Annotated in this window: 97 protein-coding genes and 3 pseudogenes; 31 read left to right on the forward strand and 69 right to left on the reverse strand. The window is 57.7% G+C overall.

Annotated features, from left to right (window positions below):
• Positions 1-166: 166 nt before the first annotated feature.
• The 11 genes from HZS80_RS15485 to HZS80_RS15535 all read right to left on the reverse strand — a co-directional run bounded on the left by HZS80_RS15485 (position 167) and on the right by HZS80_RS15535 (position 6,974).
• On the reverse strand, positions 167-859 hold the full coding sequence (locus HZS80_RS15485) for a TraK domain-containing protein (protein WP_035557832.1): 693 nt from the start codon (positions 857-859) through the stop codon (positions 167-169).
• The gene (locus HZS80_RS15490) at positions 856-1,413 is read right to left on the reverse strand and encodes a TraE/TraK family type IV conjugative transfer system protein (RefSeq protein WP_035557829.1); all 558 of its coding nucleotides are present in this window, start codon (positions 1,411-1,413) and stop codon (positions 856-858) included. Before HZS80_RS15490 ends, HZS80_RS15485 begins: the two co-directional genes overlap by 4 nt.
• A complete protein-coding gene (traL, locus tag HZS80_RS15495) occupies positions 1,413-1,706 on the reverse strand; it encodes a type IV conjugative transfer system protein TraL (RefSeq protein ID WP_008958346.1) in 294 nt (97 codons plus the stop codon). The genes HZS80_RS15490 and traL overlap by 1 nt, the downstream gene beginning before the upstream one ends.
• A gap of 17 nt (positions 1,707-1,723) precedes the next feature.
• A complete protein-coding gene (locus HZS80_RS15500) occupies positions 1,724-2,086 on the reverse strand; it encodes a TrbC/VirB2 family protein (RefSeq protein ID WP_035557825.1) in 363 nt (120 codons plus the stop codon).
• Positions 2,083-2,496: a lytic transglycosylase domain-containing protein gene (locus HZS80_RS15505; protein ID WP_045812323.1), complete on the reverse strand. Its 414-nt coding sequence runs from the start codon at positions 2,494-2,496 to the stop codon at positions 2,083-2,085. The genes HZS80_RS15500 and HZS80_RS15505 overlap by 4 nt, the downstream gene beginning before the upstream one ends.
• 10 nt (positions 2,497-2,506) lie before the next feature.
• Complete coding sequence (locus tag HZS80_RS15510) at positions 2,507-3,286, reverse strand: hypothetical protein (protein WP_035557823.1); 780 nt, start codon at positions 3,284-3,286, stop codon at positions 2,507-2,509.
• A complete protein-coding gene (locus HZS80_RS15515; protein ID WP_052703858.1) occupies positions 3,283-3,927 on the reverse strand; it encodes an OmpA family protein in 645 nt (214 codons plus the stop codon). Before HZS80_RS15515 ends, HZS80_RS15510 begins: the two co-directional genes overlap by 4 nt.
• A complete protein-coding gene (locus tag HZS80_RS15520) occupies positions 3,927-4,535 on the reverse strand; it encodes a thioredoxin domain-containing protein (protein WP_035557821.1) in 609 nt (202 codons plus the stop codon). The genes HZS80_RS15515 and HZS80_RS15520 overlap by 1 nt, the downstream gene beginning before the upstream one ends.
• Positions 4,532-4,840 carry a hypothetical protein gene (locus HZS80_RS15525; protein ID WP_035557818.1) on the reverse strand — a complete coding sequence of 103 codons (309 nt, stop codon included), beginning with the start codon at positions 4,838-4,840 and terminating at the stop codon, positions 4,532-4,534. The genes HZS80_RS15520 and HZS80_RS15525 overlap by 4 nt, the downstream gene beginning before the upstream one ends.
• Before the next feature lie 172 nt (positions 4,841-5,012).
• Positions 5,013-5,231, reverse strand: coding sequence for a hypothetical protein (locus tag HZS80_RS15530; RefSeq protein WP_035557817.1), 219 nt, complete (start codon positions 5,229-5,231; stop codon positions 5,013-5,015).
• Positions 5,232-5,315: 84 nt separating this feature from the next.
• On the reverse strand, positions 5,316-6,974 hold the full coding sequence (locus HZS80_RS15535; RefSeq protein WP_035557814.1) for a DUF4942 domain-containing protein: 1,659 nt from the start codon (positions 6,972-6,974) through the stop codon (positions 5,316-5,318).
• A gap of 169 nt (positions 6,975-7,143) precedes the next feature.
• Between HZS80_RS15535 and HZS80_RS15540 the strand changes: the two genes are divergently transcribed.
• Entirely contained in the window at positions 7,144-7,461 is a 318-nt protein-coding gene (locus HZS80_RS15540) for a hypothetical protein (RefSeq protein WP_035557812.1), read from the forward strand.
• 95 nt (positions 7,462-7,556) lie between these two features.
• On the opposite strand, the gene HZS80_RS15545 is transcribed toward HZS80_RS15540, so the two are convergent.
• The 3 genes from HZS80_RS15545 to HZS80_RS15555 form a co-directional block, all read right to left on the reverse strand.
• Positions 7,557-7,925 (reverse strand): hypothetical protein, encoded by a 369-nt coding sequence (locus HZS80_RS15545; RefSeq protein WP_035557809.1) that lies wholly within the window; start codon positions 7,923-7,925, stop codon positions 7,557-7,559.
• 7 nt (positions 7,926-7,932) lie between these two features.
• Positions 7,933-8,415 carry a PH domain-containing protein gene (locus HZS80_RS15550; protein ID WP_052703859.1) on the reverse strand — a complete coding sequence of 161 codons (483 nt, stop codon included), beginning with the start codon at positions 8,413-8,415 and terminating at the stop codon, positions 7,933-7,935.
• 309 nt (positions 8,416-8,724) lie between these two features.
• Positions 8,725-8,946 (reverse strand): hypothetical protein, encoded by a 222-nt coding sequence (locus tag HZS80_RS15555; protein WP_035557803.1) that lies wholly within the window; start codon positions 8,944-8,946, stop codon positions 8,725-8,727.
• A 259-nt stretch (positions 8,947-9,205) separates the two neighbouring features.
• Between HZS80_RS15555 and HZS80_RS15560 the strand changes: the two genes are divergently transcribed.
• From HZS80_RS15560 to HZS80_RS15570, 3 genes are all read left to right on the forward strand, one after another.
• Positions 9,206-9,706, forward strand: coding sequence for a hypothetical protein (locus HZS80_RS15560; protein ID WP_179916620.1), 501 nt, complete (start codon positions 9,206-9,208; stop codon positions 9,704-9,706).
• Positions 9,707-9,756: 50 nt separating this feature from the next.
• On the forward strand, positions 9,757-9,978 hold the full coding sequence (locus tag HZS80_RS15565) for a hypothetical protein (protein WP_035557802.1): 222 nt from the start codon (positions 9,757-9,759) through the stop codon (positions 9,976-9,978).
• A gap of 828 nt (positions 9,979-10,806) precedes the next feature.
• A complete protein-coding gene (locus HZS80_RS15570; protein WP_035557799.1) occupies positions 10,807-10,992 on the forward strand; it encodes a hypothetical protein in 186 nt (61 codons plus the stop codon).
• Positions 10,993-11,382: 390 nt separating this feature from the next.
• Here the strand turns inward: HZS80_RS15570 and HZS80_RS15575 are convergent, their stop codons facing one another.
• The 4 genes from HZS80_RS15575 to HZS80_RS15585 all read right to left on the reverse strand — a co-directional run bounded on the left by HZS80_RS15575 (position 11,383) and on the right by HZS80_RS15585 (position 16,999).
• A complete protein-coding gene (locus tag HZS80_RS15575) occupies positions 11,383-13,965 on the reverse strand; it encodes a DEAD/DEAH box helicase (RefSeq protein ID WP_035557795.1) in 2,583 nt (860 codons plus the stop codon).
• 3 nt (positions 13,966-13,968) lie between these two features.
• The gene (locus HZS80_RS23275; RefSeq protein ID WP_340162620.1) at positions 13,969-14,805 is read right to left on the reverse strand and encodes a DNA methyltransferase; all 837 of its coding nucleotides are present in this window, start codon (positions 14,803-14,805) and stop codon (positions 13,969-13,971) included.
• A gap of 53 nt (positions 14,806-14,858) precedes the next feature.
• Positions 14,859-16,097, reverse strand: coding sequence for a DNA methyltransferase (locus HZS80_RS23280; protein ID WP_218927739.1), 1,239 nt, complete (start codon positions 16,095-16,097; stop codon positions 14,859-14,861).
• A 671-nt stretch (positions 16,098-16,768) separates the two neighbouring features.
• Positions 16,769-16,999, reverse strand: a complete 231-nt coding sequence (locus tag HZS80_RS15585) for a hypothetical protein (RefSeq protein WP_052703863.1) — start codon at positions 16,997-16,999, stop codon at positions 16,769-16,771.
• A gap of 153 nt (positions 17,000-17,152) precedes the next feature.
• On the opposite strand from HZS80_RS15585, the gene HZS80_RS15590 reads away from it, so the two are divergent.
• Positions 17,153-17,302, forward strand: coding sequence for a hypothetical protein (locus HZS80_RS15590; protein ID WP_158414229.1), 150 nt, complete (start codon positions 17,153-17,155; stop codon positions 17,300-17,302).
• Between the two features lie 352 nt (positions 17,303-17,654).
• Here HZS80_RS15590 and HZS80_RS23995 read toward each other — a convergent pair whose 3' ends face one another.
• The 4 genes from HZS80_RS23995 to parS form a co-directional block, all read right to left on the reverse strand.
• Positions 17,655-18,227, reverse strand: a complete 573-nt coding sequence (locus HZS80_RS23995) for a DUF4113 domain-containing protein (RefSeq protein ID WP_179916621.1) — start codon at positions 18,225-18,227, stop codon at positions 17,655-17,657.
• A 42-nt stretch (positions 18,228-18,269) separates the two neighbouring features.
• On the reverse strand, positions 18,270-18,392 hold the full coding sequence (locus HZS80_RS23865; protein ID WP_268762342.1) for a hypothetical protein: 123 nt from the start codon (positions 18,390-18,392) through the stop codon (positions 18,270-18,272).
• Positions 18,393-18,591: 199 nt separating this feature from the next.
• Positions 18,592-19,056, reverse strand: coding sequence for an RES family NAD+ phosphorylase (locus HZS80_RS15600; protein ID WP_035557789.1), 465 nt, complete (start codon positions 19,054-19,056; stop codon positions 18,592-18,594).
• A complete protein-coding gene (gene parS / locus HZS80_RS15605) occupies positions 19,053-19,505 on the reverse strand; it encodes a type II RES/Xre toxin-antitoxin system antitoxin (RefSeq protein WP_035557787.1) in 453 nt (150 codons plus the stop codon). The genes HZS80_RS15600 and parS overlap by 4 nt, the downstream gene beginning before the upstream one ends.
• A gap of 223 nt (positions 19,506-19,728) precedes the next feature.
• Here parS and HZS80_RS15610 point away from each other — a divergent pair, with 223 nt between their 5' ends.
• The 4 genes from HZS80_RS15610 (at position 19,729) to HZS80_RS15625 (ending at position 22,951) form a co-directional block, all read left to right on the forward strand.
• Complete coding sequence (locus HZS80_RS15610; protein WP_035557785.1) at positions 19,729-20,256, forward strand: hypothetical protein; 528 nt, start codon at positions 19,729-19,731, stop codon at positions 20,254-20,256.
• A gap of 161 nt (positions 20,257-20,417) precedes the next feature.
• Complete coding sequence (locus tag HZS80_RS15615; protein WP_144408656.1) at positions 20,418-21,095, forward strand: competence protein CoiA family protein; 678 nt, start codon at positions 20,418-20,420, stop codon at positions 21,093-21,095.
• A gap of 59 nt (positions 21,096-21,154) precedes the next feature.
• On the forward strand, positions 21,155-21,967 hold the full coding sequence (locus HZS80_RS15620) for a hypothetical protein (protein WP_035557783.1): 813 nt from the start codon (positions 21,155-21,157) through the stop codon (positions 21,965-21,967).
• A 342-nt stretch (positions 21,968-22,309) separates the two neighbouring features.
• Complete coding sequence (locus HZS80_RS15625) at positions 22,310-22,951, forward strand: SOS response-associated peptidase (protein ID WP_035557781.1); 642 nt, start codon at positions 22,310-22,312, stop codon at positions 22,949-22,951.
• 263 nt (positions 22,952-23,214) lie between these two features.
• Here HZS80_RS15625 and HZS80_RS15630 read toward each other — a convergent pair whose 3' ends face one another.
• The 12 genes from HZS80_RS15630 to HZS80_RS23575 form a co-directional block, all read right to left on the reverse strand.
• Entirely contained in the window at positions 23,215-23,580 is a 366-nt protein-coding gene (locus HZS80_RS15630) for a hypothetical protein (RefSeq protein WP_035557779.1), read from the reverse strand.
• A gap of 43 nt (positions 23,581-23,623) precedes the next feature.
• Entirely contained in the window at positions 23,624-23,872 is a 249-nt protein-coding gene (locus HZS80_RS15635) for a hypothetical protein (RefSeq protein WP_035557778.1), read from the reverse strand.
• Positions 23,873-23,914: 42 nt separating this feature from the next.
• Positions 23,915-24,253: a hypothetical protein gene (locus HZS80_RS15640; RefSeq protein WP_035557775.1), complete on the reverse strand. Its 339-nt coding sequence runs from the start codon at positions 24,251-24,253 to the stop codon at positions 23,915-23,917.
• 74 nt (positions 24,254-24,327) lie between these two features.
• On the reverse strand, positions 24,328-24,516 hold the full coding sequence (locus tag HZS80_RS15645) for a hypothetical protein (protein WP_144408657.1): 189 nt from the start codon (positions 24,514-24,516) through the stop codon (positions 24,328-24,330).
• 142 nt (positions 24,517-24,658) lie between these two features.
• Positions 24,659-24,952: a hypothetical protein gene (locus HZS80_RS15650; RefSeq protein WP_035557768.1), complete on the reverse strand. Its 294-nt coding sequence runs from the start codon at positions 24,950-24,952 to the stop codon at positions 24,659-24,661.
• A 416-nt stretch (positions 24,953-25,368) separates the two neighbouring features.
• Positions 25,369-25,722: a hypothetical protein gene (locus tag HZS80_RS15655; RefSeq protein ID WP_035557765.1), complete on the reverse strand. Its 354-nt coding sequence runs from the start codon at positions 25,720-25,722 to the stop codon at positions 25,369-25,371.
• 1,161 nt (positions 25,723-26,883) lie between these two features.
• Positions 26,884-27,372, reverse strand: a complete 489-nt coding sequence (locus HZS80_RS15660) for an opioid growth factor receptor-related protein (RefSeq protein ID WP_035557762.1) — start codon at positions 27,370-27,372, stop codon at positions 26,884-26,886.
• Between the two features lie 6 nt (positions 27,373-27,378).
• A complete protein-coding gene (locus tag HZS80_RS23570) occupies positions 27,379-27,585 on the reverse strand; it encodes a gamma-glutamylcyclotransferase (protein WP_235272578.1) in 207 nt (68 codons plus the stop codon).
• Positions 27,586-27,927: 342 nt separating this feature from the next.
• The gene (locus HZS80_RS15670; protein ID WP_035557758.1) at positions 27,928-28,962 is read right to left on the reverse strand and encodes a helix-turn-helix transcriptional regulator; all 1,035 of its coding nucleotides are present in this window, start codon (positions 28,960-28,962) and stop codon (positions 27,928-27,930) included.
• Between the two features lie 40 nt (positions 28,963-29,002).
• Positions 29,003-29,707 (reverse strand): DUF2201 family putative metallopeptidase, encoded by a 705-nt coding sequence (locus tag HZS80_RS15675; protein WP_082072719.1) that lies wholly within the window; start codon positions 29,705-29,707, stop codon positions 29,003-29,005.
• 16 nt (positions 29,708-29,723) lie between these two features.
• Positions 29,724-30,173, reverse strand: a complete 450-nt coding sequence (locus HZS80_RS15680) for an ATP synthase subunit C (protein ID WP_035557755.1) — start codon at positions 30,171-30,173, stop codon at positions 29,724-29,726.
• A complete protein-coding gene (locus tag HZS80_RS23575) occupies positions 30,161-31,150 on the reverse strand; it encodes a V-type ATP synthase subunit I (protein WP_246362126.1) in 990 nt (329 codons plus the stop codon). The genes HZS80_RS15680 and HZS80_RS23575 overlap by 13 nt, the downstream gene beginning before the upstream one ends.
• A gap of 4 nt (positions 31,151-31,154) precedes the next feature.
• Here HZS80_RS23575 and HZS80_RS23580 point away from each other — a divergent pair, with 4 nt between their 5' ends.
• Positions 31,155-31,958, forward strand: a complete 804-nt coding sequence (locus tag HZS80_RS23580; protein WP_246362133.1) for a hypothetical protein — start codon at positions 31,155-31,157, stop codon at positions 31,956-31,958.
• Here HZS80_RS23580 and HZS80_RS15690 read toward each other — a convergent pair.
• From HZS80_RS15690 to HZS80_RS15805, 24 genes are all read right to left on the reverse strand, one after another.
• Positions 31,940-32,545, reverse strand: a complete 606-nt coding sequence (locus HZS80_RS15690; protein WP_035557749.1) for a V-type ATP synthase subunit D — start codon at positions 32,543-32,545, stop codon at positions 31,940-31,942. The two genes, HZS80_RS23580 and HZS80_RS15690, sit on opposite strands and share 19 nt — an antisense overlap.
• A gap of 24 nt (positions 32,546-32,569) precedes the next feature.
• Positions 32,570-33,940, reverse strand: a complete 1,371-nt coding sequence (locus tag HZS80_RS15695; RefSeq protein ID WP_179916622.1) for a V-type ATP synthase subunit B — start codon at positions 33,938-33,940, stop codon at positions 32,570-32,572.
• A 186-nt stretch (positions 33,941-34,126) separates the two neighbouring features.
• Entirely contained in the window at positions 34,127-35,467 is a 1,341-nt protein-coding gene (locus tag HZS80_RS15700) for an MFS transporter (RefSeq protein WP_179916623.1), read from the reverse strand.
• A 127-nt stretch (positions 35,468-35,594) separates the two neighbouring features.
• Entirely contained in the window at positions 35,595-36,821 is a 1,227-nt protein-coding gene (locus HZS80_RS15705) for an SAM-dependent methyltransferase (RefSeq protein WP_035557744.1), read from the reverse strand.
• Between the two features lie 37 nt (positions 36,822-36,858).
• The gene (fabI, locus tag HZS80_RS15710) at positions 36,859-37,641 is read right to left on the reverse strand and encodes an enoyl-ACP reductase FabI (protein WP_035557741.1); all 783 of its coding nucleotides are present in this window, start codon (positions 37,639-37,641) and stop codon (positions 36,859-36,861) included.
• Between the two features lie 17 nt (positions 37,642-37,658).
• The gene (locus HZS80_RS15715; RefSeq protein ID WP_157738120.1) at positions 37,659-38,810 is read right to left on the reverse strand and encodes an NAD(P)/FAD-dependent oxidoreductase; all 1,152 of its coding nucleotides are present in this window, start codon (positions 38,808-38,810) and stop codon (positions 37,659-37,661) included.
• 67 nt (positions 38,811-38,877) lie between these two features.
• The gene (locus HZS80_RS24145; RefSeq protein ID WP_035557733.1) at positions 38,878-39,078 is read right to left on the reverse strand and encodes a YHS domain-containing protein; all 201 of its coding nucleotides are present in this window, start codon (positions 39,076-39,078) and stop codon (positions 38,878-38,880) included.
• A gap of 52 nt (positions 39,079-39,130) precedes the next feature.
• On the reverse strand, positions 39,131-39,913 hold the full coding sequence (locus HZS80_RS15725) for an SDR family oxidoreductase (protein WP_035557730.1): 783 nt from the start codon (positions 39,911-39,913) through the stop codon (positions 39,131-39,133).
• 73 nt (positions 39,914-39,986) lie between these two features.
• Positions 39,987-41,018, reverse strand: coding sequence for a zinc-dependent alcohol dehydrogenase family protein (locus HZS80_RS15730; protein ID WP_035557727.1), 1,032 nt, complete (start codon positions 41,016-41,018; stop codon positions 39,987-39,989).
• Between the two features lie 69 nt (positions 41,019-41,087).
• On the reverse strand, positions 41,088-42,275 hold the full coding sequence (locus tag HZS80_RS15735; RefSeq protein WP_023004657.1) for a thiolase family protein: 1,188 nt from the start codon (positions 42,273-42,275) through the stop codon (positions 41,088-41,090).
• Between the two features lie 97 nt (positions 42,276-42,372).
• The gene (locus HZS80_RS15740; RefSeq protein WP_045812300.1) at positions 42,373-44,139 is read right to left on the reverse strand and encodes a PHA/PHB synthase family protein; all 1,767 of its coding nucleotides are present in this window, start codon (positions 44,137-44,139) and stop codon (positions 42,373-42,375) included.
• Entirely contained in the window at positions 44,139-45,158 is a 1,020-nt protein-coding gene (locus tag HZS80_RS15745) for a bifunctional enoyl-CoA hydratase/phosphate acetyltransferase (protein WP_204249010.1), read from the reverse strand. Before HZS80_RS15745 ends, HZS80_RS15740 begins: the two co-directional genes overlap by 1 nt.
• Entirely contained in the window at positions 45,155-46,357 is a 1,203-nt protein-coding gene (locus tag HZS80_RS15750) for an acetate/propionate family kinase (protein ID WP_246362136.1), read from the reverse strand. The genes HZS80_RS15745 and HZS80_RS15750 overlap by 4 nt, the downstream gene beginning before the upstream one ends.
• A gap of 48 nt (positions 46,358-46,405) precedes the next feature.
• Positions 46,406-46,741, reverse strand: coding sequence for a hypothetical protein (locus HZS80_RS15755; RefSeq protein ID WP_035557720.1), 336 nt, complete (start codon positions 46,739-46,741; stop codon positions 46,406-46,408).
• Positions 46,742-46,780: 39 nt separating this feature from the next.
• Complete coding sequence (locus HZS80_RS15760) at positions 46,781-48,592, reverse strand: DUF3141 domain-containing protein (protein ID WP_082072698.1); 1,812 nt, start codon at positions 48,590-48,592, stop codon at positions 46,781-46,783.
• A gap of 19 nt (positions 48,593-48,611) precedes the next feature.
• Positions 48,612-49,193, reverse strand: a complete 582-nt coding sequence (gene petA, locus HZS80_RS15765; RefSeq protein WP_035557715.1) for a ubiquinol-cytochrome c reductase iron-sulfur subunit — start codon at positions 49,191-49,193, stop codon at positions 48,612-48,614.
• Entirely contained in the window at positions 49,190-50,395 is a 1,206-nt protein-coding gene (nhaA, locus tag HZS80_RS15770; RefSeq protein ID WP_045812301.1) for a Na+/H+ antiporter NhaA, read from the reverse strand. The genes petA and nhaA overlap by 4 nt, the downstream gene beginning before the upstream one ends.
• 22 nt (positions 50,396-50,417) lie before the next feature.
• Positions 50,418-51,077, reverse strand: a complete 660-nt coding sequence (locus HZS80_RS15775; protein WP_179916624.1) for a methyltransferase family protein — start codon at positions 51,075-51,077, stop codon at positions 50,418-50,420.
• Complete coding sequence (locus HZS80_RS15780) at positions 51,070-51,318, reverse strand: DUF2933 domain-containing protein (RefSeq protein WP_035557710.1); 249 nt, start codon at positions 51,316-51,318, stop codon at positions 51,070-51,072. The genes HZS80_RS15775 and HZS80_RS15780 overlap by 8 nt, the downstream gene beginning before the upstream one ends.
• A complete protein-coding gene (locus tag HZS80_RS15785) occupies positions 51,315-53,729 on the reverse strand; it encodes a copper-transporting P-type ATPase (RefSeq protein ID WP_179916625.1) in 2,415 nt (804 codons plus the stop codon). Before HZS80_RS15785 ends, HZS80_RS15780 begins: the two co-directional genes overlap by 4 nt.
• A 100-nt stretch (positions 53,730-53,829) precedes the next feature.
• Entirely contained in the window at positions 53,830-54,084 is a 255-nt protein-coding gene (locus HZS80_RS15790; protein WP_082072699.1) for an SHOCT domain-containing protein, read from the reverse strand.
• Between the two features lie 177 nt (positions 54,085-54,261).
• Positions 54,262-54,933: a methyltransferase family protein gene (locus tag HZS80_RS15795; protein ID WP_035557707.1), complete on the reverse strand. Its 672-nt coding sequence runs from the start codon at positions 54,931-54,933 to the stop codon at positions 54,262-54,264.
• A 3-nt stretch (positions 54,934-54,936) separates the two neighbouring features.
• Positions 54,937-55,275, reverse strand: coding sequence for a DUF5676 family membrane protein (locus tag HZS80_RS15800; protein ID WP_035557704.1), 339 nt, complete (start codon positions 55,273-55,275; stop codon positions 54,937-54,939).
• Complete coding sequence (locus HZS80_RS15805) at positions 55,268-55,621, reverse strand: YHS domain-containing protein (RefSeq protein WP_035557701.1); 354 nt, start codon at positions 55,619-55,621, stop codon at positions 55,268-55,270. The genes HZS80_RS15800 and HZS80_RS15805 overlap by 8 nt, the downstream gene beginning before the upstream one ends.
• Before the next feature lie 551 nt (positions 55,622-56,172).
• Between HZS80_RS15805 and HZS80_RS15810 the strand changes: the two genes are divergently transcribed.
• The 5 genes and pseudogenes from HZS80_RS15810 to HZS80_RS15830 all read left to right on the forward strand — a co-directional run bounded on the left by HZS80_RS15810 (position 56,173) and on the right by HZS80_RS15830 (position 58,768).
• Positions 56,173-56,484: a hypothetical protein gene (locus tag HZS80_RS15810; protein ID WP_179916626.1), complete on the forward strand. Its 312-nt coding sequence runs from the start codon at positions 56,173-56,175 to the stop codon at positions 56,482-56,484.
• A 34-nt stretch (positions 56,485-56,518) separates the two neighbouring features.
• Positions 56,519-56,617 (forward strand): annotated as a pseudogene (locus HZS80_RS15815) (prolipoprotein diacylglyceryl transferase family protein); the annotation flags it as partial.
• 74 nt (positions 56,618-56,691) lie between these two features.
• A complete protein-coding gene (locus HZS80_RS15820) occupies positions 56,692-57,312 on the forward strand; it encodes a LemA family protein (RefSeq protein WP_035557690.1) in 621 nt (206 codons plus the stop codon).
• Positions 57,309-58,088, forward strand: a complete 780-nt coding sequence (locus HZS80_RS15825; protein ID WP_035557687.1) for a TPM domain-containing protein — start codon at positions 57,309-57,311, stop codon at positions 58,086-58,088. Before HZS80_RS15820 ends, HZS80_RS15825 begins: the two co-directional genes overlap by 4 nt.
• A 62-nt stretch (positions 58,089-58,150) precedes the next feature.
• The gene (locus tag HZS80_RS15830) at positions 58,151-58,768 is read left to right on the forward strand and encodes a TPM domain-containing protein (RefSeq protein WP_035557684.1); all 618 of its coding nucleotides are present in this window, start codon (positions 58,151-58,153) and stop codon (positions 58,766-58,768) included.
• Between the two features lie 134 nt (positions 58,769-58,902).
• On the opposite strand, the gene HZS80_RS15835 is transcribed toward HZS80_RS15830, so the two are convergent.
• The 4 genes from HZS80_RS15835 to HZS80_RS15850 all read right to left on the reverse strand — a co-directional run bounded on the left by HZS80_RS15835 (position 58,903) and on the right by HZS80_RS15850 (position 62,591).
• Complete coding sequence (locus HZS80_RS15835) at positions 58,903-59,625, reverse strand: cytochrome c biogenesis CcdA family protein (protein WP_035557681.1); 723 nt, start codon at positions 59,623-59,625, stop codon at positions 58,903-58,905.
• Positions 59,626-59,730: 105 nt separating this feature from the next.
• A complete protein-coding gene (locus HZS80_RS15840) occupies positions 59,731-60,810 on the reverse strand; it encodes a YncE family protein (protein WP_035557678.1) in 1,080 nt (359 codons plus the stop codon).
• 211 nt (positions 60,811-61,021) lie between these two features.
• Positions 61,022-61,360: a hypothetical protein gene (locus HZS80_RS15845; protein WP_035557675.1), complete on the reverse strand. Its 339-nt coding sequence runs from the start codon at positions 61,358-61,360 to the stop codon at positions 61,022-61,024.
• A gap of 484 nt (positions 61,361-61,844) precedes the next feature.
• Positions 61,845-62,591 (reverse strand): TVP38/TMEM64 family protein, encoded by a 747-nt coding sequence (locus HZS80_RS15850; protein WP_052703828.1) that lies wholly within the window; start codon positions 62,589-62,591, stop codon positions 61,845-61,847.
• Between the two features lie 904 nt (positions 62,592-63,495).
• Between HZS80_RS15850 and HZS80_RS15860 the strand changes: the two are divergent.
• The 7 genes and pseudogenes from HZS80_RS15860 to HZS80_RS15895 form a co-directional block, all read left to right on the forward strand.
• A pseudogene (locus tag HZS80_RS15860) lies at positions 63,496-64,058 on the forward strand (IS5 family transposase); the annotation flags it as partial.
• Between the two features lie 57 nt (positions 64,059-64,115).
• Complete coding sequence (locus HZS80_RS15870) at positions 64,116-65,066, forward strand: IS481 family transposase (RefSeq protein WP_035557670.1); 951 nt, start codon at positions 64,116-64,118, stop codon at positions 65,064-65,066.
• Positions 65,063-65,446 (forward strand): annotated as a pseudogene (locus HZS80_RS15875) (YceI family protein); the annotation flags it as partial. The gene HZS80_RS15870 and the pseudogene HZS80_RS15875, both read left to right, overlap by 4 nt.
• A gap of 454 nt (positions 65,447-65,900) precedes the next feature.
• Positions 65,901-66,776 carry a helix-hairpin-helix domain-containing protein gene (locus HZS80_RS15880; protein WP_235272580.1) on the forward strand — a complete coding sequence of 292 codons (876 nt, stop codon included), beginning with the start codon at positions 65,901-65,903 and terminating at the stop codon, positions 66,774-66,776.
• Between the two features lie 55 nt (positions 66,777-66,831).
• Entirely contained in the window at positions 66,832-67,026 is a 195-nt protein-coding gene (locus HZS80_RS15885) for a hypothetical protein (protein ID WP_179916627.1), read from the forward strand.
• A complete protein-coding gene (locus HZS80_RS24150) occupies positions 67,020-67,319 on the forward strand; it encodes an HNH endonuclease (protein WP_045812329.1) in 300 nt (99 codons plus the stop codon). The genes HZS80_RS15885 and HZS80_RS24150 overlap by 7 nt, the downstream gene beginning before the upstream one ends.
• Before the next feature lie 4 nt (positions 67,320-67,323).
• Positions 67,324-67,929 (forward strand): hypothetical protein, encoded by a 606-nt coding sequence (locus tag HZS80_RS15895; RefSeq protein WP_035557668.1) that lies wholly within the window; start codon positions 67,324-67,326, stop codon positions 67,927-67,929.
• 537 nt (positions 67,930-68,466) lie between these two features.
• On the opposite strand, the gene HZS80_RS15900 is transcribed toward HZS80_RS15895, so the two are convergent.
• From HZS80_RS15900 to recD2, 5 genes are all read right to left on the reverse strand, one after another.
• Positions 68,467-69,897: an IS1182 family transposase gene (locus HZS80_RS15900; RefSeq protein WP_179916628.1), complete on the reverse strand. Its 1,431-nt coding sequence runs from the start codon at positions 69,895-69,897 to the stop codon at positions 68,467-68,469.
• A 42-nt stretch (positions 69,898-69,939) separates the two neighbouring features.
• The gene (locus HZS80_RS15905; RefSeq protein ID WP_035561880.1) at positions 69,940-70,263 is read right to left on the reverse strand and encodes a hypothetical protein; all 324 of its coding nucleotides are present in this window, start codon (positions 70,261-70,263) and stop codon (positions 69,940-69,942) included.
• Between the two features lie 78 nt (positions 70,264-70,341).
• Positions 70,342-70,641 (reverse strand): hypothetical protein, encoded by a 300-nt coding sequence (locus tag HZS80_RS15910; protein WP_179916629.1) that lies wholly within the window; start codon positions 70,639-70,641, stop codon positions 70,342-70,344.
• On the reverse strand, positions 70,631-70,780 hold the full coding sequence (locus HZS80_RS15915) for a hypothetical protein (protein ID WP_157738123.1): 150 nt from the start codon (positions 70,778-70,780) through the stop codon (positions 70,631-70,633). Before HZS80_RS15915 ends, HZS80_RS15910 begins: the two co-directional genes overlap by 11 nt.
• On the reverse strand, positions 70,761-72,935 hold the full coding sequence (recD2, locus tag HZS80_RS15920) for an SF1B family DNA helicase RecD2 (RefSeq protein ID WP_045812304.1): 2,175 nt from the start codon (positions 72,933-72,935) through the stop codon (positions 70,761-70,763). Before recD2 ends, HZS80_RS15915 begins: the two co-directional genes overlap by 20 nt.
• Positions 72,936-73,394: 459 nt before the next feature.
• On the opposite strand from recD2, the gene HZS80_RS15925 reads away from it, so the two are divergent.
• Together HZS80_RS15925 and HZS80_RS15930 are read left to right on the forward strand one after the other, a co-directional pair.
• Complete coding sequence (locus tag HZS80_RS15925) at positions 73,395-75,749, forward strand: DNA topoisomerase (protein WP_035561877.1); 2,355 nt, start codon at positions 73,395-73,397, stop codon at positions 75,747-75,749.
• Between the two features lie 195 nt (positions 75,750-75,944).
• Positions 75,945-76,481: a hypothetical protein gene (locus tag HZS80_RS15930; RefSeq protein ID WP_035561874.1), complete on the forward strand. Its 537-nt coding sequence runs from the start codon at positions 75,945-75,947 to the stop codon at positions 76,479-76,481.
• Positions 76,482-77,696: 1,215 nt separating this feature from the next.
• Here the strand turns inward: HZS80_RS15930 and HZS80_RS15935 are convergent.
• Complete coding sequence (locus HZS80_RS15935) at positions 77,697-78,314, reverse strand: helix-turn-helix domain-containing protein (RefSeq protein WP_035561871.1); 618 nt, start codon at positions 78,312-78,314, stop codon at positions 77,697-77,699.
• Positions 78,315-78,456: 142 nt separating this feature from the next.
• On the opposite strand from HZS80_RS15935, the gene HZS80_RS15940 reads away from it, so the two are divergent.
• Positions 78,457-78,789 (forward strand): DUF2274 domain-containing protein, encoded by a 333-nt coding sequence (locus HZS80_RS15940; protein WP_035561868.1) that lies wholly within the window; start codon positions 78,457-78,459, stop codon positions 78,787-78,789.
• A 5-nt stretch (positions 78,790-78,794) separates the two neighbouring features.
• Here the strand turns inward: HZS80_RS15940 and HZS80_RS15945 are convergent, their stop codons facing one another.
• Positions 78,795-79,337 carry a hypothetical protein gene (locus HZS80_RS15945; protein WP_035561865.1) on the reverse strand — a complete coding sequence of 181 codons (543 nt, stop codon included), beginning with the start codon at positions 79,335-79,337 and terminating at the stop codon, positions 78,795-78,797.
• On the opposite strand from HZS80_RS15945, the gene HZS80_RS15950 reads away from it, so the two are divergent.
• The 6 genes from HZS80_RS15950 to HZS80_RS15975 all read left to right on the forward strand — a co-directional run bounded on the left by HZS80_RS15950 (position 79,336) and on the right by HZS80_RS15975 (position 86,148).
• Positions 79,336-79,911 carry a helix-turn-helix domain-containing protein gene (locus HZS80_RS15950; RefSeq protein ID WP_035561861.1) on the forward strand — a complete coding sequence of 192 codons (576 nt, stop codon included), beginning with the start codon at positions 79,336-79,338 and terminating at the stop codon, positions 79,909-79,911. The genes HZS80_RS15945 and HZS80_RS15950 overlap by 2 nt on opposite strands.
• Complete coding sequence (locus HZS80_RS15955; RefSeq protein WP_035561858.1) at positions 79,889-80,590, forward strand: hypothetical protein; 702 nt, start codon at positions 79,889-79,891, stop codon at positions 80,588-80,590. Before HZS80_RS15950 ends, HZS80_RS15955 begins: the two co-directional genes overlap by 23 nt.
• Before the next feature lie 134 nt (positions 80,591-80,724).
• Entirely contained in the window at positions 80,725-81,594 is an 870-nt protein-coding gene (locus HZS80_RS15960) for a TraU family protein (RefSeq protein WP_232774892.1), read from the forward strand.
• Complete coding sequence (locus HZS80_RS15965) at positions 81,579-82,556, forward strand: type-F conjugative transfer system pilin assembly protein TrbC (protein ID WP_052703831.1); 978 nt, start codon at positions 81,579-81,581, stop codon at positions 82,554-82,556. The genes HZS80_RS15960 and HZS80_RS15965 overlap by 16 nt, the downstream gene beginning before the upstream one ends.
• Before the next feature lies 1 nt (position 82,557).
• Positions 82,558-83,925, forward strand: a complete 1,368-nt coding sequence (locus HZS80_RS15970; protein ID WP_035561851.1) for a hypothetical protein — start codon at positions 82,558-82,560, stop codon at positions 83,923-83,925.
• Positions 83,926-84,060: 135 nt separating this feature from the next.
• Positions 84,061-86,148: a conjugal transfer protein TraN gene (locus HZS80_RS15975; RefSeq protein WP_158414226.1), complete on the forward strand. Its 2,088-nt coding sequence runs from the start codon at positions 84,061-84,063 to the stop codon at positions 86,146-86,148.
• Positions 86,149-86,656 lie beyond the last annotated feature (508 nt).

Genomic DNA, 86,656 nt, shown 5'->3' on the forward strand with positions numbered 1-86,656 from the left:
GGTCAGCTTTTCAGGTACCATTTTGGAAGCGGCTGTTGGTGTTGGTTTTTGGTGTAAGGCCCTGAAACGTTAACACTTTCAGCCGCTTTCTTTTATACCCTGTGAGAAATCCGGGCTAGAAGGCTTGTCCTGGCCCGATTCATTCGGCTGCTGGTTGTTCTGATCTTCAGCCACGGTCAACCTCCACGACGATCATTCGGGGCTGATCGCGCTCACTTACCGTGTCCCCTTCCAAGGAAACAGCAACGACGCCATCGCGGTAGAAGTCACGAGGCTCGACTTCAAGGGAGGTATCAGAAGACAGCCGGTAAATATTCACGACATGGCCGGAACCACGGTACTGGGTTTCCGCTGTGAGCTTGAGCGTGCCGCCATTAGGCATTTCAAGTCGGGCACTAGGCGGGGCGCCAGCCGGCTCAAACCCGCTAGGGCGAGCCCCCTGGAAAGCGGACAGGATAGTGTCAGCAATCCAACGATCCTTGGGCCGGCTTTCCCTTTCGGGCTCTGCGGATAGGTCAGGGGCGTTTCGATACCGGAACACCTGGGCATCGATGCCGCTTTCCGGCGCTAGCTTCACCGTGAAGGCCTCGCCGCTTCGCAGCTGGATGAAGATAGAGAACGGGTCGGCTTCGTCTGCAGGACGGATGAGGAGACCACGTTTGCCATCAGTCGGCACAGGGTTGTCACGCAACTCGGCCTCGGGGGGGATAACAATCGTAGAGTACGGCTCTGGGAATACCAGCCGGTTATAAGCATCGGTGGATACAACCACCTTCTGGACATCATCGCTGGCGCTGACAAAGGTGGCGACGGCAAGCGCCGCCACCATGACCAGCCCCTGCATCTTAGGCTTTTTCATTCGTCCTCCAAAGAGAAACCAGCGACATACGGAACGCCACCGCTGAAGGAATAGCGGACACGGTAAGCAATCGGTTCGTCTTCGATCTGTTCGGTGCCATGCCAAGCCCGCAAGCGCCCATAAACTCGCACTGTGCCGTCTAGGACTTGGGTCCCTTCAATGAACAAGGCCTGGGTACGCTCAGATTTCTCCAGGTCTGGAATCCGTGCTTGTAGATCATTGCCGACCTTGGCATAGAGGGCCGGCGTCATCCGGTTCTGGAACCGAGCGTATTGGCTTCTCACGTTCCTTGGGGTCCAAGAGCTGTGCAGCTGGGCATCCGCCATGGCTATCTCAGTGAGGTAGCTCGCATCGGTATAACCAGCGCTGGCGCCCACCTCGACCGGCCCATCCACGACGTGCAGGTTGTAGGGAACCAGCCGGGTTGGCATATTGGCGCTGAGCTGGACATAGCTCTGCAAGACATAGATCAGCAACCCAGTCAGGAGCAGGGTGCAGAACATCCAGCCCCTGGCAGCGACCCACTGATTTCGCAATGCATTGAGGTATTTCATCAGCGAATGTACTCCAATCGCATTGGCCTAGGTGCGTATTTGCCAAGCAGCGGGTCTAACTTGAGCCCCATCCGCCACAAGACATGCTGCACTTGTCCCCGCTTCTGGCCGGCACGCATCTTCTTAGCCATCATCATGAGAAAGATCCCCGCAAATAGGCCTGGGATAAAAAACCGCATGATGATGCCCACGCCGATCACCATGATGGCGACAACCACCTCGGTCATCTCCCAGGCGAAGATGGGGATAGGGGCATCAACATCCTGCGGTATCCGATAGGACTCGTTAGACATGACCCGCGACTCCTAACTCAGGTGCCTGAGAACCAGCTGAAGATTTCCTTGATCATGAAGGGGCCGACCGCAAAGGCACCGGCGATCCCTAGACCCAGGAACGCAGGGGCAGCAGATTGACGTCCAAGGCCCACCAGGCAACCGATGATCAGCGCCAGAATGGAAATGCCGATACCGAAGGGCCCATGCGCCAGCTCTTCAACCTTGTCAGCGAAGTCTTCAAAGTCTTCCTGTGCCCATGCTGGCATCGCCAGGAAAGCGGTAGTAGCAACCAACAGTGAGCGCTCTGCTGCTCGCTTCTTGTTCATGCGGAGGCATTCGACTAGATGAGCGAGCTTGCCCTGCTTGGTTGTGGCCTGGGTATCTACGGAAGTAGTCATTGGTACTGATCTCCTAATGTCGCGAGGACTTCGTTTGCGTATTGCTGGCCTGCCGGACTATTCGGCGACCCAGCGTTGTAAGCGGCCAATGCCGCCTCCCACTCGCCGTAGCGCGTGATGTTGTCGTAGAGAATCCACGTCCCTACAGCGAAATTCGTACACTCATTTTCCAACAACTCACGCTCGGTAATTCCCCATTGCTGGAGGTAATTCCGGTTGGTTTCCTGGTCGAGCCACCATGTATTGACTTGCATAGCGCCTAGGTCGTAAGTGCCATTCTTGTTCGGACCTATGCGACCCACTAATTGCCCTCGGCTGCCGCTCTCTTGAAGACGCACTGCCGCGACAATCTCGATGGGTACTTGGTAGTAATCAGCGATTTCAGGGACACAATCAGGTAGGGCAATCATTGACCACCTCCTAGCGCTGTTCTTCAGCCACTGCCGCGGATTCCCCAGCGCCAGCTTCGTCGTTGGTTTCTTCTGGGGTGTTCTGCGCTTCAGGCTTGGCCACATCAAACGGCGTCATCATCCGCTCAGCGACCATGGCAGTGGGGCTGACACGATCCATCACCAGCCCGACCTCCAGACTTTCCTCGAAGCCGCCTTCTGCTCCTGGTTTGGGGATCTTTCGCAATAGGCCGGTAACTCGTCCCTCAACATGAAGGGCGGTGCCGGCCTCGTACTCGACAAGTCGATCGACAACGCGCCCAAAAGCAGCCATGGACACCACGCCGGTATGCTGAAAGGAGCGCCCCAGGTCCGGTCGGTCAGGGCCGATCTGCAGGTACGCTGTGGAGGGTGGTCCCTCCTTCTCGGGAGTTTTCACCCCCCTCAGCAAGCCAATCGCAATGAAACGATTGAAAAGATGTTTTTCGATGTTGCCCTCGATCATCGGGGCAGCCGGCTGGATGTTGTTGGCCACCAACTCGGCACTCAGGTGCTGCTCACCCGTGTGGTGTGCACGGCGCACAATGCCGCCAACATGGCCGAAAATTTCAATGTAAGAATCAACATCCAGCTTGGCTGCGCGATCAGATAGATGATTCGGAATTCGGACAATGATCTGATTTACAGATTGGATTAGGGCTTCTGTGCTTCGCTTGTTCTTACCAACCTTGAGCACCATCAGGCCAGAACGACCGCGCTCCTTTGGCGTCTCTTTTCGTAGAATCTGGGCGTGGGCGATAAAGACGTTCATTGGTCTGCCTCCAGGTAAAAAATCTCGGCGCGACGGTTTGCCGCCCGCGCTTCATCAGTCGTGCCGTCAACCAACTTGGGATAGATGCCATGCCCTTCCGTCAGGAACCGGGCCTTTGGCCAAGCCAAATGGAGCTGTCCCGCGATCGCATCAGCGCGGCGCTGTGAGAGTGAAATGTTGTAGGACTCAGGGCCGATATGGTCGGTGTACCCAACAATGAGCACACGGCCAGCCAGGTCTTCTCCTTCCAGGAAGGAAGCCATTTCACGCTGAGAGGTAGGCGTCAGCGTTGTTGAGTCGAACTCGAAATGGAAGCGCGCCAGAGGCACAGACTCCATGGCGTCCTTGTAGTCATCCGGCATTGAGGCATGGCGCTGCTGCCAATAGGCCTCGTCGTAAACGGTGCCGCCGTAAGCGTAGCGATCAAGCCCCTGGCCAGCCCCGTAGTACCAGTTGGTGGTACGGGTCGCGTTGACCCCTTGAAGCGTATAGGCAGGGATCACCACATGCCGACTGGTCATCGTGTTATACGAATCAGGTAGCGTTGACGTGCGTGCGTGCTCCAGAGCCGGAGGATGTGCTGCACAGCCAGCAAGAACAGCTGTCAGCGAGACAGCAAGCACAGGGTTTCGCAGTGTCATCAAAGGTTCTCCAGGTACTTGATTACCGCCTCGGCCCTCTCGGCAACGTCTCCCGACAGGCTCAATAGCTTCACTTCAGAACGAGACACAGCGACAAAGGCAGGGTACTCACGAAGACCTGCCCGACCAGCAAGCCTCGCTGCTCGCTCAATCGCCTCGACAGAGCTGGGATCGCTGATATGGTCGTCCGCAAACTCGTTCCACCGAACTTGGGGAACATGCAATTGGAGGTGCGCCAGCACATCGTCATAGTCCTTGAGGGGAACCCCGGTTTCGCCAGCCGTGAGAAAGGCTTTCCGAACGTCATTGGCAACCCCTGGAATAGAGCGAGATGCGTAAAAGGCGCGTTCACGCCATGCGCGTTCAAGGCCGGTATGGGAAGGCAGGGGAGCGTAGCGGTACTCCAGGCCCGCCGCTTCGACGGCTGCCTGAATAGAAGAGTGGTGTTTGTCCATGGCCTGGCAGTGCGGGCAATCGAAGCTGGCAAACTCAACCAGCGCCAGAGGCTGATCATTTCCGGCATGAGCGCCAGCAGCGAGCCCCAAGGTGGCCACGGTGACACCGAGAATTCTACGGATGGGGTGTAGCAGGCGGGTAGGGGAAATCATTGGTCGCTCTCCCCCGACTGATCACTAGATTCGTTACCTTGGTGGCTTTCGATCCAGGCGTCTTCGTGCAGCAAGCGCCACACGGTAAAGCGACAAGCATAGTCAGCTGATTCAAACGCCTCATGCACCGATTCCTGTTGCTTAGGAAAGGTTAGCTGCGTCAGTGAAGTTGCCACATTGCCAAACCAAAGAACGGGCTGACAGGTTCGCTCAATTCGAGCTTCTGAATCGGTCGCCAGGACAATCCATGCGACCCAAACTAATATGGCCACGCCAATAAGCGTGCTGCCTCGCATCGCCATCATCTCAATTCCGCCTCCCAGCGGTGCTCTCTCATAGGTGCCCTTAATGGGCCTCGCAGGTAGATAGGGCAGCCACTGACACTTAACCGGGGGAAGTAGAGATTTTTTTGCGCGAGTCGCTTTGCTGTCGCATGCCAAGGCTTAGAGGGAGATGAAAACGACTATCGAGGGAGGCTTAGAACAGGGAGAGCTGGGTTTCTTTAGATCGAGGAGAGGGGGAGGCGCCGCTTTGCTCATTGTCGGCTTTTAAATACTCTCCAGAGGCATCATCAACACCAGCGAGCCACGCCATATCCTCAGGCGACCAAGGACGATAAGGAGAGGGCTGATAGTTGCCCAGCGTTTTGTGTATTTCATGAGACAGGAGGTAAGCCTCGTAGCACCCTTGATCCATTACCTTTCCGTTAGGATGTGTTTTCGGAATGCTAACCCAAATGCTAAAGCTGGCGCGATCGCATCGACCGCGCTAGCTTACTTCTTACTGGGCGGGCTTATCAGCCACCAGGATAGTCACGTTTACGCCAGTCCCAGCGAACTCACCCTGATAGCTAGCAGTCCATTCCACCTCCCAGCCCGGCAGTAGATCCTTGTCGAGCATGCTGCCGGGGAGGATAGCCACAAGGCGCCCGCCAGGAGCTAGACAACTCGCTGCGGCTTCAAGATGATGCAGGGCTCGACCTTTGCTGTACGGAGGGTTCATGACTATTTTGGTGTAGCTTCTGGCCGTATTTGCCCACTCCAGAAAGTCGGCTTGATGGCAGCGAAACCCCTTCGCCGCTAGCACCTTGCAATGCAGCGGTGCCAGCTCGACACAGGTAGTCCGATCTTTGGGAAGCATATCAGCAATATGGCCCTGGCCAGCACTTGGCTCCAGCACCGTATCCTGGTCGTTGATCTCGGCCAATTCTACGACCTCATACGCCAAGCGCTCCGGGGTAGGGTAATACTGGTGGCTCTTATGGTCAGGGATGCAACCACTGGCAACAATCTCATCCAAAATCGGCTTGGTGTGGTAGTCGAACTCGAACCACGACACTGCGCCGTTATCACTGAATACCTTAACCCCACCGATGGCCTTGAGCACCTGCTCAGCCTCAGCCAACGCTACCTTATCCTTCACTCCATAATCGAACTCAATCGCCCAAGGGTTTTCTGTCTTCGGCGACCGTGTTTCGAGATGTCGAAGGTGGCTAGGGCAGCGGGTAGGGACGCTGCGCATGGAACCGAGTAAATTGATGACCGCAAATTGAAGTGGGCGATCCATTAGCACAAAGTCTTTAGGCTTGCGCTTAGGCGGGGTGCGGAACTGGGAAGGAATTGCTGTCGGGTGCAAATGCGCCAGCACTTGGTTTAGGCGAAAAGCGATTTCGGGGTGTACCTCAAGATGCGCCGTGCCTTTTTTAAAGACCTTCAGGTACAGAGCGCCACCATCAACCATAAACCGCTTGCCTGGGGTGCGCCGTGCAATATCAATCAATCGGCTAGAGGCCTGCCAGTTTGGTTCATCCCGGCCCATAAATTTAGCAATGACTGAGCGAAGGTCATTGATATGGCCTGCCTGGTCATGATTCACCGTCTCATAGGAAGTGACGACATAATTGAGGATCATCCGTTTGTAGAAACCTTCAGGCCGATTGGTAACATGCTCACGGCTTAGGGCACGGAATATACCGTCGACACGCTCAGCTAGGAAGGTGCCGCGCATCATTAGCAGCTCGGTCAGGGTTGCCCTTACGGTTTCCTCAGTGAAGTCAGGGGTTTTCATCTCGTTAATCTGCTCCCACCACTCGCTACGGCGAGTCTGAGGCATGAAGTCGAGAACATCGGTCATCTTCAAGGCCCGGTCCCAATATTCAGCGTTCAGCGCTGCGATCGCGCCTTCTTCAATAAAAATATTCTCTGTGGACAGTGATGAGTAACGTGTGTTGTCGTGCTTGCGATTGCCCTGGATGAAGTAGTTGACGACACCTTTACGATCACCATCAAACAGTGCCGCCACTTCTTCCACACGCCTACGCATTGCGTTGTAGCGCCCCACCAGCCCATCGACCATATCTGTCGAGGCCGGGGCGAAGAACTCCCCCATATCTCCAAGATATTCTGTGCTGTCATAGCTATCAATGGCTTCGTGAATCATGGTCCCGTTCCCTATTTAGTGATCTATTACAAGCGAGTTTCCGAGGTGCCTGGCTTCCTGCGTAGGTGACGCCGACCGGCTGCCTTCGTTATGATGTAAACACTTTAATGCAGAATTACTGTTTACGGCAAGTAAAAATGTGTTCAATGCACACTTTTTAGGGGATACCATGTCCACAGATGACATCAGCACTCAACAGCTATACGCGGCACTGGCAAGGCTTAGAATGAAGGGTCGTGCATGTGATGCAGCTTCAGATGTGATTATGAAGGTGTGCGATACATACGCTAAAGCAGCCAATATGCATGGCGTGTCCAGAGCTGCTGTTTCTCAGGCAGCAAAGCGAATACAGGCGGAAGTAGATCGGGTGTTCGTGGCAGTCGAGGTGAGATTGCCCAAGGACAAGCTGCTGGCGCTGGATGAATGGCTAGCGAGCCAAGGAGGGTCAAGACTAACCAGCAGCGACGCTGAGAAAGGAGAACCGTAGTAGGTTAAGGCGGGGAATATTGACAGGGGAAGCGGGCTGGCAAGCCAACCCGCTGCATCACATCCTGGATGAAGGTGCTATATAGGCCCAGCAAGTCACAAAGAGGGGCGGCGCTCGCCTGCTTCGGGCGGTGCATACTGGCTAAGGGTAGCCTCCAACTGCTCGGGTATCTCAAGGCAAGAACGAAGCTCGCATTGAGCATGGATCAGTAGCGCCAACTTGGGTGTCCACTCAGGAAGCCCGAGATGGCCGACATACTCCTCAGCGACAGGGCCAGCCAGAAACTCAGCCGCAGAGAACTGGTGCTTGAGGTTGTTGCTCTTTAGGTCATCAATTGCTTTCAAAAATACTTGCGTGAGTAACTGGCGGTGGGGCAGCAGCTCCTGCGACTGATGGCAATCGGTCGACACAATGCTCTGGCCTGGGATAAGCACATCAGCAAGTGCGGAAATTTGTGAGTCCATGATCTAACTACTCCTGCCCAGTGCCAGCCGCAAGGCTTTGAAAGTGACTGTTGATTGAAGCCATGACCTTCAACGGGTTGGCCACGCGATCAAATCGAGCTTCGCTTGTGCCAGTGCCTGCCGCAGACATTTTCACCGTCCCATATCCTAGCAATCGACCCAAGATCGTCTGGTTCACTTCGGTCGAACGAATGTGATGAATAAATAGGGGTGTAACACGCCTGGCAATAATGCCGTGCCGCTCTATCACGCGATCGGGGCCTATGACGTACTCGTGAGCAAGGCGCTGATAGGCGATGTTCAGCAGTCCCCAGGCGGCCAACCCCATCCCTGCCCAGGAAAGGATGTTCGTCAGAGTCTCTGGAGCGTTTGCCCCAGCGAGGGTAAAGGGGGCATGAGGAGCAAAGTGCAATGCTGCCCCCAAGGGTACGAGCAACCAGTGTCCCAGCAGGGCGCGGTGACTGACTCGGAAGGTGGTCTTGCTTATCATGGGTTTCATCTCCCGGCTGCTGCCACCTCCGCTTCTTTCAGTCGGTGGCTCAATTGTGATTCTGCCGTTTCAACGTGGAAAAGCTCGATGCTGTCATCCGGCCAGCGGATCAGGACGAACCCATCTCGAAGCAGGTGGGTTAGAGGGGTAGGGCCAGAGATGACAGGTAACGAAGGGCCTTCGAGTGTGTGGAGTTCCCACCGACTGGCTGAGCGGTCATGAAAAAGAGCTGCGTTGTCAGCGCCACCTGGCCAATCCAGGTCACAGTCGCGTTCAAGACGCCTAACAAGCTGTCTCGCCTGGCGGGAATTACGCGGCCCGCTCATAGGCAACCTCCAGCCCACACACTTTCTTTACAGCACACTCAATTTCTTGGCGCACCCGGTCCATCGTCAGTAACCGCGCCCCCTCCTCATCAATGATCAGCGTCAGTGTTTCGTTGGTTTCGCGCAGGGCCGCCCTATCTACGACAAGTCGTGAGAGTAGGGAAAGCTCGTCGTGCGCGTTCGCAATAAGAGCACCTGAATCCATAATACCAACCTTAATTATACTAGACGACATTTTTTAAATATGAATATGTGACAATTTTTACGGATTCCCCGCCATTACTAATTGCCATTATTACTGATTTACGGCGCTGCGTTTGCGATGATTCGGGATTGTGTAGAGAATACTTTGTCTGGAAATGCTTCGCAGAGTTTTAAATATAAAACGTCGTATGGTATAAATTATATATCTATAAGTAGCTTTGCCTGAAACCATCAAAACAACGGATTAAAAGGGGATCAAAATGACTATCAAGCGTACTCTCATGGGTCTGGCTGCCACATCAATGCTGCTGTTGGCTGCTGGTTGTGCTGCCCCGCAAGGGTCTGGCATGTTGCAGAACTCAGCCGTCAGCGCGATCACTGATGTGCTAGGAAGTCGCAACAACAATAGCGTCAGCGCAGCAGGAGCAGACTCGGCCAGTCACATGCAGGGCGTTCAGGGTTTGGTTAATGGCGGAAAAGCAGGTATGAGCGATGCCGCCTACGGTGCTGTTGGCGCTGGCGCGCTAGGTCTGGCTGACAAGGGGATGCGAAGCGCTTTCACCGCATTGCAGGGCGAATCCGAAGTCGGGTTCGAGGACGTTGCCAACATGAAACAGAACATCGTCAAGAGCGATACTTATGTCGATGGTGAAGGCCGTACTTGCATTGATTACCACATCACTGTCACTGGTGGCCCCGAGGACAATGATCAGAATGTCACGACTTGCCAGAATGCCGGTGGCGACTGGGAACGAATCTGATTCGATCAGCGGCCACTCTATTAGTGGCCGCTCAGCTTTTGGAGGGCAAAATGGCTGACGATAATCTCAACACCTCGCGGTTCGATAAGTCTGCTTTGGACATGACGAGACTGGAAGCCTTCACGATGACTGCCATGCACGCCATTCTGCTTGGTGAGGGAGGGGGTAAGCTCAGTCCCGAAGAAGTCGCCGAGAACGCGGCAGCCTGTGCCGAAGCGGCCCTTTCCGCTGCCTCTGAAACGCTCGATGACCAGGACACTGAGCCGAGTTAAACCCATGCCAGACTGCAAGTACGCGATCGGGCAGCAACCTTTATGGTGGGCTGCCCGATTTCGTTTGATGACTACCGCTTTGTTTCGCATGCGAAACAATCTTGGGGCATCTAAAAGATGTTATGTGACCGTCCTTCCCCTACCCTAAGTAACGCCGGTAGTTCTTTGTGTAGTGGTGACTAAAATCGACCATTTCATCATGAAATGGTCCAATGTATAGAACTATACTTGAGGCTTGTTCCCAAGCCCTGAGAGAGGCATTTCATGGCTCACCTGCTGTCATCCACTAAGACCAAACAGGCTAAAGGGGTGACCACCCTGCCCACAGGCCATCTTCCCCAAGTGTGGGTGGACACGGTGGGAACTGCTTGAAGCCGATGTCACACTTTTGCCTGCACGTAACAACTCTAAGTCATGCTCAAAGGGCTCTCTCAGCGGTGCATAGGGAGCGTGAACAGAGATGCCCTGGCTTCGCATGACGTCGGAAGTGAATGTAGGGTGAAGTGAATCACGCTCACAGTTGCTTTACGTGTTCGAGCTACAACCATAGGCAACGCCGAAACTCTCCCCCCTGTAGATAACCGACCGTCTGGCTGACTCTCGTACCAGGGATGTCTCGTATTGTCGCCTCCATCTGGGCCACGGATACCGATTTGCTACTCACCACGATAAGCATCATGGAAGCCTGTTATGGACACGATGGATAGCGTTTCCATCCGCATTCCAATGGGTGTTTCCAGTCCCCCAGACTGCTTGGAAAGAGATCTACGCTGACAACGTGCCAGCGAAAACCATAGTTCAGTCAACCAACCTCAAAAGGAAATAAGCATGGCCATTACCCAAAATGAAGCGCGTCCCGAGCTGCGTAAGGCCACCCAGTTTGGCCAACTCGCGTTGGAAATGCATCAGAAGGCGACTGACCACCTACAGAGCGTGAAGAACCGCTTAACGCCCGCTGAAAAGGCCGTATTGAAAACACTGGCCCACCAATTAAAAGGGGAGGTTTCCACTTGAACATTTTTGCCGAACTCCAAACATCGCTGCAGGAAGCCGTTGAGATTAAACAAGGCAAGGCAGGGGCTAGCCGCATCACGCGCCATGAAGTGGCCCGATGTAAAAGCCATCCGCGCAAAGCTTCATGTCTCTCAAGAAATTTACCAGCGTTATGGAAACCAGCGTGGATACGACCAAAAGCTGGAAAACCAAGCGTCACAACCCTACTGGGTTGACGACTAAGGTGCTCTAGCCACAATTCAAGACAACCCCGACTTTATCAATGAGCCAGCTTCACACTTACGCCTGCTGTCCTGGCAATGGCTACAAATCTGTTAACTACCTAAAATAAGACTTTATGTCTGCTCCGCTACAGCTCATTGACTAGTTAACTACGCCTTTCCTTTCCATCTAGTAATCATTTGCAAATGAGGCATTGAAAAGGCTCACAGCATCGTTAGCCGCAAAAATAGCCTCTCGAACTTTGACCTTAGTTAGATCCAGCACCCTCAGTTTACCTTTCGCTTCTGCCACTGATTCGATACGACGGTATTTGCTGGCGTGTTTCTCCGCATACACTGCCAAGCCTTGCAGCTTGGGCAAAGCATCAGCCAGATGGAGCCCATGAGGGTCAACAATGTCGGCGACTACTTGACCATCTTTTTCGGCAAAGAAGATGAAATCCGGGCGCAGGATTTTGTACTGGTCATTTTCCTGATACGCGATACCCAGCGAGGACTGCCCCGGCTGCTGAGGGTTGCGGTACCAGAAGGAGAAACCATCGCGCTTGGATTCACGCTCAAGGACTTCCTGCTCCCACGCATTCAACGCTGAGGGGTAGTTTCTATCCTCATCGCACAGCAGATGCTGATGCCAAGTGGGTAGGTCACTCTCTTTTTCTCCCTGCCGCACCTTGGTCGGTTCGAATTTGGCTTCTGGTTTTACCAACTCCACATCCTGGGGTTTGGTGCTCATCTCAATGACTTGGCGATAAGATTCCTTCCGATCATCAGAGAGTGTTTTGATCGTGTTCCAATGCTGAGTGAGCCAGTCCTTCGCAATCCCATCTGAAACTCTGTCGAAATAGTCCTGAACTTCCGTCACCAGGCCCAAGCCTGCAATGGAGACACGGGCTTCAACGATGGCTTCCAAAAACTCCTCTGGATCGTCATCCACACTAGCTACTTGGCGGGCAAGGTGTTCAACGTAGGTACGCGAAATATCTGGGGTAAACACCCGCGCCGCACGTCGGTAGGCGTCATCAATAACCGCCATATCAGCATCTTCCCAGAACTCGTCGAAAGTCTTTTTCTTGCCCTTCATGTCAGCGACAACTGTCTTGCCGTCTACGGTCATTACAGAGTCACGTTTGGCTTTGATTTTGTCCTGATGTTGGACCTGAAACTCGTCAAGCGCTTGGTGCAGCAGACCATGTGCTTTCCTGCCAGCCCCCTCGAGAATGCCGTCATCTGCCAATTCTTGAGCCAGGGCAGTAAGCCGCTTGGCTGGTTTAGCGACACGCTGGGGGCGGGTCTGCGAAGGCAGGGCTTCAAACGTTGCCCATACTGCGTCAGAAGCCGAAGGGTTTGGGTGCATCTCAATCGGATTCACCAAGATGCGACCTGGCGTAGCAGATGATGTGTCATCACCACTCATCAAGGCTTCTACAACGCTTTCAACTGTCTTGCGATTGAACCTCGGCAACAAACAGTCGACAGCATTCAGACGCTCATTCCCTGGAATGCGGCGTGCAAGTGGCGAGCGGACCATGCGTCCCAACAACTGCGTGATATGGGTCCGGTCGTTTGCCGCCCTGAAAGACACCATGACTTCGGCTCGGGGGCAATCCCAGCCGGTGCTGATGGCATCCTTGGCAATCAGGACACGTACCCAGGTCGAGTCTTGTACGCGCTGTGGTTCGATGTAAGGTACGTCACGGTTGCCGAATCGCTGAGTCGTATGCTCACCAAACACATGGGCAACACTGCTGCTGGGTAATTCTGGATAACGCGCAAAAATGGCATCGAGAGCACGGCCTATTTCGTTCGGGTCGGGCGTGTTGGGAACCTGCAATACCATCAGCGGTACTACCATGCCGGAATCTTGCTGTTGTTTGGCGTATTCTGACCAAAGCGTCGTCGACTCCCGCAGCTTATCCGTGGCACGGCGCACCAAAAGCGTATCGAAGTCGCCTACTTCGTCAGGAATATCCAGCAGTATAGTGTCTTTGATTAGGCCGGATTCTTGTACTTTAGCCGAGTCAACAGCCACATCAGGCAGTTTCGTGCGCTTAATGGCGGTTTCGATGGCTTTGTTGAAACGCTCTACCGTGGCTGAGATGCCCCAGACCACTGGAATGCCCGGCACGGCACCGAATCCATTGATCAGGCGCTGAACAATGGTGGCTTTCTCCTTGTTGCCATTACCCATCCCCCGATGTGCTTCATCCAGCACTAGGTACAGCGTAAGCTCAGGGTCTTCAATGGTGTTCTGGATAGTGTCCCAGATCGTGTAGGCGCGCAGGTCAGGGCGAGTTTCCGGGAACAATCCGCCCGCCTTTTCTTCCAGCTCGCCCTGGTCGTGCCCGCGGACCAGCAAACTGTTCTTACTCAGCTTCTGTGTATTCAGGAAGTAAATTTTTCCGGCCTCGAATTTTGGCCGATTGAAGGTGTTTTCCACCACCACCATATCGCTATGGTTAATGCGGTCACTGGATTCTTTCAGACGAAAACGGGTCTGTTCATTGAGCGAAGGGTCATCACTAAACCAGATAACTACTGCACCAGGGTCAGCATCAAAATTGAATTCATCATCACCGTGAAACAAGGCTTCGAAAGCAGCAGCAGCCATTACGGTTTTACCGGCACCTGTTACAGCGGTTAGTGAAAAAGCAGCTTTATCGCCATGGCTGTGCCAGTAGGTGCGCGCCTTATTCAAGTTTTCCAGAGAATCACGTACCGCGTCCGCCTGGTAGTCCTTGAGCGTAAACTTCATTGATTATTCCCCATTAGCAAAGCTGAAATTGGTCAGATAGGACTCGTACAAGCGCACCGGCTCTACACTCTCTGGCAGGCGCCGAGCAATTGCCTGAAAGCGGCGATCATCATCCGTCACGATGTACGCAATTCGTAACCCCTGAACCTCGCGCACTGAATGTATGAAATCTGTGGCCTTGTCTACTTCAGTCAGCAAGCCATGGGTATCTGAGACAGCCCAGCCATTCTCGGGAAGCTTGTCTATACGCTTACCACGCGCTCCTGCGCGCAGCCATAGCAATGGAGCGATGCGGCTATAGGCTAGGTTATAGTTAACGGCATCCTTAGCTTCATAGGTCAGCGTGAAAAACTCGGCGTTTTCCTCAAGCCCTACAGACATAGGGAATTCATCGGTGAACTTGTAGTCGCCCTTGATCGGTTCTCCTTCAGGAGTTTTGCCTGTAATTGCAGCCCTAATACGGGGTTTGGTGATGTAGTCGCAGATGCCTTGCGTCTCCCACTCAGGGTCACCAGGTCTCAATCCTTTTTTTCTTAGTTCTTTCTGCTCTTCCTCGGCCACTTCATTGTTTGTTATTGATATGCACTGGCGAGAGCCACCGTCTTGCTTGTTAAGCCTCATCACGGCATGTGCTGTAGTGCCAGACCCGGAGAAAAAATCTAGAACAACGGCTTCAGGATTATCAATAACAAAGAATCGAAGGGCATCTTCAACAGCGTAAAGAGATTTTGGATACGGAAAGTCACGACCAGGCAAGAAGGAACTATCAAGCAGCCGAGTTCCATATTGTGTTGCATCATGCGAAGTTATTCGCCATTGAGTAGAGGGTATAGCTCGCACGCTATCCGAGTCGCCTTGACCCTCTACAATGACAGAACCATCGACTCCGTACCCTACACGTCTACTTCACCATCTAGAATCTTTTTGTACTCGCCCGGTTTAAGAATAGAGACTGTAAATCCTTTATCAAGCGAACCAGAAATTCTCACACGGCCTTCTTTAAGCCTGGATGCCAAGGTTGCGGGTGTCCATTGCCACCGGCCCTCGGAGTCATCCTTACGAATAGGCAAAACAGCCACAGCCCCATCAATACCTTCGGGTTCTGAAACGTTAGGGGGCAGAGCTTCGCCGATCTTTGCAACTCTTGGACCAGTAGGATCTATGTAAATCGGATAAAAGCATCCAGGCGAGTCTTTTCGGCTAGAACCCTTTTTTCCAGATCTTCTTAGCAAATCCCACCTTACAACGACGTTGTGGGTGCGCCCCTTAGCAGAAACCCATTCTCTATTAAGTTCAATTCTCTTTGGGGAAGAGGTGCCAAATTTCACGAAGTATATGTATTCGTCACTTCTTCCGAATGCGCCAGCACGAGCAACTGCCGCAGGATTGATTTGGGAGCTCGTCATCTGGATCCTAGCTTCAGGAAATGTCTGTTCAAGAAGAAGCCCCAGCCGAAGGTATTCCTTCTCATCGATAGTCACAATTAAGACTGATTCTTCTGGCTTTAGAAGCTCCTTTGCCACCAAAAGACGACGCTCCATCATTGCTAGCCATTTGCTGTGGCGATACAAATCCTCTTTTTCAACGTAGTTGTTGTTATATTTCCAATCCTTTGCGCCAGAGTTATAAGGGGGATCGATATAAATCACATCAACCATGCCTCTGTGTGAAAATGTCAATGCCTTCAGGGCATGATAGTTTTCACCATTAATTACTGTGTGAAACGGCTTGCCGTTAGCGCGCTCCTCTTTCCCAGTACTGACCAACCCCGGGAAGATCGTATCTCGGAACTCAGCCACGACCACCAGATCATCTAGGGAGGCTGTCTGCTTATCCGAGCTACCTCCCCCGATACTCTCTAGGCCTGCAATTTTCTTCTTCTTTTGAATCGCTTTAACCTGCCATAAACGTTGATCACCTTTCTCGACTGATCCACGTGGCGCAAGAATGCGCACTTTGTCACCTTTTCGTATAGGCCGAAGGGGCAGTTCAACCGCTTCAGGACTATGTCGCTCGAAATTCAGGCCAAAGGGCAAGCGGGATGAAAGAACTTTGAATTCCTTGTCTAGGTCGGCCCCTAGCTTGGGGTCTTTTGCTTTTAGATCAGCAATCAAATCGGTCAATCGTGACACTAATGGCTCCGGATTTTCTAATTTTCAGCATCAACTTGCCCCAAGAAAGAGCAGGATTGCAAAAATTCTATAAAAGTAACATCTAAAGCAATTAAATATTTAAAATTCAATTAGTTAATAAAAATAATGGACAGCTTCGATTGCCGCGCTCCAGCAATTCGCAGCGAACACCCCACCATGCGGATACTCGCAATTGACTTTATGTAACCATGCGAGTCAATATTTTCGAAAAGCATAACGCAAACAGTTAGATATAAGTAAAACGAAAACCATTTTCATTAACAATTTTATGCTTAACCAAAACGTGGTCGCTATGATGGCATATCGGTATATGAAGTAATAATGCAGAGTGCGAACAAAAAAATAAAATCACGCCGAGGGTGGTGGCCCCGGCATCTATGTCGTTAGGTAGCGTGTTGAATTTTTATGTATGGATTCCGTCTAGCAGCAATCACTTGGCTGATGCACCGCTCCATCTCTTCATGAAACTCTCCGACCCGTTCAGCAATGGTTCGGATCATGGTGTCGTCTCGATAAGCGCGCTTGATAAACAGCGGCATCCCCGGCCAATAACTAACAAAATCGATCCATTCCCTCTCACTGACCCATAGTTCACCCTGGCATTCGGGTATGTGCTCATCGGGTATTTCTCCATTCAACAGCACTTTGATTTAGAACTTGCGCAGCTTAGTTTTGATTTCTAGCAGACCGTTAGCGTCTACCAGACTGCCTGGTGAGTAGCCCACACCGTGATTAAGGATCAGGCCCACTTCCTGGGGCTGAGGTTCGCCGGTGGTATCGCAGTAAAGCGCACGTGCCACCCCCTCCAGCTCATGGCACAGTTTGGCACCGGCAACACCAATAGTCTTGCCGTCTAACAACCCACAAATACCGCGCCACACAAGACACCAATCGTAACGCCTTCCGGTCCTATCATTACACCGACCAGCGCCCACTAGCTGGATTTTCGGCACCACTCACGAGGTAATAACGAGCATAATGGAGCTTCTAGGCGTTCTGTCGGCCATATTTGGGGGGCAGTGCTTCCCTTTAACATGGGGAGACTTTTAAGCATCGCAGAGGACTTTGATACCGAGGAAGGTATTCTCACGCCTGGTGAAGCCGCCATGATGTCCGAAGGGGTTCCTCAAGACTACCTTGAGAGCCATCTCAAGGTAGCCAAAGCGTTTCGTGACGGTAAATAAACTGAACTGCGAGGGCGACTCATCAACATCGTAGAAAGCTGGCTATTGTTCATCACTAGCGGAGGCGATCGCCGGCACGCGGATGCGCTGGCGCTCCTGAATCATGACCTCGGGAGCAAGTATCGTCTCAGCAGGCTTTACGAGTGGCGGGCCGGCACCTATCCGGTTCCTCCTCATATCCAGGCCTACATGATGCGTGCCACTATCGCCAGCGCAATCGAGGAGGAGGGAGGCACGCTGCCAGAAGACGCAGAGGAATTCGCTGAACGCCTCGTGAGCCGACTTCTCCCCCCGCCAAGGAAGAAAGGCCGCGAATAAGCAGCCTCGGGGAGGGGCCTTAGTTTACCAGGCTTCACCCCATCTTAATTTCAGGTATTTCATTCCAGGAGGTAAGAAAACGCGGCGTCTGCCGTGTATCCCTCTGCCTCCATCGTTCGTTCCTCCTCATCCCCCCAAGTGTGACCGCTCCCCGGCCAAACTCACGGTTGAGTGCATCCATAACCCCCATTAGCTTTGCCGACTTTTGACGCCTCTCTTCAGTCTCCTGGGTGTGCAGCATATCGATCTGCAACCCATCACGGTCGGCCAGGTCAATCATCATGACGCCGGCTTTGGCGTACTGATAACCTCGGCGATAGATCATCTCCAGGGCATGTTGAGCGGCCCCGACTATTACCCGGCTATCATCTGTTGGCATCGGCAGTGGTAGGGTAAGGCTGGGTAGTCCTGTGGAAGATCGCTGCGGAACCTTGGTGTCGAGAGAAAGACCATGATGGCCTGAGCGACCGACTGCTGGCGCCGCACCTTCTCCGCGCCAGCCTGGGCATGCGATCGCACCGCCTCGCGCAGGTCCTCCATGTTGTCGGTTGCCTGCCCGAAAGTCCGGCTGGTCATGATATTGGTCGATGTCATCAAGGCGGATCACATCAACCCCTCGTAGCTCCCAAACGGTACGCTCGAGCACAACTTAAAAGCGCTTGCGGATCTCCTTGGGCTCCGCGTTGCGCAGATTCAACGCAGTGCGGATTCGCATTCGCTCCAGCTTCTCTCCCGTTCGTTTGGCCACACCCCACAAGTCGGTTATGTGCATGAGTTCCAGATGGCGAGGGTAGCTGGATGATCAGCCTCAAGGACACAAACCCCCTTTGAAGGCGGGCTGCTTTTTGGCAATGCCCGTGGCCACTTTTGCGAGAGTGCGAGACGGCGCCACCCCGATCGGCACAGGTATCCCCAAGCTAGGCAGAAGGTGGGGGGCTCAAACCGTCCCTGTCCAAGGGCGGGGAAAGGCGCTACAAGCGCTTATCCGGGATGAACGAGACTTCCCTGGCACTGTCGGCCAATGCCTGGAAATCGGGGTGGTTGGGGTTGATCAGGTAGTTCGTTTCTCGAGGCACCACGACACTTGGGACCACCAGCGCGAGGCTCGGTTGGCTCTCAAGCCAGTTGTCGCCGATCTCCGCGGTCGAGGCGGGCGCCGGCTCCTCCATCCAGTCTTCCGGCAGACTATCGGCAGGCAGACGCATCAGGGCATTTTCCGGGATAGCCACCTCCAGCAGCGCATAGTGTGTCAACAACCGGTAGTCATCGAGATGAACCATCACCTCAAGCATGGCCAGTGATTCAGCACTGGCGAGGTACACACAGGCCTTCCCCTTGCTATTCCACCGACCGCCGTACAAGCGGGCTCCCTCCCCATCGAAGGCCGTCTGGAGCCACTTCCGCTTGACGAGGCGGTAACCACGAACCGTACTCACGCGAAGACGCCGTGCTCAAGCCGTCCGATCAGATCCAGCACAGCTTCAGCGCCAGCAGTCGTCGCCACCATCTCCACCGGTCGCCGACCACCGAGACCGCGCACTGAATTGAGGAGCCATCGTCTCGCCCGCTGTTGATCTCCTTCAAAGAGATCAACAGCGCTCTTGTAGACCTCGGCAAAGCGATACAGCCGATCGCCTTCGTCTTGCTTGAAGCGCCCAGCCGTGGCTCTCCGCTGCAATGTCGCCGGCTTGATAACGACATAACGCGCCAGCTCCTTGCTTTCCAGGCCAGACGCAGTAGCAAGCTCCGTGTAGACCTTGTACGGGACGCCTTTTTCCAAAGCCTCATGCAGTTGTGCCCCACGCGCTGGAAGACCCAGGGCCTTCCAAAAGTCGTCTTTCTTGGGCTTAGGCTTCGGCCGATACTCTTCGATGGCAGCTTCCATGGCCTCTCCTCCACTCATTTGATATAACAACAGTGTATCAGAAGATCGCAAGACTGTCACTGCGGTTGCAACTCCAGGCAGATCTAGGCGCGGGCACCTATAGCCCCTCTGCGCTACAGCTTGCCCGAGGGCTGCCCTCCGCGAGTATCGCAACATTGCTTATCGCGTAAGCACGGCCCCAACAGAGAGTGGTAAAGTAGACCGAAAGAACAGGAGAGGTTGCATGTCCACGTCCACCGATCATAACCAAGCGTTTGAAAATAGCGTACTTCAAGCGGCTAAAGATCTATTGGAGCCAAAGCTCGCGACCCTGCCTTGGCATCAGTTCGAACTTGAGTACCATTCGCCTACAGGCAGAGCGAGATTGCAGGTCCGTTGTCAGCAAGAAGCCGATTCTCCTGTCAGAACCTTGGTCCTCTCTGTCACCTTCTTGCACGACTCCGAGGAGCTTCAGCTTAGTAACATAATAATGCCGCTCGCCCTACGTTGGGAGCGGCTTGGCAAGCGCACTATTAAGGCCATCTTCGAGGTTGCCCATTCAGCCGGCTACGATCTCTTCCTCATAGATACGGTCCCGTCCTTCCATGATCGACTTCTGAAGCGGAACGCTCAAGCTGTGACCGATGACATTGTGATGATCACACAGAAAACTGACCTCGTGAGTGACATTGGCAGTCCAAAGCCCAATTCTAGCGAAGTGCGCGGCTATTCAATCTTCGGCGTTCTCGATGAACTAGATGCGGACGCCTAGCCTAAGATCGATTGATGGCGAGCCAAACCTGACAACTTAGCAGCTCACCACTATCGAGCAGGGCGGTTAGCTTCCGGCTGTAATTCACGCCGCCTAGTCCCTTTACCAGGAGAGAGCTATCGAGCACGCTCCCTCAGCACGGCCTCTCTTGACGCAATTATATGAGAAACAGCGCAAAAATCCCTTACGGCATCCGCAATAACAGGTTGGTGCATATCAGCCAGCTCACCAGGGCCGAACGCGGCGGCCGTAGCGGCTGTGTCTGTCCTGAGTGCAGAACGCCGCTTGAGGCGAGAATGGGGGATATTGTCCGTCACTATTTCGCACATACCAGAGGCACCCGACCATGCGCTGGGGGCACTGAAACCGGAATACACCTAGCCGCAAAGCAGTTGATCGCAGACCGAAAGGAAATTCCCATTCCTCTGCTTCAGGCGGTACTTGAGGGGAAGGATAGCCTTGGCTACAAGCACACAGAATCCAAGGTCATTTTCCCCGGCCGCGATCGGCAGGCGGTGGATGATACGAAGCTTGAGTTCAGCCTAGGGGACATCCGCCCTGACCTTATCGTGAACTTGGGCCAGATAGAAATCTTAGTAGAGGTGGCCGTAACCCATTTCATCGACGCGGAAAAGCAGCAGCGGCTTGAGTCCCGTGGCCAGCGCTGCATCGAAATCGACCTGGGGGACATACCACGGAACCTAACACCGGCCGATCTCGAAGAGCATGTATTTAACTATCAACGGGCCTACTGGATCGTAAACCCAAGATCGAAGCGGAGCAGGCAAAGCTACGTCCAGGACTCCAGCAGCAGATCGAGAAGGCCAACAAACGAATAGCACAGGCGAGGATCGCCAGGGAGCAAGAGGAGCAGCGCCAGCGCGATCAACATGCCCGGATGGAAGCCTACTTTCAGGCACAGGAAAAGAAACATGCTGAGCGAAAGCGCCAATGGGAGGAGGAGCAACGCCTGGCGCGAGAAAAAGCGATCAAACAGGCTGAAATCAGGCGACGCGAAGCCGAGGCTGCACGTCAACACGAGGCTGAGGTTGAGCTGCAGCGGAGGCAGAAAACCTGGGAGCTAGAACGTCAGCAACTTGATCTTCATGAGATGCGCCATCTCGCCATGGAACTTTCCGCGTCCTGTCAGCGTATTGGTGTCCGGTCTGGCAAGGTGGCTGCATCAACACGGTTCTGCTTACCGATGGCCCGGCAGAACCTCGAACGAGATATTCACAGAATGGACCTGGAAGCCATTCCTACCGCGGTCGAGACACGCACGGAATATGACTGGATGTTCGGGGTGCCGTCTCGTGAGTGGAAACTCGTGGCCTTGCTAGGAGTCGTCTATACCCGTGAGAGCATACAAAGCCGATACTGGATCTCAATCCAAGCCATCGAGCGCTATCTTGGGGAGGTCGGATACCAGCCAGTTGTCGCTCTTCAGCGTGCCGAGCAGTTGCTGAATACTGCTCGTTACTACCATGTCCTCGTAGAAGATCCTGCGTTAATGGCGTTGGAGCTACTTCCAAGGCCGCTGGATGCGATTGCAGAATTCGTTGGCGAATTGGACAACTTCAATATGATTAACCTGCTAGCTGCCAAGCTGGAGGAACTTGCGTTCATACCCAAACCAGCTGGCGCTAATGCCATCAGCACGAGCAAAGGGGCCGCTCAAGCAGAGAGTAACTGTGATTCGGCGATGGCCTAGGCGTCCGAGAAGACTTTGAGTAGGAGGTCGTCAGAATTAACCTTGCCCTCCTACGCATTCTGGACCAGACAATATTCCTCGAACACTTGTCTAGCATGCAGGTCGACGTGGGCTAATGCATCATCGATATTGATATTTGCATGCAAGGCATCTCAGTGAAGAAGCTCTGACATCTCAGTCTGTAGTATCAGCAGTAATACATTACGCCAGTTTATTTATTTTACAATGAGAGGATTCATAACCAACTCAATAATCAGTGGGTGAGCTTTCGATACGGCCATACTGGATGATCCACAGTAAACATCCTTACAGCCCAATGCGGCTCACCAAGGGAGGCAGTATATGTGCAGTCGATATGAGGCACCTGACGCAAATCAACTGATGAAAGCCTTTGGCGTTGCGCCAGAACATGAGATGCAACGCGAACTCTGGCCAGGGTACAACGGCCCATTTCTGCGTGCCCCACAGGCCAGCGATCCCGATGACGAGGCCGCTCCCTCTGTTGAGGCACTGACCGGAATGTTTGGTCTACTGCCGTTTTGGGCAAAGGACACTAAGCTGGCGCGGAGAACCTACAATGCGCGATCGGAAACGGTCGAAAGCAAGCCGTCATTCCGCTCTGCGTGGCGTCAAGCGCAGCACTGCATCATCCCCGCGGCGGCTATCTACGAGCCCGATTGGCGTTCAGGTAAGGCGGTCCCGACTCGAATTACTCGGGCAGATGGAGGCCTCATGAGTATTGCTGGTCTTTGGGAACGCTGGACCAACCCAGACGGTGAGACAGTGCATAGTTACTCGATGCCCACGGTAAACGCCGACGATCATCCCCTAATGCGAAACTACCATCGTCAGGGCAGCGAAAAGAGGATGGTAGTGGTCTTGCCGAACGGGGCGCTAAAGGACTGGCTGACAGCACCAGCCTCAGAGAGCAAGGCATTCATGCGCCAGTACCCAGCAGATCGACTGCATGCTGAGCAGAGATAGCTGGCGCTGGCGCGCAGGCTTTCTCAATTAGTGAAGAGAAGTGGAGGTATGTCCGAACACCAGGGAGAATGCCGTTGCGGCCGCATCTTGCTCGCTGACATTACCGAGCCGATATGGCCCAGCATTGCACAACTCGCAATACCAGCCATTCAGTCGAAAACCTGCTTCCCCTGATACAGGCGTAACGCAGCGATGGAACATCTTATCTGCGTGACAGTCGGGGCAAGGCGGTACACCAAGTTCAGGGTGATTTATGGCCATACTCACTCCTCGCTTCCCAGCCAAGGGACAATTGAGGTAATGATGTAAATGGAATGCTCTGGCACGCCCTCGGAGGTATCGACTCGTTCAACTTCCTGCAACTCTGCTAAGGGTCGGTCAAGAAAATCGATAACTGTTTCAGTCGAGTCGCTGAAACCCCACTCAGCCTGATAGCGCCGACACTCCTTGGTCACGTCTGTGAGCAGGAGAGGGTAGAGGGTCAATGTCTCACTGAGATCGCTGCGCTCCTTTGAATAGCCATATAACTCATCCGCTTGCAGTCGGCCATCTCGATCTACTAATGCCACTAGCCGCATCACGCATTTGCGATCGGACTTATACTCAAGGTCAATCTGTACCGCTGACATGGATGTGTCCTATAAGGAGCTTGGCTATCGGCTTAGGTCATGATCAGCTGCGCGCCCAGTCATAGACCCGCTGATTGATTTCAATCAACGCACCATCCTGCGCTATCCAGTCCATACCTACTTTGCGGCATTCGGCTTTAAGCTCAGCTACCGTGATTCCATAAAACTCAGCTGCTGCTTCAGCGCGAAGCGCCGGACCACCGCCCCCATCGCGAAGATTTAGGAACATCAATACATTCAGCGGCACGCCTTCAAACTGGTTTATCGGTGCATTAATATCTTTATCGTTCATGGGTATTTTCCTAAGTTGCCGGTCGCGTTTAATTGGCGAGAGTTATTTCTGTCTAGCAGCGTGGCTTTCGTCAAGGCTGCGCTTAACGTCAGCGGCCATGGTGTCGAAGAGGCCTGGCTCAGCATCTACTTTGAAATCAGATTTGTTGCGATTTGCCAGCCGAGCAGCATGGCTTTCGTCAAGACTGCGCTGTACATCAGCGGCCATGCCATCGAAGAGGCCTGGTTCAGCATGCACATTAGGGTCTGAATTGTAGCCGTTTGCTTGCCTAGCAGCGTTGTTTTCGACAAGTCGGCGCTGCACGTCTTCGGCCATGCCGTCAAAAAGACCTGGCTGTGGCTCAGCTGTCCCAAGGTCATCTGCGATCGTGGTAGATGACATTGTTCCTGCAAGTACCAACACTGTCATTCTCGCTATGAACATGATCAATATATTTCCTTTGTTTGGTGTTGGTCTCACTTCTTAGCTTTGGGAATCTTCACCCCTTCCAGCTTGTAGTGCTCTCCTAGCTCAATAGCGCGGCGCACCGACTCCAATACCGGCTTGCGCACTGCGCGGTAGCGGGTTGAGTCAGGCGAGGCGAACCAACCCTTCACCGTCTCCACGCTATACCCAGTCAGGGTGGCCACGTGAGTCTGGTTCAAACCATGTCTCTCCATAAGCTGGCGGAGGGCTTCATTCGTCGGTTTCTCGGAAGTGCTCATTAATATCTCTCTATATATCGCCACTGTGCCTACCAGCAACGCTCGTTCATGTATGGCGCCTTACAGCGCATCTAAGGTGAGACTACGCTTCAAGGCCCCAGCAGCGCCTAGCGCGAACCCTGGCACTCTCCTGTGTGTCCGCTCCAGGAAGAGCAGGGGAGCTATCCTGGTTGAAGTGCGCCAACAGGTCGCCAAACAGCGTGGAGTCTCGTAGGTCGAGGTCGATCCCCACCAGCCCATCGACTGCTTGGTGAATCTCCATGACAGACCAGGGCTCCAGCTGAGCAATGAACTCATTGTCGCGAATCAAACGCTGGAGCTCAGGGTGCTCCTTGATCGTCTCGAGCTGCACGGTTGACGCCATGAGGTTCGCCATGTGGCCTCCATTTTCATAGGTACTGCTGATAGCTTAATGTGCAATGCACACGAATTCAATTCCTGGAAGTCATCAGACCTCACAAACCATACCCCATTTGGCCGCGGGGATAAGGCTGCGGAAGCTCGTTACAGCAGCTCATTCGAGACTCAAAAAAGTGTGCGCCTCGCTTGTAATAACGTGCATTGCACACTTTTATAAAGGTCATCAGCTACACGACTTTGAGGCATACCATGAACCTAGCGATCAACCTCGACACCGCTATGCCGGCTACATTCGAGACTGCTTCTACATCACTGCCCGAGCGCGTTCACGACTGTATTTATGAATCGCCCCAGGTTTCGTAGACATCTCCAGGTTCTGAGACATGAACATGGCGCATTGTCAGTCTCATAGAGGCTGATAGTGCGCTTTTCTCAATAGTATTTTTTACTCTTCACAACTTGACTCGTTCTCGGTCTTCCGCCTGCCCCCTTCGGCTTTAAGCCTAGTGGACCAAGCCAATAATCACTTCGCCCTAGCGCTTCAATAAGCAGTTTCAAAGAGCTAATGTAGTCAGCACGTGTAGCTGGTCGGTACGCTTGCACCTCAAGCCAGTGTTCCGCAAACCAAAGAATATGTTTCAACTTTATTTTTTCAGGACGGTTAACTTCTGGAAATCTATACTCTACAGCGTCGGCAATTTTTTGGATCCTGTTTCGATGACGTGTAGGGTGAGGAGACCACATGCCATTGAACTTGATTCGGATATCAATTACTTTTAGTTTCATGTTTTTATCCTACTTAAGATCGTGAAACGTATCGGCGGATATGCCTCAACATTTTGGCGACTAAGTCTAGTGCTATTAAATATGCCACTGAATCAATGGGTAAGCGTTTAATGGGGACCAACTGTTGAGCCGTCTCCTCACATTTTCAATGGTAAATGCCGCCCGCATTTCGCGGTAAGGGATTAGACCGTACGATTGAATGATTGGTCTGCCCGGGTTAATTACCCCACCCATGAAGCCGCGATAAGTTTCACCTGGCTTAAATATCTTCTTGCTTCCCTTTGGAGAGTGGGTTCGCGCGTATTCCAATGCTTACCACTGATTTTGCTTCACAGGAATACAGCGATCATCACATCGTCGTCCACCTTTTGTGCCATCAAGGATTTGATCTTACCCAACAAGACGGGTGATTGATTGGGCAACATGGTAAGGGTAAATTACTAGGAGCCCTCGCCATGCCCAAAAAGAAAATTGAAGGTATCTTGGATAACGCCTTTCGACTTTACCATCAAGGCTACAGTCCGGAGCTGATTGAGTTGCCTGAGAGCGCCGTATTTCCCTCCTTGATTCCAGCGGCCCCTTCGACTGCACGTAAAAGTAGAGTTACTGGATTGCTTTTAGGGGAGCCCGCCCCACGGTTCGTGCGTCGCGGACGTAATGTCAGGTACCGACTCTCTGATGTTTGAGCTTGGCTGTCTGAAGTAGATCCGCAGCGCTCAACAGCAGAAGCTTTCTTAGCGAAACAAAGCCTGAAAGCTTCGCTCAATCCCATTAGTAATTAAGGGGAGTCATCGATCCCTAGTGATGTCGACAGATTAACTATACTTCATGTCGAAAATTAAGGTAAATATCGACATGAGAAGCCGTCATGTCGACACTATCAACATGACGGGGTAATACAAAAACAACCTTGCGCTTTTCAAGGTTATCGTTGGTGGCAAGAGCAGATGGGGGATAACTCACTCTGTTTTAACTAAGCTAGCTACCGTGACGGCAAGGAGAGTTAGCATTGGTGGATCAGGAGCTTCTTACTCATGAAAGTATGGCCAAATCTTTATCACCTTCTAAGGCTCTCCTTCCTATTTTCTAAGTATGCTTCTTTTATAATGTTTTACGTTGGATTGCCTGTAAGAATGCATTGGTCGATCGGCTGAAACTGCTTTAGATTGCATCTCGCCAATAATTAAGCGATTTCTCTGACACAACGCCATGCTGAGTGCCAATATCGATAACTGACTGCTGAAAAGCCTGAGCAAGCTCTGGCAGATGGCAAAAGAATAGCGAACGGATCATACGCGTAATACGTAGATGGTTATGGCCACCTGCTTTCAGCCAAATATGCGTCTGGATTGAAAGGTCGGACTGAGCTGAGATGTAACGGTCTTCGCGTTCTAGACCAAAGGAATTCAACATTACGTCTAGGGAATGTTGCTGGCGCTGGCGTAAGGGTGGCTCTTTCGCAAACACTCTTTGCACATCGGTTGTCAGTAGAGGAGCAAAGGCGTTAAAGCGGCCCGCTTCCGGGATAGGAAACAGCCCCTGGATATAGTCGTGGGTGTGTTCCAGCCAGAAAGAGAAGAGTGCCCAGATGTCTTGGAGGCGACGACCCTGATGATCGTGTCCTTCCCCGCGGTAAAACGCGATCATCATTGCCCATTATGCCCCCCGAACTAATAAGTCATCGAGTCCATGCAGCACCAGTTCGCGTGCGTGGCGTTCATTGTCTGGGTCGGTTCGGGCTTCAATGCTTTCTAATGCACGGACATAAGCAGCGGGTAATCCATGCTCTCTTGCGCCGGCGACCACATGGTGCTTGTACCACATATAGGGACGCATACCGATGGACGTGATCTTTCCCCACATAAGCCTGAACTTAAAGCTGCCCGCACCCGAAAGGTCAGCTAGATTTCATCGTAGGCAACGTTGATACCTTCGTAACGATCCAGCGTCAGCTTGTGGTGTGAAGCGACATCTCATATCACGCCATACACGGCCGACTGATCGGATATGCCGGCACAATATCGCACTTGCCGGAGTCGTCTCCGCCTTGCTGATAAAAGGCCAGACGATACGCGGGCAGGAGAGCTGTGGTAATAAAGCGTGCGGGGATCCGTGCGGCTAAGCGCTGGGTTGACATATTAGACCCATAAGCAAAACAGAGCACCGTTATCTACTTTAAGTAGTTTGATTGCCGACGGCATGTCTTTAAGAGATTTCTTCCGAGACAGATGTACGTTGGTAATGCGCGAGTGCCTGCGCAGCATTAGTTTTTAGCGTTTCTCGCCACGCCGTAGGAGCCAGTACGGTGACATTGGCGCCCATGGCCATCAGCCACCACAGAGTTTGCTGATCATCGGGCACCTCGGCTTCTAGCTGTTGCCAATTGCTATTGGGCAGTGGCGTCAGCTGCTGAGTTACCGACAGTGGCGTCTCACTGAGCAGCCAAGCGACTTGTGGCGCGACACGGGCGACGAGGGTGACGGGGACTTTGCCTTGCAAATAGCCAAACGCCCCGCCTGCTATGTAATTGTCTAAGTCAAAGCCGTGGGAAGGTCGCCAGGTCGCTTCACTTAGAATAGCAGTTTCGATGCGGTGCATGGCGAACTGACGAATATCGTCATAGTCATCTACCGTCGCCAGCAAATATGTCACGCTGTGACGGCTGACCAGCCCTTGAGGATGAAGAGTGAAGTGCTTTTCCGTTTTGGATGTGCGAGACAAGTACATGACATCCACCGGTTTCTGCTCCAGCAGGGCTTGAGAGACAATCTGCCATGTCATTTCATTAAGCGCTGCAGGAATAAGTGCTTTGCCATTGGGGATGGCGCGAACTTTCCGCGCCCATTGGCTCAAGCCGTTTGAACTCATCTCATCAAGCAGCCGCCTCGCATCAGTAAAGTGCGGCGATAACTGCCCAACGACTACAGGGGGTAACAACCCTTTTAGATATTCTTCTGCAAGTACCAGCGTTAACGCACTGGGTACATCTAGCGCCGGTAAGTGGCACTGAAAGTCGCGATCAAAATACCACCGGTATGGTTTTTCACTATCGTCGCAGCCAAGGGGAAAATATGAGGAGAGCTTCTGGCTTAGATCGCGCTGTAACGACCTTGTATCAATGTGAAAGCCGCGTTCAGCAAGTTTTTCTTTCAGTACTGGTGTAGCAATCCGCCCAGGATAGCGAGGGATTAGCTGAAGAAGCGCCAAGTAGCGAAAAAGTGTATCGCGCGTATCGGACATAGTGACGCTAACCCTGGTTTTAGAAATGAAAGCATTAAGTTTAACGTGCCTCACAAAACTTAGCGACTCTCTCGGGCAGCACGTCGGAATCCCGAGCGATCAAATGAGCTCGACGCCGCCAAAGCGCAGTCATGCGTTGGTCAGGGTTGGTATTGGGGAGGTAGTCCCATAGCGCGGCGGGATGAATGTCGGCGGTGATTTCCAGTGAGGTGTCAGGGTGCCCTGCAAGCCAACGATAAACATCGATAGCGCTGCGGCCAACGCATACGGGAAATAGCAGCGTATTCGAAGGCAGTATTAAGCCGAGCGCCATCAGCAGCACATTGACTTCATGGTCACAGGCTAGGTGCCAGCGATGCCGATTGGCCACTAACGGGGCGGTTAAATGGCCGGCCACGCAATGCCAGATGAGATGAGCATGTAAAAAGCGGCGTGATTCATCGGAGAGGGTAGCGCTGTAGTGTGGGCAAAAGTAGAGATGCCGACCATCAGTGCTAGCCGTCACTATTTGTTGCCGCAGCACGGGAGTTAACGTTAAAAACTCGCTCAGCATCTCCATGACGGGGAGTGTTTCAGCCCAATAGGCGCGATCCGCCTGCTCGATCATCCAGGTGGCGCGACGCTCCGCATCCCCCACGATGCGCCGGGCTTCCTCCCGGCCCTGCTCGACCCCCTCGCCGCGCAGCCGCTCGATCAGCGCCTCGACGCCGGAGGAGGCGCCCTGCAGGGATTCCGCTTGACTCATGAGGATCTCCTCGAACTCATTGGGCCGGAATATTGCCGCCGATCACCAGGGCGAAGATGAAGGCGAACACCCCGAAGCCTTCGACGATGGCCGCCGGGGCGATGGACAGGCCGAAGATCTCCGGCTTGCTCTTCGCGCTGTTGATCGCCGAAGCACAGCAGCTGCCCTGGTAGACCGCACTCAGCAATAGGGCCACCCCGGCGAGGATGCCCACGGAGAACAGCCCCGCGGAGGTCTCGAGGGTGATCGGGCGCTGCAGGGTGAACATCACCACGATGCCATAGATGCTCTGGGAGGAGGGCATCGCCGAGAGCCCGATGAAGCGCCCGTGGCCGGACTCGGTCTCGAGCAGGGCACCGATGGCCGCCTGGCCGGCGATGGCGCAGCCGATGATGCTGCCGATGGCCCCCAGGGCCATGGGGCCGTAAAGGCCCGCCCAGCCCAGGGCGAGAATCAGTTGCTCCATGGTGTGGTCTCCGTTTTTGCGAATGCGGTAAAAGGGTAGCCCTCGTCCGAGATGCCCCAGTGGTAGAACTCGATCAGATTGAGCCGCAGTCCGTGCACCACGCCGCTGACCACCGCCAGCACGAAGTTCAGGGCGTGGCCGACGATCAGGATCAGCGCGTTGAGCAGGATGCCGAGCCCCGGAAAGGCCGCCGCCGCGTCCGCGGCGAGCTGGTTGAAGGTGACCGCGAGCGACGCGCTGGCGAGCCCCAGGGCGAACAGGCGCAGGTAGCTCAGCACGTCGCCGAAGGCCCGGGTCACGTCGGTCAGGGCGTAGAGACCGCCACCGACCCGCTTGAGCAGGTCCAGCGGTTCACGTATGGGGCGGGTATCGGTAAAGACGAAGACGCCGATCAGCCCCAGGGTCATGGCGACGGCACCGCCGGTCATGCCGTAGAAAAGCATGACACCGGCCAGCAGGGCGACAATCCAGCCCAGCGGCGCCAGCATGGCGGCTCGCCCCCGGTGGTGCCAGGCCACGGTGGCGTTGGCGACGATCAGGTGCGCCAGGCCGATGCCGATCGCCAGCTGCATCATCTGACCGAAGTCGTTGACGTCGAGGAGCCTCGAGTGAGAAAGCCAGCTTTCCGGTGGCGGGCTCCAGCCGAAATAGCTGCCCGCAAGCACGCCGTAGGCGAAGGCGAAGCCGACCAGGGCAAAACCCAGAGTGCGCACTCGCAATCCCGTACGACTGCGTTTGAGGCGTGGTGAGAAGAACAGCAGCGCGCCGAGCAGCAGCAGGGCGTAGCCGGCGTCCGCGAGGATCATGGCGAAGAACGCCGCGAAGGAGAAGAAGATCACCCGGGAGGGGTCCCAGCTGCGATAGCCGGGCATCTGATAGAAGTGCACGATCTCCGCGCCGCCGGCGGTGCGCTCGTCGTTGTCGAGCAGAGTGGGGGGGCTGATCCTCGGGACCCACCGGCTCGTCGAGCAGGGCAAGCCCTTGCTGCTCGGCGAGGCGTCGAACGTCCTCGATCGCCGCCTCGGGCACCCAGCCCTGCACGGCGAAGATCGCATCCGTGTCGCGGGTGAGCTGCTGGGCCTGAGTCAGGCGGGTGGCATCCTCCGCCCGGGCCTGATGGCGATGGAGCAGATGAATCCAGCGGGTCAGCGCCTCTCGCTCGGCGGTGCACTCATCGAGGCGCACCACCAGGCGCTGCAGCTGCTCACGCAGCCGCCAGCGCGGCACGCTGCCGGTATGGGTGCGCGGCACCGGCAGGGCGTCCATGGCGGGCTCTTCCCGACTGATCACCGCGATATAGCGGTTGCGGTTGTCGCGATGCACTTCCTGCCAGGGCAGCTCGACTTCCGCGAGCTGGCGCGCCCTGTAGTGGGGTACCTCGTAGAACCACAGGCGATGCCCGGCGAGGCTTTCCAGGGGCGGGAAGTCGAAATCTCCCCAGGGCTCGAGATCCTTGAGACGCCGCCGGGCGAAGTCGATGCTGTCCTCCAGATCCCGCATCCGGCGCTGATTCTCCAGGGCGCGCTCGACGATGGCCTGATGATCGAAGTCCGGGTCGCTGGGCACCTGATGGCGCTTGGCCGGGCAGTCGAGCAGGTAGGCCAGCGCCTTGCGGGTGTCGCCGGCCACCGCGCCGGTGGGGGTGTCGCGCCTTGTCTCTCCCAGGTCGATCAGGTGCATGACGCCCAGGCGCTGCAGCTCGCGCAGCGTGGCCGGCTTGTCGCCGTGGCTGCCGACCAGGGTCACTCGGCGCAGGGACACGATGCTCATCGGCGCGCTCCCTGAGCCTGCTTGCGCTTGGCGAGCTTGGCCCGCACCACCGCGGAGCGCTCGCCGTCGGCGAGATGGATGCGAATGCGGCGGATATGCTCCCGGGTGCGCGGAATCAATACCTTGTCGAACAGGTTGACCCGCTGGGTGACCCGCCTGACCGCCCGCTCCAGGCGATGCAGCCGCTCCCACTCCACCTGCAGGCGCACCGTCAATGCGAGCGCGTCGCGCAGGACTTCCCGATAGCGATCCAACCAGTGGGGCGTGGTCAGCGCCGGATAGTCGGCGAGGTCGATATCGATACCCTCCAGCATCGGCAGATGCACGCCGAGCAGGTTGTGCTCGCGCAGCCGCACAGCCGTCACTTGGGCCAGATTCTCGATCTTCAGGGTGTCGTCCCCGGCCATGGGTAGCCGCTCGCGCACCCGGGCCACCAGGGCGTCCAGCTCCGCCTCGCTGGCCTGCACTGTTTCCCGGGCGCGCCGGCGCTCGGCGATCAGCTGGCGGCGCTTGAGGTCCAGGGACAGCAACAGCCGCTGGAACTGCCGGAGCCGGGACTGTTCCCGGTGCAGGGCGGTCTTGTTTAATGAGAGTCGTGCCACGCCACCACATCCTTTTTCCGATGACTACGCCATGCTATCGGCTGGCGTCTCCTCGCCGGGCTGTTGCTGCTTGCCGGGAAAAAACTTGTCGATCAGCTGCTGACGCATGAGCAGTTCCTGGGGCTCGAAGCATTCCGCCAGGGTCTTCCAGGCCAGGTCCAGGGGCAGGGAGACCGAGACATCCATGAAGCGGGTCTCGAACAGCTCACCGAAGCGCAGCAGCTTTTCGTCGAAGCGGGAGAGTTCGAAGGCCATGGCGCGCTTCTGCTGGGCGTCCCGTGCGCCGGCATACAGCCGGATCATGGTATTCATCAGCGCGCCGTGATCCTCCCGGGTGCTCTTGCCGATCACGTGCTGCTTGAGCCGGGACAGGGAGCCGAAGGGATCGATCCGGCCGTCGCGCAGGTAGAACTGGCCCTCGGTGATGTAGCCGGTGTTGTCCGGTACCGGGTGGGTGATGTCGTCGCCGGGCATGGTCGTGACGGTGAGCACCGTGACCGAGCCGGCGCCGTGGAAGTCGCAGGCCTTCTCATAGCGCCGCGCCAGTTGGGAGTAGAGATCCCCCATGTGGCCGCGATTCGACGGCACTCGCTCCATGCTGATGCCCACCTCCTTCAAGGCGTCGGCGAAGGCGGTCATGTCCGTGAGCAGCACCAGCACCCGCTTGCCCTCCTCCACGGCGAAACGCTCCGCCACCGCCAGTGCCATGTCCGGCACCAGCAGGCGCTCCACCACCGAGTCCGAGGCCAGGTTGGCGAACATCACCGTATGGGCGAACACGCCGGCGTCGAGGAAGCGCTGGCGAAAGTAGTGGTAGTCGTCGAAGATCAGCCCCATGCCGCCGAACACCACCACGTCCGCATCGGCGTGAATGGCGATGCGAGCAAGCAAAGCATTGTAGGGCTCCCCGGCCACCGAGAAGATGGGAATCTTCTGGCTCTCCACCAGGGTGTTGAAGACGTCGATCATCGGCACGTCGGTGCGGATCATGCGGCTCGGCATCACCCGGCGCATGGGATTCACCGAGGGGCCGCCGATGTCCACTCGACGATCCTCGCCGAGCGCCGGGCCGCGATCCATGGGCTCGCCGAGGCTGTTGAAGGCCCGCCCCAGCACATTCTGGGAGCAGATGACCCGCATGGGGTGACCGAGGAAGCGGATCGAGGCCTGGGTGGTCAGGCCGGCGGTACCGCCGAAGACCTGCAGCGAGACCACATCGTCATCGATGCGGATCACCTGGGCGAGCACCGTCTCGCCGTCGGCCTTGCGCAGGCTGGCGAGATCGCGAAAGCGCGCCGGGGAGGCTCGGTTTTCATCGCCTTGGGGCACACGTACTCGGACGATGCCGCCGACGATACTGAGGATATTGCGATAGTGACTGAGGGGTTGTGACATGCCGGGCCGATGACTCCACACAAGAGGGGGTTGTCTCGGCACGATGCAAGCGACGCTGCCGGGGACAACGCGAAATTCGTCGAGAGGGAAAGCCGCTGGTGGGAAGCGGTCCCCTTACTTTAGGCCAGTGATGCCATCTGCCCATTGACCCATATCAAGCTTGAAAAACACAGGAAACATTCCCCTTCAATCCTGACGCGGTGCGTGTTTAACCAGTGCTATCACGCGAGGATGATAGTGAACAACGAAAGTGACGATGGCAGTAACGAAAAGCACGACCGCAAGCCCCCAGTACGTGCCGAGCGCACTACCCACGAACAGCATCCCGGCGCCCGCAGACCCCACGGCTTGCCCGAGGCTGGCCAAGGCGGTCTGCTTGCCCAGCGCCGCACCCTGTGCCGGCCCGCTGGCCAGGGAGACCTGATAGGCCAGCAAAGGAATCAGTAGTCCCGATCCGGCGCCCAACAGCCCCACCACGACGAATGCCTCCCAGAAGCCCGAGGCGTAGGGGAGGCCGAGAATGCCCCCGGCCATCAGCAGGAAGGCCCCGCCGATCAGATGGCCGGGGGAGAGTCGTTTCGGTGGGTATGCCGACCACAGCAGCTGCACCGCCAGCATCACCAGGCTGCACTCCGTGAACAGCAATCCGACCCTGAAGGGGTCGAGACCGATTGACTGTCGCGCCTGCAGGCTGAGGCCCACCTCGAAGGCCCCCAGGCCCAGCATCGCCAGCAGCGTCAGCGTCAGAAAGCCACCGATGGCCCGAGGCGACGCCGGCTCACCGGCAGGCTCGTCGGCAGGCGGACGGTGTGCCGACTGTTCGCGAACGTGATGGTAGAGCAACAGCCACACCGCACCGGCGAGTCCCGCCGTGACCACGAAGGGCCAGGCCACGGGTCCGCCGAGCAGCATCTCGGATTGCGGCATCACCATCGGAATGCTGGCGAGCCAACCGCTGAGCATGGGGCCGGACAGGAAGCCCAGGGTGGAGGCGGCACTGAGCCAAGCGAAACGACGTGCACGGCGTGTCGCATCGTCACACTCGGCCGCCTGCGCCAGTGCCACCGGGATCACCGCCGCCGCGAAGGCGCCGGCAAGGGCCCGTACTCCATAGGCGAGTGGCAGGTTTCGAGTCAGGCTGAACCCCAGCATGGCCAGTGCAAACCCTGCCAGCCCCCACAGCAGGACGGGCCGCCGGCCCAGGCGGTCGGAGAGACTTCCCCATAGTGGGGCGAAGCCGAACAAGGCCAGCGTATACACCCCCGTCAGCAGCCCGGTGTGCAGCGATACGTCCCCGGGGGTAGTCACTGCCAGCACGCGGTCGAGGAACAGCGGCAGGATCGGCAGCACCGTGCCGTAGCCGAGGAAGACGACGAAAGTGGCGGCGAGCAGGGTATTGAAACCAGCGCTAGATTTTGCCACCACACCAATCGAACGGTCGCTCGCATTGCCGTTCGGGTCTCGCGGATGCCCGAGATCAAGGCTCACGTCGGTGTCGCCATTACTTAGCTTTCCGTTCTCGCTCATGCGGTACCGTACTCATGAGCCAGACGGCTGAAGAATGCCAAAAATACCATGAAGTCTCCTTACTCGCCTCAGTGGAATCCGGCGAGCACCGCTCCCAACAGTAAAACCACCTTCCGACCCGACCCGCTCACGCGACTTCGTTGGCGTCGTTTTCCAGGGCATGCTCCCAATCCGCGATGTAGTTCCGGTGCGAGGGAACGGCGTCCCGCTGGCGTGTGAGCTGGATCTGGAAGACCATTATCGGTCCGTTGCGAAAGGCCATCTCGCACATGTTTAGATAGAATTCCCACATGCGACAGAAGCGTTCGTCGTAGAATGCACGCACCTGCTCGCGGTTGGCCGCGAAGCGTCGCGCCCACTCCCGCAGCGTCTCCGCATAGTCGAGGCGCAGCACCTCGATGTCCGTTACCCACAGGCCGGCCTTTTCCACCGCGGCCAGCACCTCCGAGAGCGCGGGGCAATAGCCGCCCGGGAAGATGTACTTGCGCAGCCAGGGATTGGTTTGCCCCGGCGGCTCCATGCGCCCGATGGCATGGATCAGGGCGACGCCGTCGGGCTTGAGCAGGCCCTTCAGGGTGCGGAAGAACCCCCCATAGTGCGACACCCCGACGTGCTCGAACATGCCGACCGAGACGATCCGGTCGTAGACCTCGCGCTCCGCTCGGTAGTCGAGCAGCTCGAAGCGCGCACGCTCGGCCAGCCCGGAGCGCACCGCCCGCTGCTGGGCGACCTTCAACTGCTCCTCGGAGAGGGTGATCCCCTTGACACGGGCCCCGGCGCTCTCGGCGATATGCAGGGCGAGGCCGCCCCAGCCCGAGCCGATATCGAGCACGCGCATGTCCGGCTGCAACAACAGCTTGGCGGCGATATGGCGCTTCTTTTTCTCCTGCGCCTGCTCGAGGCTCTCGTTGCCGTCCGGGAAATAGGCGCAGGAATACTGGCGATCCCGGTCGAGGAATAGATCGAACAGCTCGGCCGAGAGATCGTAATGATGGGCGACATTCGCGCGCGAGCGGCCGAGCGGATTGTACTGCTGCAGATAACGCAGGGGCCGGCCGAGCCGCCGCCGCACCCGCTGAATCGGATGGCTATCGAGAGCCTCGCCGTTGGCGGTGCAGAGCTCGAGCAAGTCGCGCAGGCTCCCCTCCTCCACGGTCAAGGTCCCGTCCATGTAGGCCTCGCCCAGATACAGATCGGGGTTCATGATCAGTTTGCGATAGAGCGCCCGGTGGTGGAGCCGCACCGTGACCGCGGGCGCGCCACCCGGCCCGAAACGCTGCCGCCGCCCGGACGGCGTTATCACCGTGAGCTCTCCGACCCGAACGATGCGGCTGAGAAATGCCGACAACATCATGGAAGCCTCCTTGCTAGTTGCAGTGAAATGTCATGACTCAGTGAAATACCATGCCGGCGGCATGAAAGCCGGCGTCGACGTAGAGCACCTCGCCGGTGATCGCCGTGGTGTAGTCGCTGGCCAACACCAGCGCGGTGCGACCGACCTCGTCGGCCTCCACGGTGCGGCGCAGCGGCGCCCGCTTCGCGGACTCGTTGAGCAGTTCGTCGAAATGCTCGATACCGGAGGCCGCCCGGGTCTTGACCGTACCGGCGGAGAGCGCGTTGACGCGGATGTTGCGGGGGCCCAGTTCGTGGGCCAGGTAGCGCACCGAGGCCTCCAGCGCGGCCTTGACGGGCCCCATGACGTTGTAGTGATCGACGACCTTCTCGGCACCGACGTAGCTCAGCGTCATGAGGCTGCCGCCCCGGTCCATCAACGGCTCGGCCAACTGGGCCATGCGGATCAGCGAGTGGCAGGACACCAGCATCGACTCCGCGAAGCCCTCCGCCGAGCAGTCCGTGAGGCGTCCGTGCAGCTCCTCCTTGCGGGCCCAGGCGATGGCGTGCAGGAGAAAGTCCAGCCGCCCCCAGCGCTGGCGGATCGCCTCGATCACCGCCTCCAGCTGCCCCGGCACCGTCACGTCGCAGGGCAGCAAGAGCCCGGCATCCACCTCCCGGGCCAGCGGCTCGACATGGGGACGGGCCTTGTCGTTGAGATAGGTAAGCGCCAACTCCGCGCCGGCATGGCGAAAATGCCGGGCGGCCGACCAGGCCAGGCTATGTTCGTTGGCGATGCCCACGACCAAGCCCTTGCGTCCTTTCATGTCAATGGTTTCCATGTTTGTTTTCTATCTCCCTAGAATTCCAGCGGCCGAGGATCCTGCCGCGACGCGGCGGCCCCCGAGTTGATATGACGCCCGCACAGGCAACGCAGGCAGGTGCAGGCGTTGTCGCAGCAGTCCGGATCGTGCTGGGGTATGCGTCCGTGGCGTCGCGCGAATGGGTACAGGACCCGGCCCAACAGGCTCGGGCGGTATAGCTTGGCGAGCATCGGGCGCGCATCTCCCGCCGCCAGCCGGCGAAACATGGCCCGTCGTCCTCGGTCACCGACCTTCGCGTACAGCAGTCGGTTGCCGATGCCCTGGCGGATGGCCGGCAGCAGCGAGCGTCGCCACAGCGAGTCGTAATCGCTACCCTCCAGCAGGCTGCGCGCGGCCAGGACGCCCGAGCGCAGGGCATAACGCATGCCGAAGCCCGCCAGTGCATCCTGAAAGCCCGCATGCTCGCCCACCAGCAGGCGTCCCTCGTGCTCGCCCCGGCAGGGCGGTCCATAGTTGCCGACCCCACCGAAGGGGCGAGCGGTGCGCATGTCCAGCCCGGCATGCTCGGTAAAGAAGGCGATCGTGCGCGCCAGGAATTCGTCGTTGCGGGTGAACTCCCTGAACAGACAGGTGGCGACGGTCCCCCGCCCACCCTGCACCAGCAGGTAGGCATAGCCGTCCGGCGCCAGGCGGTCGCTGAAGCAGGCCCACTGGCCGTCCGGCATAGCGGTCTCGAACAGGTAGCCCACCGCCATGATGTTGGCGAGCACCGGCCCCGTGGCCACGACGGCGAGGCCGGGAGCGCTCTTGAGGGGAGAGGAGAGCCTTACCTCCACGCCGCTGGCCTGGGCCTGCTCGAGCAGCGCCTGATCCAGCGTGTCCGTCCCCGACCCGCGCCGGACCAGGTAGTACAATGGCTTCTCCGCACGAATCTCGTGGCGAGCGTCCCGGCCGTCGAAGGCCGTCACGTGCGAGATGGCATGATGCTCGAAGCTGGGTCGGATCCCCGCGCTCGCGAGTTCATCGAGCACATCGATGTCGTCACTCCAGCTCTCGAGCCCTTGGAAGTCACCGTGAAAGCGGGCGCCAACGCGACGGCGGCGCTCGTGCACGATCACGCGCTGCCCGGCGCGCGCCAGCACGATGGCGCAGGCCAACCCGGCGGGGCCCGCGCCGATCACGGTCACGGGCTCCCGGCGCGTGGGGACGGCGCAGACGGTCTGGGCCTGGATCACGGCTGAAGGGCCTCGACGTTCACCCACGTCTCGACCTATGCTGCCACTGCGCACGAGCGTACCGTTCGGGATCCGCCTCGAACTGTTCGCGGCAAGCCGCTGAACAGAAGTAATAGCGCTTTCCCCGGTATTCACTCCCCACGGCGGCAGTCTGGAAGCTGATCGCCATGCCACATACCGGATCCACGAAAGACTTCCGTTCCGCTTGTTCGTGTTTCATTGCTGTTCACTCCTTTATAAGTCAGAACCACGCCTTCTTGCTGCGCCCCCGTCTACAAACGCAGCCCGCCATCCAACGCCAGGATGCGGCCATTGAAGTAGTCGTTTTCGAAGATGAACTGCGCCGCGTGCGCGACCTCTTCAGGATCGCCGAGCCGTCCCAGCGGGATCTGGGCCCGCAGCTTGTCGAGGATCTTGTCGGGCATTGCCTCGACCATGGCCGTGCGGAAGAATCCTGGAGCGATGGCGGCGACACGGATGTTGTGGCGGGCGAGCTCCTTGGCCCAGGTGACGGTCATCGCATCCACCCCCGACTTGGCCGCCGAGTAGTTGGTCTGGCCGATATTGCCCGCACGGCTGATACTCGAAATATTAAGGATCAGCCCAGGGGATTGGCGGGTGGTGTCATCCGCCCGCATCTCGATCATCCGCGCCACCGCCTCCCGGGCGCACAGAAAGACGCCACGCATATCGATATGCGAGACTGCGTCCCAGTCCGCCAATGACATCTTCTTGACGACATGGCCATCCTTGGCCTTGACCAGCAGGCCATCCTGGGTGATGCCGGCGTTGTTGATCACCCCGTCCAGCGCGCCGAAATCATTCGCCAGCGCCTGGAAACAGGCTTCCACATGGGTTTCCTCGGTAATATCCACGGGATAGTACCGGCTTCGCACTCCCGCTTGCTCGCAAGCGGCGTGGGTCTGTTGCAGGCCGTCCTCATCCCTGTCCAGCAGAGCGGTCCGCGCGCCATATTGCGCCAGGCGTACCGCCATGGCGCGGCCAAGCCCTTGGGCGGCGCCGGTGATCGCGATCGTCTTGCCGTTCAACTCCATGCTTGAGCTCCTTGATTGACAGGATCGATATCGGTGACCTCGAGGTGACCGCCATTCGCGGTGCGGGTGAGCATCACTCGGCGGTCAGCAGCATCTTGATGGCCTGCTCCTTCGCCGCCTGGGAAAACACGTCGTAGGCTTTCTCGATGTCGTCAAGCTTGAAGCGGTGGGTCACTAAACCCGCGGGCTCGACGCCACCGGCCTCGACGATGCGCATCAGCACCGGAGTCGTGTTGGTGTTCACTAGGCCGGTACGCACCGTGACATTCTTGATCCACAGATCCTGTAGGCGGAACTCGACGCTCTTGCCGTGTACGCCGATGTTGGCGATATGCCCCCCCGGGCGCACGATGCGCTGGCAGATATCGAAGGTCTCGGGAATGCCTACCGCCTCCATGGCCACGTCCACGCCTTCGCCACCGGTCAGCTTGTCGATGGCTTCAAGTGGGTCCCGGGCAATGGTGTCGGTGGCACCCAATTGGCGGGCCATGGCCAGTCGGTTCTCGTCGGGGTCGATCATGATAATCCGTGCGGGAGAATAGAAACGTGAGGTCATCAGGGCCGCCAGACCGATGGGGCCGGCGCCGACGATGGCCACCGTGTCGCCGAGCCCCACCTCGCCGTTCAGGGCGCCGATCTCATGACCGGTAGGCAGAATGTCGCTGAGCATTACCGCCGCGGCGCGGTCCATGTCCTTGGGTAAACGGTGCAGGCTGTTGTCCGCGTGCGGGATACGCACGTACTCGGCCTGGGTGCCGTCGATCAGGTGACCGAGGATCCAGCCGCCGTCGCGGCAGTGGGCATAGAGACCCCGCTTGCAATAGTCGCAGCGGCCACACGAGGTGATGCAGGAAATCAGCACCTCATCGCCGACCTGAATATGGCTCACGCCGTCGCCGACCTCCTCGACGACGCCGACGCCCTCGTGGCCGAGGATACGACCATCCTCCACGGCGGGTACGTCGCCCTTGAGGATGTGCAGGTCGGTGCCGCAGATGGTGGTATGGGTAATGCGCACCACCGCATCCGTGGGCTTGGTGATGCCTGGGCGCGGTTTGTCCTCCCAGCGACGCTGGCCAGGACCATGATAGACGAGTGCTTTCATGATGTTGCCTCCTTGAGTGGCGCGGCTCGGCACTTTCATAGCGAGCCGCGCGTACGGGTTGATTCGCGGTTACGCTAGGCGCTCCAGCGCCAGCGCCACCCCCTGGCCGCCACCGATGCACAAGGTGACCACGCCGCGGCGCACGTCGTCCCGGGCCATGGCGTGCAGCAGCCGGGTGGTCAGCACCGCCCCGGTGGCGCCGATGGGATGGCCATGGGCGATCGCGCCGCCTTCCACATTGACGATGTCCTCGGCCAGCCCGAGCTCCCCGATCAGGGCAAGGACGATGGCCGCGAAGGCCTCGTTGATCTCGATGCGCTCGACATCACCCATGCGCCAGCCGGCGCGTGCTAGTGCCTGTTGCACCGCCGGCACCGGGCCGAGGCCGAAGTAGCCGGGCTCGACGGCGCCGACGCCGTAGCTCACCAGACGCGCCATGGGCGCGAGGCCCTGGCGTTCCGCCCAGGCGCGATCGGCGACGATCATCGCCGCCGCGCCCGTGTTCAGCCCGGGGGCGTTGCCGGCGGTGATGGTGCCCTCCTTGCGGAAGGCCGGCCTGAGTTTGCCGAGGCCCTCGGCGGTGGCGTCGGGGCGGTTGTGCTCATCGCGCCCGAAGGCCACCGTGCCCTTGCGGGAGTTGACTTCGACCGGCACGATCTCGGCGTCGAAGCGTCCTGCCGCCTGCGCCTCGCCGAAGCGCTGCTGGCTGCGCGCCGCCCATCGGTCCTGATCCTCGCGGCTGATGCCGAAGCGGCTGACCAGATCCTCGGTGTGCCACCCCGAGTGCTGATCGGAGAAGGCATCATTGAGCCCGTCGCGCAGCATGCTGTCGTAGATTTCGGCATTGCCCATGCGATGGCCCCAGCGTCCGGCGAGATCCAGGTAGGGCGCGAGGTCCATATTCTCCATTCCGCCAGCGATGGCACAGTCGAGATGCCCGAGCATCACCTCCTGGGCGGCGCTGGCCACGGCTTGGGCGCCGGAGCCGCAGACCCGGTTGACCGTCATCGCCGGCACCGACACCGGCAAGCCGGCATGGATCGCGGCCTGGCGCGCCGGGTTCATCTTGGCGCCGGCCTGGACCACCTGACCCAGCACCACGCTCTGCACGTCCTCGGGGGCCAAGCCCGAGCGGCGCAGGCTCTCGGCGATGGCGGTGGCGCCGAGCTCGGGTGCCGGCGTGGCCTTGAGTGTGCCGCCGTAGGTGCCGATGGCCGTGCGCACCGGGGCGCAGAGAACGACGTTGGATTCCTTCATGATTGCTCACCTCGCTGACTATGACATTGGCCGCGCCCTTCGGCACGGCTGCTCTGGGGCCATCGATGGCAGCGGCCCCCTTCCCCGCAGGACGGGCTCATTTCTCCAGGACATAACGTCCTGGCGCTTCGTCCAGCGCCGGATAGCCTTGGGTCTCCCCCGGCTCCCGGGCGGGCACGCGCTGGGTGCTGTGATCGGTCAGCCAGCCCTGCCAGCAGGGCCACCAGGAGCCGTCATGATGCGCGGCAGAGGCCTGCCAGCCATCCGGATCCATGAAGGGGTCCTCAGGCTGGATGGTCGAGATCTGGTGGAAGCGGTGTGAATCGCCGGGCGGGTTGACGATACCGGCGTTGTGTCCACCGCTGGAGAGTACGAAGGTGACGTCCGCCGGCGTCAGCCACTGAACCTTGTAGACGGAGCGCCAGGGGGCGACATGATCCTTGAGCGTGCTGACGGCGAACACGGGGATCTCGATGTCGGTCAGCGATACGGGCCGTTCGTCCACCCGGTAGCGCCCACCGGCGAGATCGTTGTCGAGGAACAGCCACCGGAGGTACTCGCTGTGCATGCGTGCCGGCATGCGGGTGCCGTCGGCGTTCCAGGCCATCAGGTCGAACATGGGCGGACGCTCGCCGGCCAGATAACTGCGCACCATCTTCGACCAGATCAGGTCCTGGGAACGCAGCAACTGGAAGGCGCCCGCCATCTGGCGCGTATCCAGATAGCCCCTGACCGCCATGAGGTCCTCGAGGAAGCGTACCTGGTCCTCGTCGATGAACAGCATCAGCTCGCCGGCCTCGCTGAAGTCGGTCTGCGCGGCGAGCAGCGTCAGGCTGGCCAGGCGAGTGTCACAGTCCCGCCCCATGGCGGCCGCGGCGATCGACAGCAGCGTCCCGCCCAGGCAATAGCCCACGCCGTGGACGCGCTGCTCCGGGCAGATGGCCGTGACCGCGTCGAGGGCCGCCATGACCCCCAGCCGGCGGTAGTCGGCCATGCCCAGGTCTCGCTCGTCGCTGCCCGGGTTCTTCCAGGAGACGACGAACACCGTATGGCCCTGGGCCACCAGGTAGCGGATCAGGGAGTTCTCCGGGGAGAGGTCGAGGATGTAGTACTTCATGATCCAGGCCGGCACGATCAGCACCGGTTCGGCATGGACCTCCTGGGTGGTGGGCGCGTACTGGATCAGCTCGATGAGCCGGTTGCGGTAGACCACCTTGCCAGGCGTCACCGCCACGTCTCGGCCGACCCGATACGCTTCGACCCCCACCGGCCCTTCGCCGGCCTGGCGTCGCTGCCAGTCCTCCAGCAGATTGGAGGCACCACGGGCCAGGTTGGCGCCACCCTCGCGCCGCGTCTGCTCCTGCAGTTCGGGGTTGGTGGCGAGGAAGTTTGACGGCGACCAGATGTCGAGCATCTGCCGCGCGCCGAAATTCACCATCGCCTCATGGTGGCGCGAGACGCCCGGTACGCCGGTGGTGGCCACATGCCACCACTGCTGCTGCAGCAGGAAGCCCTGATAGAGCATGTTGAAGGGCCAGCGCTGCCAGGCCTCGTCGCGAAAGCGTTTGTCCTGGGGCAGCGGCTCGATGCAGGGCTCACACGGCGCCTGGCCGGCGCGCTCGCAGTAGCTGCCGAAACGTTGCCACTTGCGCAGGGCCTTGCCGACGAGTTCCGTCTGCTTGTCCGGTGACAGCAGCAGGTGTTGCGCCCAGTCCCACCAGGCCTGCTGGACGGCGGTCGGTGACAGCCCCCCTGTGAAGAGGCTCATCATGGCGTGCAGGCGCGCGTCGGTGGTCGTCGCCGGTGGGCTCGCTGTCGTCCCGTCGATGGTGGCTCGGGTGGTGGTTCGGGTCGTGGTGTCCATCAGCGCACCTCCCTGGGGCAGCAGGCCGACTCGGGTTGCGGGGAACAGCAGAAGGTGGATTCCGCTTCGTCAGGGGAGGGCACGGGCAGGCGGATCCCCGCGCGGTACATCAGCGCCGCCACGGCCAGTCCGGCCAGGCGCGCCTCGGGCGGGTCGGCCCGGGAACTCAGTACCGCCGGCACCGTCAGCCCCATGACCACCCCGGCCGCCGTGGCGCCGGCATGGTACTCGAGGTTCTTGGCCAACACGTTGCCTGACACCAGATCCGGCATGAGCAGGATGTCGGCCTTCCCCGCCACCGGGGAGTCGATGCCCTTTTCGCGCGCGGCCCGTTCCGAGATGGCGTTGTCGAAGGCCAGTGGCCCGTCGACCTCGGCGCCGGCAATCTGGCCGCGGCGGGCCATCAGGGTCAGGCAGGCCGCATCCAGGGTAGAGACGATGGCCGGATTGACCGTTTCCACGGCGGAAATGACCGCGGCATGTGGCCGCTCGAGCCCGATCATGTGCATCAGCTCGATGGCGTTCTGGAGAATCTGCGCCTTGGCATTGAGGTCGGGGGTAATGTTCACGGCCGCATCGGTCACGGCCAGCAGGCGTGGGCAGTCGGGCACGTCCACCAAAAAGACGTGGCTCACTCGCCGGCCGGGCTGTCGCAGGCCATTGCCCAGCAGGGCATGCATGAAGGTATCGGTGTGGAGGTGCCCTTTCATCAGCGCATCCGCGCGTCCGGCCTGCACGAGCTCCACCCCGATGCGGGCGGCCTCCACATCCGAATCGGCCTCGATCATCGCTTGTGGATCGAGGTCCCACCCGATCGCCGCGGCGGCCTCGACGACCTCGGCGGGGCGGCCGATGAGCACCGGCTCGGCGATGCGTCGCCTCGCCGCCTCGCGAAGCGTCTCCAGCACCGCCGCCTGGGCCGCATTGACCACGGCGACGCGGATCGGGTCACCGCCACCGGCCTGCTGAATCAGGTCATCGAGCGTCGCAAGGGCCACTGGCGTTGCCATCTGGGTCATGTCACCTCCTGGGTGTTGGTTAATGTGCGCTGCACGTGCCGGGCGATCATCCGTTCTTCATCGGTGGCCACGGCCTCTACCCGGACCGGGCCCTCGTCGGCGGAAATCACCGGCCCGGGCGTGCGGTTGCGTCCTTCCTCCAGTGTGATGCCGAGATACCCCATTCCTGCGCAGATCTGTGCCCGGATCGCCGGTGAGTTCGCGCCGATGCCGCCGGTGAAGATCAGCCGGTCCAGCCCGCCGAGCGCGGCGCTCAGGGCACCGATGAAGAGGCGGGCACGATGGCAGAAGAAGTCGATCGCCTGGGCGGCCTCCGGGATGTCATTACGGCGCGCTAAAAGTTCGCGCATATCGGCGCTGACGCCGGAGAGACCCAGCAAACCGGAGCGCCGGTAGAGCAGCGTCTGTAACGCCTGGGGATCGAGCCCCTGCTGCCCGGCTAGATACAGTAGGATGCCGGGATCCAGATCGCCGCTGCGGGTCCCCATGGGCATGCCGCCAAGGGCGCTGAACCCCATCGTCGTCTCGACGCTGTGCCCACCGCGAATGGCTGCCAGGGAAGCACCATTGCCCAGGTGAGCGACGATCAGACGTTCGTAAAGTGCCGCAGGGCCGTGGCGACGCACCAGGTTCTCGACGATGAATTCGTAGGAGAGCCCGTGAAAGCCATAGCGACGCACGCCCTGGGCCTCGTACTCGCGCGGCAGCCCGGTGTGTCGGGCGACCGCGGGTAGGCCATGATGGAACACCGTATCGAAGCAGGCGAGTTGGGGCACATCGGGGAAATGCGCACGCATGGCGGTGATGCCGGCCAGGTTGTGCGGCAGATGCAGCGGGGCCAGCGGGATCAGCGTTTCTAGGCGGCGTAGCAGCGCGTCGTCGACGCGCTGCGAACAGTCGCAGTCCGGCCCACCATGAACCACTCGATGGCCGATACCCACCAGGTGGAGTCCTTCGCCTTGCTGATGCAGGACCTCGCCGAGGTGGGCGATGGCCGCCGCATGATCCGCGAGCCGCACATCGCTATTTGCGAGTACTTGCCCCCGGGCTTCCATCACGCGAAGCCGTCCCTGCTCGGTACCGATGCCACTGGCCGCTCCCCACCACTGACGGTTGAGGCCATTAGCCAGACCAAACACGGCAAACTTCAGACTGGATGAGCCACAGTTGACCACCAGAATGGCTGGCATCGTCGACATTGACTGACCTCCTGATAAACGATTGCTCTGTCTTGGACGAGACAAGGATCAATGACAACTCCAGGGATCCTTGGCGGCATTGTCCTTGATGTTTTGGTCGACGAACCGGTAGTGATCTTCCTTGAAGCGGTTCCACCAGCCGTGGCTGATGTCGATCGAATGTCTTGTCAGAACCTCTTCGACGCATTCGATACAAATACGCGATGCATCGTAAGCCAGACGAAGCATTCGCTTATTTTCATCGAAAGCCACGCTGTCGAGTCCATAAAGCTGATCGATTTCCTGGAGCGCTATCTCGAGCTCTCGTTGGCTGCAGGGCTCGAGCTTCAGTTTCCGAGTAACTAGGTTGGCTTCGCTGACGCCAAGACGATGTTCCTGATGCATGGTAGGCCTCCCGACCTTTCGTGAATGAAGATCTTTCTCTCAATCGTTGCTTGTCTTTACCCATGCCATACCTGCCCAGGGCCCGGCATAGAGCGTTCCAAATGCCATCTCGAAAACGCTATCGCGAGTCGTGCCGGCCAGTTCCAGCGTCGAGGCGATTGAATCGCTCATCAACGTCTCCCATTGCCGATAGGGGCTGCTGCTATCGACCGGCGTCGGCATGGTCTCCGCCATCTCGGCCAGCCACTTCACGCCTTTCATCCAGGGAGCGAAGCGTTCCGAGAACATCAGCCGACTGGTCCGCGCAGGATGCAATTGACGCAGCATCTCGGCCGTCCAAGGGGTCGTGTACAGCCGCACCCAGGGGCCGACGAAGGTCTCGTAGAGGGCCACATTGTGCTCGGAAAGTGCGCGCACCTGCTCGAACGCCGGTGCCTGAGAGGGGTAATCTAGGTCCTCCACCCGGCGTTCCTCGAACCGCACCTGGAACTGGGGCTTGTGGCAATCGGGATCGCCGGTGGGGTTGTCGATCTTCATCTCGTAGAGCCCGGGGGCAAGATCGTTGAGATCGCCTACACTCTCGAGGATCGCTCGGTGCTCGAGGCGCGCCACCTTGGAGGAGACGAAGATGCCCAGATGCCCGACGTGGGGATTGAGCAGGTAGACGATGCGCTGGTCGGCGGCCTTGAGTGCCGCGGTATCGGGGTAGACCGCGGGGATCCAGTTGAGCGCCTGATGGGGCGGGGTGATGTTGTCACCGCTGGAGGCGAAGATCACCAGGGGGTTGCGGATGCGCTTGAGATCGACGGTGCAGCCCGGGCAGACCTGCAGCTCCCCGCGTTCGAGCCGGTTGCCGACGAAGAGGTTCTCGACGATGGCGGTGATCTCTTCCTTGCTCAGGCTATAGAACCCCGTCCACCAGCGCTCGAACTCGAGGAAGCGCTCGCGCTGGCCGTCGATGTCGGCGAACAACCGATAGTCCTTCTGCCACAGGGTATTGGCCGGCTTGAGGGATTCGAAGTTGGCGGCCAGGTGGGCGCCATCGAAGCGGCCATCGCCCAGGTCCGCCGCCAGGTGCGTCAGCCAGGCGCCGCCCAGCAGCCCACCGGCCAGCCGCATGGGATTGACGCCGGATTCACCCGACCAGTAGGAGAGCGGCGAGCCGTTGAGCACCGCCGGCCCCACCAAGCCCTCGCAGTCGGCGGAGAGCAGGGCGATGGCCCAGCCCGCCTGGCAGTTGCCGTAGAGCACCGGCGGCTTGCCGGGATGGCGCTCGGCCAGCGTCTCGACGAAGCGCCGCAGGACGTGCAGCACGTCCTCCAGGGTCTGGCCGGGGACGGGCTCGGGGAAGAAGATCACGAAGTAGACCGGGTGCCCCTCATGCAGTGCCATGCCGACCTCGGAGTCGCGCTTGAAGCCGCCGATGCCTGGGCCGTGGCCGGCACGCGGGTCGACGATCATCACCGGCGGCCTAGTCTCGTCGAGGCAGTCCTCCAGGCAGTCATCCCCCACGCGGGTGATGCGCAGCAGGGCATAGTTGGCGGGGCGCGCTAGTCGACGGCCATCCACGAGCATCTCGTAATCGAAGTCGAGCAGTGGCGGCTTGCCCGCCTGCTCATGCTCGAGCATGTTGTCCGCGCGCTCACGCAGGGTATCCAGGTAGCGCAGGCCGCGCCGCCACAGGTCGGTCTGGTAGGCGAGCAGTTCCGTCGCCGGGTGGCTCGGGAGGAGGCCCTCTTCGGGCTCGGGTACGGTCATCGGGGCGGCCATCTCTGGTGGGGCGGTGGGTTGGCGCTTGCGCGGGGCTTTACGCGCCGCGGGGGCCTTGGTGGTCGATGTCTTGGCGGTCATGGTGGATTACCTCTCGGTGTCAGGATGTCGTGGGCTTCGGGTCGACGCCGATCTCGACCCGGGACTCGGACAGGAAGCGGTACGGCGGAACCTCCAGGTTGGTCGGCGCCGGCACCGCCTTGTACACGCGGCCGGCGAAGTCGAACTTGGAACCGTGGCAGGGGCAGAAGTAGCCGCCCGGCCAGTCGTCGCCGACCGAGCCTGGCTCCGGTCGAAACAGGGGCACGCAGCCGAGGTGGGTACAGATGGCGATGACCACCAGATACTCCTCCTCGAGCGAGCGCAGTGGCCCGGTGATATAGGTCGGCTGCTGTGATTCCACCTCGGCGAGGGGATCGCGGAGCCGGTCGGAGTCGGTCAGTGTCGCCAGGCGCTCGAGGATCGCCGGGGTGCGGCGCAAGACCCAGACGGGCTTGCCGCGCCATTCCACGGTCAGCTGCTGCCCCGGCTCCAGCTTGTCGACGTCGACCTCGATGGGGGCGCCGGCGGCCCTGGCGCGCGCACTGGGCTGCCAGGAGGCAATGAACGGCACCGCCGTGAAGGCCGCCCCGACGCCGCCGACCACCACCGTCGCGCCGACGAGAAAGCGTCTGCGTTTCATGACAACCTCCCAGGATCGATAGTCGAATCCTCCGCCGGTGGTGCAGACTGCCGGGGCAGCGTCGCCGCCAGCACCGCAGCGCCGACCAGCGCCGCGACGGCTGAGGCGAGTAACACGCCCTGGCGGGCCGCGGTCAGGGCCGCCGGGGTATCGAAGGCGAGCCCGGCGATGAACAGGCTCATGGTGAACCCGATACCCGCCAGCACGGCCACCCCGTAGAGGTGGCGCCACCGAACGCCCGCGGGCAGCGGCGCGAGGCGCAGCCGGATCGCCAGCCAGGCGAAAGAGAACACTCCCAACTGCTTGCCCAGCAAGAGCCCGAAGGCGACGCCGAGGAAGACGTTGCCGAAGCCCTCGCCTCCTGCTCCCACCGCGATCCCTGCGTTGAAGAAAGCGAACACGGGCACGACGCCGAAGGTGACCCAACGCCTCAGGTCATGGTAGGTGCGATTGAGTGGAGAGCCTTCCTGGTGGCCGTCCCGTGTCTTCGCGGGGATAGCCAGGGCGATCACGACCCCGGCCAGGGTGGCGTGAACCCCGGACTTGAGTACCGCGACCCACAGCACTAGCCCCAGCAGTACGTAAGGCATGGCACGCGTGACCCGAAAGCGATTGAGAACCGTGAGGCCAGCGAGGGCAATGCCGGCGATGAGCAGTGCCTCGCCGGCGAGGCGCTCGGTATAGAACAGCGCGATGATCACGATGGCGCCAAGATCGTCGAATACCGCCAGGGCCATCAGGAACACCCGCAAGGCCGGGGGCACGCGCTTGCCGAACAGCGAGAGCACCGCCAGGGCCAGCACGATATCGGTTGCGGTGGGCACGGCCCAGCCATGGGCGGCGATACCCTCGGTACCATTGACCAACAGATAGATCAGTGCCGGCAGTAGCATGCCGCCGACCGCGGCGATACCGGGGAGTGCCACCTGCTGGATCGAGCCCAACAGGCCGCCGAGCATCTCGCGCTTGAGCTCAACCCCCATCAGCAGGAAGAAGAACACCATCAACCCGTCGTTGATCCACAGGATCAGCGGCTTGTCGATGCCCAGGGCGCCTACCTGCACCGACACGGGGGTGTGGTGGAGCAGTTGGTAAAACTCGCGCAGTGGTGAGTTGGCGAGTATCAACGCCGCGAGCAAGGCTCCGACGGTTACGAGACCCGCCGTGCGCTCTTCGACCCCCTGCTGTGCCGCAGTCGTCATGATTGGCTCCCGACTGGTGTCCCTAGGGGCGCTGGCCACTGGGGTGAGTGGCTCGTAGACGCGGAATGAATCGCGGCGTGCAGGCCGCGTAGGTCTGCCATTTGTCGCCGAACTGGCGCGCTACCTCGCGCTCTTCGTGGATCGCCAGTCGTGAGTACATCCACACCAATACCGGGAACATGATCAGGGTCAGCAGGGTGGGCCACTGCAGCAGGAAGCCGGTCATCACCAACACGAAGCCGGCGTACTGCGGATGCCGGACATGGGCGTACAGTCCGCTGGTGGCCAGCTCTCCCCGTTGCTGGGCGGCATAGAGCACTCGCCAACCGGCGGCGATGAGCCAGAACCCAGCGGCGATGAACACCATGCTGAGCAGATGGAAGGGCCCGAAGTGGGGGTTGGCCTGCCAGCCGAACAGCATCTCCAGCAGGTGCCCCGCATCGTGGCTGAACCAGTCCACCTCAGGGAAGCGTGATTGCAACCAGCCGGAGAGGAAGTAGAGGGTCAGCGGAAAGCCGTACATCTCCGTGAACAACGCCACCAGGAAGGCGCTGAAGGCCCCGAGCGAGCGCCAGTCCCGGCGCGTCTGCGGCTTGAAGAAGCTGAAGGCGAAGAAGATGAAGATCGCCGAGTTGAGAATCACCAAGCCCCACAGGCCATAGGATGGCACCTCGCTACTCATCGCGTTCCTCCTTGTGCGTTGCCTTGTGATCGCTGTCCGATCCGTGCCCACCATGACCGCCATGCATGAACACATGCATCAGCGGGCAGGCGAGCAGGATCACCCAGGGCAGGGCGCCGAGCAGGTGCACCCTGTGCTCCTCCCAGAGCAGGAAGCCCATCACCGCCAGGGCGAGCGCTGCCATGAGCCAGAAGGTGCCCTTGCTTGGTCCTCGCTCCAGCCACCCCTTTTCGTCATTCATGATCCGATCCTCACTCGGCGCAGGCGCAACGAGTTCATCACCACCGACAGCGAGGAGGCGCTCATCGCGAAGGCAGCGAAGATTGGGCCGATCAGGATGCCGAAGAACGGATAGAGAATCCCGGCGGCGATGGGTACGCCGGCCCCGTTGTAGACCAGGGCGAAGAACAGGTTCTGCTTGATGTTGCGCATGGTGGCCAGCGATAGCTTGCGGGCACGGACGATGCCATCCAGGTTGCCCTTGACCAGGGTGAAGCCGGCGCTTTCGATCGCCACGTCGGCGCCGGTGCCCATGGCGATGCCCACATCGGCCTGGGCGAGGGCGGGGGCGTCGTTCACCCCGTCGCCCGCCATGGCCACCTTGCGGCCTTGTTCCTGCAATTCACGGATGATGCGCGCCTTGTCCTCGGGCAGCACGTCGGCACGGATCTCGTCGATGCCCAGCCGGTCGGCCACCGCCTTGGCCGTGCGCTCGTTGTCGCCGGTGGCCATGATGATGCGAAAGCCCAGCCGGTGCAGCGCCTTCAGGGCATCGGGCGTGGTTGCCTTCACTGGGTCGGCGACGCTGACCAGGCCGGCGATCTGGCCATCGAGCACGACGAACATCACCGTTTCGCCTTCATCGCGGCGGGCGTTCGCGGTCTCGGAGATCCGGCCGCCATCGAGGCCCAGTTCGGCCATCAGCTTGGCGTTACCGAGGGCCACCGACTTGCCGTCCACGACCCCCTTGACGCCCATGCCAGTCACGGCTTCGAAATCGGTGGCATCGGCGAGGGACACGCCGCGCTCCTCGGCGCCGGCGACGATGGCCTCGGCCAGTGGGTGCTCGGAGCCTTTCTCGAGGCTGGCCGCCAGGCGCAACACCTCGGCCTCGTCATGCCCTTCCTCGGGCAGCACCGCCACCAGCTTCGGCTTGCCTTCGGTCAGGGTGCCGGTCTTGTCGACCATCAGCGTATCGACCTTGGCGAAACGTTCCAGCGCCTCGGCATTCTTGATCAGTACGCCGGCCTGCGCGCCGCGCCCGGTGGCCGTCATGATCGACATCGGCGTGGCCAGGCCCAGCGCACAGGGGCAGGCGATGATCAGCACCGCCACCGCCGAGACCAGCGCATAGGACAGCGCCGGCGCCGGACCCCAGATCGCCCAGCTAATGAAGGAGAGAATGGCGACGCCGATCACCGCGGGCACGAACTTGCCCGCCACCTTGTCGGCGAATTTCTGAATCGGTGCGCGCGAGCGCTGGGCAGCGGCCACCATCTCGACGATCTGGCTGAGCATGGTGTCGGCGCCGACGCGGGTGGCTTCCATGACCAGGCTGCCGGTGCCGTTGATCGTGGCCCCCGTGACCTGGTCGCCTTGGACCTTCTCCACCGGTACCGGCTCGCCGGAGATCATCGACTCGTCGATCGAGGAGCGGCCCTCGACCACCATGCCGTCCACCGGTACCTTGTCGCCGGGGCGCACCCGCAGGTGATCGCCGACCTGCACGTCTTCCAGCGGTATCTCCTCTTCGCTGCCGTCGGGCCGGATCACCCTCGCGGTCTTGGCGGCCATGTCGAGCAGTGCCCGGATCGCCTTGCCGGTGCCCTCGCGAGCGCGCAGCTCCATCACCTGGCCTAGCAGGACCAGGGTTACGATTACCGCTGCGGCCTCGAAGTAGACTCCGACGGAGCCGTCTTCCCGGCGAAAGCCGTCGGGGAAGACGCCCGGCACCAGCACCGCCACGATGCTGAACAGATAGGCCGCGCCGACCCCCATGCCGATCAGGCTGAACATGTTGAGGTTCATGGTGCGGAAGGAGTTGTAGCCGCGCACGAAGAACGGCCAGCCCGACCACAGGATCACCGGCGTGCTGAGCACCAGCTCGATCCACATCGCGTTGCGTTCACCGAAGAAGTCGCGAATGGCCCCGAGGCCCAGGTAGGGGCTCATCGTCAGAATCAGGACCGGAAGCGTGAGCACGGCCGCGACCCAGAAGCGTCGGGTAAAATCGACCAGCTCGGGATTCGGCCCCTCATCGCCGACGGCCGCCGATTCAAGCTCCAGTCCCATGCCACACAGCGGGCAGGCACCGGGGTCGGTTTGCCGCACCTCGGGGTGCATCGGGCAGGTGTAGATGGCACCGGCATGCCCGGCCGGCACCTTGTCGTACTTGCCGCCGTGGGCCGGCGCGGAGGCCCCATGACCATGCCCGTCATGCGTCTGCGAGTCGTCGCTTCCCACGGGCACGAGGTGCATGCCGCACTTGGGGCAGTCACCCGGCTGGTCGGAGACGACCTCCGGGTGCATCGGGCAGGTGTATTGGGCGCCACCCTGGCTGCCGGCGGCGTGTTGGTCCGTATCGCCGCTGCCTCGTGTCGGTGCCTCGTGCGAGGCATGCCCGTGACAATGGTCGTGTTGGTGTTGCGTCATGGAATCGTCTCCGTCGCTTCCGCGTCTTGATTCAACCTCGTGGCCCTATCTCGATAGGGTCGAAACTAATAGTGCCGTATCCAATAATCAGGAGGTGCGATCAAAGCAGAAGATCGCGCTTGCGTTGCTCGTACTCCTCGCGGTCGATTTCTCCCCGGGCGTAGCGTTCTTGAAGAAGGTCCAGGGCCGTTGGCCGCCGTTGAGAAAATGGCTCGCCCCGGCCTCGGGTCAGGCCACGCACCAGGAGAACGGCCAAGGCAATGACGGCGCCCCAGAACAACACCATCATGACCCCGCCGAAGAGCATATGTCCCCAGCCGTAACTCCCCATATACGCCGTCATGTCGTCCCACATGGTCGGATCTCCTTTCAAGTTGAATCATCCTGATATCAGGCTATAACCTGTGGGAGACCCAAGGGTCAAGATAATATGAGGTGAAAGCATGCGGCTCTTGATCCCGGTCAACGTTCGGCATCTTCAGTGGGATGAAATCAACGCCGCCCGCGTGTGTTGATGTGTGAATCCAGGATGTCAGTGAACCCCCGGCTCATCGTGAGTATTGCGTGAGCTACCCGCTAGCTTCCGCCACTGTCCCCAGCGAGGAATGAACATCGGCACCCGCCGCTGGTAGGCGCGATAGGCGTCACCGAACCAGGCCAGCATCTGCCGTTCCTCGCGGTGGGCCAGCCAGGTATAGGCAAGCACGATCACTGGAAACAGGCCGATCGAGAATAGTGTCGGCCAATGCACCACACCTTCGCCGAACAAGGCGATGAACAAGCCGGTGTATTGGGGATGCCGTACCAGGGAATAGAGTCCGCCGGTCACCAGGTGGTTCTCGCGCCGTGCCTTGTAGACTTGCCGCCAGCCCTGGATAAAGATCCCGATGCCGGTAAACGCGAGCCCGTAGCCAAGCAGCATGGAGACAAGCATGCCGGTTTCTCCCAGCCCCACCAGCGTCGACCAGAGGCTGGCGCTGACATACTCGCTATCCAGACCGAAGAAACGCACCAACAGATAGATAGTGAGCGGAAAGCCATACATCTCGGCGTAAAGCGCGATGATAAAGGCCTGCACCGCGCCGGCACCGGTCCATTCGCGCCAGTTCTTCGGTGCGAAATAGCGATAGAAGAACCAGGACACCAAGACGATGACGATCAGCGCGAGGCCCCAGGCGCCGGTATGGTTGAGGGATTCGTTCATGGCCTACGCTCCGCTGCGCCGGTTGAGGCGTGTGACAAAGAAGTTGTAGAGCGGGCCGAAGACCAGGGCCACGTACCAGCCGTAGCCGAAGCTTTCAGCCAGGCCCAGGAAGAAGCTTGGCCAACTCAACCAGGTGAAGCCAGGCAGCAGGCGCAGCCAGCTCTCATACATCGCCCGGTCGGGAAACAGCAGGCCGAAGCCGACGCACAGGATGAAGGTCACGGCCAGAAACAGCCCCAGGCTCATACCCAGTGCGATCACCGGGATCCGCGGCACGGCTTGAACCGGCAAGCGGGTTCCGTAATGCGGCTTGGCTGTCGGCGGAACATCGGCATCAGGCATGTTCATTCTCCGGCTGGGCGGGCGGGCTCATGGCTTCAGCGGCGAGATATTGCTCGGGCGCGGCCTCGAAGCGTTCTCGGCAGTCACGTGAGCAGAAGTAATAGACATGGCCCTCGTGGACGCTCGACTTGGCCTTTTCGGTGCTGACGGTCTTGCCACAGACGGGATCGACGTCCTCGGCTGGCGGAATCCAGCGCAGGCTCTCGGTGGTCGCCTGCCTCTCTGATGCCCCCTCGCCATGCTTGGCCTTGCCACGACCATGACCCATCACGTGAGCACCGCAGCCGAAGCGCATCATCAGAAAGATGATTCCCGCCCAGAGCATGAAATATACGAGCTCGTTCATGGACTCTCTCCTGCTATTTCATTATCGGGACCCGTGTCATATCGGCCGCCTTCTTCGTTATGCCGAGAAGCTGTCCAGAGAAAGGCTAGAGCCTATGTGTGACACAATGGTCAAGGCCGGAGTCGCTGCCCTACGCCTCTCGGTTTCGCGGAGTGTCTCAAAGCATACGCAACGAAACTGAATTGACGCTGAAAAGCGAAGCACCCCGACGCCTGGCAGTGGTTTATAGCTCGAGATGCTGATAAGTCTGGTGGGAAGAGTCTCTGCACGCACAGCGGCCACTCCGGCAGTCGCCTGGTTCGATACGAGGGCGGGCACGAGTTATCTCCCCGCGTATCCGTCTGGAGTCGTGGGGCTGGGGAAATGGGGATGACTTAGACTCTGAAGCGTTGGCTCAACAGGTAGACTGCAACCGGAGAAGGGGCGGGAAGGGCACGTGGCGTGCCGCTGGCGGTGACAACCCGGGGCGCTATGGTCGGGGCAGCCATGCTCAAGGGAAGAAGCTTGCACTCGAGGTCCTGGCGTTCCAGGCGCAACAGGGCACTGCCGGCATGGCGAGCGCCATGGTGGCAGCGCGGCCGAGGGTGTTCCGTGTCGATGCGTTCGGCGCTCGAGTGCGTGTCCGAGAGAAACTCGACGCCAACCTGGCCAAACGCGGTCGAGGAAGGCACAGGCGCCGCCGTGGCGGCACTGAAGAGAAGCACCAGCACCATGCCCAGCAGGATGCCCATCCCAAGGCGCGGCCAGGCGACGTCAGGCCGCGTGGAATGCTTGGGAAAGAGGGCATGCCTGGCCATGTTGCAGGGCTCCTGTGGCAGGTTATGTCCCCACCATATAGCCCAGAACCGGATCCTGTCGATTGATCCAGATCAAGTCAGATGGCGCTGCAAACCTCGGTTGCAGTATCCTCAGATCGATCCGGTTGCCATCGCCATCGGGCCGGTGCAGATTCACTGGTATGGCCTGATGTACGTTGTCGGCTTCGTGGCGGCATGGCATCGCTTCCTTCGCATCAAGCTGAGCTGTACCTTGGACCTCATCGATTCGCAATGACAGGGATGACTGACCCCATGCTGACGAGATACACCACGCTTCCCGACCCTCGCGTCTGGCGGTTTGTCCTTGTGCTGATCATGGCGATGCTGTTGACGGGTTGCGGCGTCAACAACATCCCCACCTATGACGAACAGGTGAAGTCGGCCTGGGCGCAGGTGGAGAACCAGTACCAGCGACGCGCGGACCTGGTGCCCAACCTGGTCGAGACGGTCGAGGGCTTTGCCCGCCAGGAGCAGGAGACCCTGACCGCCGTGGTGGAGGCGCGGGCCAAGGCCACGTCCATCCAGATCGACGCCGAGTCGCTCGACGACCCGGAAAAGCTGCGCCAGTTCGAGCAGGCCCAGCAGCAACTCACCGGGGCACTGAGCCGCTTGATGGCGGTGTCCGAGCGCTATCCCGACCTGAAGTCGAATCAGAACTTCCTGGCCCTGCAGTCCCAGCTGGAGGGTACGGAAAACCGCATCGCCGTGGCGCGGCGCGACTTCATCACCGCGGTCGAGCGCTACAACACCGAGATCCGCACCTTCCCCGGGCGGTTGTGGCACAGCATCCTCTACAGCGACATGCCGCTGCGCGAGACCTTCGAAGCCACGACCGAGAACGCGGACCAGGCCCCCCAGGTGGAGTTTGAATGAGCGATCTTCTGCGCATCCCGCTATTGGCGCTGCTGCTGTCGGGGGGCCTCGGCCTTCAGGCACAAGGCCTCCAGGCCCAGGAGCTTGAGGAACAGGAACTCGACTTTCCCGAATTGACCGGTCGTGTGGTGGACCAGGCCGGGCTGCTGGATCCGGCCACCGAATCACGCCTGAGCGAGAGGCTCGCGGCCCACGAAGAAGCCACCACCGAGCAACTGGTGGTGGCCACCCTGCCGGACCTGCAGGGCGTCACCATCGAGGAGTATGGCTATCAGCTGGGGCGCCACTGGGGCATCGGCCAGCAAGAGGAGGACAACGGCGCCCTGCTGATCGTCGCGCCGAAGGAGCGCAAGGTGCGCATCGAGGTCGGCTATGGCCTCGAGGGTCGACTGACCGACGCCCAGTCCTCGGTGATCATCAACCAGACCCTGACGCCGGCCTTCCGTGAGGGCGACTACGCCCGCGGCATCACCGAGGGCGTGGAGGCGATGATCCAGGTGCTGGGTGGCGAGCCCATGGACACCAGTGCCACCGCCAGCGCCCCGGCTCGGGAACAGGGACCTGAAGGACCGGCATCGATTCTCTTCTTCGTGATGTTCGTCATCGTCATGACGCTGGTACGGGGCGGTCGCGGCGGCCTGCTGGCCGGCATGTTGCTGGGCGGTGCGCTCGGCGGCAGGTCGCGCGGCGGCGGCGGGGGTGGTTTCGGCGGAGGCGGCGGCTTCGGCGGTGGCGGCGGCGGCTTCGGTGGCGGCGGCGCTTCCGGCGGCTGGTAAGCCAGCCTTCCCGCCGGTGGCGACACCGACATGACAATCAGGATTCGGAGATCACAACCCCCATGGCCTTACTGAGTGAAAACGAGCAACGCCAGGTAGCCGAGGCGATTCATCGGGTCGAACGCGACACCGATGCCGAGCTGGTCACCGTGCTGGCTCCGCGAGCGGACAACTATGCCTATATCCCGCTGCTCTGGGCCGGCCTGCTGGCCCTGGTGGTACCGGGTGCGGTCAATTACTTTCCCGGCTGGTTGACGGCCTACGAGCTGACGCTGGTGCAGTGGGCGACCTTCATCGTGCTGGGACTGGTGTTTCGCATCCCCGCCATCACCACCCGGCTGATCCCGCGATCGGTTCGTCATTGGCGGGCGGCCAACCTCGCCCGGCGGCAGTTCCTGGAACAGGAGCTGCACCACACCGAGGGGGGAACGGGGATGCTGATTTTCGTCTCCGAAGCCGAGCGGTATGTGGAAATCCTGGTTGACCGGGGCATCTCGGCACGTATCAGCGACGAGACCTGGCAATCCATCGTGGCGGCGTTCACCCAGCAGGTGAAGGCAGGTGAGACCCTGCGGGGTTTCCTGGCGTGCATCGAGGCATGCGGCGAACATCTCAAGGAGCAGGTACCAGCCACCCACGAGCGCAACGAACTGCCCAATCATCTGATCGTGCTGGATTGACCCTCATCTGCCCATGCACCGGGGCATGACGAGTGCTTCTCCCCGGCAGAGGTGCCGCCGTCTGACACGGAACACGTGGGGCGATACGTTGAGAAGTCGCAGGAGACTCGACGGTTGGATGTCGATCAACGCCCTCAGCCGATTGTGGCCAGGGCCGGAAACCAGTCCACCAGGATGCTGGAGAGCCGGGTGAGCGTCCCGGAGACGATCAGCAACCCCATGAGGATAAGGATCACTCCGGCGACTGGTCGGGCATAGGCACTCCACTTACCGAGGCGGCCCCGGTAGTGGCTGAACCTGTTGAGCAGCAGGGTGCTGGCCAGGAAGGGCAGGGCCAGGCCCAGGGAGTAGGTCGCCAGGTAGAGCATGCCGGCCTGGGCATTGGCGGTGGTCGAGGTGGCCATCAGGATCGCCCCCAGGATCGGGCCGATGCAGGGCGTCCAGCCGATGGCGAAGGAGATGCCGAAGAAGGTCGCCGCCATGGGAGAGCCCCCTCTCAGCTCGGGCGACCACTGAAAGCTGCGCTGCAGGACGGGCAGCCGGAACACGCCCGTCATGAATAGGCCGAGCACGATGACGATGCTGCCGGTGATCCAGTTGAGCTCCTGGCGATAACCACGCAGCAGCTGGCCGATGCTGGTGACCCCCAGGCCCATCAGGATGAAGACCACGCTGAAGCCGAAGACGAAGAAGGTGCTGAGCAGCAACGCCTCGAAGCGCCGATCCGCCTTGCCGGCACTGCCGCCGGTGACCACCGACAGATAGGCGGGCAGCAAGGGCAGGGTGCAGGGCGAGAAGAACGACAGCAGCCCGCCGAAGAGGGCGCCGATCAGGCCGATGGAGGAGAGCGTTTCCACAGAGCTTCTACCTGGGTGAAATGAAGGGAATGGCTATCGGCCGGCGATCGTCAGGGTCGCCGGCCTAGGTGCGGAAGCAGACTTCGCGGTCACCAACTCATTGGTTCACCTGGAAGGCGATGCCCCGAGAGATATCTGGTGACCGATGCCCCCCAGCTCCACGGTCTGCAACACCTCGAGGGTGTCCGGGGCGATGATCCACAGGTGGGGTTCGTCGCGGCTGGTGACCAGCACCCGCCCATCGGTGGGCGAAACGGCGAGATGGTAGGGGGCCGGTGCCAGCTCGGCGGCATGCCGTGTGCCCTCCTCGAGGGAGATCCTGACGAGGCGGTTGTCGCCCTGACTCGTCGCATAGAGCGTCTGGCCATCCGGACTCAGGTCGATGCCGTGAGGCGCCGTGCCGATCTCATAATCCTCCGCCACACTGCCTGTCGTCAGATCCACCGCCAGGACGCGGCCCCCGGCATGATCGTTGACGTAGAGGGATTTACCGTCCTTCGAGAGCACCATGTGTTCCGGGTTCCCGCCGACGCGCATGTTGCGCCGCACGAACCAGTGCTGAGGATCCACCTCGCTGATGGTGCCGTTACCGGCGTTGCTGACCAGTATGCTACCCCCCTCCTCGTGCTGAACCAGGTAGTTCGGATTCGGCCCCGTGGCCAGGGAGGCGATGACCTGGCCGCTATCCAGCGACACCATGCTGATGCCTCCGCCCGTGGGGTGGGTCGAGACGGCATGACGCCCGTCTCGCGTGACCAGCACATGATGCACGGCCCCTGGCACTTCCAGGGTTCTGACGATGCGGCTCGTGGCCGTGTCGACGACGTAGAGCAGGCCGGTACTCGCTTCCTCCGGGGAGGTCGTTGCGCCATCGCCATGATGGGCCGCGTGCTCGTCTTCCGTCACCCCCTCGGGACGAACGATCTCGCGACCGGCATCCTGCGGGGAAAGGCTCCCCACGATGAGGTGTCGTCCGTCAGGAGTGAGGGCGGAGCCGTGCGTATTGATCGTATCGGTCACGGTCGATATCACCTCCTGACGCTCCAGGTCGATGATACCCACGGCATCTGCCGTCCCCATCGGCACGAAGGCCCGGTCGCTCGCCGCCAGGGCGGTCGTTGAGGCTGCGAGGGCGATGCCGGCCATGAGACTAGCCAGCCAAGAACTGTGCAGAGAGTTCTTCATGAGAGACATGTCCTAAGTATTGAGGCCCCTGTGGGGCGTGGGCGACCGTCAGCAGACGGTCGGGGCTATGGAAAACGTCGATGAGATCGACATCGATCAATAGCCATCGACAGACCTCGTGGTCAGATCCTCATTTGGCTCGAGCGCAGGGAGTGTCGTATCACCGATACCGAGCCGAACGACATGGCTGCGGCGGCGATGAAGAGAGCAGTCAATGGCAACTCCATGGCTCCTTGCTGGCATTGTCCTTGATGTTCTGGTCGACGAACCGGTAGTGGTCTTCCTTGAAGCGCGTCCACCAGCCATGGCTGATCTCGATGGCGTGCCAGGCGAGGATCGCCTCGATATGGTCGATGCACAGCCGCGTCGCATCATAGGCCATACTGAGCTTGTGCTTCTCGGTGTCATAGGTGACTCGCTCGAGCCCGTATAGCCCATCGATCTCGTCCATGGCGACGCGTAACTCATCCTGATCGCAGGGCTCGAGCTTCAGCTTGCGAGTCACTAGATTGACCTCGGAGACGCCGAGGCGGTGTTCGTTCTTTGACATACGAAACTCTCCCTTCTGCCATTTCGTCATGCACGGGTAGATCCACATCTGGTGGAAGTGCGGAGCATTGCCCGCCACCGACACCGAGCTGATCGCAATGACGATACTGATCTACTCCCCCTTCGGCCCAGGGCATCCTTGATGCCGTCGCCGGCCCTAGGCCTCTGGCGATACCTGGACGCTGGGAAGCCGCCGATTTGCTCGAAGCCTAAAGCCCTTGGGTAACGCAAAGGTCAAGCGAGTGGGGAGCACCAGGGTTGCGGATAGCTCCGAACCTTGATCGATGTCATGCAATTTCCGGTTTTGTGAGGCTCACCCCTAGCCTAGATGGCAAAGCTGAACCAACCCTGAATGGGCGGAGCCTGTTGGGGCGTCATGTCATTGGGATGTCGGCTAGGCATGCCGGGTTAGGCGTCCCCGTACCCCATGCCAGAACCCCATCATTGACGCTTCAAGCAGGGCGCTTGGCGGGGCTGAGACTCGGCTACCCGAGATGCAGCCAGCGCCTTACGGTCGCGCGATAGCGCGCCGGAGCCGCCTTCCAGGCCAGGGGGAGCAGGGTGATGGTGCCGAGCGCGAGCACCGTGAGGCCCGCGCGGCGCAGATCGCTGGAGGCGAGCTCGTCACCGAAATGCGCCAGCAGGAAGCTCGCCGGAATGATCCCGAGCAGCGTCGCGACGGCAAAGCGCCAGGCCTTGAGGGGGGTGAGGCCGGCCGCGTAGCTGAGGACGTCGAAGGACAGGAACGGCATCAGCCGGGTCGCGAAAACCGCGACCATCAGGGCATTCTGCGAGCCGATGAAACGGTGTAGCAGGTTTGGAGTAGGGCGCACGCCCAACCAGGTCCTCAGGGCGTCATATCCCAGCAGGCGGGCAATGGAGAAGGCGATCAGCGCCCCCGTGCCGGAGCCGATGGCGACATAGAGCGTCCCCCAGGCATGGCCATAGGCCGCGCCGGCGGCAAGCGCTATCGGGGCGCTGGGAATCGGGCTCATGACGATGGCCAGGGTCATCAGGCCGATGACCAGGACCGGCCCCAACGGGCCAAGCCGTATCACTGCCTGCTCGAGGGTGTCGCCGGTCAGCAGGGTTTCCAGCGTCCCGGTGCGCCACAGCAGCAGGGTGGTGGCAAGGAAGGCGGCAAGCAGCCCAACGCCACACAGGATGCGCCGCCTCGAGGCTTGGGATAAGCGGGAAGGGGCGCCGTCTTCCGGCTTCTTCTGCCTGGCCATGTTTTCCAATCCCGATCTCCCACGCTTGTCGTTGCACCCACTCGGCCTCCTTGGGGATGAATGACAGCCGGCTGGCAGATGCCATCAAAGCCCGAGCGCTTTCCTCATGCTGTGCCTGCTTCAGTGGACGAAGCCCCAGGGCGGTGGCAATCGCCAGTGGCACCTTCACGCCGAGCACCCACAGCGGCGCATGTTTTGTCCTGCTCGTCCTCAATGGCAGTCACGGGAGCAGAAAAAGTAGTCATGGCCATCGTGAACACTCGGCTTGGCCTGTTCGGTACTGACGGTTTTGCCACACACGGGATCCACGTCTTCGGTGGGTGGAATCCAGTGCGGCCCCTCGGTAGTCGTCTGGCTCTCCTGCCTCTACCGTGTAGTCAACGGTGCTGCGGTGATTCTATGAGCCCAGGCACTATAGCCTGTGCAGCTCAGAAGAGGGGGCTTCAGGTGATTCCTGCCTGTGGCATGAACAGCACCAGCCTGTTCATCGTCGCTGTCCTTTGCCGTCTGCCGTCAACCTATCGCCACGTTGCGAATGCGAGCTTGTTATCAGGATACAACCTATGGGTTGCTCAAGGGTAAAGTGAGGAAGTGGTTAAGGATTCTTTTCTTGACCCTTGTCAGCTGTCAGTCTGCGCAGCCAAGCTGAAATGGCGCTGAACATTGGGGGGTTGATTGTTGTTGGCCTAAAGGGTGTGGAAGCACAGCCATTTTCTGAAGAAGGGTAAAGGGGGAAAGTGGGACGTCTTTATGCTTGATTCATGGCGGTAGATTGTGGGAATATTTTGACTTTTGTTCAGTATTGATATTGGTTAATTGCGTGAAAGGAGTGAAAGAGATGCGAATGACTAAGAGTGCCTTTCAAAACCTTGAAAACCCCTTCAGTCATTCCTAGATTTTCGGTATGGCTAAGAAAATCGTATCCGACGAACTCTGGTCCATTGTCGAGCCACTGCTGCCACCACCGACGCCCAGGCCACGCGGTGGCCGGCCTCCCATCTCCAATCGCGCAGCCTTGACGGGCATCCTGTTTGTGCTGCGCTCGGGCATTCCCTGGGAGATGCTGCCCCAGGAGATGGGCTGTGGCTCGGGTGTGACCTGCTGGCGACGACTGCGTGACTGGCACGAGGCGGGCGTCTGGGAGCGTTTACATCGGACACTGCTGGAACACCTGCACCACGCTGAACAGCTTGACTGGGAGCGGGCTTGCATGGACAGCGCATCCATACAGGCAAAAAAGGGGGCTCAGCCATCGGCCCCAACCCGACAGACAGAGGAAGACCCGGTACAAAGCGCCATCTTCTGACCGATCGTCAGGGGGTACCTCTGGCCATTCTGCTATCGGGAGCCAACATGAACGACAGTGTCCCTTTGGCGGCCTTGCTCGATAGCGTGCAGCCAGTGTCGTCGGGCCGACCAGGGCGGCCTCGACAGCGCCCTCGAAAGCTTCATGCAGACAAGGCTTACGTGTGTGGTCCCGAAGAGTAATGGTCTACCTTACGAACCATTATCGGAGGATGATCCATGGCTCAGGTTCTTCATCAACGCGCCACGACCACGCACGCCATCCGAGCAGAAATACAGCGATCGACGGAGTCGGCCGCGACACTGAGCCGTCGCTACGGCATCAACCCCAAGACCGTACGCAAGTGGCGCAGCCGGGATACCGTTGAAGATACGCGTATGGGACCCCGTGCTCCTCGCTCCACGTCGTTGACGCCCCTGGAGGAAGTTGCAGCCATTACCTTCCGGCAGAAGACCCTGCTGCCCCTCGATGACTGCCTTCATGCACTTCAACGACAGATCCCTTCGCTCACCCGCTCGAGTCTGCATCGGCTTTACCAGCGGCACGGCATCAGCCAGTTACCCAGGACTGGCGACCAGAAACGCGAGAAGAAGCTCTTCAAGCGCTACCCGATTGGCTACCTGCACATCGATATCAGCGAAATCCGTACCGGCGAGGGCAAGGCCTACCTGTTCGTCGCCGTGGATCGAACGTCCAAGTTCGTTCATGCACAGCTATACCGGAAGATGACGAGGCAGATCGCCGCTGACTTTCTCGAGGACACGCTGCAGACCCTGCCTTACCGCGCCCATACGGTGTTGACGGATAACGGGGTACAGTTCGCGAAGAAAGCCGGGACAGAGGCCTACAAACCGCATATCTTCGATGTCGTCTGTTACCGCCACGGCATCGAGCACCGACTGACGAAGCCCTTCCACCCCTGGACCAACGGGCAGGTGGAAAGGATGAATCGCACCATCAAGGAGGCGACGACCCGGGCGTTCCATTACACCTCCCTGGAGCAGTTGCAGTCCCATCTGAAGGACTATCTATGGGCTTATAACAGTGCCCGGCCACTCAGGGCGCACAAGGGCAAGACACCGATTGGATTCATCCTTGAGCAATGGCAGAAAGAGCCCGAGAGGTTTTTTGACGACCCGAACCACTACTTCACGGGACCAAACACCTAGAGGCCTCAAGCATCAACCTCAATGTCGATGTGGAGAGCCTCAATAGCAGCCATGCCGAACGGGACAAGCACATCCTCAGCGGTGATTTTCTAAGTGCTTCCGAGTACCCCCAGGCGAGCTTCGCATCAACCGATTTCGAGCCTACGAGCGAAGATCAAGGTAAGCTGACCGGTGATCTGACCCTACATGGTGTGACCCAGGAAGTGACCTTGGATGTCACGCATATTGGTGGCGGTGAAGATCCTTGGGGCAACTACCGTCAAGGCTTCGAGGGGAGCACCACATTGGAGCTGGCTGATTACGGTATCGATATGAGCCAATTCCCCGAAGTCATGCATGAAGTCGAGTTATATGTTGTGCTTGAAGGTATTCGCCAATAAGCCTGGTTAGGTACTTTATATCTTCAAGACTGAGCTACGGCATCAGCCGATAGTTCATGCAACAAGAGCCAGCTGACAGTGTCGGCTGGTTTTTCTTGGTTTCATACTCTCACCAATAGCGAACCCTGAGCTACTCAGAAGTTAGGCGGTACAGCTGAATCTGGATGTTGCAAAACATTACCAATTGCGATTGCAGTATTCCCTCCACCTTCTGCGTCCCAGCAGCTTACGAAGGCGAGAGTTGATGGAACGTGGTGCGGGACGTAGGTAGTAGGTGCACCTGTCTAACTGATACCAAGTGGCTTCGTTCTAAATGACAGACAGGAGGCCTGGTTGGGGCGCTCCGGCAAAAAATATTCGCCACTTGGGGTGGAATAACGACAAAGCCATAGCGGAAGTAGCTCATGTCGCTCAACATGTTGATTTTCTGGCCGTACAGGAGTTGATGGATCCTATGGCGCTTGTACAGCTAGAGGAGGCTGTAGAGGCTGTCAGTGGTGAGAATTGGTCGAGCATGGCTAGCGATGACTTGGGACGCTCATCATACCGTGAGCACTATGGTTTTTTGTGGCGTGAAAGCGAAATTGAGTACGACAGCGGCGCAGTTGTGTTTCTTGATAGCCGCGACGTATTTGCCCGCGAGCCGTATTCAGCCAAGTTCACCGCATTGGAGGATGGGCATCAATTTGCCGCTGCTACAGTGCATGTGTTGTACGGCGATAGCATCAGCGACCGACTACCGGAAATTGAAGCATTGGCTGACTATTGGCAGTGGCTGGAAGAAGTGTACCCGGATACGCCACGCCTGCTGATGGGTGACTTCAACCTGCCGCCAGATCATTCAGGCTGGTCAGCGCTGCTAAAAATTGGTGTTACTCCCGCTATCACCGAAGGTGCTACGACACTTGGTATGAGTAACGGGATATGGACCAACCTCTACGACAACATCTGGCACGACGACAGTGCGCCGATTACCGCTAGTGGCATCATCCGCTTTCCAAATCTGCTACCGGGTGAGCATATTGCCGTGCGCAACACTGTTTCTGATCATGCGCCTGTATGGGTTGCTATTGGTGATGCTGAACTTGAATTGGTGACATTCAATGGCAACGTATACGAGGCTGTAGATGAAGAGTTGTACTGCATTGATCTTAACGAAGCGACCGCAGAGCAGTTGGCTGAGTTGCCAAATGTTGGGCCAGCCAGGGCAGAACAGATCATCGACATCCGACCCTGGGGGAGCGTCGGTGAGCTAACACGCATAAGTGGTCTGGGGGCTGCAAGCGTGCGTGATATTGAAGAAAGCGAGCTAGTTTGCTCGACTAATTAAACAGCCTTCCTACTTGCTGCTTAGATAGCACGGAAGATGAAAAATCGGAGTATTTATGGGTTACTTAGTGGCGGTGATTCTTGGGCTTTCTTATCAGCCTATTTTTAATAGCAAGGCTGCAAGAGGATGTTTCTATGATAAGAAAACGGGAATTTTTCCTAAAGTATCATTACAAATTGCCGATATAACAAACGCATGGATCAATAAAACCCGCTGTGGAGAGGTTATGCAATGCTTAAGTCAATGTTGAAGATTGCACAAAATACAATTAACTCAAAAACAGGGAGTGGGTATCGAAAAATTTATTTAAGCCGGTACCAACAGGACGAGCATGCCTGTGCTGGGTGCAAAAGTACTTTTCCTACTTCCCGTATTCAAGTTGATCACATCATTCCTCAAAAACATGGCGGAAGCAACGCCATAACCAACTTGCAGGCCATGTGTGCGCCTTGTAACAATGCCAAAAGTGCGAAAATAGATCAGCTTGCTCTTAAGTACTCAGGAGCGGCCCTGGTAAGAGAGATCAAAAAAATATATAGGTGATAAAATGTCAGAAAGTATATTTTACAATGGCGAAAACTTGACGCTCGTGAAAAGTGTCGATGTTAGTGACTTTTTAAAAAAAATAAGTGTCAGCTCAAATAAATCAAGCAGTATATCAATAAAGGAGTTCGAAAAAGGGAGGGAGACGCTTTGGCTGTTAGAAGAAGAAGGAATGGTATTAGCTATCTGTAGGCCGCCGCCACGCGAGCCAACGGAAATACATAATCCTGCTCATAAAGAAATGGCTGAGACTTTCGGCGAAGTGATAGAGGTTTTAGGGAAGAAAGAGTTTGAAAATATATTCGAGATTTTTTCATGTAACGACCGGCTTGAAGAAGCTTTTTCTTTAATAAGGGAAGACTACATAGAAAAGGCAGGTGAGATTGAAGAGCCAATAGATTTAGGTTGTTTGTATTATTTGGGTAGAGAGTCTGACGGAAAAATATACCTTTACGACAATCAGGGGGAAATATTGGTATATGCTTACGATCATGAAATAGGTGATACATCCCTCCTTGCTGTAGAAGGGCAGCCCGCTGATACATTCTATCACTCAAGCAGCTTTAAAACAGTTGTTGAAGTTTTGAAGAATTGTATCAATCAAGAGTAGCAAGGGATGATAATTTTTAGAATATTTCTTTTTCTTGCCATAAACTATGTATTTTTGTGGCTTCATGTTTTCGTTTTCGTTGCATTTTTTGTTCTTCTTGTAATAACAATACCTCTGCATTTGGCTTATATAGGTAGCTCTTTGCGCCGCCTTAAATCAAGATAAAGGATAAAGCGCTCTCATGTCAGGCTGAAGCCATGCAGAGGCCTTATGCAGCCTATCCGCTGGGCACCGTGGCGTAGTATGCCATTTAAAATGCCAACATGGTTCAGGATGTAAAGAAAACCAAGGTTTCTTTACATCTGGGCTCACTAAGCGTCCGCTCTTGGCCGAGGCTGTGTGAAAACCCAAAATCAGTTGGCGATTACAGTGCTTAGCCGTTTTGGCACCACTAACGGGCCAGCAAGGCAGTTCAGAGCGCCTTCATTCATTCCGCCAATATCTGAGTTAGTCGAGCGAGATAAAGCCTAGGTAGAACTTACTAACAAGCGCTATTGGCTACTACAGGTATGGCAGAGCCAGGTCAGCATCAAGGCCCTATGCCCGCATCGCCTGGATCAAACCCTTGGTGCCAAGGATATTCATGACGCGTTTCATGTTGTAAGCAAGTACATGAAGGCTCATTTCCGTGCTGACGTTCTTAAGGCGCTTAGTCAGGAAGTGCGTCGCCCCCATCCATGCTTTTAACGTGCCAAAGGGATGCTCAACCGTTTGACGTCGGATGCGCATTATATCCGGCGTCTGATCCAAACGTGAGGTTACCGCCTCCAGTACCTCTTCGTGTTCCCAGCGTTTGATGCGCCGATTGATACCCGTGGTGCACTGCGACTTCATTAAGCAACTCGGACAGGCCGAACTCCAATAGCAATGTAGCGTCTGGCCTTTTTCGACGTTCTTGAAGCGCCAAACCAGTCGCTCTCTCGCGGGACAGCGATATTCATTACGTTCGGGCACGTAACGGAACGCCTCTCTGGGAAACATGCCTTTGGCCTGGCTCGGCGAGGTTTTGGGCTTGGGAAGATATGTCGTGATACCGGCCTCGTGACACGCAAGAATCTCCTCCCCTGTAAAGTAACCGCGATCAGCCACGACGTGGAGATCACTGACGCCGCTAGCATTGCGGGCTTGCTTGGCCATCCGGGAAAGCTGACGCCGGTCACTGCCGACATTGGTAACCTCATGGGCGACGATTAAGTGATGCCGACTATCGACAGCCGTCTGGACGTTGTAGCCCACGATTCCCGTCCCTCGTGTTGTCATGGAGCGAGCATCTGGGTCTGTCAAAGAAACTTGCTGTTCAGGTGCCTCGGTTCTTTGAATTTCAATAGATTGCAGTTGTTGAACTTCTTCTGTGAGGGAGGCGATCTTTTCCTTCAAGCGTGTCGTCTGTGCTTCTGTGACCACAGCGGAGCCTTGATCCATTGCGTCGAGCTGGCGTAAATAACGCTCAATACTTTTGTCGATTTCCTCTGCGCGTCGCTTCATCTTGGCCAAGGTAAAGTTGCGGTCTCGATTGTTGACTGCCTTAAATTTGCTGCCATCAATAGCCATCACTGATTGTGAAAAGAGTCCCAGACGTCGACATATCAAGACGAAGTCTCGGCAGGTGGCTTGGATCGCCTTGCCATTATGCTGGCGGAAATCGGCAATCGTTTTGAAGTCTGGTGCGAGACGTTCCGTTAGCCACATGAGTTCAACATTCCGCTGCGTTTCACGTTCAAGTCGGCGGCTGGATTGCACGCGGTTGAGGTAACCGTAAAGATAGATTTTTAGAAGTACAGCGGGGTGATAGGCGGGCCGACCCGTGGCATGGGGATCAACACCTTTGAAACCCAGCTGTTTGAGGTCGAGGGCGTCCACGAAAGCCTCAATGGCCCGAACCGGATTGTCTTCAGAGACGAAATCATCCAGGAGTTCAGGAAACAACGTAGCTTGGGACCGGGATTCACCTGCGACGAAACGTTTCATCGGTACCTCCCACGATCTGTCATGGGGAAAGTATAGCGACAGCTACGTTTTCACACAGCCTCGGCCAGCGTCGACGTGAGATGCCGACAGCCATTCCTCTACCAGAGGCTCACAAACCATATAGATGGGGCCGGTAAGCGTAAGCACGCTGGCGACCATGGTCAGCATTCGCCGCGCCAGCTGGCGCTGATACCAGAGCCACAATGCAACGACTTCTAGGAGAACAGCCCAGGCCCAGCCCATTGGACCTACAAACTCCGTCCAAAACTGAATCGCATGCACCTGCAGCAGCGCGATCGCGCCGGCAAGCACCAGCAAATGTGGCACCATCTCAATGAAGTGTGTTGTCGGTGACTGATTGCTCATTACGTTGACTCTCCACAAAGCACACACTGCCGACTCTCCCTAGCCCCCTCACCAAGAGGGCAGGGGTAAACAGCTTTTCTAGTCCGTCTCCGGTTCGGATTCACCGCCTTCCGAGGTGACCACGGTCATCGGCGTTCCCAACTGCGGCGCAGAGGGAGGCGGCTGGTCAGGCTCCGCCGCAGCCATTCGTATACCGATCGTCAGCGCCAGCAGCGCCGACCAAGCGACCATCCAGTGAATTAGAAAGCGACCATCCAGTGAATTAGAAAGCGACGATCTTTGAGATTGCCCCGGCCGAGAATGAGCAATACAGCGAGGAAGACGGCATACGCGAGAGCGCCGACCCAGAGAATGGCGATGAAGCTGCTCATGCCACACCTCCGGTTAAAGTCGCCTCTGCGTTCCCGGGTTGGGAGTTGCGGTTTAGCCAGCCTTGAATGCAGGCGGTTTTTGGCTCGCCGCGATCCTGGGGAGCACGTCTCTTCTGCTGTGCGACTTCAAGCGCTCGTTTGGCCATAGCTCTCTCCTTTATGGGTTGGTGATACTGATAGGGCCGGCTGGCGCAACCAAAGCGGTAGTGAGGTGAGCCGGCGCTGGCCGGTGACATGGTTGACGGCTCGCTTGATAGCAGAAGGGTGGCCAACCAGTACGACACGGCGCTTTCCACGAGTGAGGCTTGTATAAAGCCACTGTCGCTCAAGCATGTGCCAGTGCGATCGCACTAGAGGAATGACCACGGCCGGGAATTCGGACCCTTGCGCCTTGTGGCCTGTCATTGCATAGGCCAGTTGCAGCTTGCCGAGCGCGTCACTGGTGAACAGCACTTCTCTATCCTCAAACCGCGCCAGCACGGTTTTGTCTTCAGCGTCTGCCGTCACTACATAGCCGAGATCACCATTAAAGACATCACGGTTGTAGTCATTCTCGGTCTGTACGATCTTGTCTCCTGGCGCCCATTGGCGCCCATGGATCGTCACCGAGCCCCGATCGCCCGGGACGTGATAGCTTCGTAACGCTTCATTGAGAGCACGGGTTCCGACCGGACCACCGTGCATGGGTGTCAACACCTGCACTTCATAAAGAGGATCGAAGCCACGCGCCAGCATGTCTTCAGTGGCCACCCGCAATGTCACACGACACACCAGCTCGGGGTCACCGCCTTCCGGCACTTCGACAATCTCAAAGTCGCTATCTGGCACCGATTGAGGACTATTGCCCTGGTTGACGGCGTGCGCCTGGACAGTAATTTGCGAGCCAGGCCCCTGTCGCCGGATCTGTTGAAGACGTGCCACTGGGATAGCACCCGAACCGATCACATCGCGAAGAATGTTTCCCGGCCCAACCGAGGCCAATTGATCCTGATCACCGATGATGAACAGTCGGCAGTGGTCAGGCAGCGCCACCACCAGAGCCAGAAACAACGGCACATCGACCATCGATGCTTCATCAATGATCACTACATCCGCTTCGATCGGGTTGCTAGCATTAAACTCAAAGCCGCTGGCGCCAGCGCCCAGGAGACGATGAATAGTAGACGCCGGCCTCCCGGTTGCCTCCGACATTCGCCGAGAGGCACGGCCAGTTGGCGCACACAGCGCCAGCTCAAGGCCAGCATCGTCCAGTGTCTGCGCCAGCACCTCAGTCACGGTGGTTTTCCCCACCCCCGGCCCACCCGTAAGCACAGCCACCCCATACGCAAGGCAGGCCTCCAATGCTTGGCGCTGCTCATCACTGAGCACCCGGCCATCCGACAGCTCACCATTAACACGGACTAGGTTGCAGCCATTCCAAAGCACCGCACGCGCCAGCAACGCTGTGGCGATGGTTCTCTCGGCTTCCACCAGCGAAGGCAGGCCAACTAGCCCGCTCTCAACACTTATAAGTTTTCCATGCGCCAGCAGCAGCTCAACAACCGAGGCCATGCGTGCTACATCGACCCCGAGGAGCTGCGCGCCTTCCGAGGCCAATTCATCCGAGGTTGCCAGGGTATGCCCCGAGGCTGATCGTGCATCAACGACATGGCGAAGCCCCGCAATGAGTCGATCGCGGTGGGTCAACTCGAAGCCAAGAGATTGAGCCATAGCATCGGCTATACGAAACCCTATACCTCGAGTCTTCAATAAGGTGCGGTAGGGGTTGGCGGATACTTTCGCAATGGTCTCCTGGCCCAACTGGCGAAAGACCGACATTGCACGTGAAGCGCCCAGACCATGCCCCTGCAGGAAGATCAATGCATCACGCGCTTCTTGGTACTCATTCCAGCTCGCCGCTATCCCCACTGCCTTCTTCTTACCGATGCCTGACACAGCCCGTAAGGCCTTTTCGTCACCGAGTACGTCGCGCAGCCCATCACCGAAATGGGCGACCAACCGCGCAGCGAACTTGGGGCCAATGCCGGCCACCTTGCCACTCGCAAGGTATGCACCCAGCGCTTTGGACTCCTGAGGTATTTGCGTGATGAGCCGATCGGCTTTGAACTGCTTGCCGAACTTAGGATGCGTGCCCCAAGTGCCGCGGGCCTGTACAGACTCCCCCTCGTTGAGCGGCTGACATACAGCCACCAGCGTTACCTCCTGTTCCTGAGCATCGCGCACAGTCAGGATCTGAAATCCCTCTTCACCTACGAAACGAACGGCACTGATCACGCCGCTCAATTCCTCAAGGTTGTCCATGGATCGCCCTCGCAAATAAAAAAAACCCGGCTGGGGAGGCCGGGTGAGGTACAGGGAAACAGGCTCTTACTGGGGAGCGTGGATTGTCAGCACGCCCGGGCCGCGCCCGACTACAAACTCTGGATCTGCTACTGGGGAGCCCTCTGAGTTGAGAGTGAGAGAGAAGCCGGATCAGGGCTAACTCAGAGGGCTCTCCGGTAGCCCCGTTACCGAGACGACCAGACGGCTAATGCGCATCCCCGAAGCCGTGTCAGGGGAGAGAGGAGATAGCGGGCGCAATCCGCTTAATTCGTTCGGCAGAGGGTTGTTAAGCTGCTTCCGATGCCTATGTGTTGCTATACTAGACGACACTTTTTAATAATGCAATACACTTTAGAGATGAAAGACATCGTATTGTCGGTTTGCTTCTGAGCGGTGCTTATTCCGCTTACTTTCCTCTACCGAAGGACGACCTTCAGGATGACATCACGAGCACTCATTCTGTGTGAGAAACACTCCGACCAGGCCGACAAAATAGCCCCTGCTTTAGGTCTTACGCGCAGCGGCAACGCCTACACCGGCACCTGGAATGGCATCACACTTACCTTAGTTTGGGCCGCTGGGCATTTGCTGGCGCCTGTTGAGCCTTCCGAGGTGAGCCCAGAGGCCAATTGGCGCGATCCCCGCAGTCTTCTGCCCCTACCTACCGCCTTTCCTCAGACGCCTACCGACCGCGGTAAGAAATACCTGGGAAACCTTAAAAAAGAACTCTCTCAAGCAACAGAAGTATGGTTGGCCACCGATCCAGACCGCGAAGGCGAAGCCATCGGGTACGAGATCCTGCAATACGCTAAGTACCGCGGTTCGGTGAAGCGGATGTGGCTGACCGGCTCTATGGAAGCGGCCGATGTTCAGGCCGCGGCCAAGCGCCTCAGGAACGCCGGAGAAACCATATCTTTCTGGCGGGCTCAGCAGGCCCGCGCCAACGCGGATGGCTTCTGGCAGTACCTTGTCCGTGCATACACGGCAACCGCACGCATGGGCCTTATGGGTAGCGATTTAGCCAAAGGCAAGGGCAAGGCAGGGCTCGTGTCGGCCGGCCGCGTACAGTCCGCCACCCTTGGGCTTGTTGTTACCCTCGATCGCGCAATCGAAGCCTTTATTCCCGTCGATCACTACCAGGCAAAGATTACCCTGGGCGGGGGCGAGCTGACCTATTCTCCAGCCACCCCAATAGCTGGCGCCAGCAGCATCCAACTGCAGGATGACGGCAAGCCAATGTTCCTGGACAGGGCTGCCATGTTGGCCTTCACCAAGCGCTTAGAGACCGTCGATAACGCCGCCATTCTGGAGGCCGAGACAAAGCAAACAGCCAAACATCCACCGCTGCCATACAGCCTCACAGCGCTTCAGCGAGACATGTCAAAAAAGTACGGCCTCACGGCCACACAGACGCTGAAAGCAGCCGATTCAATGCGAAGCGATGGTTACCTGACCTACCCCCGAACAGAGCATGGAGAATTGCCCGCAAGCCTCTATAACCGGACCGATCTGTTGGCCATTTTGGGAGGCGCAGCAAAGGCTGATGACACGCTCATGACGCCAGCTCGGCAAGCTGGACGCCGACATTGCATGGAGGGTGCCGAGGCGCCACGTCCACGCTGTTTTACCGACAAGCCCATGAACCACCACGGGATCATCCCAACGCGCAAGACACCGAACCTGTCAGAACGCACTGAGGCCGAGCAAAAGGTTTACCTGGCCTGCGCAAAACAATTCATCCAGGCCCTCCTACCAGCCGCTACCGTCGAGTCCCTGAGTGTCCGCGCCAGCATAGATGTTGAGGACGTGATTGAGCGACAGCCAGCGCTGTTTGCTGGCACCTTCAAACGCATCATTGACCCCGGCTGGATGACTGCTTTCGAGGCCCACAAAGAGCAGAAAGACCTGCCGCCACTGGTGACCGGCGCTAACACTCCCGTCGAGGCAGTAAGGCTTCATGAGGCACGCACAGAGCCGCCCAAACACTTCACGCTGCACGACTTACTGAGCGCAATGCTCAATGCAGGCCGGCACGTCGATGGTGAAGATGCAGAAGCACTCCGAAAAGCTGAAGGGATAGGCACTCCAGCCACTCGGGATACCGTTTTGCAGACGTTGTTTGATCGTGAATACATAACCACCAAGCGTAAGGGCAAACAGCTGCTTATTGTCTCCACCCCGCGAGGCCGCGCATTCATCGATAACACCCCCTCCGAACTCTCCGATGTGCGTGTGACAGCCGCCTGGGAGCGCCAGCTCGATGCGATCCAGAATGCACCCAACGACACAGCGGCAAAGCATGCCCGTGACACTTTTATAACCGCTCAACGCGACTTCATCACCACCCGTATCAAAGAGGCAATCGACATCATGGGCAATGCACCCGAGGCTGTTTTGGCAACGGCCAATGGCCCCACAGAGAACATGGTTTCTGCTGCACGAAAGCTAGCTGCAGCTCGCAGTCTCACGCTACCAGAAGGCATCGAAAAGAGCTTCGAGCTGTGTCGCTCATTTCTGGACGAAGTAATGCAGCAAACACCGCCACCCACTGACAAGATGAAGGCCTTGGCGATGCGCTTAGCGGATGAGAATGAGGTGACATTGAATGGAGAGCTGACCTCCTTCAGGGAGTGTAAAACATTCATCGACAAGTACATGCAGATCCAGGCACCGACCGCGAGAATGATAGCTGCTGCTGAGTCTGCAGCGAAGCGCTACAAAGTAACGCTACCCGAGGCTGCCCGCACCTCAATACAAGAGTGCCGCGTGTTCCTAAACGAGCACCCACGCTAGCCGCGCCGAGAGGTAGGCCGGGCACCCCTTGGGCGGGGCAAGGGCACAAGTACGATCACATCAAAAGCTACCGAACAAGACAATCCCTCGCCAAGGAAGGCGTTCAATTTAACACCTGCCAGACGTACCCGCTCACCACCTTTAAAGCACACAGAAAATATCCTTTAAGATTGATAGGAGACGATAGGAACCGTTATGCATGAAGCCCACCAAGACGACGATGAACTACTGGTTGAAAGCACTAATCAACGTCGCTCACGCCGTACAGTTGATAGAGAGGTACTAGCTCACGAGGCCGAGCTAATGGTCGGCGCACTGACGGCAGATATAGATGCAATTATGGGGGAGTACACAAGGCAACTACTGGACATCGTTGAACGCATCAGAGAAGCCCAACCACGCACCCATGGTGCGGTACTTTTAGATGTTAGTCGGTGTGGTTATGGATGCCTCGGTTGCCCTCACCCGGTATGGCGTAAATGGGTCAACCGACAACAGCATAGCCGGCATTCTCCATCAACCTGGCATGCTGTGAGAATACAGCGACCAGGGGTAGCAGCAAGAGCGAAATCTGTACCTCAAGAGGCACGGGAACTGATAGCAGAAGCTCTCGTGCTGATCGAACGTAGGGCACGCTTCATCGACCATTTGAAGCGCATCAATAAGGCCATTGGTACTGCACGTCACTATCGACCAGAGCTAGGCCAACATGGCGGCAAAGAGGACAGCTAGACGCTCTTTTTTTTGCGCACCAACTGATTCCTCTATGGCTGGGAGTGTCACTCTACAAGCCGTTTTTGAGACGCTGAACTGGCCTCAAGCGGGCTTAGATGTTCACCGTAATGGTGAACGCACCATGATGCATCTCACCCATTATATGTGTACTCGCTATGCGCGTTACTCCTTCCTACGGAGAGCTATACCCATGGGCAACCACCCTTTGGGTATCCTTGTACGGGGGATGGATGACAGTTACTAAATGACCGCGCTGGTAGGTATGAGAGGGTGGGGGAGAGGTAATACCCCATACGGGAATCAACCTCCATGAAAGCACCTCCTAATACAATATGTATTCCCTTATATATGAGATCCCAAGCGCGCCATTGCTGACCAAGCTGGCGCCTTCGGTGCGTGAGCAACAACGGTGAAAACGTCCTTGTCGGGGTGTGGGAAGGCCACGCCACCGCGCTCTATGCTGGCGCCTTCGATGCGTGAGCAGCAACGGTGAAAACGTCCTTGTCGGGGTGTGGGAAGGCCATGCCACCGCGCTCTATGCTGGCGCCTTCGATGCGTGAGCATGAGGAGACAATAGCGGGCTAGAACGAAGTTGAATCGGGGCGGTTTAAGGAATTAGAAATCGCAAATATTAGGCGTTTCGAGGCTTGCCTCGTGATAGGCCGCGAAGCGGCCCATGTGCTTTTCGTGGACAGCAGAAGAAAGATCGCTTGCTCTCCCACAGCAGTCCTGCTTGCTCTAACAAAACGAAGTGACTTGGGGCGTTTTTCCGGCTTTAACTATAGCAAATCTAGGCGTGTCGTGGCCTGGCTCTTATTCAGCCGCGTAGCGGCTCATGTGCTCTCGTTGACTCAACGAATAACCGCAACGGTGAACACAACAAGAAAGCACACCAGGCCGCACATAAAACCATTCAAAAAGTTGTAGAAAAACCTTCTAAAATAGATACGCGCTAACACAGAATACCGCCTAAAATTAGTCGTTTATATGCAATTCCAGAGATGCTCGTAAACTATCTTTTATTGAGATGGGCGAAGATAGCCGGAGCGACCGCGCCGTATAACTCGAACGATTCACGGACTTATAATCAAATCAGGGTAGTTCGGGGGATGTTCCCTGTCCCTGGCCTAAGGCATGCCTAGTCACCGCGGTTTCAAAGCTACGCTCACCACTGCCACGGCAACTGCATCATTTTCTTGGAAAGGGAAGACCCTATTCCTGACTGGGATATTCCCCCCTGAATTCATCCATGCTCTTGAGCAGGTCCAGGTAATCTACCCCACCCGTAATAAGGCGGGTCTTTGTAGCGCGTTCATACATCCACACACTCCATAACTTCATATGCGTTGAGGCGCCTTCAAGGTCCTTGGGCATCATCCCTCCCCACTCTGGATCGTCAGCCATAAACTGGAGTGCCCGATCAATGGCGCGATCCAGATCATTTCGGGGCGAGTAAAAGTCAGACAGATGTACCTGCTCGGCCAGGATCAAAACCGCAAGCACCGGATAGTTCAGAAACTCTGCAAACTTTTCAATCACATCCCGGCCCAGGCTACTGGCAAGCCTACGTCCAGTTTTCAAGTGGCTTAGAGTGCTCGGCGCAATGCCAAGGTGGTCGGCTAGGTCTGTGGAAGCCAGCCCTTCGCCAACAGCTTTCTCGAAGATAACCTGAACCAACTTATAGCCAGGCGTTTCCGGCTCTATTTGCAGGTAGTCAGTTCTTGGCCCTTTGGGCTTTCCCCTCTGGCCATCCTTAGGGCCTGAACCCCCTTTACGGATTCCTGCGTCGATGACCTTCTGTAGGTCTTTATCATTTTTTCCCTGATCCAAGTTTTTCTCCCCATATGACGTCAGTATGTCATCTAGTCAAATAGAACTATACCGGATAACAAATTCTAATACTTATTGCCTATCCAGCGCCGCACGCTCAGCGGCAAGATTGCATCGCTACATCTTAACCCAGGAGTAAGCAATGCTCATCGGCCGTATTGAACACGATCCCAAAAAACACTTTCCGCTGCAGTTGCCGGAGTCAACGCTTGGCCGCCTTGAACTGTACAAAGAACTTTATCAGCAGACATTCGGCGAGAAAGTTGCAAATAACGATCTCGTGGACCTAATGCTCACGAATGTCATGGATAGAGACCGTGAATTCAAGCGGTTCTTGAGAGAGGAGGAACGAAAGAAAAAACTGGAAGCAAAACAACAGGAACGAGGCACAGGAACTAGCCCCTCAGCTGGTGAAGCTGAAACCGAATCTCACGCTGAGGCACAAAGCCATCAGCGTGAGCAGCACCAGGCATAAGGGTACTAGGTCTCGATATGCTGCGCTTGGATGATCTCACACATCTGTTCTACCTGGGGAACAACACGTCTCCACTTGGTACGCAGAACACGGTGATTGCCTGTAGCCCAACTGCGCACAGAGGTAACAGCCTCGTCAGCAGCCACGGCTATCTGGCGTGGGGTCATTACTTCCATCCAGCGCTCTACAGTAGCTTTGATCTCTTTGGAATCGACCCAAGCACCGCCTTCGATAGCGACGTGCTCGGACATTATTTCATTAAGAGCATTGAGCACTTTGTCATATCCGACCTTTCGAGGGACCGCTCCCCCTGTCCAGGTATGAATGGATGCCACGGAAATAGAGCATCCAAGTTTCCCCGTCAGGTGCTCTGCGATCTTGGCCAGAGTCATGCCGTAATCGTCTCGCAGAGTAGCAATATGTCGAGCCAAGTCACTGTCGGTCTTGCTGCGTTCAGCACGCCCACGGGTTGTCGGAATGCTGATCTTGATTTCGCAGCCATGCCTCTCGAGCGTGTTGATCAGGTCGTTCAGGAGTGCGTCACGCATGACTAACCTCTATGAATATTTGGCAAGTCACCCGCCTTCTGAAATGCAGCGACTTGTTGGTTGGACGGCAGCCCGTTTGCATATCCCCAGGCAATGGCAGGAGGACATGAAGCAGGAAATATACGTTGCCTGGTTTTCTAAGGAATATGACCCTTCGTATTCCCATGATGCGATCATGAAATATGCTGGTGAGGCGGCTTTCCTCGCGGTCAGCACATGGCGCCGCCATACCATCCTACCAGTGACCGTTCATAAAGCCGGTCAGGCTGATAGCGAACCCAGGGCTGAGCAGTTTGATCTGATGGCTGAACAGATCCCTGGTTTCACTGAAGAGTTCAACGACGAAATCGACATTGACCCTGAGGCTTTCGTTGAGACCACTTCGATGGCTTCAGCGCACCTCATCGACCTACCCAAACGCTCAGCTCGAACTGAGCTGTCTCATGAAAACTTGTTGGCCCTTCACTGCGAAGGCCTTTCGCCCGCTGAGATCGCAGCCGCAGCGAACATGACCGAGCGCAGCGTATACCGCAGATTGGAACGTCTTAAACATGGAAACCGTAGTACAGTATAGTAAAATTGCCGCGTTATCGGTAGCACTCTTAGGAGCTGCTTTATCCACTACCGCACTTGCCTCTGATCAGGACCTAGGTGTACTTGGCCCGACTTGGGAAATCGTAGAGCCCGACATGCGGCTGGCGATCGTGGCAGAGGCGCATGGTGTCGACTGGGACTCCGTTAATGAGCACCTAGCAGGGCAAGCTCAAAATCATACGAGAGACATCCCCGATTGGTTCGTCCCGATAGCCGAGCATACCGAAACTCACTTCGTAGATCCGTCCTATACGCTAGGTGAAGACATCGAAGCCTTGAAGCGGCAACCCGATGGTACATACCAGTGGGGAGTCATCTATGAGGCCGGCACCAAGGTCAACCCCCTCAAGCACATACAGCCAGAGAACTGGCTCCTCGTTGTTGATCTTCGAGCCGATGATCAGCGTGAACTGGCCATGACGTTAAAGGCCCGCCACCCAGCCAACCTAACAGTAATCGTCACAGCAGGAGATCCAGGCAGTTTGGCGTCTGATCTTGGCCAAGCCGTGTACTTCGCAGAGGAATGGCATTTCGATCGGCTGGGCATTACGCATACCCCCTCTTTAGCTGGCGTTCGGGACAGTCATCCTGACGTAATCGAAGTGACCCATTTCGCCTATCCCTACGATGTCACCACCCTCGAGGAACACCTGCCATGAAGAGGTTACTACTCTCTGTTCTGACTGTTGCAGCTCTCACAACGGGGAGCGCCTATAGTGCATCCCCGTTATCGGGCTCTGCCGCATGTCGGGGAGAGATTTTCAATCCCATCAACGACCCGAACTGGAACAACATGTTTCCGGTAACGGTAGCTGGAATTTCCATGGGGGGTGGGTCTAATCCTTCCCTTATGCACATGGACCCAATCTGTTTGTGTCCTGGGCCCTATGGCATCGACATGCCAGGTATCGGCATGACGTTCTGGGAACCAACGTTCCTCGCTGAAGTGGCGCGAACACCTGGCTGTATGTCGACTCTCGGTGGCACGCAGGTACTAACCGGATACGACTCCCTGACTTCTAACCAAACGTATGGCTCGGGACGTGGAGATAGCAGCGTTACCAGGATGCAAATCCACTGGTATATCTACCCTCTGTTCAGTGTACTCAACATGATGAGTTCGCTGGGGTGCATGAATACCTCCGGGTTTAACCTTGCAGACCTCACTGAGGTCGACGCCACTTGGCAGGATGACACTTGGACATCCATTGCATTTCCAGAGTCAGCTCTCTTCGCCAATCCAGTTGGTGCTCTCTCGTGCATCCCTGACGCCGTAGCTTCTGCAGCGGGTCGCCCCCTAGACATGATGTTCTGGTGTCAGGGTTCTCAGGGCGTCGTGTATCCCCTCACTGGTTCAAGCACCACTCACAGCTCCCCCCAAGGTGGGAATCTCCACATCCTTGGCAAGTACATGCAGCGTAAGACACGCATGGCGGGCCTGTTATCAACGACCGGCCCTTGGGCTGAATGCCAATCCGTTTACCTGCCGAACATGATTCGCAGCCAATACCGTATTGACCCGGTGGCCCCTGTTGCCAGCAACCAAACTGCTGTTCTTGGAATGTCCGAGTTCCGCTGGGGGATGCTGCCTCCCGCCAACACCGCTGTTCGTACTGATTCCGCATTCTTGATCTGGGTAGGTAAGCAATGCTGCGCACTCTGACCGCTATTACTTTGACGCTATTCAGCACATCTGCGTTAAGCCAACAAACAACCGTAGAAGCCGCCCAAGACGCTTTCTCTGCTCTTCAAGGGTCACAGGCGCTTACTGACCTATTCGATGGCCAGAAGAGCCCTGAGGCAATCCTGGAGGCGATGGGGGCGGACACAAGCGGATCAACATCTGGCCAAGCAGCCGGCTCTGAGATGCTAGGAAACGTCCGGGCCCAAGGTCAGACCGGGGGGATCGCAGACCCTGAAATGGCCGCTGAATGGCAAGCACTGAGGGATTCGTTAGACCTAGGTGAACAGGATCGACTGTATTTCTTCATCTCATTTTCAATGCCCGAAAGCTTGATTCGTGGCTATGCACTTGATGCAGCCAGAGCAGGAGGCGAGCTGGTTCTGCGCGGAGTGGAGCCGGGTATGACGCTCCGTGACTTCACCATGGAGCGCTTGCTGAAGGTGCTACGTCCGGGAGGCATGACAGCACCGATCCAGATCGACCCGCGACTGTTCGATACCTACGAGATCGAGACCGTGCCCACGATTGTCCTTGCCAAGGAAGATCCCATGGGCGTGTGTCAGACCGCCAAGCGCCAAATAGGCGAAATCGATGGTCAGCAGCTCGAGTACCAGGGATGCCCTAAGGGCAACCCAGACAATTACTGGAAGGCTGAAGGGTCAGTAACTGCCCTATATGCCTTAGAGCAATTCAACAAAGGCGGTGCCGGCAATGCCGAGGTCTACATCAATGCGCTCAAGGGCGAGGGCGCCGAAAGCGCTCCTGAGCAGGGAGGCGTTGCGTCAGCACAGTGGGAGTCGATGAGCGACGAGCTAGCTGAGCGCAACGCACAACGACTCCGTGAGCGCTATCAAGGCACTGATCGCGAAGTTTACGACACGCCAATGGGGCCGGCCGTTGGTCCCGCGGGACAGAATATTGATCATCTCTGGGAGGAGTGACATGCCGAAGGGCTCTTGCTTAAAACTGTTTGCCATGGGGGCCGCTTTTGCGGCCCTCGCGCCCTTGAGCGACGTGGCAATGGCCACCCCTAACCAAGCGGGAATGAATGCTGGGGGAGCCTGGGCTCGAGATTTCAACCCAAACAATGCCTTCCGTTCAGCTACATCGAGCCTGGGTCTTGAGGATACAAAAACCTCTGGCGAGCTTGGAGGGGAGGTGGGGCTTCAAGTTAAACAGAAACAGCAGCGGAACTTTAGATGCCGCGACGGGGCTCGCCTCACTGCAGGCGGCATTCGAGTTTTGGTCGAAGAGTGTGAACAAAGCGACAATGGTGAGCTTGAGCGGATCAGTGTGTCCGTATGTGACGCACTAACTCAGGGGATACGGTGTAGCGAGGACCGCTACACGGTCACAAGAGAAATACCGACCGGGGGAGAAGCCGCCTTCAGCGGAGGCAACCTGTACGGAGCATATCGAGTCGAGGCTGAGTGTTCTTCATCGTCTTGCACCATGACTATGCACCAACTTCACGGGGATGCATGGGGCGGCAACGATATGCGTCAGAAAGGGAATGATAGAGTCAATCAAGATCCCAATCACCCGTCAAATACAATTAGTGATGTTCGCGACAACCCTACTTTTGAACGTGGCAGCAACTTTGCTGATGATCGTTCAAAGTGTCTCGGCAATCAAATAAACCAACTTTTCAGTGAAGGTGATATTCCAGTTTCATGTGACCCCAACGACCCAAGGACAATTGATTTTCTTGACATCAATGCTGGTGGAGAATGCAAGCCGGATAAAATCACAACCGATTCCTGCGTGGTCGATATACCAACAAGACTCGTTACTTGTGAGCCTGAATCTCGGGAGTGTGAGGTAAGAAGAGACTCCGCAGAGTTTAGCTGCGCTAGAAAACTTGAGGTGACGGGAATAAAAATACCGACATGTAATAATGGCGATCACCTTTTAACTATAACGAGCGACCCCTGCCCTAGCTGCGTCGATTACCTCAGATATAACTTTTACTGCCAAGACCAAGGCTACCGAGTTGTCTATGACACGGTAAAGAAGTCAGATGGTTCACGTCATACAGGCCCTCACTCAAATGTTGTCAGTGGCGGCTTGAACACTACTGTACCTAAAACAACTGTTATAGAGGACTTTAGCGGTAGTAAATGTTTTCGAGTAGCTTACGAGCAGAACTGTAATGGCACTACCTGCAATGTCACAGCTTACTTTGAAAACCCTTGCAAGAACATAAGCTATGCAGGTTCAAATAGCTTCCCTATACCAATGAGAATCGAATTCACAGATAGAGTGATCGATGAATGTACTGGTTTAGAAAGCAGACGGCCTGAGTTATAAACTATGAAATATATTCATTTAGTAGCTTTATTAATCTACCTAATAATACCCCAGGTTACCTTTGGGGCTTTAAGCGACTACCAAGAGTGCTACAAGGTCGGAGAGACATGTATTGATTCTGCCCCCAGAACGATAATGGGTAAAACAGTCAGACGAGAGTGCTGGGAATATGCCGTTACTTATAGATGTTACGGCGATCCATATAGCCACACTTGCAATCTCGAAGCACTACAGAACGATGATGACTGGAAGTTGGTAAACACGTTTGGAGAAACATATCCAGCGACCTATTCGCAATATTCACGCATTCTTCCTGACAGTTGGATCGAAGAATGGCAAAAGAGCGAGTCTACATGTAGTGCCGACACTTCGTATGGCTGTGGCCCAGATATAAGCAGGACAGATATAAAAGATGCTTCTGGAAATATTGTCGGCCAGAAAGTAACTAAGCGCTGTTACATCGGCGAGACACCACGTTGCAATAACGACCCGAACTGCAACATAACGAGCTACGACTGCACCAGAAAGCAAGACGGTTTATGCGTTCGGCAGGAACAGACATATACATGTCGCGAAGATGGGAAATGCGATCCTAGTTCCTACGAAATTATGCCTGAAGTTAGCGATGATGAAGGCGCCTTCTCAGACGCTATTGCAGCGGCAGGTGTCATGGACATGATCGCTGCCGAGGGTGGGTTAGATGAAAACATGCGGATCTTTTCTGGCATGGAGCGCGAGTGCAAAGCGATTACAAGCGATTTCCGCCGCATGATGGAATTTAACGCAACCGTATCAACCGTTTTGGCAACGTATTTTGGAGGACCGCTTGGAGCTGTCTTGGCTGGCACTGCTTCGGCAGACATTCTAAATGCTATTGAGCACATGCAATGCTGTCAGGAAGACCCAGAAGATGTCGTTTTGACCAGCTCATTTATCTCTATGGCTACAGGAATCGGTGCTGACTACTGTGACCTCGAAGATGTAGAGCTTGCTGCTGCTCGCATGGCGAAACGAGCCGTCCAAGTTACACCCGGCTTTGTTCCCACCAATAATACGCTATGCACGTTCGCAAATTATATTTACAACGCGCCTGCGAAAGGTGACATGTCCTACGCGAAGCAAATATGCGCACATTGGACAAGGCCATGGTCGATTGCGAACACCCAAACTCAGGTGGATAGATACCAACGCTGGTGCGAGTTTGACTCGATGCTTGCCAGAATAATTCAAGAACAGGGTCGAGAACAGCTTGCCGAGTTGGCTTCGCAAAACGCAGGTGGAGCTGTTACCAAGCGCATTGAGTTTCCTTTTTACAATTCTGCCGGAGGATGGTCGAACGAGCTAAATGCCAACAGCAATCGAGTGCGGTTCTGGCAGTGGAAAGAGGAATGCTCTACCGATGAAGGCTTTACCAATTCGATGTTATCTGGATACGATTGCCCTTCAAGCCCAGACATTTATGCAGCGGTCTGCTCTGAAACGTCATGCGGGGCACCGCCTGATCACCCTGTTTATGGCTTTAGCCCAGGCTGGGAAACCCATCGCTTAGCAGCAGAGGATCATCACACCCGTGCGATCAACCGATATTCGGTTGTAGAAGGTGGGTGTTTTGAAGATGGCAGCTGTGAATACAAAGTTCACGCTTGGAAAGCTGGCGCTGGTGGTCAGATGCGCATTCCCTTAGATATGAAGTGGCCAATCAATTTTCCTAATGATGGCTGGGGCGAGTTTTCTTGGGCGCATAACAATGTTCACTTCGAGGCATATACAAACCCTCTAGGTTCAGAATCCCCTTCCAGAGGGCTGCGCATGTGTATCGGTTCATCATATGAATGCTATGACAATGCGGCGTGGAATGAAGTCAACATCCAAAATGACATTACTAATTTGAATAACTATGTCAGCAACAGTCCACCAGTGACTCTCACTGGTGGATGTTCCGTTGAGGAATGTGAGTTTAGAGCTTCAATTGAAGTCAATCTTACAGCTAAGCCTTGGTACACCTACTCAGAAAAGAAATACGAGCCGTGCATGCTAAAGGTTTTGGGTAGCTGTGTGACAAAGGCCTCCACAACTTACGATCGTCAGTACAAGCCAGACTGCACCGGGTTCACTATTGACGAGTTCCTTGCACTTGATCTCGGCGATATGGATTTCTCGGAGTACGTGGAAACGTTGTCGGAAAAAGCACAATCGGAGTTCAACCAGACATGGGCAAGATAGCTTTAATTCAAGCTACTTGTGTGGTGATGGTATTGGCATCTACTGGCTCCTTCGGGAGCCCAGTAGACCGAATCACTGCCCAAGCTGAAGCGCTGGCATCGGGTGCAGCCGGTTCAGAGGAAGTTGTGCAGAACGCGGGGCAGAGGCCTTTCATGTTCACGCCCAATAATGGGTATGTAGGCCTAGAAACCCAGCTAGATGTATCGCTCACTTATACGTCCTTTGAGAACGGTGGACAGAACGTTAGAAGAGTTGAAAAAGCAGTTGTCGACTGGGGTGACGGCTCAAGTCCGACCACAGTGCCCCCTGGCACACCCGCCTACCATACGTATGGCCACCGCAATAAGGAGGGTGCCATTACACCTCATGGAAGTATTGTCTATACCGTGAACCGCCCCGGTTATTCCGGAGACCGGTTTGTTTGAGTCAGGCAGCTTCACCCGACTCCTCCAATTGACGATAATACGTCCTTTCTCGTTCTGCTGGTGGAACGTTTCCTATGGGTTCC

This window comes from Vreelandella glaciei (assembly GCF_013415125.1).
Classification (GTDB): domain Bacteria; phylum Pseudomonadota; class Gammaproteobacteria; order Pseudomonadales; family Halomonadaceae; genus Vreelandella; species Vreelandella glaciei.

Coding starts and splice junctions, on each gene's coding strand:
- HZS80_RS15485 (WP_035557832.1), bottom strand. CDS start 859: ATGAAAAAGCCTAAGATGCAGGGGCTGGTCATGGTGGCGGCGCTTGCC.
- HZS80_RS15490 (WP_035557829.1), bottom strand. CDS start 1,413: ATGAAATACCTCAATGCATTGCGAAATCAGTGGGTCGCTGCCAGGGGC.
- traL (WP_008958346.1), bottom strand. CDS start 1,706: ATGTCTAACGAGTCCTATCGGATACCGCAGGATGTTGATGCCCCTATC.
- HZS80_RS15500 (WP_035557825.1), bottom strand. CDS start 2,086: ATGACTACTTCCGTAGATACCCAGGCCACAACCAAGCAGGGCAAGCTC.
- HZS80_RS15505 (WP_045812323.1), bottom strand. CDS start 2,496: ATGATTGCCCTACCTGATTGTGTCCCTGAAATCGCTGATTACTACCAA.
- HZS80_RS15510 (WP_035557823.1), bottom strand. CDS start 3,286: ATGAACGTCTTTATCGCCCACGCCCAGATTCTACGAAAAGAGACGCCA.
- HZS80_RS15515 (WP_052703858.1), bottom strand. CDS start 3,927: ATGACACTGCGAAACCCTGTGCTTGCTGTCTCGCTGACAGCTGTTCTT.
- HZS80_RS15520 (WP_035557821.1), bottom strand. CDS start 4,535: ATGATTTCCCCTACCCGCCTGCTACACCCCATCCGTAGAATTCTCGGT.
- HZS80_RS15525 (WP_035557818.1), bottom strand. CDS start 4,840: ATGATGGCGATGCGAGGCAGCACGCTTATTGGCGTGGCCATATTAGTT.
- HZS80_RS15530 (WP_035557817.1), bottom strand. CDS start 5,231: ATGGATCAAGGGTGCTACGAGGCTTACCTCCTGTCTCATGAAATACAC.
- HZS80_RS15535 (WP_035557814.1), bottom strand. CDS start 6,974: ATGATTCACGAAGCCATTGATAGCTATGACAGCACAGAATATCTTGGA.
- HZS80_RS15540 (WP_035557812.1), top strand. CDS start 7,144: ATGTCCACAGATGACATCAGCACTCAACAGCTATACGCGGCACTGGCA.
- HZS80_RS15545 (WP_035557809.1), bottom strand. CDS start 7,925: ATGGACTCACAAATTTCCGCACTTGCTGATGTGCTTATCCCAGGCCAG.
- HZS80_RS15550 (WP_052703859.1), bottom strand. CDS start 8,415: ATGATAAGCAAGACCACCTTCCGAGTCAGTCACCGCGCCCTGCTGGGA.
- HZS80_RS15555 (WP_035557803.1), bottom strand. CDS start 8,946: ATGGATTCAGGTGCTCTTATTGCGAACGCGCACGACGAGCTTTCCCTA.
- HZS80_RS15560 (WP_179916620.1), top strand. CDS start 9,206: ATGACTATCAAGCGTACTCTCATGGGTCTGGCTGCCACATCAATGCTG.
- HZS80_RS15565 (WP_035557802.1), top strand. CDS start 9,757: ATGGCTGACGATAATCTCAACACCTCGCGGTTCGATAAGTCTGCTTTG.
- HZS80_RS15570 (WP_035557799.1), top strand. CDS start 10,807: ATGGCCATTACCCAAAATGAAGCGCGTCCCGAGCTGCGTAAGGCCACC.
- HZS80_RS15575 (WP_035557795.1), bottom strand. CDS start 13,965: ATGAAGTTTACGCTCAAGGACTACCAGGCGGACGCGGTACGTGATTCT.
- HZS80_RS15590 (WP_158414229.1), top strand. CDS start 17,153: ATGGGGAGACTTTTAAGCATCGCAGAGGACTTTGATACCGAGGAAGGT.
- HZS80_RS23865 (WP_268762342.1), bottom strand. CDS start 18,392: ATGCACATAACCGACTTGTGGGGTGTGGCCAAACGAACGGGAGAGAAG.
- parS (WP_035557787.1), bottom strand. CDS start 19,505: ATGGAAGCTGCCATCGAAGAGTATCGGCCGAAGCCTAAGCCCAAGAAA.
- HZS80_RS15610 (WP_035557785.1), top strand. CDS start 19,729: ATGTCCACGTCCACCGATCATAACCAAGCGTTTGAAAATAGCGTACTT.
- HZS80_RS15615 (WP_144408656.1), top strand. CDS start 20,418: ATGAGAAACAGCGCAAAAATCCCTTACGGCATCCGCAATAACAGGTTG.
- HZS80_RS15620 (WP_035557783.1), top strand. CDS start 21,155: ATGGAAGCCTACTTTCAGGCACAGGAAAAGAAACATGCTGAGCGAAAG.
- HZS80_RS15625 (WP_035557781.1), top strand. CDS start 22,310: ATGTGCAGTCGATATGAGGCACCTGACGCAAATCAACTGATGAAAGCC.
- HZS80_RS15630 (WP_035557779.1), bottom strand. CDS start 23,580: ATGTCAGCGGTACAGATTGACCTTGAGTATAAGTCCGATCGCAAATGC.
- HZS80_RS15635 (WP_035557778.1), bottom strand. CDS start 23,872: ATGAACGATAAAGATATTAATGCACCGATAAACCAGTTTGAAGGCGTG.
- HZS80_RS15640 (WP_035557775.1), bottom strand. CDS start 24,253: ATGTCATCTACCACGATCGCAGATGACCTTGGGACAGCTGAGCCACAG.
- HZS80_RS15650 (WP_035557768.1), bottom strand. CDS start 24,952: ATGGCGAACCTCATGGCGTCAACCGTGCAGCTCGAGACGATCAAGGAG.
- HZS80_RS15655 (WP_035557765.1), bottom strand. CDS start 25,722: ATGAAACTAAAAGTAATTGATATCCGAATCAAGTTCAATGGCATGTGG.
- HZS80_RS15660 (WP_035557762.1), bottom strand. CDS start 27,372: ATGATGATCGCGTTTTACCGCGGGGAAGGACACGATCATCAGGGTCGT.
- HZS80_RS23570 (WP_235272578.1), bottom strand. CDS start 27,585: ATGTGGGGAAAGATCACGTCCATCGGTATGCGTCCCTATATGTGGTAC.
- HZS80_RS15670 (WP_035557758.1), bottom strand. CDS start 28,962: ATGTCCGATACGCGCGATACACTTTTTCGCTACTTGGCGCTTCTTCAG.
- HZS80_RS15675 (WP_082072719.1), bottom strand. CDS start 29,707: ATGAGTCAAGCGGAATCCCTGCAGGGCGCCTCCTCCGGCGTCGAGGCG.
- HZS80_RS15680 (WP_035557755.1), bottom strand. CDS start 30,173: ATGGAGCAACTGATTCTCGCCCTGGGCTGGGCGGGCCTTTACGGCCCC.
- HZS80_RS15695 (WP_179916622.1), bottom strand. CDS start 33,940: ATGTCACAACCCCTCAGTCACTATCGCAATATCCTCAGTATCGTCGGC.
- HZS80_RS15700 (WP_179916623.1), bottom strand. CDS start 35,467: ATGAGCGAGAACGGAAAGCTAAGTAATGGCGACACCGACGTGAGCCTT.
- HZS80_RS15705 (WP_035557744.1), bottom strand. CDS start 36,821: ATGATGTTGTCGGCATTTCTCAGCCGCATCGTTCGGGTCGGAGAGCTC.
- fabI (WP_035557741.1), bottom strand. CDS start 37,641: ATGGAAACCATTGACATGAAAGGACGCAAGGGCTTGGTCGTGGGCATC.
- HZS80_RS24145 (WP_035557733.1), bottom strand. CDS start 39,078: ATGAAACACGAACAAGCGGAACGGAAGTCTTTCGTGGATCCGGTATGT.
- HZS80_RS15725 (WP_035557730.1), bottom strand. CDS start 39,913: ATGGAGTTGAACGGCAAGACGATCGCGATCACCGGCGCCGCCCAAGGG.
- HZS80_RS15730 (WP_035557727.1), bottom strand. CDS start 41,018: ATGAAAGCACTCGTCTATCATGGTCCTGGCCAGCGTCGCTGGGAGGAC.
- HZS80_RS15735 (WP_023004657.1), bottom strand. CDS start 42,275: ATGAAGGAATCCAACGTCGTTCTCTGCGCCCCGGTGCGCACGGCCATC.
- HZS80_RS15740 (WP_045812300.1), bottom strand. CDS start 44,139: ATGGACACCACGACCCGAACCACCACCCGAGCCACCATCGACGGGACG.
- HZS80_RS15745 (WP_204249010.1), bottom strand. CDS start 45,158: ATGACCCAGATGGCAACGCCAGTGGCCCTTGCGACGCTCGATGACCTG.
- HZS80_RS15750 (WP_246362136.1), bottom strand. CDS start 46,357: ATGTCGACGATGCCAGCCATTCTGGTGGTCAACTGTGGCTCATCCAGT.
- HZS80_RS15755 (WP_035557720.1), bottom strand. CDS start 46,741: ATGCATCAGGAACATCGTCTTGGCGTCAGCGAAGCCAACCTAGTTACT.
- HZS80_RS15760 (WP_082072698.1), bottom strand. CDS start 48,592: ATGACCGCCAAGACATCGACCACCAAGGCCCCCGCGGCGCGTAAAGCC.
- petA (WP_035557715.1), bottom strand. CDS start 49,193: ATGAAACGCAGACGCTTTCTCGTCGGCGCGACGGTGGTGGTCGGCGGC.
- nhaA (WP_045812301.1), bottom strand. CDS start 50,395: ATGACGACTGCGGCACAGCAGGGGGTCGAAGAGCGCACGGCGGGTCTC.
- HZS80_RS15775 (WP_179916624.1), bottom strand. CDS start 51,077: ATGAGTAGCGAGGTGCCATCCTATGGCCTGTGGGGCTTGGTGATTCTC.
- HZS80_RS15780 (WP_035557710.1), bottom strand. CDS start 51,318: ATGAATGACGAAAAGGGGTGGCTGGAGCGAGGACCAAGCAAGGGCACC.
- HZS80_RS15785 (WP_179916625.1), bottom strand. CDS start 53,729: ATGACGCAACACCAACACGACCATTGTCACGGGCATGCCTCGCACGAG.
- HZS80_RS15790 (WP_082072699.1), bottom strand. CDS start 54,084: ATGTGGGACGACATGACGGCGTATATGGGGAGTTACGGCTGGGGACAT.
- HZS80_RS15795 (WP_035557707.1), bottom strand. CDS start 54,933: ATGAACGAATCCCTCAACCATACCGGCGCCTGGGGCCTCGCGCTGATC.
- HZS80_RS15800 (WP_035557704.1), bottom strand. CDS start 55,275: ATGCCTGATGCCGATGTTCCGCCGACAGCCAAGCCGCATTACGGAACC.
- HZS80_RS15805 (WP_035557701.1), bottom strand. CDS start 55,621: ATGAACGAGCTCGTATATTTCATGCTCTGGGCGGGAATCATCTTTCTG.
- HZS80_RS15810 (WP_179916626.1), top strand. CDS start 56,173: ATGGCGAGCGCCATGGTGGCAGCGCGGCCGAGGGTGTTCCGTGTCGAT.
- HZS80_RS15820 (WP_035557690.1), top strand. CDS start 56,692: ATGCTGACGAGATACACCACGCTTCCCGACCCTCGCGTCTGGCGGTTT.
- HZS80_RS15825 (WP_035557687.1), top strand. CDS start 57,309: ATGAGCGATCTTCTGCGCATCCCGCTATTGGCGCTGCTGCTGTCGGGG.
- HZS80_RS15830 (WP_035557684.1), top strand. CDS start 58,151: ATGGCCTTACTGAGTGAAAACGAGCAACGCCAGGTAGCCGAGGCGATT.
- HZS80_RS15840 (WP_035557678.1), bottom strand. CDS start 60,810: ATGAAGAACTCTCTGCACAGTTCTTGGCTGGCTAGTCTCATGGCCGGC.
- HZS80_RS15845 (WP_035557675.1), bottom strand. CDS start 61,360: ATGTCAAAGAACGAACACCGCCTCGGCGTCTCCGAGGTCAATCTAGTG.
- HZS80_RS15850 (WP_052703828.1), bottom strand. CDS start 62,591: ATGGCCAGGCAGAAGAAGCCGGAAGACGGCGCCCCTTCCCGCTTATCC.
- HZS80_RS15870 (WP_035557670.1), top strand. CDS start 64,116: ATGGCTCAGGTTCTTCATCAACGCGCCACGACCACGCACGCCATCCGA.
- HZS80_RS15880 (WP_235272580.1), top strand. CDS start 65,901: ATGGCGCTTGTACAGCTAGAGGAGGCTGTAGAGGCTGTCAGTGGTGAG.
- HZS80_RS15885 (WP_179916627.1), top strand. CDS start 66,832: ATGGGTTACTTAGTGGCGGTGATTCTTGGGCTTTCTTATCAGCCTATT.
- HZS80_RS24150 (WP_045812329.1), top strand. CDS start 67,020: ATGTTGAAGATTGCACAAAATACAATTAACTCAAAAACAGGGAGTGGG.
- HZS80_RS15895 (WP_035557668.1), top strand. CDS start 67,324: ATGTCAGAAAGTATATTTTACAATGGCGAAAACTTGACGCTCGTGAAA.
- HZS80_RS15900 (WP_179916628.1), bottom strand. CDS start 69,897: ATGAAACGTTTCGTCGCAGGTGAATCCCGGTCCCAAGCTACGTTGTTT.
- HZS80_RS15905 (WP_035561880.1), bottom strand. CDS start 70,263: ATGAGCAATCAGTCACCGACAACACACTTCATTGAGATGGTGCCACAT.
- HZS80_RS15915 (WP_157738123.1), bottom strand. CDS start 70,780: ATGGCCAAACGAGCGCTTGAAGTCGCACAGCAGAAGAGACGTGCTCCC.
- recD2 (WP_045812304.1), bottom strand. CDS start 72,935: ATGGACAACCTTGAGGAATTGAGCGGCGTGATCAGTGCCGTTCGTTTC.
- HZS80_RS15925 (WP_035561877.1), top strand. CDS start 73,395: ATGACATCACGAGCACTCATTCTGTGTGAGAAACACTCCGACCAGGCC.
- HZS80_RS15930 (WP_035561874.1), top strand. CDS start 75,945: ATGCATGAAGCCCACCAAGACGACGATGAACTACTGGTTGAAAGCACT.
- HZS80_RS15940 (WP_035561868.1), top strand. CDS start 78,457: ATGCTCATCGGCCGTATTGAACACGATCCCAAAAAACACTTTCCGCTG.
- HZS80_RS15950 (WP_035561861.1), top strand. CDS start 79,336: ATGACTAACCTCTATGAATATTTGGCAAGTCACCCGCCTTCTGAAATG.
- HZS80_RS15945 (WP_035561865.1), bottom strand. CDS start 79,337: ATGCGTGACGCACTCCTGAACGACCTGATCAACACGCTCGAGAGGCAT.
- HZS80_RS15955 (WP_035561858.1), top strand. CDS start 79,889: ATGGAAACCGTAGTACAGTATAGTAAAATTGCCGCGTTATCGGTAGCA.
- HZS80_RS15960 (WP_232774892.1), top strand. CDS start 80,725: ATGTTTCCGGTAACGGTAGCTGGAATTTCCATGGGGGGTGGGTCTAAT.
- HZS80_RS15965 (WP_052703831.1), top strand. CDS start 81,579: ATGCTGCGCACTCTGACCGCTATTACTTTGACGCTATTCAGCACATCT.
- HZS80_RS15970 (WP_035561851.1), top strand. CDS start 82,558: ATGCCGAAGGGCTCTTGCTTAAAACTGTTTGCCATGGGGGCCGCTTTT.
- HZS80_RS15975 (WP_158414226.1), top strand. CDS start 84,061: ATGGGTAAAACAGTCAGACGAGAGTGCTGGGAATATGCCGTTACTTAT.